The 115,343-nt window shown below is 64.3% G+C and carries 98 protein-coding genes (2 of these 98 running past the window's edge); 31 read left to right on the top strand and 67 right to left on the bottom strand.

Going from position 1 to position 115,343, the window contains the following annotated elements; translation table 11 throughout:
- A protein-coding gene (gene sfsA, locus WGH93_RS04845) for a DNA/RNA nuclease SfsA (protein ID WP_374763731.1) crosses the window boundary here: on the bottom strand, positions 1–700 show its 5' portion. 2 nt of this gene lie to the left of the window's left edge; only the first 700 of its 702 coding nucleotides appear in the window; its start codon is at positions 698–700; the stop codon is cut by the window's left edge — 1 of its three bases falls inside, at position 1.
- Positions 701–1,042: 342 nt separating this feature from the next.
- Here sfsA and WGH93_RS04840 point away from each other — a divergent pair, with 342 nt between their 5' ends.
- A complete protein-coding gene (locus WGH93_RS04840; RefSeq protein ID WP_374763730.1) occupies positions 1,043–4,246 on the top strand; it encodes a TonB-dependent receptor in 3,204 nt (1,067 codons plus the stop codon).
- A 207-nt stretch (positions 4,247–4,453) separates the two neighbouring features.
- Here the strand turns inward: WGH93_RS04840 and WGH93_RS04835 are convergent, their stop codons facing one another.
- Positions 4,454–4,993, bottom strand: coding sequence for a DUF302 domain-containing protein (locus tag WGH93_RS04835; protein ID WP_374763729.1), 540 nt, complete (start codon positions 4,991–4,993; stop codon positions 4,454–4,456).
- Positions 4,994–5,108: 115 nt separating this feature from the next.
- Complete coding sequence (locus WGH93_RS04830) at positions 5,109–6,737, bottom strand: long-chain fatty acid--CoA ligase (RefSeq protein WP_374763728.1); 1,629 nt, start codon at positions 6,735–6,737, stop codon at positions 5,109–5,111.
- A gap of 203 nt (positions 6,738–6,940) precedes the next feature.
- Between WGH93_RS04830 and WGH93_RS04825 the strand changes: the two genes are divergently transcribed.
- A complete protein-coding gene (locus WGH93_RS04825) occupies positions 6,941–7,531 on the top strand; it encodes an EipA family protein (RefSeq protein ID WP_374763727.1) in 591 nt (196 codons plus the stop codon).
- On the opposite strand, the gene WGH93_RS04820 is transcribed toward WGH93_RS04825, so the two are convergent.
- A complete protein-coding gene (locus tag WGH93_RS04820; protein ID WP_374763726.1) occupies positions 7,516–7,974 on the bottom strand; it encodes a M67 family metallopeptidase in 459 nt (152 codons plus the stop codon). The genes WGH93_RS04825 and WGH93_RS04820 overlap by 16 nt on opposite strands.
- Positions 7,971–8,450 carry a hypothetical protein gene (locus WGH93_RS04815; RefSeq protein ID WP_374763725.1) on the bottom strand — a complete coding sequence of 160 codons (480 nt, stop codon included), beginning with the start codon at positions 8,448–8,450 and terminating at the stop codon, positions 7,971–7,973. Before WGH93_RS04815 ends, WGH93_RS04820 begins: the two co-directional genes overlap by 4 nt.
- 52 nt (positions 8,451–8,502) lie before the next feature.
- Here WGH93_RS04815 and WGH93_RS04810 point away from each other — a divergent pair, with 52 nt between their 5' ends.
- Both WGH93_RS04810 and rpoH read left to right on the top strand, forming a co-directional pair.
- On the top strand, positions 8,503–9,507 hold the full coding sequence (locus tag WGH93_RS04810) for an RluA family pseudouridine synthase (RefSeq protein WP_374763724.1): 1,005 nt from the start codon (positions 8,503–8,505) through the stop codon (positions 9,505–9,507).
- A gap of 34 nt (positions 9,508–9,541) precedes the next feature.
- The gene (rpoH, locus tag WGH93_RS04805; protein WP_374763723.1) at positions 9,542–10,414 is read left to right on the top strand and encodes an RNA polymerase sigma factor RpoH; all 873 of its coding nucleotides are present in this window, start codon (positions 9,542–9,544) and stop codon (positions 10,412–10,414) included.
- A 39-nt stretch (positions 10,415–10,453) separates the two neighbouring features.
- On the opposite strand, the gene WGH93_RS04800 is transcribed toward rpoH, so the two are convergent.
- The 6 genes from WGH93_RS04800 to WGH93_RS04775 form a co-directional block, all read right to left on the bottom strand.
- The gene (locus WGH93_RS04800; protein WP_374763722.1) at positions 10,454–10,930 is read right to left on the bottom strand and encodes a hypothetical protein; all 477 of its coding nucleotides are present in this window, start codon (positions 10,928–10,930) and stop codon (positions 10,454–10,456) included.
- Positions 10,931–11,044: 114 nt separating this feature from the next.
- Positions 11,045–13,072 carry a protein kinase family protein gene (locus tag WGH93_RS04795; RefSeq protein WP_374763721.1) on the bottom strand — a complete coding sequence of 676 codons (2,028 nt, stop codon included), beginning with the start codon at positions 13,070–13,072 and terminating at the stop codon, positions 11,045–11,047.
- 245 nt (positions 13,073–13,317) lie between these two features.
- Positions 13,318–14,610: an adenylosuccinate synthase gene (locus WGH93_RS04790; protein WP_374763720.1), complete on the bottom strand. Its 1,293-nt coding sequence runs from the start codon at positions 14,608–14,610 to the stop codon at positions 13,318–13,320.
- 56 nt (positions 14,611–14,666) lie between these two features.
- A complete protein-coding gene (locus tag WGH93_RS04785) occupies positions 14,667–15,923 on the bottom strand; it encodes an ATP phosphoribosyltransferase regulatory subunit (protein ID WP_374763719.1) in 1,257 nt (418 codons plus the stop codon).
- Between the two features lie 42 nt (positions 15,924–15,965).
- Positions 15,966–17,543 (bottom strand): phosphoglycerate dehydrogenase, encoded by a 1,578-nt coding sequence (gene serA / locus WGH93_RS04780; RefSeq protein WP_374763718.1) that lies wholly within the window; start codon positions 17,541–17,543, stop codon positions 15,966–15,968.
- A 119-nt stretch (positions 17,544–17,662) separates the two neighbouring features.
- A complete protein-coding gene (locus tag WGH93_RS04775; RefSeq protein ID WP_374763717.1) occupies positions 17,663–18,814 on the bottom strand; it encodes a phosphoserine transaminase in 1,152 nt (383 codons plus the stop codon).
- 233 nt (positions 18,815–19,047) lie between these two features.
- Here WGH93_RS04775 and WGH93_RS04770 point away from each other — a divergent pair, with 233 nt between their 5' ends.
- Positions 19,048–19,566 carry an EF-hand domain-containing protein gene (locus WGH93_RS04770; protein ID WP_374763716.1) on the top strand — a complete coding sequence of 173 codons (519 nt, stop codon included), beginning with the start codon at positions 19,048–19,050 and terminating at the stop codon, positions 19,564–19,566.
- A 52-nt stretch (positions 19,567–19,618) separates the two neighbouring features.
- On the opposite strand, the gene WGH93_RS04765 is transcribed toward WGH93_RS04770, so the two are convergent.
- The 11 genes from WGH93_RS04765 to WGH93_RS04715 form a co-directional block, all read right to left on the bottom strand.
- Positions 19,619–20,911, bottom strand: a complete 1,293-nt coding sequence (locus tag WGH93_RS04765) for a serine hydrolase domain-containing protein (RefSeq protein WP_374763715.1) — start codon at positions 20,909–20,911, stop codon at positions 19,619–19,621.
- Positions 20,908–21,711, bottom strand: coding sequence for an alpha/beta fold hydrolase (locus tag WGH93_RS04760; RefSeq protein ID WP_374763714.1), 804 nt, complete (start codon positions 21,709–21,711; stop codon positions 20,908–20,910). The genes WGH93_RS04765 and WGH93_RS04760 overlap by 4 nt, the downstream gene beginning before the upstream one ends.
- 4 nt (positions 21,712–21,715) lie before the next feature.
- Positions 21,716–22,615 (bottom strand): bifunctional hydroxymethylpyrimidine kinase/phosphomethylpyrimidine kinase, encoded by a 900-nt coding sequence (thiD, locus tag WGH93_RS04755; protein ID WP_374763713.1) that lies wholly within the window; start codon positions 22,613–22,615, stop codon positions 21,716–21,718.
- Positions 22,612–23,955: a phosphoglucosamine mutase gene (glmM, locus tag WGH93_RS04750; protein WP_374763712.1), complete on the bottom strand. Its 1,344-nt coding sequence runs from the start codon at positions 23,953–23,955 to the stop codon at positions 22,612–22,614. The genes thiD and glmM overlap by 4 nt, the downstream gene beginning before the upstream one ends.
- A 155-nt stretch (positions 23,956–24,110) precedes the next feature.
- The gene (gene folP, locus WGH93_RS04745; RefSeq protein WP_374763711.1) at positions 24,111–25,301 is read right to left on the bottom strand and encodes a dihydropteroate synthase; all 1,191 of its coding nucleotides are present in this window, start codon (positions 25,299–25,301) and stop codon (positions 24,111–24,113) included.
- A 5-nt stretch (positions 25,302–25,306) separates the two neighbouring features.
- Entirely contained in the window at positions 25,307–27,283 is a 1,977-nt protein-coding gene (gene ftsH, locus WGH93_RS04740; protein WP_374763710.1) for an ATP-dependent zinc metalloprotease FtsH, read from the bottom strand.
- A gap of 157 nt (positions 27,284–27,440) precedes the next feature.
- Positions 27,441–28,772 carry a tRNA lysidine(34) synthetase TilS gene (gene tilS, locus WGH93_RS04735; protein ID WP_374763709.1) on the bottom strand — a complete coding sequence of 444 codons (1,332 nt, stop codon included), beginning with the start codon at positions 28,770–28,772 and terminating at the stop codon, positions 27,441–27,443.
- Positions 28,773–28,793: 21 nt separating this feature from the next.
- Positions 28,794–29,813 (bottom strand): hypothetical protein, encoded by a 1,020-nt coding sequence (locus tag WGH93_RS04730; protein WP_374763708.1) that lies wholly within the window; start codon positions 29,811–29,813, stop codon positions 28,794–28,796.
- Positions 29,814–29,941: 128 nt separating this feature from the next.
- Positions 29,942–30,523 (bottom strand): peptidoglycan-associated lipoprotein Pal, encoded by a 582-nt coding sequence (gene pal / locus WGH93_RS04725; RefSeq protein ID WP_374763707.1) that lies wholly within the window; start codon positions 30,521–30,523, stop codon positions 29,942–29,944.
- Positions 30,524–30,720: 197 nt separating this feature from the next.
- Positions 30,721–31,371, bottom strand: coding sequence for a LysE family transporter (locus WGH93_RS04720; RefSeq protein ID WP_374763706.1), 651 nt, complete (start codon positions 31,369–31,371; stop codon positions 30,721–30,723).
- 95 nt (positions 31,372–31,466) lie between these two features.
- A complete protein-coding gene (locus WGH93_RS04715; RefSeq protein ID WP_374763705.1) occupies positions 31,467–32,825 on the bottom strand; it encodes a dihydroorotase in 1,359 nt (452 codons plus the stop codon).
- Positions 32,826–33,031: 206 nt separating this feature from the next.
- Between WGH93_RS04715 and ygfZ the strand changes: the two genes are divergently transcribed.
- Together ygfZ and WGH93_RS04705 are read left to right on the top strand one after the other, a co-directional pair.
- Positions 33,032–33,907: a CAF17-like 4Fe-4S cluster assembly/insertion protein YgfZ gene (gene ygfZ, locus WGH93_RS04710; RefSeq protein WP_374763704.1), complete on the top strand. Its 876-nt coding sequence runs from the start codon at positions 33,032–33,034 to the stop codon at positions 33,905–33,907.
- A gap of 38 nt (positions 33,908–33,945) precedes the next feature.
- The gene (locus WGH93_RS04705) at positions 33,946–34,068 is read left to right on the top strand and encodes a hypothetical protein (protein WP_374763703.1); all 123 of its coding nucleotides are present in this window, start codon (positions 33,946–33,948) and stop codon (positions 34,066–34,068) included.
- Positions 34,069–34,101: 33 nt separating this feature from the next.
- Here WGH93_RS04705 and WGH93_RS04700 read toward each other — a convergent pair whose 3' ends face one another.
- The 3 genes from WGH93_RS04700 to WGH93_RS04690 form a co-directional block, all read right to left on the bottom strand.
- Positions 34,102–35,436 (bottom strand): OmpP1/FadL family transporter, encoded by a 1,335-nt coding sequence (locus WGH93_RS04700; RefSeq protein ID WP_374763702.1) that lies wholly within the window; start codon positions 35,434–35,436, stop codon positions 34,102–34,104.
- Between the two features lie 127 nt (positions 35,437–35,563).
- Positions 35,564–36,226, bottom strand: coding sequence for a class I SAM-dependent methyltransferase (locus WGH93_RS04695; RefSeq protein WP_374763701.1), 663 nt, complete (start codon positions 36,224–36,226; stop codon positions 35,564–35,566).
- Complete coding sequence (locus tag WGH93_RS04690) at positions 36,220–36,981, bottom strand: potassium channel family protein (RefSeq protein ID WP_374763700.1); 762 nt, start codon at positions 36,979–36,981, stop codon at positions 36,220–36,222. The genes WGH93_RS04695 and WGH93_RS04690 overlap by 7 nt, the downstream gene beginning before the upstream one ends.
- A 95-nt stretch (positions 36,982–37,076) precedes the next feature.
- Here WGH93_RS04690 and ggt point away from each other — a divergent pair, with 95 nt between their 5' ends.
- Complete coding sequence (ggt, locus tag WGH93_RS04685) at positions 37,077–38,888, top strand: gamma-glutamyltransferase (RefSeq protein ID WP_374763699.1); 1,812 nt, start codon at positions 37,077–37,079, stop codon at positions 38,886–38,888.
- An 85-nt stretch (positions 38,889–38,973) separates the two neighbouring features.
- Here ggt and WGH93_RS04680 read toward each other — a convergent pair whose 3' ends face one another.
- The 4 genes from WGH93_RS04680 to WGH93_RS04665 all read right to left on the bottom strand — a co-directional run bounded on the left by WGH93_RS04680 (position 38,974) and on the right by WGH93_RS04665 (position 44,785).
- A complete protein-coding gene (locus tag WGH93_RS04680; protein WP_374763698.1) occupies positions 38,974–39,429 on the bottom strand; it encodes an RDD family protein in 456 nt (151 codons plus the stop codon).
- A 70-nt stretch (positions 39,430–39,499) separates the two neighbouring features.
- Positions 39,500–42,595, bottom strand: a complete 3,096-nt coding sequence (locus WGH93_RS04675; RefSeq protein WP_374763697.1) for an efflux RND transporter permease subunit — start codon at positions 42,593–42,595, stop codon at positions 39,500–39,502.
- Positions 42,596–42,611: 16 nt separating this feature from the next.
- Entirely contained in the window at positions 42,612–43,736 is a 1,125-nt protein-coding gene (locus WGH93_RS04670) for an efflux RND transporter periplasmic adaptor subunit (protein ID WP_374763696.1), read from the bottom strand.
- Positions 43,737–43,879: 143 nt separating this feature from the next.
- Positions 43,880–44,785: a LysR family transcriptional regulator gene (locus tag WGH93_RS04665; RefSeq protein ID WP_374763695.1), complete on the bottom strand. Its 906-nt coding sequence runs from the start codon at positions 44,783–44,785 to the stop codon at positions 43,880–43,882.
- Positions 44,786–44,956: 171 nt separating this feature from the next.
- Here WGH93_RS04665 and WGH93_RS04660 point away from each other — a divergent pair, with 171 nt between their 5' ends.
- Genes WGH93_RS04660 through WGH93_RS04645 form a run of 4 tightly spaced genes read left to right on the top strand, consistent with a single transcriptional unit; the run spans position 44,957 to position 50,547 of the window.
- The gene (locus tag WGH93_RS04660) at positions 44,957–46,501 is read left to right on the top strand and encodes a carboxyl transferase domain-containing protein (protein ID WP_374763767.1); all 1,545 of its coding nucleotides are present in this window, start codon (positions 44,957–44,959) and stop codon (positions 46,499–46,501) included.
- Between the two features lie 12 nt (positions 46,502–46,513).
- Positions 46,514–47,314 carry an enoyl-CoA hydratase-related protein gene (locus tag WGH93_RS04655; protein WP_374763694.1) on the top strand — a complete coding sequence of 267 codons (801 nt, stop codon included), beginning with the start codon at positions 46,514–46,516 and terminating at the stop codon, positions 47,312–47,314.
- Positions 47,311–49,359, top strand: coding sequence for an ATP-binding protein (locus WGH93_RS04650; protein WP_374763693.1), 2,049 nt, complete (start codon positions 47,311–47,313; stop codon positions 49,357–49,359). The genes WGH93_RS04655 and WGH93_RS04650 overlap by 4 nt, the downstream gene beginning before the upstream one ends.
- Positions 49,360–49,377: 18 nt before the next feature.
- Entirely contained in the window at positions 49,378–50,547 is a 1,170-nt protein-coding gene (locus WGH93_RS04645; protein ID WP_374763692.1) for an isovaleryl-CoA dehydrogenase, read from the top strand.
- 14 nt (positions 50,548–50,561) lie between these two features.
- Here the strand turns inward: WGH93_RS04645 and WGH93_RS04640 are convergent, their stop codons facing one another.
- Complete coding sequence (locus WGH93_RS04640) at positions 50,562–50,954, bottom strand: VOC family protein (protein ID WP_374763766.1); 393 nt, start codon at positions 50,952–50,954, stop codon at positions 50,562–50,564.
- Between the two features lie 277 nt (positions 50,955–51,231).
- Between WGH93_RS04640 and WGH93_RS04635 the strand changes: the two genes are divergently transcribed.
- Positions 51,232–54,723: an indolepyruvate ferredoxin oxidoreductase family protein gene (locus WGH93_RS04635; RefSeq protein WP_374763691.1), complete on the top strand. Its 3,492-nt coding sequence runs from the start codon at positions 51,232–51,234 to the stop codon at positions 54,721–54,723.
- A gap of 41 nt (positions 54,724–54,764) precedes the next feature.
- A complete protein-coding gene (locus WGH93_RS04630) occupies positions 54,765–55,886 on the top strand; it encodes a Leu/Phe/Val dehydrogenase (protein ID WP_374763690.1) in 1,122 nt (373 codons plus the stop codon).
- 121 nt (positions 55,887–56,007) lie between these two features.
- Here WGH93_RS04630 and WGH93_RS04625 read toward each other — a convergent pair whose 3' ends face one another.
- The 3 genes from WGH93_RS04625 to hppD form a co-directional block, all read right to left on the bottom strand.
- The gene (locus tag WGH93_RS04625; RefSeq protein WP_374763689.1) at positions 56,008–56,751 is read right to left on the bottom strand and encodes a response regulator transcription factor; all 744 of its coding nucleotides are present in this window, start codon (positions 56,749–56,751) and stop codon (positions 56,008–56,010) included.
- Positions 56,752–57,393: 642 nt separating this feature from the next.
- Positions 57,394–58,041 carry a maleylacetoacetate isomerase gene (maiA, locus tag WGH93_RS04620; RefSeq protein WP_374763688.1) on the bottom strand — a complete coding sequence of 216 codons (648 nt, stop codon included), beginning with the start codon at positions 58,039–58,041 and terminating at the stop codon, positions 57,394–57,396.
- A gap of 42 nt (positions 58,042–58,083) precedes the next feature.
- Complete coding sequence (gene hppD, locus WGH93_RS04615; protein WP_374763765.1) at positions 58,084–59,154, bottom strand: 4-hydroxyphenylpyruvate dioxygenase; 1,071 nt, start codon at positions 59,152–59,154, stop codon at positions 58,084–58,086.
- A 183-nt stretch (positions 59,155–59,337) separates the two neighbouring features.
- Between hppD and WGH93_RS04610 the strand changes: the two genes are divergently transcribed.
- Positions 59,338–59,856: a MarR family winged helix-turn-helix transcriptional regulator gene (locus tag WGH93_RS04610; protein WP_374763687.1), complete on the top strand. Its 519-nt coding sequence runs from the start codon at positions 59,338–59,340 to the stop codon at positions 59,854–59,856.
- Here WGH93_RS04610 and WGH93_RS04605 read toward each other — a convergent pair.
- Both WGH93_RS04605 and ald read right to left on the bottom strand, forming a co-directional pair.
- Positions 59,846–60,877, bottom strand: a complete 1,032-nt coding sequence (locus tag WGH93_RS04605) for an asparaginase (protein ID WP_374763686.1) — start codon at positions 60,875–60,877, stop codon at positions 59,846–59,848. The two genes, WGH93_RS04610 and WGH93_RS04605, sit on opposite strands and share 11 nt — an antisense overlap.
- A 31-nt stretch (positions 60,878–60,908) precedes the next feature.
- Positions 60,909–62,024 (bottom strand): alanine dehydrogenase, encoded by a 1,116-nt coding sequence (gene ald / locus WGH93_RS04600; RefSeq protein ID WP_374763685.1) that lies wholly within the window; start codon positions 62,022–62,024, stop codon positions 60,909–60,911.
- A gap of 159 nt (positions 62,025–62,183) precedes the next feature.
- Here ald and WGH93_RS04595 point away from each other — a divergent pair, with 159 nt between their 5' ends.
- From WGH93_RS04595 to WGH93_RS04585, 3 genes are all read left to right on the top strand, one after another.
- A complete protein-coding gene (locus tag WGH93_RS04595) occupies positions 62,184–62,648 on the top strand; it encodes an Lrp/AsnC family transcriptional regulator (protein WP_374763684.1) in 465 nt (154 codons plus the stop codon).
- Between the two features lie 79 nt (positions 62,649–62,727).
- Positions 62,728–63,339: a hypothetical protein gene (locus WGH93_RS04590; RefSeq protein WP_374763683.1), complete on the top strand. Its 612-nt coding sequence runs from the start codon at positions 62,728–62,730 to the stop codon at positions 63,337–63,339.
- Positions 63,340–63,512: 173 nt separating this feature from the next.
- Positions 63,513–63,866 carry a hypothetical protein gene (locus WGH93_RS04585; RefSeq protein ID WP_374763682.1) on the top strand — a complete coding sequence of 118 codons (354 nt, stop codon included), beginning with the start codon at positions 63,513–63,515 and terminating at the stop codon, positions 63,864–63,866.
- A gap of 80 nt (positions 63,867–63,946) precedes the next feature.
- Here the strand turns inward: WGH93_RS04585 and WGH93_RS04580 are convergent, their stop codons facing one another.
- The 5 genes from WGH93_RS04580 to WGH93_RS04560 form a co-directional block, all read right to left on the bottom strand.
- Entirely contained in the window at positions 63,947–64,123 is a 177-nt protein-coding gene (locus tag WGH93_RS04580) for a YqaE/Pmp3 family membrane protein (RefSeq protein ID WP_374763681.1), read from the bottom strand.
- Positions 64,124–64,229: 106 nt separating this feature from the next.
- Positions 64,230–64,532, bottom strand: coding sequence for a helix-turn-helix domain-containing protein (locus WGH93_RS04575; protein WP_374763680.1), 303 nt, complete (start codon positions 64,530–64,532; stop codon positions 64,230–64,232).
- Positions 64,525–64,908 carry a type II toxin-antitoxin system RelE/ParE family toxin gene (locus WGH93_RS04570; protein ID WP_374763679.1) on the bottom strand — a complete coding sequence of 128 codons (384 nt, stop codon included), beginning with the start codon at positions 64,906–64,908 and terminating at the stop codon, positions 64,525–64,527. The genes WGH93_RS04575 and WGH93_RS04570 overlap by 8 nt, the downstream gene beginning before the upstream one ends.
- A gap of 137 nt (positions 64,909–65,045) precedes the next feature.
- Complete coding sequence (locus WGH93_RS04565; protein WP_374763678.1) at positions 65,046–66,077, bottom strand: cysteine synthase A; 1,032 nt, start codon at positions 66,075–66,077, stop codon at positions 65,046–65,048.
- Positions 66,078–66,189: 112 nt separating this feature from the next.
- Positions 66,190–68,061: a DUF885 domain-containing protein gene (locus tag WGH93_RS04560; protein ID WP_374763677.1), complete on the bottom strand. Its 1,872-nt coding sequence runs from the start codon at positions 68,059–68,061 to the stop codon at positions 66,190–66,192.
- Positions 68,062–68,161: 100 nt separating this feature from the next.
- Between WGH93_RS04560 and WGH93_RS04555 the strand changes: the two genes are divergently transcribed.
- Positions 68,162–69,271 carry an isoaspartyl peptidase/L-asparaginase family protein gene (locus tag WGH93_RS04555; protein WP_374763676.1) on the top strand — a complete coding sequence of 370 codons (1,110 nt, stop codon included), beginning with the start codon at positions 68,162–68,164 and terminating at the stop codon, positions 69,269–69,271.
- Positions 69,272–69,311: 40 nt separating this feature from the next.
- On the opposite strand, the gene WGH93_RS04550 is transcribed toward WGH93_RS04555, so the two are convergent.
- The 13 genes from WGH93_RS04550 to WGH93_RS04490 all read right to left on the bottom strand — a co-directional run bounded on the left by WGH93_RS04550 (position 69,312) and on the right by WGH93_RS04490 (position 85,687).
- Positions 69,312–70,652: a protoglobin domain-containing protein gene (locus tag WGH93_RS04550; protein WP_374763675.1), complete on the bottom strand. Its 1,341-nt coding sequence runs from the start codon at positions 70,650–70,652 to the stop codon at positions 69,312–69,314.
- A gap of 213 nt (positions 70,653–70,865) precedes the next feature.
- Positions 70,866–72,647: an ATP-binding protein gene (locus WGH93_RS04545; RefSeq protein ID WP_374763674.1), complete on the bottom strand. Its 1,782-nt coding sequence runs from the start codon at positions 72,645–72,647 to the stop codon at positions 70,866–70,868.
- A gap of 114 nt (positions 72,648–72,761) precedes the next feature.
- Positions 72,762–73,520 (bottom strand): SDR family NAD(P)-dependent oxidoreductase, encoded by a 759-nt coding sequence (locus WGH93_RS04540; protein WP_374763673.1) that lies wholly within the window; start codon positions 73,518–73,520, stop codon positions 72,762–72,764.
- Between the two features lie 55 nt (positions 73,521–73,575).
- Positions 73,576–75,285, bottom strand: a complete 1,710-nt coding sequence (locus WGH93_RS04535; protein WP_374763672.1) for an AMP-binding protein — start codon at positions 75,283–75,285, stop codon at positions 73,576–73,578.
- Between the two features lie 83 nt (positions 75,286–75,368).
- The gene (locus tag WGH93_RS04530) at positions 75,369–76,433 is read right to left on the bottom strand and encodes a patatin-like phospholipase family protein (RefSeq protein ID WP_374763671.1); all 1,065 of its coding nucleotides are present in this window, start codon (positions 76,431–76,433) and stop codon (positions 75,369–75,371) included.
- Between the two features lie 120 nt (positions 76,434–76,553).
- Positions 76,554–77,534: an NADPH:quinone oxidoreductase family protein gene (locus WGH93_RS04525; RefSeq protein ID WP_374763670.1), complete on the bottom strand. Its 981-nt coding sequence runs from the start codon at positions 77,532–77,534 to the stop codon at positions 76,554–76,556.
- Positions 77,535–77,571: 37 nt separating this feature from the next.
- A complete protein-coding gene (locus tag WGH93_RS04520) occupies positions 77,572–78,753 on the bottom strand; it encodes an acetyl-CoA C-acyltransferase (RefSeq protein WP_374763669.1) in 1,182 nt (393 codons plus the stop codon).
- A 68-nt stretch (positions 78,754–78,821) separates the two neighbouring features.
- A complete protein-coding gene (locus WGH93_RS04515) occupies positions 78,822–79,742 on the bottom strand; it encodes an SDR family NAD(P)-dependent oxidoreductase (RefSeq protein ID WP_374763668.1) in 921 nt (306 codons plus the stop codon).
- A gap of 68 nt (positions 79,743–79,810) precedes the next feature.
- The gene (locus WGH93_RS04510) at positions 79,811–80,272 is read right to left on the bottom strand and encodes a MaoC family dehydratase (protein ID WP_374763667.1); all 462 of its coding nucleotides are present in this window, start codon (positions 80,270–80,272) and stop codon (positions 79,811–79,813) included.
- Between the two features lie 28 nt (positions 80,273–80,300).
- Entirely contained in the window at positions 80,301–81,542 is a 1,242-nt protein-coding gene (locus tag WGH93_RS04505) for an acyl-CoA dehydrogenase family protein (RefSeq protein WP_374763666.1), read from the bottom strand.
- Positions 81,543–81,569: 27 nt separating this feature from the next.
- A complete protein-coding gene (locus tag WGH93_RS04500) occupies positions 81,570–83,303 on the bottom strand; it encodes a class I adenylate-forming enzyme family protein (RefSeq protein ID WP_374763665.1) in 1,734 nt (577 codons plus the stop codon).
- Between the two features lie 36 nt (positions 83,304–83,339).
- Positions 83,340–84,458 carry an acyl-CoA dehydrogenase family protein gene (locus WGH93_RS04495; protein ID WP_374763664.1) on the bottom strand — a complete coding sequence of 373 codons (1,119 nt, stop codon included), beginning with the start codon at positions 84,456–84,458 and terminating at the stop codon, positions 83,340–83,342.
- A gap of 68 nt (positions 84,459–84,526) precedes the next feature.
- Positions 84,527–85,687: an acyl-CoA dehydrogenase family protein gene (locus WGH93_RS04490; RefSeq protein ID WP_374763663.1), complete on the bottom strand. Its 1,161-nt coding sequence runs from the start codon at positions 85,685–85,687 to the stop codon at positions 84,527–84,529.
- A 161-nt stretch (positions 85,688–85,848) separates the two neighbouring features.
- On the opposite strand from WGH93_RS04490, the gene WGH93_RS04485 reads away from it, so the two are divergent.
- Genes WGH93_RS04485 through WGH93_RS04460 form a run of 6 tightly spaced genes read left to right on the top strand, consistent with a single transcriptional unit; the run spans position 85,849 to position 91,763 of the window.
- The gene (locus WGH93_RS04485; RefSeq protein WP_374763662.1) at positions 85,849–86,640 is read left to right on the top strand and encodes a class II aldolase/adducin family protein; all 792 of its coding nucleotides are present in this window, start codon (positions 85,849–85,851) and stop codon (positions 86,638–86,640) included.
- A gap of 8 nt (positions 86,641–86,648) precedes the next feature.
- Positions 86,649–87,566, top strand: a complete 918-nt coding sequence (locus WGH93_RS04480; protein ID WP_374763661.1) for an acyl-CoA thioesterase — start codon at positions 86,649–86,651, stop codon at positions 87,564–87,566.
- Positions 87,563–89,020 (top strand): coniferyl aldehyde dehydrogenase, encoded by a 1,458-nt coding sequence (locus tag WGH93_RS04475; protein ID WP_374763660.1) that lies wholly within the window; start codon positions 87,563–87,565, stop codon positions 89,018–89,020. Before WGH93_RS04480 ends, WGH93_RS04475 begins: the two co-directional genes overlap by 4 nt.
- Positions 89,021–89,048: 28 nt before the next feature.
- Positions 89,049–89,852 (top strand): SDR family oxidoreductase, encoded by an 804-nt coding sequence (locus WGH93_RS04470; protein WP_374763659.1) that lies wholly within the window; start codon positions 89,049–89,051, stop codon positions 89,850–89,852.
- Between the two features lie 40 nt (positions 89,853–89,892).
- The gene (locus WGH93_RS04465; protein ID WP_374763658.1) at positions 89,893–90,660 is read left to right on the top strand and encodes a glucose 1-dehydrogenase; all 768 of its coding nucleotides are present in this window, start codon (positions 89,893–89,895) and stop codon (positions 90,658–90,660) included.
- 29 nt (positions 90,661–90,689) lie between these two features.
- The gene (locus tag WGH93_RS04460; RefSeq protein WP_374763657.1) at positions 90,690–91,763 is read left to right on the top strand and encodes a phosphotransferase family protein; all 1,074 of its coding nucleotides are present in this window, start codon (positions 90,690–90,692) and stop codon (positions 91,761–91,763) included.
- A gap of 187 nt (positions 91,764–91,950) precedes the next feature.
- On the opposite strand, the gene pdxH is transcribed toward WGH93_RS04460, so the two are convergent.
- Complete coding sequence (pdxH, locus tag WGH93_RS04455; RefSeq protein WP_374763764.1) at positions 91,951–92,556, bottom strand: pyridoxamine 5'-phosphate oxidase; 606 nt, start codon at positions 92,554–92,556, stop codon at positions 91,951–91,953.
- Between the two features lie 164 nt (positions 92,557–92,720).
- Between pdxH and WGH93_RS04450 the strand changes: the two genes are divergently transcribed.
- The 4 genes from WGH93_RS04450 to aroC all read left to right on the top strand — a co-directional run bounded on the left by WGH93_RS04450 (position 92,721) and on the right by aroC (position 96,735).
- Positions 92,721–93,737, top strand: coding sequence for a DnaJ C-terminal domain-containing protein (locus tag WGH93_RS04450; RefSeq protein WP_374763656.1), 1,017 nt, complete (start codon positions 92,721–92,723; stop codon positions 93,735–93,737).
- Positions 93,738–93,739: 2 nt separating this feature from the next.
- The gene (locus WGH93_RS04445; protein WP_374763655.1) at positions 93,740–94,750 is read left to right on the top strand and encodes a YihY/virulence factor BrkB family protein; all 1,011 of its coding nucleotides are present in this window, start codon (positions 93,740–93,742) and stop codon (positions 94,748–94,750) included.
- Positions 94,751–94,827: 77 nt separating this feature from the next.
- Positions 94,828–95,637 carry an enoyl-ACP reductase FabI gene (locus tag WGH93_RS04440; protein WP_374763654.1) on the top strand — a complete coding sequence of 270 codons (810 nt, stop codon included), beginning with the start codon at positions 94,828–94,830 and terminating at the stop codon, positions 95,635–95,637.
- A 9-nt stretch (positions 95,638–95,646) separates the two neighbouring features.
- Positions 95,647–96,735, top strand: coding sequence for a chorismate synthase (gene aroC, locus WGH93_RS04435; protein WP_374763653.1), 1,089 nt, complete (start codon positions 95,647–95,649; stop codon positions 96,733–96,735).
- 172 nt (positions 96,736–96,907) lie between these two features.
- Here aroC and WGH93_RS04430 read toward each other — a convergent pair whose 3' ends face one another.
- The 10 genes from WGH93_RS04430 to WGH93_RS04385 all read right to left on the bottom strand — a co-directional run bounded on the left by WGH93_RS04430 (position 96,908) and on the right by WGH93_RS04385 (position 110,373).
- Positions 96,908–98,911 carry a methyl-accepting chemotaxis protein gene (locus WGH93_RS04430; protein ID WP_374763652.1) on the bottom strand — a complete coding sequence of 668 codons (2,004 nt, stop codon included), beginning with the start codon at positions 98,909–98,911 and terminating at the stop codon, positions 96,908–96,910.
- A 48-nt stretch (positions 98,912–98,959) separates the two neighbouring features.
- Positions 98,960–99,946, bottom strand: coding sequence for a hypothetical protein (locus WGH93_RS04425; protein ID WP_374763651.1), 987 nt, complete (start codon positions 99,944–99,946; stop codon positions 98,960–98,962).
- Positions 99,947–99,965: 19 nt separating this feature from the next.
- The gene (locus tag WGH93_RS04420; RefSeq protein WP_374763650.1) at positions 99,966–101,378 is read right to left on the bottom strand and encodes an alginate export family protein; all 1,413 of its coding nucleotides are present in this window, start codon (positions 101,376–101,378) and stop codon (positions 99,966–99,968) included.
- 368 nt (positions 101,379–101,746) lie between these two features.
- Complete coding sequence (locus WGH93_RS04415; protein WP_374763649.1) at positions 101,747–103,027, bottom strand: class I SAM-dependent RNA methyltransferase; 1,281 nt, start codon at positions 103,025–103,027, stop codon at positions 101,747–101,749.
- A complete protein-coding gene (locus WGH93_RS04410; RefSeq protein ID WP_374763648.1) occupies positions 103,020–103,796 on the bottom strand; it encodes a TlyA family RNA methyltransferase in 777 nt (258 codons plus the stop codon). The genes WGH93_RS04415 and WGH93_RS04410 overlap by 8 nt, the downstream gene beginning before the upstream one ends.
- Before the next feature lie 9 nt (positions 103,797–103,805).
- Positions 103,806–105,746, bottom strand: coding sequence for a 1-deoxy-D-xylulose-5-phosphate synthase (dxs, locus tag WGH93_RS04405; protein WP_374763647.1), 1,941 nt, complete (start codon positions 105,744–105,746; stop codon positions 103,806–103,808).
- 142 nt (positions 105,747–105,888) lie between these two features.
- Positions 105,889–106,809 carry a polyprenyl synthetase family protein gene (locus WGH93_RS04400; protein ID WP_374763646.1) on the bottom strand — a complete coding sequence of 307 codons (921 nt, stop codon included), beginning with the start codon at positions 106,807–106,809 and terminating at the stop codon, positions 105,889–105,891.
- Positions 106,806–107,090 carry an exodeoxyribonuclease VII small subunit gene (locus WGH93_RS04395; protein ID WP_374763645.1) on the bottom strand — a complete coding sequence of 95 codons (285 nt, stop codon included), beginning with the start codon at positions 107,088–107,090 and terminating at the stop codon, positions 106,806–106,808. The genes WGH93_RS04400 and WGH93_RS04395 overlap by 4 nt, the downstream gene beginning before the upstream one ends.
- A 178-nt stretch (positions 107,091–107,268) precedes the next feature.
- A complete protein-coding gene (locus tag WGH93_RS04390; RefSeq protein WP_374763644.1) occupies positions 107,269–108,495 on the bottom strand; it encodes an MBL fold metallo-hydrolase in 1,227 nt (408 codons plus the stop codon).
- A gap of 84 nt (positions 108,496–108,579) precedes the next feature.
- Complete coding sequence (locus tag WGH93_RS04385) at positions 108,580–110,373, bottom strand: acyl-CoA dehydrogenase (RefSeq protein WP_374763643.1); 1,794 nt, start codon at positions 110,371–110,373, stop codon at positions 108,580–108,582.
- Positions 110,374–110,563: 190 nt separating this feature from the next.
- Here WGH93_RS04385 and WGH93_RS04380 point away from each other — a divergent pair, with 190 nt between their 5' ends.
- Both WGH93_RS04380 and WGH93_RS04375 read left to right on the top strand, forming a co-directional pair.
- Entirely contained in the window at positions 110,564–111,598 is a 1,035-nt protein-coding gene (locus WGH93_RS04380; protein ID WP_374763642.1) for an L-threonylcarbamoyladenylate synthase, read from the top strand.
- A complete protein-coding gene (locus WGH93_RS04375) occupies positions 111,595–113,013 on the top strand; it encodes an FAD-binding oxidoreductase (RefSeq protein ID WP_374763641.1) in 1,419 nt (472 codons plus the stop codon). Before WGH93_RS04380 ends, WGH93_RS04375 begins: the two co-directional genes overlap by 4 nt.
- Positions 113,014–113,035: 22 nt before the next feature.
- On the opposite strand, the gene WGH93_RS04370 is transcribed toward WGH93_RS04375, so the two are convergent.
- From WGH93_RS04370 to WGH93_RS04360, 3 genes are all read right to left on the bottom strand, one after another.
- The gene (locus WGH93_RS04370; protein ID WP_374763640.1) at positions 113,036–113,758 is read right to left on the bottom strand and encodes a Crp/Fnr family transcriptional regulator; all 723 of its coding nucleotides are present in this window, start codon (positions 113,756–113,758) and stop codon (positions 113,036–113,038) included.
- An 88-nt stretch (positions 113,759–113,846) separates the two neighbouring features.
- Positions 113,847–114,986 (bottom strand): aminotransferase class V-fold PLP-dependent enzyme, encoded by a 1,140-nt coding sequence (locus WGH93_RS04365; protein ID WP_374763639.1) that lies wholly within the window; start codon positions 114,984–114,986, stop codon positions 113,847–113,849.
- Positions 114,987–115,160: 174 nt separating this feature from the next.
- On the bottom strand, positions 115,161–115,343 hold the 3' portion of the coding sequence (locus WGH93_RS04360; RefSeq protein WP_374763638.1) for a DUF2336 domain-containing protein. It continues 783 nt past the right edge of the window; the window shows 183 of its 966 coding nt (coding positions 784–966); its start codon lies off the right edge, out of view; the stop codon is at positions 115,161–115,163.

The raw sequence follows: 115,343 nt of genomic DNA, 5'->3' as shown, positions 1-115,343 counted from the left end.
AGCCACCCAGATCATGGGGCAGCGCACGCCGCACCCGCACCGCCCGCTCGGAGACCGCGCAATCATATACCAATATTTCGACCCCGTGCGCGGCTGCCGCTTTCAGCGTATCCGCATAGGCAGGGTCGATCTCGCTTGCGGGCATGAATAGCTTACAGTCCCCCCGTTGTACAAGAAAGACCATCACCGCCCGGTGCCCCGCATCCACCATGGCCATCAGTTCCCGAAGATGCTTGCGCCCGCGCGCCGTGATCGCATCGGGGAAGCGGGCCACGCCGTCGCCCGCCAGGGTCACGTTCTTCACCTCCACATAGGCGCGGCGCCCGCCGTCTTCCAGCAGGATGTCGATACGGCTGTTTTCGCCGTAGCGCACTTCCCGCCGCAGCCGCTCATAGCCTTTGAGCGGGGCGATGGTTCCATCCGCAATGGCCTCCGCCACCACGGCGTTGGGCCGGTTCGTGTTGATGCCCACAAGCGCGCCGCCCACCTCCACCAGTTCCCAGCGCCAATCCAGCTTGGCCCGCGGATTGGTGTTGGCCGACAGCCAGACCCGCGCGCCTTCGGGCGCACAGCCCAGCATGGAGCCGGAATTGGCGCAATGCGCCGTAACGCGGCTGCCATCGGGCAGGATCACATCGGCAAGAAAGCGCTTGTAGCGACGCTCCAGTACGGCTTCCTGCAAGGGTGTGTCGAACTCCATCCAGTCTTGTCCTTTGTCTTATGTGTGGTCGCGCCCGGACAGTTTGCGGCGCGTGCGCCCCGAAATGATCCTGCCCCGATTCGCCTGTTTCCGGCGTCAGAGTCATGCAAAACAAGATTTGACCCTTCGGTCAGGAATTATTCGCAATGCCCGCCTGACCGTTTGTTCAGGATTCTTTCGCAAAAGCGTTGCGCAGAAGCCACAGCCTGACATTTAACGCACTCTTGCCGCGCCGCAGCATTAAACGTGTCCTCGCCAAATCGTGATAAGTGTGAGATCGCATAGTCTCGGAGTTAATCCAAAAGAACTGACAAGCAAACAAGTCTCGGGAAGGAATCAGACATGAAATCTCTTAGGCGTTTTGCGTTGATGGCCACGGTTGCGGGGTCGGCCATCGCGCTCGGGGGGGCGGCATATGGCCAGTCCACCTCGTCCAGTCTGCGTGTCACCGTGGTGGATCAACAGGGCAACCCGGTAGATGATACGGCGGTTGAGGTGGTGCACATTCCCACCGGGAAAGTAAGGACCATACAGACCAACAATAACGGCATGATCAGTGCGCGTGGTCTTCAGGTGGGCGGCCCGTACATGGTGCGCCTGCCCGATGGCGCCGAATACAGCGCGCCCGATGTGGCAGCCATCTTCCTGACCCTGGGGCAGACGGAAGATATCACCCTGCCCGTATCCGCCAGCGGCGAGATCGAGGAAGTGACCATCACCGCCTCGGCCCTTTCCAGCATGTTGCGCACCGGCGCGGGTGAGGATTTCTCCGCGCAGGATATCCAGCAGGTGCCGTCCATTTCGCGGGACTTCGTGTCCGTTCTGCAAACGGATTCCAAGGTTCTGGTGGACACCACCGTGGCCCGCGGGCCGGCGGTTTCCATCGCGGGTTCCAACTTCCGCTTCAACAGCGTAACCATTGACGGCGTGCCGCAGAACGACAATTTCGGCCTGTCCAAGAATGCGTCCGCCACTCAGCGTTCACCCATTTCCATCGATGCGATCGAACAGATCAATGTGAACATCGCGCCGTTTGACGTGACCTATGGCAACTTCCTGGGCGGCAACATCAACATCGTGACCAAATCCGGCACGAACGAGTTCCACGGCAGCGCCTATGCCTTTTACAGCGATGACAGCCTGACCGGGAACGATTCCGGCAATCAGGACCTGCGCATTGGCGACTTCGAGGAAGAAACCTATGGCGGCACCCTTGGCGGGCCGATCGTCAAGGACAAGCTGTTCTTCTTTGCCAACTATGAGCGGTTCGAGACCACCCTGCCCTCCAACTCCGCTTCCATCGAGCGGATTCAGGGCGTCACACAGGAAGACGTGGACCGCGTGCGCCAGATCACGCAGGATCAATTCGGGTTCGACCCCGGCGCCTTTGACGCCGTGGATACCGATACGGACGAAAAAATCCTGATCAAGCTGGACTGGAACGTGAACGAAGACCACCGCGCCACGGTGGCATTCCAGCGCGCCGACGGCGATGTGCTGTTCGACGACTTCCCGGAAGTGGCCTCGCTTCAGTCCAACCGCTACAACATCAATGAGCGGATGAATTCCTGGTCCTTCCAGCTCTTCTCCGACTGGACGGACAATTTCTCCACCGAGATGAAGGTGGGCTGGAAAGACGTGAACAACCGGCAGGTTTCCGTTCAGCAGGATACGCCGGAATTCACCATCACCGCGCCCGGCGGGGGTACCATCAATGCCGGTGGGGACCGCTTCCGCCAGGCCAACGAGTTGGACAACAACACCCGGATCATCAAGCTGAAGGGGGACTATTACGCCGGTGCCCACACCATCACGGGCGGCTATGAGCAGCAGCGGGACAATATCCGCAACCTGTTCCAGCCCTTCAGCCAGGGCCAGTTCCTGTTCGGCTCCATTGACGATTTCGAAGCGCGGAACCCGTTTGCCGTGCTGTTCGGCAACTCGTTCACCGGTGATCCGAAAGACACGGAAGTGAACTTCGCCCTGACACAGCACAGCTTCTATCTGCAGGACGAATGGGTGCCGATCCCGGAACTGACCATCACGGCGGGCCTGCGCTATGACGTGCTGGAAAACAACGGCAAGCCGACGCTGAACCCCAACTTCGTGGCGCGTAACGGCTTCACCAACCAGGAAAATCTGGACGGCAAGGATCTCTGGCTGCCCCGCCTGGGTGTGAACTATCAGCCCACGGATCGGCTGACCCTGCGCGGCGGTGTGGGCCTGTTCGGTGGTGGTTCGCCGCTGGTGTGGCTCGCCAACTCCTATGGCAATAACGGCATGACCCGCCGTTTCGCCAGCTTCTTCTTCCTGCCCGCCGCCCCGGACGTGGCCGCCGCAGCACAACAGGCACTGTCCGGCGAACCTGACGGCGATGCAGCGATCGAGAACCTCCAGCCCTTCATCGCCAACACACCCACCAACGAAGTGGACGCCATCGACCCGGACTTCGACCTGCTGTCCAACTGGAAGATGAACCTGGCGGTGGATTACACGGCTGATCTGTCGTCCGTCGGTCTGGGCGACGGCTGGGACCTGTCCGCGGAAGCGATCTGGACCAGCGTGAAGGACGGCGTGTCCATGCAGGAGCTGCGCCGGGAGCAGGTGGGCACGGCACCGGATGGCCGCCCCATCTACAACTTCACCGAGGAAAGCGGGGACTTCCTGCTGACCAACGATCCGCGCGGCAATACGGAGCTTTACACCTTCGAGGCGGACAAGTCCTGGGATACGGACTATGGCTATTTCGATCTTGGCCTGTCCTATTCCTATATGGACAAGAAAGAAGTGCGCTCTGCCAACCGCTTCGTGGCCTTCGAGCTGTTCGCCTTTGACGCCACCACCGATTTCAACAATATGGATCTGGCGGACTCCAAGTTCGAGGTGCCGCACCGGATCACCGGCACGCTGACCTGGGAAGAAGAACTGTGGGGCGATAACAAGACCGCCATCGACCTGGTTTATATCGGGCGTTCGGGCCGGAAATTCTCCTACACCTTCGGCAGTGGCCCGGCACCCTTCGGCGGCACCTTCCTGGCTGACTTCGGCAGCGAGGGTGACAACCCCGGCAGCCAACTGTTCTATGTGCCCACCGGCATCAACGATCCGCTGGTCACGTCGAACACGCCGAACTTCCTGGCAAACCTGAACGAGTTCATCGACAACGACAAATGCCTTCAGGACTTCCGGGGCTCTATCGTGCCGCGGAACGCCTGCTCCACAAGCTGGGTGAACCAGGTGAACCTTCAGTTCACGCAGGAGTTCCGTATCGGTGACAGCAATGCCTTCGAGTTCATCTTCAACATCGAAAACCTGGGCAATCTGATCGACAAGGACTGGGGCCGCGTGGAAAGCTTCCTGGCACCGTCCAATGTGGCCGTGGCCAATGCCAGCATCAGTGCTGACGGCAGCCAGTTCGTGCTTGATCCCGCGCCGGGGTCCGAGGCCGGCCAGCCGAACTCGCCGGGCGCCGTGACGCCGGACCCGACCATTTCGCGGATTCCGTCCGTGTACAAAATCCAGTTGGGTCTGCGCTACAAGTTCTAGAGCAGAAACCAGTATTCAGCGCACACCATGCGCCATGGAAGCGCCGGGGGTTCCGCCCCCGGCGCTTTTTTCATGAATCGGACAGGCTACACATACACGCAACCGCCCCATATTCATTGCCCCGTTTTCCACGAAAAAAGCCTGCCCTCGATATGGGGGCAGGCCCTGTTCACGCTTGTGCGTGCGCCATTTTAAATGGCCCACCGATCACATGGATGGTTGCCCCTGCTCCCGCGCAGCCGCTTCCGCCACGATGGCGGCCAGGCCCTTGGTCATGCCTTCAATCTGGCCGGGGACGGGGACCATGCGCCAATTATGCGCCAGCAGGTCGGGCGCGCGATAGGTCAGGTTCACCGTGCCCTCCTCGCTCTCATGCACCAGCACCTTCATGGGCAGATCAAGCCCGACAAGCTGATTGTCCTGCATCAAGGGCGTACCCACTTTCGGATTGCCGAAAATCACCAGCGTGGTCGGGCGCAGGTCCATGCCCGCCTTTTCGGCGCCTTTGGCATGATCGATGGTGGCAATCACCTTCATGCCGCGCGACTTCACGGCTCCCTTCAGCCGCTTCACGGTTTTCTGGAAATCATGCTTGGCCTCGACGGTCAGCAACTTGACCTCGGCCAGCGGCTTTTCCGCCGACGGCTTTTTGTGCTGATCCGCGGCCACGGGCGACGCCACGGGGGCGGCAAGGGCCACGGCTCCGGCCAGCGCCAGAACGGCGGATACCGAATGCAGAACGGTCATGGTCATATCCTCCTTTTTACGGTGTCACGGGCCTTTCACGACCCTGGGCCTTTCAAGGGGCTAGACCGGGCGGCATCATTCACCGCCTGCCCCGCGCCCCCGATGGGCCAGCACGTCATATGGTGGGCAAGACATAATCGCGGAACTGATCCCGCAAATCCTTTTTGGAAATCTTGCCCGTGGCGGTATGCGGTATTTCCTCTACAATGGCCATATCGTCAGGAAGCCACCATTTTGCAACCCTGCCGCTTAGATGTTCTCGCATCTGGTCCGCGAACAGACTTTCGCCAGGCTCCAGCCGGACCACCAGAAGCGGGCGTTCATCCCATTTGGGATGGGGCAGCCCGATCACCGCGGCTTCCGCCACCGCCGGGTGGGCCAGGGCCTCATTCTCCAGCTCGATGGATGAAATCCATTCGCCGCCGGACTTGATCACATCCTTGGCGCGGTCGGTGATCTGCATGAAGCCATATTGGTCCAGGCAGGCCACGTCCCCGGTGTCGAACCAGCCCTCGGCGTCCAGAATGTCACCCCCTTCATGGGCGTAATAACTGCTGGATATCCAGGGCCCACGCACCATCAGATGGCCGCTGGTCTCCCCGTCATGGGGCAGGTGCGCGCCTGTCTCCGGGTCCTTGATCGCCATTTCCACCCCCAGCACGGGGCGACCCTGCTTGGTCTGCATGTCTAAGCGCTCAGCCGCGCCCATGGCGATGGTGGCGCCATTATCGCTGCCCACCGAGCCAAGCGGGCTGGTTTCGGTCATGCCCCAGGCATGATTAACGCGCACGCCATACTCTTTCTGGAACGCCTCGATCATGGATCGGGGCGCGGCGGACCCGCCAATGGTGACCCCTTCCAGCTTGCCGCAGCCCTTGCCGGTTTCCTTGAGATATTTCAGCATACCAAGCCAGATGGTCGGCACCGCAGCGGTAACGGTGACCTCCTCCTCCATCATCAGCTTGTGCAGGGCTTCGGGCTCGTGGTGCGGGCCGCCCATCACCAGCTTGGCGCCGGACGCCAGCGCCGCATAGGGAATGCCCCAGGCATTGGCATGGAACATGGGCACCACCGGCAGAATGCAGCCGGAAGCGCGCACATCCAGCGTATCGGCGCTCAAGGTGATCAGGGTGTGCAGAAACGTGGACCGGTGGGAGTACAGCACCCCCTTGGGGTTGCCCGTGGTGCCACTGGTATAGCACAGATTGCAGGCGGTGTTTTCATCGAAGCGCGGCCAGTGGAACGTGCCGGGTTCCGCCGCCAGAAGATCCTCATAGGACATCAGATTCAGGCTGCTTTCCGGCATGGCGGCGGCGGGCGCCATGACGATGATGTGCTCCACCGTTTTCAGCTTGTCGGCGATCGCCTCCACCAGCGGCACGAAGGTCACATCCACCATCAGCACCCGGTCTTCCGCATGGTTGATGATATAGACCAGTTGTTCCGCGAACAGGCGCGGATTGATGGTATGGGTCACCGCGCCCATGCCGGAGGCGCCGAACCAGATTTCCACATGCCGATGCGTGTTCCAGGCCAGCGTGCCCACCCGGTCCCCCGGTGATATGCCCAGCCGGGTCAGGGCCTCCGCCAACTGGCGCGCGCGCACCCCCAGGTCCCGATAGGTATAGCGGTGGCTGCCCCCTTCCGGCAGCAGGCTGACCACCTCCCGAAAGCCGTGATAGGTTTCCGCGTGTCGAAGAATATTACTGACCAGCAGCGGCCAATCCTGCATCAGACCGTCCATGCCAACCCTCCCTGTCTGTCGGCGTGTTCCCTGCCATGAGACTATGGCGCCCCACCGGGCCATGGCAAGGGAACTCCACCTTCTTTCCACCACCGTTGGGCGACCGGCATTACATGGGGCTGCTAGCATCTCTTGTGAGAGGTGCCGCCCGCCGTTACAGTTGTGGCCACACTGTCAGGTCACTCATGCAGGAACCGCCCGCAATGCCCCAACCCGTTACGCTCATGCGCTTTTTCGCGGCCCTTGTCACCGGGATCGCGCTTATGTGCCTCGCCCCCGCCGCCCCGGCTCAGGACGGTGAGGACGATCCCGCCACCTATGACCGGGAAACCGTGATGGACCAGGCCACCGATTTTCTGGGTGCCGGGGCCGAAGGCGTGGGCAAGGCGGTGGAAAGCCTGTTCCAGCGGTTCGGGCGCCCCAATGCCTATATCACCGGCTCGGAAGCGGGCGGCGGCCTTGTGGTGGGCCTGCGCTATGGCGGCGGGCAGTTGCGCCACAAGATCGAAGGGGATCGCCCCATTCACTGGACCGGCCCCAGCATCGGCTTCGATGCGGGCGCGGACGCGGCCAAGGTGTTCGGCCTTGTCTATAATGTCTATGATACCGAGGAGGTCTATACCCGCATCGGTGCCATAGAGGGGTCGTTCTATTATGTGGGCGGGCTCGGCATCAGTGTCTATGCCAATGACACGCTGCGCATCGCCATCATACGGCTGGGCGCGGGCCTGCGGGCACAGGCCACGGTGGGCTATATGAAATTCAGCAAGGAAAAGACCTATATGCCGTTCTGATCCGGCGCCACTGGGCGCAGATCGAGCGGCTGAAACCCCTGCCCGTCCAGCTCCGCCAGCCAGGCGGCATGGTGCCATGCGCCCTGCCCGTCGGGCGCGCTGAGCAACCAGACCCAGCCGGGCATGACGGATCGCGCACGGTCCTGTTCGCTCAACCGTAGCGCCCCCGCCGGATGACTGTGCCACACCCCGATCAGGTCCGGCCCGCCTGCCCGCGCGCGCCGTTGCAGGGCCAGATGAAGGGCGGGGTCGATCTCGAAGCGGGTTGCCGGGTCGCCCGCCGTCACATTGTCGCTGAAGGCGATCTCCGTCACTTTTCCGGGCGCGTCTCCGGGCGCCCGCCCCAGCACCAGTCCGCAGGCTTCATGGGGGGCGGCCCCGGCGGCTTTCGCCGCCAGCAGCGCGGCCACCCCGCCCGGCAACAGCAGCACGGGGGCGGTCACGGCTTCGGGTCTCCCCCCGCGTTCAGGCGCACGGTCTGGACCTGTCCGGTTCGGCGGTCCACAAGCTGGAGAATGGCGGGCCGCCCCGCGGCCTCATAGTGCAAAAGCAGGGTGCGGCCATCCGCGCCCAGGCTGCTGGCCGCCAGCGTCATGCCTTCCGGCACGGTCACGCTCAGATTATCGGGCAGGTTCGCGGGGGCTTCAGCCCCGCCCGCAGCAGAGCTTGAGGCACCATTGACGGGGCCGCCATCCGGGGCCGGGTCATCCTGAAAAGCCCGATATGCCAGGGTTCCCAGGATCAGAACCACCATCACCACGATGGCCATGCCAAGTACACCCACCACCCATTTGAGCGCCGTATGATCGGGTACGGGCTCGCCCCCAGATTCGCCCGCGCCCCCGGAAGGGGTCGTCGCGTCGGCATCCGGGTCATGGTGCAGGTCATCTTTCGTGACAACAGGCTTTTGCTCGGCCATAAAGGCCTCCCTTGATAATGACGGAACGTGCCGGTCGGCACGTGTGGGATTTATGGCAGAGGCACCGGAATTTGTCATCTCGTCCGCGCAGGCGGGCACGCGGCTGGACAAGCTGCTGGCCACGAACCTGCCCCATATGAGCCGCTCCCGGCTCAGTGGCCTGATCAAGGCGGGCCATGTCAGCCTGGTGCGGGCGGGCACACGCAGCCAGCCCACCAGCGGCAGTCTGCGGCTGAAAACGGGGGATGTGGTGTGCTGTGCCCCCCCTGAAGCTTTGGCAACCGGCGGCGCACCGGCCCCGGAAGCCATGCCGCTGACGGTCGTGCATGAAGACGAACACCTGATCGTGGTGGACAAGCCCGCCGGGCTGGTGGTGCATCCGGGGGCCGGCAACCATATCGGCACGCTGGTGGCCGGTGTGCTGGCCCATACCGGGGGCCGGCTCAGCCGCAAGGGGGATGTGGAGCGCCCCGGCGTGGTGCACCGCATCGACAAGGATACCAGCGGGCTTCTGGTGCTGGCGAAATCGGATGCCGCGCATGACGGCCTGTCCGCCCTGTTCAAAACCCACCACCTGACCCGGCGTTATCTGGCGCTGGTTCATGGCCTGCCCCACCCGGCGGACGACTGGATCGACGCCCCGATCGCCCGCCATCCCACCCGGCGCACGCGCATGGCCGTGGTGGGTGAAGGCGGGCGCCGGGCGCGCACCCATTATGCGCTGACCGCCGCCTATGGCGCTGAGGGCATAACCGCCGCCAGCCTCCTTACCTGTACACTGGAAACGGGACGCACCCATCAGGTTCGGGTTCACATGGCGGAAAGGGGCCATCCGCTGCTGGGCGACAGCCTGTATGGCGGCCAGCGCAAGCCTTCCGGCCGCCTGCCCGCCCCCTTGCGCGCCGCGCTTGGCAGTGCGCCACGCCAGATGCTGCACGCGGCCACGCTGGCCTTCACCCACCCTTGCACCGGCGCCCCCTTGCACTTTGAAAGCGCGCCCCCATCTGACATTCAGCGCCTATTAAGCGGGCTTGCCCCATACAAGCAGTCCGAATAAACCACATCGCGCAGCCGATCAGCGGAGAAACGCCATGACCCAGCGGTCCAGCAATCTGCCGACACTCAGCCCCGAAGGCAGCCTGACCCAGTATCTTCAGGAAATTCGCAAGTTCCCCATGCTGGAAGCGGACGAGGAATATATGCTGGCCAAGGCATGGGCGGACCATAATGACCGGAAAGCCGCCCACAAGCTGGTCACGAGCCACCTCCGCCTGGTTGCCAAGATCGCCATGGGCTATCGCGGCTACGGCCTGCCCGTGGCCGACCTGATCGCGGAAGGCAATGTGGGCATGATGCAGGCGGTGCGCCGGTTCGACCCGGAAAAGGGGTTTCGGCTGGCCACCTATGCCATGTGGTGGATTCGGGCGGCCATTCAGGAATATATCCTGCGAAGCTGGTCCCTGGTGAAGATCGGGACCACCGCCGCGCAGAAAAAGCTGTTCTTCAATCTGCGCCGGGTCAAGGGCCAGATCGAAGCGATCGAGGACGGGGATCTGACGCCGGACCATGTGAACGAGATCGCCGATCAGCTTGATGTGAGCGAGACCGACGTTATCAACATGAACCGGCGCCTTGCCGCCCACGACCATTCCCTGAACGCCCCCCTGCGGGAGGAGTCGGAAGGCGAATGGATGGACTGGCTGGTGGACGAAAACCCCACCCAGGACGAAACCGTGGCGGAAAAGGAAGAACTGACCCATCGCCGGGAACTGCTGGCCAAGGCCATGGAAACCCTGAACGAGCGTGAGCGCCACATCCTGACCGAACGGCGCCTGAAGGACGATCCCACCACGCTTGAGGACCTGTCCAAGATATATAATATCTCGCGGGAGCGGGTGCGCCAGATCGAGGTTCGCGCCTTCGAAAAGATCCAGAAGGCCATGAAAACAACGGAAGACGCCTGACCCTCTGCCGGTCAGGCGCACTCTTTCAGAAACCGTGCGTTACCCGGCGTCTTTCAGGCCCGGCTTGGGCCGATATTCCAGTACATCGGGGCCCCATTCCTCCACGGCGCGCTTGCGCTCCTGGTTAATCTGGCGCAGGCGGTCCTGGGCAAAGGCCTGTATCAGCATACTGGCCACCAACGGGCCCATATACAGCAGCAGATATCCTATGCCGCTGGCACCGAACATGATGGCCCAACTCACCGGGTTGACCACAATCTCGTTGAACCGGCTTGAGTCGTCAAGAAGCTGGCCGGCATAGGGCAAGACACCTGCCAGATTGCAAAACCCCACCGTTTGCAAGCGGTATTCCGCCAGCCTCCCCGTGATGGTAAACCCCAGCACCACGGTGGGCAACAACGCGATCACGGACAGCGCCCCGATGGTCCATTCAAACACGGACACCGTGATTACCAGCAATAGCAGCAGGGGGATAAATCCGCCCATATCACCGGAACGGCGGCGCCGCTTTCTCATGGGCGGCGTCTGCTGTGCCTTGGCGGGGGCCGGCTTGTCATTCCGGGGCGGCTTCCGACCTGCGCTCGTCTGGGTTTTTCTTGCCATCAGTTCTCTCCATGCCCTTCAGGCACCCTAAAGAAACACGAACACGCCCGTGGCCACGAGAATGAGAAACGCTGCGGTGCGACTATAGCGATATCCCTTTTCCAGGGCATCGGGATCATCCGGCTTGCTCGGCTGGGACAGCTTGGTTTTTTCCTGCTCCATCTTCCAGACGGAATGCTGAATGCTGCTGAATTCCCGCGTGTCTTCCGCCTGAATCTTGCTGAGATTGAGCGCGGAGGTGAGACGGGCGATATTGCCCTCCGACTTCACCTTTTCCAGCGCCTGAGAGACTTCCTCCCGCCGCTGCTTGTTTTTCAGATTGCGAACGAACGGCCCAAGACCTTCCACCATTTTCTCGGTCAGATTGGGCAGTTCCTCGATGCCGAGCCTGGATTGCATATCCCCCAGAAACTGCGTGGCCTGGATGGAGAAGCGGGACGGGTCGTTTTTCGCAGCGGCAATCTTGTTGAATTCCCGGTCCAGACCGTCCCCATGGGCCGCCATGAAAGCGGCGATATGCCGATCCAGAAGCAGATTTTTACCCGCACCCCGTTCCGCCATGCGGTCGAAGGCACGCATCATCTGTTTCAGGCTGGCCACCCACACATTTTCCAGCTTGCCGCTCATGCAGGGCAGCATGGGAGACAGTTCGTACATCACCCGCTCCATACCCCGGCCCAGTTCCTGGTTTTTCACCCAGGCTTCCACACGGCGCAACTGAGTGGCCTGGGTGGAAAACCGGCTGTCACGGCCCCGGATCACTTCCATCATGGTGGACAGGAAACGGCTGTCCATGATTTCCCCTATAATGGAAACCCGATCCCGGTCATTATTGGCAAAGGCGGCATTGAGCGCCGTGGGCAGCGCATCCAGATAGATCGACACCCCCTTGTAGCGGATCGGGCCGCCGGGGTGCAGGAACATGCAGACCCGCGCCACCATGCGATAGTCCTCCGCCCTGCCCTGCACTTCGGTCACGCCATCGGCGGGCTGAACGGAAAGCGAGCCTTCCATGCGCTCGGTCAGGATTTCATCCCGCATGGTGGTCTGAACCCAGCTCGAAAACCCGATGGTGCGCAGGAACTTGGCCGCGCGCTTCGGGTCCTGTCCAAAGGCATCGGCCAGCAGGCGGCGATCAACAAAGGATGTGTCCCGGAAATTGGTTGGCCGGTTCATGGACCAGTTGGTCAGGCTGGCCTTGCGGCTGGTGGACAGGCCCTCGAACCAGTCCAGCACGTCTTCCGCGCGCCAGCGTTCCTCCGGCTCGTCGGCCATCAGCCCCTTGATCAGATTGCCCATGGCGCCGGGCACGTCCCGTCCGCTTCCCAGCGAATAGAAAGAACCCTGATTGACCCGCGACATCAGCACATTCTGCTTCTGCCGCCCCTGCCACAAGGGTTGCCCGGCATAGAGGCATTTCAGCGCCGCACCGAACTGGTAGAAGTCGCTCTCCATCGTGCCTTCGCCGCGCGCTTCCTCGTCCGCGAAAGCCAGTTCCAGCGCTTCCAGCGCGATCGGATGGCGATAACCGGGCGCCGCGCTGTAGCATTCGCCCAGTACCACATCGTCGCTGTCGTCGCTTTGCAGGAAGATGCGCTGCGGATGGATGGAGCGGTGATAAATCTTGCGCTTGTGCAGGGAGGCAATGGCCTTGAGAACCGATGGCACCACCGTCTTGCGCAGAAAGGCCCCGTTCATGCGCGGATGCGGCTTGCCGTCCTGATCCATCAACGCGCCGCCCATGGGACGCTCGAATACAGTGACCAGGCGCTGTATACCCTTGTCCAGGTTCAGATTGACCAGCCCGCGCGCCTGCGGACACACCAGCCCCGCCACGGGCCGATCACTCAGCGGCTTGAACAGATCGTTCCGCATGGCGATGCGGGGGTTGTGCACCAGCGCATATAGCGCACGCTCGCGGTTTTCCGCATCGGTCACAGCATAGGCGCGCCCGCCCGGCGTATCGAATGCGGGCAAAGGTTTGCTCGTATCCACCTCAAATCGCTTACCAAAGGCACTCTGACCTTTTGGTGCCGGGGCGCTCTCGTCGCTCACACCACGCCTCTCCCGATTACTCAATCAACACAAAGAACAACCAGCCCAAAAGGGCTCATGCGCATTCCGCCCGAAAAGCGAGGCCCGGTCAGACGCCGGGGCGCACCCAGATCGTCAGAATAAAGAAAGATTCTGGAAATCTTTCTTTGCCAGTTTAATACGGCGACGTTACGAGAGTCTAAACAAAATTCGGGCCACCCCCGGCGGGAGGCGGCCCGAAACAGCGCAAATGTCCGCATTTTTGGTCAGGAAACGAAGGGGTCCTGCACCAGAATGGTATCTTCCCGCTCCGGGCTGGTGGACAGCATGGCCACCGGGGCACCGATCAGTTCCTCGATCCGGCGGATATATTTGATGGCGGTCGCCGGCAGATCGGCCCAGCTTCTGGCGCCATAGGTGCTTTCCGACCAGCCCTGCAATGTTTCATAAATGGGGGTGACGGCGGCCTGATCCTCCATGCCATAGGGCAGAACGTCCAGCCGCTCCCCGCGCAGTTCATAGCCGACGCAGACTTTCACCTCATCCAACCCGTCCAGCACGTCCAGCTTGGTGAGGGCGATCCCGGTCACCCCACCAACAGTCAGACTCTGACGGACCAGAACCGCGTCGAACCAGCCACAGCGGCGGGACCGGCCCGTAACCGTGCCGAACTCCCGGCCACGCTCCCCCAGGGTCTGGCCGATCTCGTTGTCCTGCTCCGTGGGGAAAGGCCCGGCACCGACCCGCGTGGTGTATGCCTTGGTGATCCCCAGCACATAGTTCAGCGCGCCGGGCCCGATGCCGGACCCGCCCGCCGCCTGCCCGGCGATGGTGTTGGACGACGTGACAAAAGGATAGGTGCCGTGATCCACGTCCAGCAAAGTGCCCTGGGCGCCTTCGAACAGAATGCGACGGCCATCCCGCGCGGCGCTGTCCAGCGTTTGCCATACCTGGGTGACAAAAGGCGCGATCCGCTCGGCCACGGCTGTCACATCCCGCAGGATGACATCGCCGTCCACTTCGGGCGCGCCAAGGCCGCGCCGCAGCGCATTGTGGTGGGTCAGCGCCACTTCCAGCCGACGGGCCACCACCGCCGGGTCCGTCAGGTCGCAGGCGCGAATGGCCCGGCGCCCCACCTTGTCCTCATAGGCGGGGCCGATACCGCGACGGGTGGTGCCGATCTTCACGCCCGTGGTCGCGTCTTCGCGCAGCGCATCCAGTTCCTTGTGATAGGGCATGATGAGCGTGGCATTGGCGGCCAGTTGCAGGCTTTCGGGGGTGATCTCCACGCCCTGCCCGGCGAGTTGGTCCATCTCCGCCACCAGCGCCCAGGGGTCCACCACCACGCCATTGCCGATCACGCTGACCTTGCCACCGCGCACAATGCCCGACGGCAGCAGCGACAGCTTATAGACCTCGCCGTCCACCACCAGGGTGTGGCCCGCATTGTGGCCGCCCTGAAAGCGCACCACCACATCGGCGCGACTGGACAGCCAGTCCACGATCTTGCCCTTGCCTTCGTCGCCCCACTGGGAGCCCACGACAACCACGTTCGCCATTGTTCAATCCTTTGTTCGCCAGAAAGCGCGGGGAGAAAATCCCCCAATGATATGCCTCAAGGGGTTACCGGGCTGATCCCGTCCGGCGTCAGCCAGTGATCGCAGCCCAGCCGCCGCGCTTCCGCCGCCGCGTCCGTCACCGGGCTGAGCCCGGCAAGAACGCGCCACCCCTCGGCGCGGGCGGCGTCGGCGGCGGCGGTACCCGCCTCATATGGAATGAAAAGCCGCGCGGCCGGCGCGCTGTCGGGCAGCGCCTCCATCAGCACGTCCAGATAAACGGAAAACCCCGCGGCACCTTCCCTGTGGCCGTCCGCATGAAGAACACCGTACCGCCCGCCGCGACCGATCTCTCCGCGCGCCTGACGGGCAAACAGGGCAAAGCCGATGCCGGTCTTGTACTCGAAGCCGTGGGTTTCGCACGGGTCCACGGTCAGCGGCACATCGTCGCCCAGGCGGGTCACCAGCGCCGCCACCAGATCGCTCAACTCCCGCACCAGCCCCTGCGCCGCACTGGGCAGGTCCAGCGCATGAAGCTGGGACAGGCAGCGCTCCGCCGGGCCGGCGGCACGGATCAGACCACTGAACACGCCCCTCGCCGCCGGGTCTTCCAATGTCTCGATGGCGCCCATGTCCTTGGCCGCCAGCGCTTCACGAACCTGGGCGGCGATCAGACCGTCCAGTTCGAAGGCGTCCAGAAGAACATCGCCAAGGGGGGCCAGCGTCAGATCCACGCTGATCCCTTCCAGCCCCACCCGGCCCAAGGCGGCAACCGCCAGCGCGATCACCTCCATCTCCGCCTCGATGCCGTCATGACCCACCAGTTCCGCACCAACCTGCACGAACTGGCGGGTGGGACGCAACTGGCTGCCCTTGGTGCGCAGCACATTACCGGCATAGGCAAGGCGCAAGGGCCTCGGCGCCCCGGCCAGCCGGGTGGCGGCCAGCCGGGACATCTGGGTGGTGATATCGGCGCGAACGGCCATCACCTTCTGGGTATCCGGGTCCATCAGGCGGAACATGCGCTGGCCATGCTTGGCACCGGGGCCGTGCAACAGGCTGTCTTCATATTCCACCAGCGGCGGGGCCACCCGGTCATAGCCATAGCCATGGAACGCGGTCATCAGCGCGGCCACCGTATCGGCCTCCCACTCCGCATCCGGGGGCAGCAGATCGCGGAAGCCGTCCGGCAGCAGCGCCTGCCGGGCATAGGCATTCAGGCCGCCCGCATCGAGCCGCCCCGCTGCCGTCTGGCTGCTACCTGCCTGCCCGGCAAGGGCGCCATCACCGGATTTTGCCGTATCGGACCTGGACATGCGCTGTTATCCCCCATGACGGTTCGATGGTCGGGCCACGCCCTAGAACGAGACCCGTTTCACCTGGCGTACATGCGCGAGGGCCGAGACCTGGTCAAGCACAATATCCTTGATCGGCTGGTCCACGGACACCAGCGCCACGGCCTCGCCGCTATTGTCCCGCCGCCCCAGGGCAAATGTGGCCACGTTCAGCCCGTTATGCCCAAGCAGGGAGCCCAGCGCGCCGATAAAGCCCGGCTTGTCATCATTGATGATATACAGCATGTGATCGGTAAGCTGGGCTTCCAGATAGACCCCGTTCACCTCCACAAGGCGCGGGCGCTGATTGGCGAACAGCGTGCCGGAAACGGTGCGCGTCTGCTTTTCCGTCTGCACGCTGAGGCGGATCAGGGTGTGGTAATCGCCTTCCCGGTCATGCCGGACTTCCGTTACGTCGATGTCGCGTTCCTTGGCGATCACCGGCGCATTGACCATATTGACGCTTTCCATCAGGGGCTTCAGCACGCCCTGCACCACCAGCGCAGTCAGTGGCTTGGTGTTCAGTTCGGCCACATGGCCTTCATATTCGATGGTGATGCCCTTCAACCCGGTTTCGGTCAATTGCCCGGCAAAGCTGCCCAGTTCGCTGGCCAGTTCCATATAGGGGCGCAGCTTGGGCGCATCCTCGGCGCTGATGGACGGCATGTTCAGCGCATTGGTCACGCCGCCGCTGATCAGATATTCGCTCATCTGGTCGGCCACCTGCTGGGCCACGTTCACCTGTGCCTCCGTGGTGGAGGCGCCAAGGTGTGGTGTGCAGATCAGATTTTCATGGCCGAACAGCGCATTTTCCTTTGCGGGCTCTTCCTCGAAAACATCAAGGGCGGCGCCAGCCACCTTGCCGCTGTCCAGCGCATCCTTCAGATCGCTTTCCACGATCAGCCCGCCACGGGCGCAATTGATGATGCGCACGCCATCCTTCATTTTGGCGAAGGCATCGGCATCGATGATATGCCGCGTCTGGTCCGTCAAGGGCGTGTGCAGGGTGATGAAGTCCGCATCCGCCAGAAGCGTATCCAGATCCACCTTGCGCACGCCAAGGTCCGCCGCCCGTTCCGGCGACAGGAAAGGATCATAGGCCGCCACCTTCATCTTCAGCCCCTGCGCGCGATCCGCCACGATGGCGCCGATATTGCCCGCCCCGATCAGGCCCAGCGTCTTGCCGGTCAGTTCCACGCCCATGAAGCGGGACTTTTCCCACTTGCCCAGATGGGTGCTTTCATTGGCCTGCGGAATCTGACGGGCCAGCGCCATCATCATGGCAATGGCGTGCTCCGCCGTGGTGATGGAATTGCCAAAGGGCGTGTTCATCACCACCACGCCCGCATTGGTGGCGGCGGGAATATCCACATTGTCCACACCGATCCCGGCGCGACCCACCACCTTCAGATTGGTGGCGGCGGCCAGCAGCTTGTCCGTCACCTTGGTGGCGGAGCGAATGGCGAGGCCGTCATAATCGCCGATGATCTTCAACAGTTCATCCTTGTCCAGGCCGGGCTTGTAGTCCACCTCCAAGCCGTTCTTCTTGAAGGTTTCCTCGGCCAGCGGGCTCATCTTGTCGGAAATCAGTACCTTGGGCATGATCAATCTTTCTGTTTCGGGCACGGCGCGCGCCGATCGGCTGCGGCGCCGGGCAATTTGGGAAATTATGTATAACAGGGCCGACCGGGGCACCCCCGGCCAGCAAGGGGCGCACGCTCTCAGCCCGCCTTGACGGTCTCAAAGGCCCAATCGAGCCACGGCGTGAGCGCCTTCAGATCGGCTGTCTCCACCGTGCCGCCAGCCCAGATGCGCAGGCCCGGCGGGGCATCACGATAACCATTGATGTCAAAGGCCACGCCCTCGTCTTCCAGCAGTGCCGCGATCTTCTTCGGCACGCCGGCGCGGGCCTGTTCATCCAGGCTGTCCAGCCACGGATCGCTGATCCTGAAGCAGACGGACGTGGTGGACCGGGTTTCCGGCGCCTCGGCCAGGAAATCCACCCAGTCGGTTTCGGCCACCCAGTCCGCGAGCACGCGGTAATTGGCCTCCGCCCTGCGGATCAGGCCATCCAGCCCGCCAACGCCGTCGGCCCATTGCAAGGCATCCAGATAATCCTCCACGCACAGCATGGACGGCGTATTGATGGTGGCGCCCTCGAAAATGCCGGTGTTCAGCTTGCCGCCCTTGGTCAGGCGGAACAGCTTGGGCATGGGCCAGCTCGGCGTGTGGCTTTCCAGCCGCGCCACCGCCCGCGGCGACAGGATGATCACGCCGTGAGCGGCTTCCCCGCCCAGCACCTTCTGCCAGCTATAGGTGGTCACATCCAGCTTGGACCAGGGCAGGTCCATGGCGAACACGGCGGACGTGGCGTCGCACAGGGTCAGCCCGGCACGGTCATCGGCGATCCAGTCTCCGTCCGGCACTTTCACGCCAGACGTGGTGCCATTCCAGGTGAAGATCACATCGCGGTCGAAATCCACCGCGCCCAGATCGGGCAGATGGCCATAATCGGCTTCCATGATGCGCGCATCATCCAGCTTGAGCTGCCTGGCCACATCGGTGACCCAGCCCTTGCCGAAGCTTTCCCAGGCCAGCACATCCACGCCGCGCGGGCCAAGAAGCGACCACATGGCCATCTCGAACGCGCCGGTGTCGGAGCCGGGAACAATGCCGATATGATAATCTTCCGGCACATCAAGCAGGCGGCGCGTCTCGTCGATCGCGCGCTTCAGCTTGGTTTTGCCGGGTTTGCCGCGGTGGGAGCGCCCCACGGGGGCGTCGCTCAGGGCGTCCACGGTCCAGCCGGGACGTTTGGCACAGGGGCCGGACGAAAATTCCGGCCGCGCAGGCCGAACAGCAGGTTTGGTCATGTGGCTATCCTTCCAGATAGGCGCACCTCGTTGGGGAGGCGTGGCCCGGTTTTCATGAGCCGCCCTTTCAGACGACCGTCCCGCGGTGGGGCGGGATACCCGCGGCGGACGCTATAGATCGGGCCTCGTCTGTCAATGAAAAAGCGCAGCCGGGCCTTTTGTTTTGACAAGACCCGCCCCGGTTTGCGAGGCACGGGGATAGCGACACGGCCCCTTTGAGCAGGAGACACCCCATGCCTTTGCCAAAAGCGGCCCTTGGCGGCTGCGCCCTGATGCTTGCGGCCTGCGGCGGCGGTGAGGAGACCAACCCCGCCTTTGCCGAACGCCACGAGTCGATCTACGATCAGGTGGTGGCCAACTGGGATCAGAACGGCGACCTGAAGATCACCTGCGCGGATATGGAGCTGAAGCGGACCACCCTGTTCGACCGGCTGGACCGGAACGAGGACCAGTTGCTTGGGACAGACGAGTATGGCCGCGTGAGCTTTTACGACAAGGCTTTCATGTTCCACAGCTTTTCCAAGGCGGACCAGGACAATAGCGGCAGCCTGTCACTGGACGAGTTCATGGCCCTGCCGCACAGCCGTTTCGCCAGCATGGACGAAGACGGTAACTGCCGCATCTCCAAGGAAGAAGCGATCCGCTATGTGAAGGGCGAGGAACAGCGCGGCAACAAGCAGAAAAAACCGCAACGCCCCGGCGCCACCCTGCCCCGTGGCAGCGGCGCGGGCCTGCCGCAAAGGCGGCGTTGATCCGGGTGCGCGCCTGCGGGTGCCGCGCCCCGCTCGCCTGCGGACGACGCATCTAGGGGCGCTGCCCCTCCCCGTCCAGCAGGCCGCGCGGATGCACCCGGTGGCGCGGTTCCGGCGCGGCGGGGGCGCGATCCGTCTGTAACGCCATGCCGTCATCCTCCGGCTCTGTGCCCGCCGTCATTGTCCCCCGCAAGGGGCTGAGCCGCGCGCGGGCACTGGCCAGGAAATCAATGGTCAGGCGATCGATGGCGCGGGCATTGCCGTTCATCAGGATGACCAGCCCCACGTCAAAGTCCGGCAGATAGCTGATGGCGGTGCGATAGCCGTCAAAGCCGCCGCCATGGTGCACCACCAGGTCCCCTTCGAAATGATAGAGCCGCCAGCCAAGCCCGTAATACGCATCGGTCAGATGCTCCCGCCACAAACGGCGGTACAGCTCCCGCCGGGTCTGAATGCGCGGTGTGGTGATGATCCGGCGCACCGCATCGCTGACCACGTCGCGCCGGGCGCCCATATGCGCCTTGAGCCAGCGCGCCATATCACGCACCGAGGCATTGACCCCCGCCGCTGGTGCCACCTTGTAATATTCCGTGGAAGGGCGGATCTGATGCCAGCCGCCGCGCCATTTGGCATGGGGCATGGCGCGGTCCTGCGCCGCCTGAAAGCCCGCCGCCCCCACCGATGAATGCTTCATGCCGAGCGGTTGCAGCAACTGGTCGCGCACCGCATCCGCATAGTCCTGATCCGTCAGCCGTTCCACCACGGGGGCGAACAGGGAGAACATCACATTCTGATAGCCATAGCAGCTTCCCGGCTGGCACATGGGCTTCAGCCCGCGAAACCGCTGGACAATCTCGGTCACGGGCCTGCCCGCCTCCAGCAGATTGTCATAGGCATTGGGCACCAGCCCGGTGCCGTGGGACAGCACATGCTCCAGCCGCAGCGCGTCCGTATCCTGCTTGCGAAGCAACTGGAAACGGGGCACATGGGCTGCCAGCCGGTCATCCAGGTCAAGCGTGCCACTGGCCACCATCCGCCCCGCCAGCGTGCCGGCAAAGGTTTTTGAGACGCTGGCCAGCGGAAACACCGTATCCGGCCCCACCGCGCCGCCCGATTTCAATGATCGGGTGCCGGTGGCGCCGATATCCAGCACCTCGCCCCCCGCCACGATGGCATAGGCCGCCCCCGGCACGCCCGCCTCGCGGATCTCCGCGCGGAACGCCCTGGAAAAGGGCGCCACCAGCGCTGCCGCGCCGTCCTTGTTCGCCTGAACGGGCGCCCGTGCACCCAGCAGGGCGGCAAGACTGACGGCCAATAATACCGACCCGCGCAAAAAGGCCGTCATTGCACCTCCTCGCCCGGCTGATCGGCGTTCTGGCTTTCATGATCCAGAAAGCGCCGAACAAGGCGAGCGGTCAGGGCGGGCTTTTCCGCATGGAACCAGTGCCCGGCCCCCTCCACCGTGCGTAGCGTGGCCTTGGGAAACAGCTTCATGATCCGCTTGCGGTGGCCATTGGTCAGATAATCGGACTCCGACCCCTTGATGAACAGCACCGGGCCATTGAAAGAATCGCCGTCCACCGCATCCATGATATGTTCGTAATTGTCGATAATGCCATCCAGATTAATGCGCCAGCCCCACGCGCCGCTGTCAGTGTCCCGGCGCCAGTTGGTCACCAGAAAGGACTGGATCGCGGGTTCCTTTTCATAGGCGGCGAGCATTTTCTGCGCCTTGCCCCGGCTGTTGGGCCGGGCCGCGTCCACCGCCTTAAGGCCCTCCAGAATCCTGTCATGATGGCGGCCATAGGCCACCGGGGCGATATCGCCCACGATCAGGTGGCGCACCCTGTCCCCTTTGGAAAGCGCCATCTGCATGGCCACCTTACCCCCCATGGAGTGGCCGAAAACATCCGCCGTGTCTATGCCCTCCCGGTCCATCACGGCCAGTACGTCCGCCGCCATGTCCGCATAGGTCATGCTGTCGCTGTGGGGGCTGCGCCCGTGATTGCGCAAATCCACCGCCACCACCCGGTGATCATCCTCCAGTGACCGGGCCAGCGCGCCCAGATTGTCCGCCGATCCGAACAGGCCGTGCAACAACAGCACCGGAGGCCCGTCCCCCTTTACCCGATAGAAAAGATCCACGCGATCATCCTCCCGATGAAACCGAAACTGCCGGGCCACCCTGCCCCGACCCGTGCGGCCAGTCATCCGCAAGGCGCACACGGCCATGGCCCAGAGGCCCGTGGCCTGCGCCAAATCCCGGCGCGGCGGCCATGGCGGCCTGCACATAGGCAATACCATCCCGCCAAGCCCGATCCAGCGGCACCCCGGCGGACAGCCGCGCCGCCACGGCGGAAGCCAGCGTGCAGCCCGTGCCATGGGTGCTGGTGCTCGTCTGCCGGGGGCTGACATGCTCGGCCACCCCGTCCGCCGTGACCAGCAGGTCCACCACCGTGTCGGCGTCGCCGTGGCCGCCCTTCATCAGAACAGCGCCAGCGCCCATCTTCACAATGTCCCGCCCGGCAGCTTCCATATCCTCGCGACTGGCCACCGTCCGCCCGGTCAGAACCGCCGCTTCCGGCATGTTCGGGGTTACCAGATCGGCCCGCGCCACCAGGCGCCGGATCAGCACTTCCGCGGCATCACTGTCCAGAAGGCGGGCGCCGCTGGTGGCCACCATTACCGGGTCCACCACCAGCATACCCTGAAAATCCGCTTTTGCCAGCGCCTGTGCCACGGTCTCAATGGTGTCGGCATCCCCCAGCATACCGGTTTTCACCACGTCGGCGCCCAGATCGGCCAGCGCGCTCGTGATCTGGCCGCGAATGATATGCGGGTCCATTGGCTGTACGCCGTGCACGCCCAGCGTATCCTGCACGGTCACGGCGGTCAGCGCGGTCATGGCGAACTCACCCAGCGCGGTGACTGTCTTGATGTCGGCCTGAATGCCCGCGCCGCCGCCGGAATCGGACCCGGCAATGATCAGCACGCGGCCCTGCGGGCGGCCCGTTCGGGCGGTTTCGAAACGGCTTTCGGCAGCGGTCATCGCGCGTCTTCGATCTGTTGGGCAATATCACGGGTGATGGTGGTGATGAGCGCCTCGTCGTCGCCTTCCGCCATGACGCGGATCACGGGTTCCGTCCCCGATTTACGGATCACCAGCCGACCACAGCCATTCAGCCGCCCTTCCGCCGCCGAGATGGCCTTTTTCACCGGCGCGCTGTGCAGCGGGTCCGCGCCCTCATAGCGGGCATTCACCAGCACCTGCGGAACCTTTTCGAACTGATCGCACACCTGGGATGCCGGGGCATTCCGGCGGCGGATTTCCGTCATCACCTGCAAGGCGGCGATCAGGCCGTCCCCGGTGGTGGTATAATCCCCCAGCACGATATGGCCCGACTGCTCCCCGCCCACATTGAAACCGCTCTGGCGCATTCGGGCCACCACATAGCGATCCCCCACACGGGTACGCTCCAGGCTCAGGCCGTCAGCCTGCAACAGGCGCTCAAGGCCCAGATTGGACATGACCGTGGTGACCAGCCCACCCCCCTTGAGCAGGCCGCGCTTGGCCCAGGTGCGCGCCACCAGCGCCATGATCTGATCGCCGTCCACGATATGGCCGGTTTCGTCGCACAGGATCAGGCGATCCGCGTCACCGTCCAGCGCCACGCCAAGGTCCGCGCCTGTTTCCACCACTTTCCGGCACATGGCATCGGGCGCGGTGGAACCACAGTCCCGATTGATGTTGAAGCCGTCCGGCTCCACATTCATGGGCACCACGTCGGCCCCCAGTTCCCACAGCACGGTGGGCGCCACCCGATAGGCCGCGCCATTGGCACAGTCCAGCACCACCTTGATGCCGTCGAAGGTCACGCCGCCCGGCACGGTGGCCTTGGCAAATTCCACATAGCGCCCGCGCGCATCCTCCAGCCGGGTGGCGCGGCCAATGCGTTCCGGCGCGGCCAGCAGGCTCTGGGTGCGGTCGTCCACCAGGCGCTCGATCTCCAGCTCCTGATCGTCGGTCAGCTTGAAGCCGTCCGGGCCGAAGAATTTCAGGCCGTTGTCATAGTGGGGATTGTGGCTGGCGGACAGCATCACGCCCAGATCGGCGCGCAAGGACTTGACCAGCATGGCGATGGCCGGGGTCGGCATCGGGCCGACCATGATCACGTCAATCCCCGCGCCGACGAACCCGGCGGTAAGCGCCGGTTCGAACATATAGCCGGAGCGCCGGGTATCCTTGCCGATCACCACCCGGTGAACATGATCCCCCCGGCGAAACAGGCGCCCCGCCGCAAGACCGAGACGAAGCGCCATATCGGGGGTCATATAGCCCTGATTGACCCGACCGCGCACACCATCCGTGCCGAAATACTGCCGTTCCATGAAAAGACCTGCCTGCTTGATCAGATACCCGCCAAGGCGGGCCAACCCCGCATCAAGAGTGATAAAACCGCGCCCGGCGTTTATCAAGCCGGGAAACATAAAAGGCTGCACGCAAAGGGCACTTCACACACACGCCGTGCGCGCCGTACCCGCCATCAGCCCTTCGGCGCGGGCGGGTCGGCCACAAGGGCCGTGTCCAGCGCCGCCTGTGCCATGGCCAGCGCCGCCCGTGTCTCAGCCACATCATGCACCCGCACGATCTGCACCCCGGCCCGCACCCCTTCAAGCGCCACAGCAACGGAACCGGCCACCCGGCGCCGGGCCTCGTCTTCCTGTGTGATGGCGCCGATGAAACGCTTGCGGCTGGCCCCCAGCATGACCGGCAGGCCGATGGTCTGGAACAGCGGCAAGGCATCGATCAAAGCCATATTGTCCGCCACCACCCGTTTGCCGAAGCCGATCCCCGGATCAATCGCCAGCCGATCGCGTCCGATGCCCGCCGCTTCCGCCACGGCGAGCCGCTGTGCCAGCCAGTCCGCCACATCCAGCACCACATCCTCATAGACCGGATTGTCCTGCATGGTCCGTGGCGTGCCCCGGCTGTGCATCAGGATCACCGGCACGCCCGCGCGGGCCGCCGCCGCCGGGCTGTCCGGGTCGTGGCCCAGCGCGGACACGTCATTGATGATGGCGGCACCTTCGGCCACAGCCGCCGTCATGGTGGCGGCATGGCGGGTGTCCACGCTCACCGTGATGCCCGCCGCCGCCAGTTCCCGTATCACCGGCAGGATGCGTGCCTGTTCAACCTCCGGCGACACCGGCTCGGCGCCGGGCCGAGTGGACTCGCCCCCCACATCGATAATGTGCGCCCCCGCTGCCAGCAGCGCATGGGCATGGCGCACGGCGGCCGCCGGGTCCATATGGTCGCCGCCATCGGAAAAGCTGTCGGGGGTCACGTTCAACACCCCCATGATGCGCGGGCTGGTAAAATCCAGATGGCGCCCGCCCGGCAGGGTCCAGGCCGGGCGCGGCGCGGCCAGCGCATCGAGCTGCGCGGGCAGACTGTCATGATGGCGGGATGGAACACGCGCCATCAGCGCCGCCAGCAGGACCGCCCGACCCGCACCCAAGACCGTTTCATCCAGAAAGCGCGGCGCGCCGGGCTCGCGGGCCAACACCCGAACGCCCAGAAAGCGGCGCCCGGTCTGGCCCAGCGGCACGCCGCAGGTACCGCCCTGCGTCAGCCCCACCGGCAACAGGCGCGGCGGCAGGGCCGAGACCGGCCAGCAAGAAGCCCCGCCCCCTTGCGGGGACAGGGCCTTTCGGTGTTCGCCTTCCTGCGTCATGACACTCAGGACTTGCCATCCGACGGGTCGGAGTCCTCCCCGCCCTTCTGGTCGGAAGCGCCGGTGTCTTCGTCGGAGTCACCGGAATCCTCGTCCAGCCCGGCGCTGGGCACGGCACTGGTGGGGCGCGGCCCCGATTTCTTCTTTCTTTCCGCCCTGGCCGTCGGGCTTTCCCGATCCAGCGTGCCACCGGCGATCAGGGTGTCGATATCCTTGCCGTCCAGGGTCTCGTATTCCAGCAGGGCCTCCGCCAATCGGTCCAGACCGTCCCGGTGCTCCTTGAGCAGATCGAGCGCTCGCTTGTGCGCCTCGTCCACGAAGCGCTTCACTTCGGCATCGATGACGCGGGCGGTCTCGTCCGACACATTCTGCTGCTTGGCCACGCTATGGCCGAGGAACACCTCTTCCTCGTTCTCTTCATAGAGCAGCGGGCCGAGCTTGTCGGACAGGCCCCATTTGGTCACCATGGCGCGGGCCAGCTTGGTGGCATACTGAATGTCGCTGGCGGCGCCGGACGTTACCTTGTCATAGCCAAAGACCAGTTCCTCTGCGGCGCGGCCACCCATGGCGATGGCCAGATTGTCGTGCATCTTCAGGCGGCTCTGGGAATATTCATCCCGTTCCGGCAGCCGCATCACCATGCCGAGCGCCCGGCCCCGCGGAATGATGGTGGCCTTGTGAATGGGGTCCGCCTCCTTGCAGAAAACGGATACCAGCGCGTGGCCGCCTTCATGGAAGGCGGTGAGCTTCTTCTCGTCCTCGGTCATCACCATGGACCGGCGCTCGGCGCCCATCATCACCTTGTCCTTGGCGTCCTCGAAATCCTGCATGGACACGATCTTTTTCTTGCGCCGCGCCGCCAGCAAGGCCGCCTCATTCACAAGATTGGCCAGATCCGCACCGGAAAAGCCCGGCGTGCCGCGCGCGATCACATTCACTTCCACATCGGGCGCGGTGGGCACCTTTTCCATATGGACGGTCAGGATACGCTCCCGGCCCTGAATGTCCGGGTTGGGCACCACCACCTGACGATCGAAACGACCGGGCCGCAGCAAGGCGGGGTCCAGCACGTCCGGGCGGTTGGTGGCGGCCAGGATGATGATGCCTTCATTGGCCTCGAAGCCGTCCATCTCCACCAGAAGCTGGTTAAGCGTCTGCTCACGCTCGTCATTGCCGCCGCCAAGACCGGCGCCGCGATGGCGGCCCACAGCGTCCAGCTCATCGATGAAGATGATGCAGGGCGCGTTTTTCTTGGCCTGTTCGAACATGTCGCGCACACGGCTGGCGCCCACGCCCACGAACATCTCCACGAAATCCGACCCGGAAATGGTGAAGAAGGGCACGTTCGCCTCCCCCGCAATGGCGCGGGCCAGCAGGGTTTTACCGGTGCCGGGCGGGCCCACCAGCAGCGCGCCCTTGGGTATCTTGCCGCCAAGGCGCTGGAAACGCTGCGGATCGCGCAGGAAGTCCACGATTTCCTCAAGGTCTTCCTTGGCTTCCTCAACGCCCGCCACGTCCTTGAAGGTCACGCGGGTCTGCTTTTCGGTCAGCATCCGGGCACGGGACTTGCCAAAGCCCATGGCGCCGCCGCCACCGCCGCCCTTGCCCTGCATCTGGCGCATGAAGAAAATCCAGATGCCGATGATCAGCAGGAAGGGCAACCAGGAAAACAACATGCCCATGAACATGCCATTGTCTTCCTTTTCCACATTGGTGGTGACATCATTGGACATCAGCCGCTCTACCAGCTTGTTGTCATAGGGCATGACCGTGGCGAACTTGCCACCGCTGGTATATTCGCCGGTGATCTGCTGACCCTTGATCGTCACGCTGGCCACGCGCTTGTCTTCGACCGCTTCCACGAACTGGCTGTACGCCACTTCCGGCGCGGAGGTGGAGGAGCCCTGGAAGAGATTGAAAAGCGCCAGCAGCAGGAGCACGATCAGGCCCCAAATCAGCGCATTCCGCATGAAACTGTTCACGTCATTCGCCTTTCGTCTTGACCCCGAAGGGCTGCCACACACGAACCGATCGGGTCGGGCGGCGGGCGGAGCAAGGCCCCTGGCCCGGTTTTTCTGTTCACGCGGGGCCAAAAAAGCGCCCGCGCCATGCACCAAGAGATAAGTCCCCCGGCGCGGCCTACAAGGGAGCAGCGTCCATTGTCAGCCCCGCCGAGGCGTTTTTTCGCACATTCGCCCATGAAACGGGATGCAGCACGGTCCCGTCGGGTACTTGGTTCCCCACATAATCCAGTGTTGGCGCCCCGACAAGCGTGTTCTCAAACCACAGCCCCGGCTGCGCGGCGGTAACGGGGGCGGGTGGCAGGTCCGGCGCTGCCCCGGCCCGCCCGTCATCCAGCGCGTCCCGCAGCGCGAGGCGCCCGGTCTCCCCCAGCGGGGCGAGCCGAAATCCCGCGCCGCCCGGCCAGTCCAGCCGGTAGCGGCGGTCATAGAAAAGGCAGGTCAAGCCGCGCGGCAGGTCAAGCACCGGCATGGTGGCCGCTTCGCGCACCATCAGGCATCCGCCCTGCCCGGCATTGATGGGCAGCAGGCGCACCCCTGCCAGCGTCGCGCCGGTAAAGTCCGCCCGGTTCAGCGCTTCGATCAGGCGGTCCAGCTTGTGGCGCCGGGGCGGATGCTCCCGCCCGCCGAGCCAGCGCAATAACAGGCCAAGGCCGCGAGCCACGGTCTCATACGGGGCAAGGCTCAGTCTGGCCGGGTCCAGCACGCCGGCTCCGACGCCATCGGGCTGCCACGCCCCGTCCAGCCAGGACAGGCTGTGCCATAACAGGCTGTTGTGCGCACCCCTGAGGCGCGCCGCCGTTTCCGCCAGCCGCGCTGCCTCCATGCCGGGGACCACCGGGTCCGCCAGCAGGCGCCGGGCATGGGTACGGGCAAATTGCGGGTTCTCATTGGATGGGTCCGCCACAGGCTGCACGCCCGCCGCGCGCACCACCGCTGCAAGGGATGAGCGTGGCACATCCAGAAGCGGGCGCAACAGCCAGACCGCACCGCCCCAGAGCGGGCGCGCGGGCGCCATGCCCGCCAAACCATCCACGCCGCTTCCCCGCGCCAGCCGCAGCAGCAGGGTTTCCGCCTGATCATCCCGATGATGGGCCGTAAGAAGGTGCCCCACCCCCGCCGCACAACACCATGCCGCCATCCGGTCATAGCGCAGGCGACGCGCTTCCTGCTGCACATTGCCGGGCGCCGTGGCCCCCTTCAGGGTATGATGGGCCAGCCCCAGCGCGGCGGCCTGTCCGGCCACAAAAGCGGCCTCGGACGCCGCCGAGCAGCGCAGGCCGTGATCCACGGTCAGCACCGTAACAGTGCCAAGCGCACCGCCCTGAAGCGCCGCCGCCAGATGCATCAGGGCCAGGCTGTCCGGCCCGCCGGAGACCGCCAGCGCCACGTCCGCGCCGTGGGGCAGGCCGAGAGCCGTCAGCCGCCGGGCCAGATCGGCGGGGTTCATGATGCGCGGCGACGGGCCTCGTCAGCCATCGCAGCCCGCCTCTTTCCGCAACCGTTCGGCCCGATTTCCAAGTCGGGGCGAGGCGCTGTCCTCATGGTCACGGAACTCGATCAGCGCATTACAGGCATCTTCCGGGCTGTCCAGCGCCACCAGCGCCGCCGCCAGTTCCACAAGGGCATCCGGGTGCTTGTCATGATCCGTGTGATCCTCGATCACGGACAGAAGCTGGCGGGCGGCCTGCGCCGGTTCCCGCCGCCGCATATGCACCCGGCCCAGCCAGTATTTGGCATTGCCGCCAAGGGTGTGGCTGCCGTGCGCCTCTATGAACTGGCCCAATGCCTCTACGCCCTTGTCCAGCTCATTGCGGCGGACAAAATCGAAGGCGTAGCTGTACTGCGCCTCCACATCGCCATCAGGCAGCTTGACCGGCGCCACGGTTTCTTCGGCATCATCCGGGATTTCCGTCCCGGCCTCGTCATCCGCGTCCGCCGCATCCGTCGTTTCGGCTTCAGGGGCGGATGCTGAACCGCTGCCCTGATCGGACTCACCGGGCGCCGTGCCGTCACCGGCCTTTATCTCGTCAAAGCGAATGCGCACTTCCCTGGTCAGGCGATCGAGCCGTTCCAGAATCTGCTTCTGGCGATGTTCCACTGTTTCCAGCCGACCGGTAAGGCCCCGCAGTTTTGATTCCAGTGCCGACACCTTGACGGACAGATCCGCCATCAGGCGGCGACTGTCGGTGATACCCTCGGTCGATGCGGCGCCTTCCGACTCTTGCGCGCTCTGTTTGGCCATGTCGCCATCTGAAAAGACCCGGCGCTGCACGGCCCGCAACTGCCGTTCCAGCCGGTCGATCTTTTCCGACACATCCTGGGCGGCGGCGGGGGCGCTGCCCGGCCCCGTGGCAAGAATGGGGGCCGCCGCGATCAGCGCGGCCACAAGCAGGGCGCGCACCGCCAGCGGCACCGAGCGACGCGCCCCCGCCCGGCACCAGCCCCTGTTCCACATGCCCCCTGCCTGTTTTCGCCCTGCATCCGCCATAACTCGTCTCCGTCCTTCCGGGGCCTGATCGCATCGCCGATCAGGGCCTTACAGCAAGAAGCCCCGCACCGGAAAATCCGGCGGCGGGGCCTTGTCCTCAGCGGTGCCGCAATCGCGGCACATCGCCCTTATTCCACACGCAGCACGCCGCGGCGATTCTGGCTCCACACCTCAGGGCCGGTGCCCACAACCGCGGGGCGTTCCTTGCCATAGCTGATCGTGTCCAGCCGAGACGCGGGCACACCAAGCGCCATCAGATATTCCTTCACGGCATTGGCCCGCCGCTCTCCAAGGGCGAGGTTGTATTCACGGGTGCCGCGCTCATCACAGTGGCCTTCGATGGTGACATCCATATCGGTGTAATGCATCAGCCACTCGGCCTGCTTTTCCAGAACGTCCCGATCCTTCTGGTCCAGCTCCGAGCTGTCGAAGTCGAAGAAAACCCGATCACCCACATAGGTGCTCAGCCCTTCCTGGCTGGGGCCGCCCCATTTTTCCCGATCCAGCTCTTCCTGGGTCATTTCCGGGGTATCCACCTGATCCGGTGCCGGCGTGGTGCTTTCCGTTTCCGTCTGAGAGGGCGCCGCCCCAGAATCGGTGGAAACGTCTTCCCGGTCAGGGGAAGAACTGCACGCGGCCACCAGCAAGGCGGCGGCCGATACGGTGAAAACCTGTTTCGTGATTTTGGTGCCCAAATGATTAAACGTCATGTTTGCTCCCTCCATGACGGGGGGGTCCCCCAAAGCGTTATATTCTGAGACGGACAGGGCCCCTTGATTGACCAGTCGACCGCCGCGTGCAGAAACTATAAACATGCGGCCGCGCCGGATCAAGTCGGTCTCGGAAACAAGTGCTTGAGTTCCCGCCATCTTTGCCGCGATCGCCCGTGAGCGTGCCGCTCATGGCTTCAAAACGCAAGGCTCACCATTGCAAAAAAGGCAAAAACACCGATCAAAGCTGCGGAAATCCGGTTGAAACGGCCCAAAATCCGGCCTGTCATGTGGTTTTTCATACGGTAGCCCAGCCAGGCAAGGCTGGCCCACCAGGCCGCTGCCCCAAAAAACACGCCGAGTCCCAGCGCGCCGCCGAGCGCGGCCGCTCCTTGCGCTTGAAATGGCAGCACGACGACCCCCGCCACGCCATAAGCGGTCAGAAAGCCCACGAACACGCCCGGATTGCCCATGGTCAGAAAAAAGGCCGCCAGCATCGATCGTTTGACTCCCCGTACCGGGCCGGGCGGCGGAGCCGGGTTCGGGCGCGCGCGCCAGATCCGCACGGCAAATCCGAAAAGAAGCAGCGCTGCGATCAGCGTGACGGTTATTTGATGGTCCAGCACGAAGCGCTTGGCGGCACCCAGCCCGAAGGCGGCAAGCACCGCATAGATGCCATCCCCCAAAGCCGCGCCCATCCCGATCAGGAAGCCCCGCATCGCATGATCGTTCAGACTGCGCTGCAACACCAGAATATTGACCGGCCCCACGGGGACCGACAGCACATAGCCAATCAGCACACCCCAGCCGAAAAGCCCTGGAAGGGCCTGTATCTGCTCAGTCATCATGAAGCCCACAGCCTGCAAGCGGCATGTTACGCCCGGATGACGGCACGGGCGGGAACCCGCGCCGGAAAGCCCCCACCCGTCATGGCATATGGCATTCAGCCCGCCTCCGGCAGCAGGGTTTCCTGAAAGCGGATCGGTACGCCGCTCGCACGGCCCAGCAAGTCCCCATCCCGCATGACCTGTTGACCGCGAATGATGGTGCCGACGGGCTTGCCGGTGGCCTTGAAGCCGTCAAACGGGGTCCAGCCGCATTTGCTGGCGCTCCAGTCATCGGTAATGGTCCATTCATGATCGGGGTCCACCAGCGTGATATCCGCGTGCATCCCGACGGCCAGCCGCCCCTTGTCCCTGAGATTGAACAGCCGGTTGGCGCCCGCGCTGGTCAGGTCCACCAGCCGCTCCGGGGTCAGGCGGCCCGCATTCATATGGGTCAGCAACACCGGCAACAGGGTCTGCACGCCGGGCATACCGCTGGGGCTTTCCGGGTAGGGCGCCGCCTTTTCCGCCAGGGTGTGGGGCGCATGGTCCGAGCCGATCACATCCACCACGCCGTTCGCCACCGCTTCCCACAGCCCCGGCTGATGGCGCTTGTCCCTGACCGGCGGATTCATCTGCACGCGGGAGCCGAGTCGCTCATAACAGTCGGGCGCAAAAAAGCTGAGATGCTGCGGCGTGGTCTCCACACTGGCAATATCCTTGTTGCGGGCCAGAAGCGCCATTTCCTCCGCCGTGGTCACATGCAGCACATGCACCCGCCGCCCCGCCGCGCGTGCCGCCTTCAGCAGGCGCTCGGTGGCGCGAATGGCGGTCACCTCGTCCCGCCAGACGGCATGGGCGGCCACGCCACCTTCTTGGCGCAGGGGTTCACGCTCGATCATGCGGGGTTCGTCCTCGGCATGAACCGCCACCCGGCGCCGCCCGGAGCGCAGAACCCTGAGCAGGGTGTCGTCATCCGGCACCAGCAGATCGCCGGTGCTGGCGCCCATGAAAATCTTCACGCCGCACACGCCCGGCAGCATTTCCAATTCCGCCAGCGCCTCGGCATTGTCGCCAGTGGCGCCCAGATAGAAGGCGTGATCGCACCACATACGCCCCCTGGCCCGTGTGAGCTTGTCGTCTATGGCGGGTGCGTCCACGGTCAGCGGCTTGGTGTTCGGCATCTCAAACAGCGCCGTGACACCGCCCAGAACCGCCGCGCGGGAGCCGCTTTCAAGGTCTTCCTTGTGGGTGGCGCCCGGTTCGCGGAAATGCACCTGCGTGTCGATCACGCCGGGCAGAACCCACAGCCTGTCCGCCGCGATCACCTGATCCGCCTTGCTCCGGTCCAGCGTGCCGATGGCGGCGATCCGGCCATCCACCACACCCACATCCGCCGCCACCCGGCCCGCATGGGTGACAAGCGTGCCACCCGCCACCACAAGATCGAACCGTTGATCCGATGGGTTCTGGGTCATGAAAACTCTCCCTGTTCGGGTCCGGCGCCCCTGATGCGGGGGGATGCCGGCGGATGGATGAAAGATGGCGCTCCGGGATGCCAAGATGTAGCCTCCCCCCACCCTGCTGGCAAGGCAAGACGGCCCCTTGAAGCAGCGGCACCGCAGCTTACATGCTGGTCCATGCCCGCGCGCAGGGCCAGCACGCATATTTCGGAGAGTGCACCATGACCGACCCGGACGCCGCCCCAACACACCCTGTAACGGACGACCCTATGACCGGCGCCACAAGGCTGGACCATCGCGGCGTGATCGCCCTTGGCGGCAGCGAACGTGTTTCCTTCCTGCAAGGGCTGGTGACCAATGACGTGACCAGGGCGGCGCCGGGTCAGGCGGTTTATGCGGCCATGCTGACCCCGCAGGGCAAGCTGCTTCACGACATGCTGATCTTCGCCGACGCCGATCGCCTGCTGCTGGATGTGGAGCGGGACCGGATGGACGCCCTGGTGAAACGCCTGACCATGTACAAACTGCGGGCGGATGTGAGCGTGACACCGCTGGATTCCCTGACCGTCTGGCAGGTACTGGACACGGGCGGAAATCTGCCCGCCAATGCCCTGCCCGATGCTGCCATTGCCAGCCCCGACCCGCGCCACCACGCCCTTGGCCACCGCGCGCTTCTGCCAGCGGGAAGCGCGCCGGACGCCCCCGGCCTGCCGCTTGAACAACTGGACGAAACAAGGGTGCGGCTCGGCGTGCCGGATGGCAGTCGCGACATGGCCGTGGAAAAAGATTTCTGGCTGGAAACCGGGGCGGAACGGCTGAACGGGGTGGACTTTCACAAGGGATGTTATGTGGGTCAGGAACTCACCGCCCGGATGAAATACCGCACCGAACTGAAAAAGACCCTGATGCCCGTCAGGCTGGAAGGCAGCGCGGAACCCGGCACGGATATCCACAATGCGGACGGCAAGGCGGCGGGCACGCTGCGCTTCGTGGCCGGGGGCGTCGGGCTGGCCCTGCTGCGCTTCGACCGGCTGAGCGGCGCCTTGACGGCGGGGGACGCCACCGTCTATGCCCAAAAGGAGATCGCGCCCGGCTGACCGGCGCGGGCAAAGCGGTGCTGGCAAAGGAAGGTCGGATGAGCAGGAAACACCCGAAACGCGGCGAAACCGGCCTGACGGCCCATGACCGCAAGCACCTGACCGTGCTGGTGCTGGCGGCGCTGACCGTCATCATCACCATATTCATGATGACGGACTAGGCGGGCTGACCGATCGGGCCGGGACCGCGGGGATCAGAAATCGAAGCCGAAGGTGATCCCGGCGCTGTTCTGATTCATGTGAATATCGGCGCTGCCGGGGCCGAACTGGCCCGCTGGCGTGCTGCCCTGCACGCTTTTCTCAAAGGCGTGCATGAAGAAGACCTGAATATCCACGCCGTTATCAAAGGTCCACTCCGCGCCGATGGTGGCATGATTTTCGATCACCCCCGGCGCGATGAAATTGAAGGTGGTCTCCCCTTCCGGTATGGGCTGATTGCCGTGGCTGAACCCGGCACGCAGGTGCAACCGCCGACTTACCTGCTGTTCCACCCCGATCTTGAAGATGGTCATGCCTTCCCAGGCGAAGCCGGGGCCGGTATCCGCCCCCAGCGCGGGGCCAAGGCCGAACGCGGCGGGCGCGCTGAAGCCCGTATTGGGGTTGCCCACCGATGCGATGGAGCCATAGCGGATATGCTGTACATCGGCGGCGATGGTGGTGCCACCGCCCGGATACAGGGCCACGCCCGCGCCGAAATGTTCGGGAATGTCGAAGTCCCCGTTTTCGGCAAACAGGTTTTCGTATTTTTCAAAGCGCTGCATCTGGCTTTCGGTCTGATAATAGGCGCCGACGGCCAGCCAGTCCGTGAACTGGCCGCGATAGCCGATCCGCACGCTGGTGCCAGTGGACCAGTCCGTGCCCTGATCCGTCAGCCCGTCGATCGCCGCGCCGGGATCCTGCGGGCAGCCGATGCGCCCGTCCGGCGTGGCAAAGCCGTTTTCCGTGAAGCCGCAGAAATTGGCCAGCCCCGTCGCCTCGAAATACTGGAAGATCAGGTTGAACGCCACGCCGATGGAATGGCCTTCCGTCATTTCATAGGACAGGGTGGGCGACACGAAAAGCTGCGCCATGTCGATGCCCGTATTGGTGCCCGCGTCGGTGCCCGCGAACTGGCTGGAAAACACCGGCGCTTCAAAGCTGGTGTTCATCCCGCCATTGCCGAACAGGGTCAGGCCCAGTGACAGGTCATCATCCAGCATGATATTGACGCCGGCTTCAGGCAGGATGAAATTGTTTTTTCCATTGGCGCTGAAATCCTGCCCCATCACGCGGCCACCCCGATCCGGGGCGAACCAGTCAACGCCCAGTTCCAGCCGGTTCCCCACATGCACCATGCCCGCCGGGTTGTTGGCAGTGGTCAGCACGCCATCGATCACGGCAATGGATGCACCTCCCATGGCCTTGGCCTTCACACCATAGCCATGCTGGAAATACCCGTTGGTGGCGCTGGCCCCGGCGCTGGCCAATCCAGCCAGACCAAGCCCCAGAACGGCGCTTCGCAAAAGGGAAAACGGGCGATCAGACGGCATTATGGACTACTCCTTGGGCAAGACACCAGCATCAATCATGACGCGGTTACCTAAAGCCCCAGGCCCATGAAAACCAGCAATAAGTTTTCATCTTTGGGAAAGGAAGGCTAATCCCCGCTGAGGGCAATCATGCCTGATTCCCGCCCTTTCGGATCAGGAATACATCCGGCCCCAATAGATCAGCTTCACCGCCGAGGTGCCGGGCGAGCCAGTGCACCGTGGTATCGTGAAAGAAGCACACATGGGTCCGGTCCCGGATGTAATGCCAGCGCGCAAAGGCTTCCGGCGCGGTCTGGCGCTTGGTCATCACCGCAAGGAAAGCGCCGGGCTCCAGCAGGCCCCAAAGCCGCCGGAACACGGCGCCGGGCGCGGCCAGATGTTCCGCCACCTCGCTCAGCGTGATGGCATCATAACGGCCTGAAAGGGGGGCCGGGTCCGGCGCGTAAAAGGGGTCATACCCCCGGGCATCGTGCCCCGCCTCCCGCAGCATGGCCAGCAGTGCCGGGCCGGGGCCGCAGCCGAAATCCAGCACCCGCGCGCCCGGTGTCAGCCGGTCCAGCACCGGATCGGCCAGCCGGGACAGGAAGCGGCGATAGCCGGGGTCATCCACCCGGTTGTCATGGGCGTCATATTCCGCCTTTTCCGCCCGTGCATCCAGATGAAACGGGGCGGGCACGAACACCAGAAGGCAGGCGGCGCAGCGCCAATAGGGCCGCCAATGATCCCGATGCCACGCCGCCCCTTTTCCGCCGCCGCACAGCGGGCAGGCGTGCGGCAGGGGCGCTACCATTCGCCTTCCGTCTCGATCTGGATGGCGCGGCCACAATGCTTGCAGTGCACCGCATCCGGGTCATGGCGTTTCAGGCCGCAATCCGGGCAGGTATAGGCCACCTTGGCCGGGCGGAAAATGGTCTGCACCAGGCGCAGGAATAAAGCCACGCCGAACACCATGATCACCACCGCCAGCAGGCGGCCCACCGTGCCCGTCATGATGATGTCCCCGAAGCCGGTGGTGGTCAGCGTGGTGACGGTGAAATAAAGCGCGTCCAGATAGGAATTGATGGCGTCGTTGCGCTCCTGCTCCAGCACGAACACCACGGCTGTGATCAGAAAAACGAAAACGAACAGGTTGAGCGTGCTCTTGACCACCTCTTCATTGCGGCGAAAGAAAGCGTTGTGTTGCGTGAGTTCGCCGAGCACGTGATAGGATCGCAGCAGACGCAGCATCCGCAGCACGCGCAGAAAGGCAAAATTATCCACAAAGGCGGGCGCCAGCAGGGACAGGATCACCAGCAGGTCCACGATTCCCTCGAACCTGACGGGGAAACGCCACCATGGCCTGTGCATGACCATCCGGGCCAGGAAGTCCAGCGACAGGATGCCCGCGAGAAAATAGTCGAACACCAGCAGCCAGCCCGCCGGGGGCATCATGCTGGACAGCACGAAAAACAGCACCGTGGCCACATCGAACGCCAAAAGAGTCAGGCGGAAGCGACGCCCCGTGGTGGTCTTGCCGTAATAGAGCTTTTTGAGCGCTGTTTTCATGCTGCCTCGCCAAGGTTAACAATCCACTCTGGACGCGCACGGTAACCTGCCTATGATGGCGGGCAAACAGCCTATTGCATCCAAGGGAGCCAAACATGCGCCTGCGTTTCACCCGCCCCGGCACCAGAACGGCCATTGCAACCGCCCTGTTTTCCGCTTTGATACTGCCGTTTTCCACGGCGGGTTTCACGCCAAAAGCACTCAACCTGGCAGCGCATGGGCAGGATGCGGCCAGTGAGCCGATCATCGACTATACGGCCCGCTTCCATCCCACCCTGGCGCGCGAGGGCATGGTGGTCAGCCAGGACGGATTCGCCAGCAAGGCGGGCCGGGAAATGCTGGCCCAGGGCGGCAATGCGGTGGATGCGGCGGTGGCCACCGGCTTCGCGCTGGCGGTGACCCACCCGCAGGCGGGCAATATCGGCGGCGGCGGCTTCATGATGGTCTATCTGGCCGAGGAGGCGCGCACCATCGCCATCGATTACCGCGAAATGGCGCCGGCAGGCGCGGGCCGGGATCTGTTTCTGGATGAAAACGGCGATGTGGACAAGCGGCTGGCCCGTTTCTCCGGCAAGGCGAGCGGCGTGCCCGGCACGGTGATGGGCATGATCCACGCGCTGGAGAAATACGGCACCCTGCCGCTGAAAACCGTAATGGCCCCGGCGATCCGGCTGGCGGAAGAAGGCTTCCCCATGACCTGGGCGCTGCATGACAGCCTGAGCCGCTATCAGGCCCGGCTGAAGGGAGACGAGGCCGCCACCGGCTATTTCTTCCGCGCCGATGGCAGCGTGCCCGACGTGGGCAGCCGCTTCATTCAGGCGGACCTGGCGAAAACCCTGAAGACCATTGCGGCAAAGGGCGCGGACGGCTTTTATGACGGCTGGGTGGCCGAAAAGCTGGTGGAAAGCGTGCGGGCAGCGGGCGGCATCATCACCCGTGACGACCTGAAAGCCTACACCGTCAAGGAACGCGCACCTATCACCGGCAGCTACCGGGGGTATGAAATCGCCTCCATGCCGCCGCCGTCCAGCGGCGGCGTGCATATCGTGCAGATGCTCAATGTGCTGGAAGGCTGGGACATGGCGGCCCAGGGCCACAACAGCGCGGACTATATCAACCGGCTGGCGGAGGTGATGAAGATCGCCTATGCGGATCGGTCCAAATATCTGGGAGACCCGGATTTCTTCGATGTGCCCATCGGCGCGCTGACCAGCAAGGCTTATGCCCGCGACATCCGGGAGGGCATCGTGCCCGGCGTGGCCCGCCCGTCGGAAGACATCGGCCCCGCCCCGGACCTGCCCTATGAAAGCAAGCAGACCACGCACTATTCCGTGGCGGACGCCCAGGGCAACATGGTGGCCAACACCTATACGCTGAACTTCACCTATGGCAACGGCAAGGCCGTGGCGGGCGCGGGGTTCCTGATGAACAATGAAATGAACGACTTTTCCGCCAAGCCCGGCGTGCCCAATGCCTTTGGCCTGCTGGGCGGGGAAGCCAATGCCATCGAGCCGGGCAAGCGCCCGCTGTCCTCCATGACGCCCACCCTGCTGTTCAAGGATGGCAAACCGCTCATGGCCACGGGAAGCCCCGGCGGGTCCACCATCATCACCATCACGTTGCAAACCATGCTGAATGTGATGGACTTTGACATGAACATCGCCAGCGCCGTGGCCCGCCCGCGCGTGCACCACCAATGGTATCCGAAAAAGCTGTTCGTGGAGCCCGGCCTGTCGCTGGACACGCTCACCCGGCTCAAGGCCATGGGCTATAATGTGAAGGCCAGCGCGGCGGACAGCGCTGACCGGTCCATGGGCTCGGCCAATGCGCTGATGATCTCGCCCGACGGCCTGCTGATGGGTGCCGCCGATCCACGCCGCCCCGGCTCATATGCGGCGGGATATTGAGGAACACGCACACCGCCTGAAGACAGCAACGGCGGCGCCCTTGCCGGGGCGCCGTTTCTTCACCGTCATTACCCGGTCAGACCCGTCAGGCCGACCCTGTCATATCCGGCGCCGCGCCATCCTCTGGCGGCGCCCGCCAAACAAGCGTGCCCGCCAGCTTGTCGTGCAGGGCCTGCTTGCGAGCGGTCCAACCGGCCATGAAAAAGCCGATCAACAGGATCAGCGCGGACAGAATCTTGCCCAGATGCCGCCCGGTGGCGCGTAGAAAGGTCAGCCGATTGCCGGCCTCGTCCGTGACGATCAATTTCAGCACTTTCTTACCCGGCGTGGCCTGTTGCTCGCTGGATTCAAAGCCAGCGAAATAAAGCCAGCCCACAAGGGCGCTGAGCAGATTGATGGCGGGTGAATTCGGGTCCATCACCCCGATCAGGCCCGCCCCGCCCAGAACGCCCAGCACGAAAATTATCAGGAACGACACCAGGGTCAACGCTATCAGGTCCAGCGCATAAGCGACGGCGCGCAACCAGAATCCGGCATACATGATATCTTCCCCCAAGCAGTTGGCGACGCGGAATGGTTGCGCGTTCCAATCTGCCCGGCAAGGCCAAAATTCACTCCGCCGGCTGGCCCGCCGCCTCGCGGTCCTCGTAATCCTTCAGCTTTTCCGCCACATGGCCCGGCGACGTGGTGAAGCGGGCCAGCATGTCATAGAACACCGGCACGATGAACAAGGTGAAGAAGGACGCCACGATCACCCCGCCGAACACCACCACACCGATGGTCTGACGGCTGGCGGACCCGGCGCCCGAAGCCAGCATCAGCGGCAGCGCCCCCATGGCCGTGGACAGGCCCGTCATCAGGATCGGCCGCAGGCGCGTTTCCGCCGCGTGCATCAGGGCATCCCGCACCTTTTCACCCTGATCGCGGAGCTGATTGGCGAACTCCACGATCAGAATGCCGTTCTTGGCCGCCAGCCCGATCAGCATGATCATGCCAAGCTGGCTGTAAATGTTCAGCGTGCTGCCCGCCAGATACAGGCCCACAAGCCCGCCCAGCACCGCAAGCGGCACGGTGATCATGATGATGACAGGGTGGATGAAGCTTTCGAACTGCGCGGCCAGCACCAGGAACACCACCACCAGCGCCATGACGAAGATGAAATAAATGTCGCTGCCCGCTTCCATGAATTCCCGCGTGGCACCCTTGTAATCGATCCCCGCATTGTCGGGAATGCGATCCCGCACCAGCGTTTCCATATGGTCCAGCGTCTGCCCCAGCGTGAAGCCTTCCGCCACGCTGGCGGATACGGTCAGCGCGCGCACCCGGTTGAACCGGTTCAGCGTGCCCGCCCCGCTGGTGTCCTTCACCCGCACGAGGCTTTCAAGCGGCACCATCGCGCCCTCGCGGCTGTCCACATAGATATTGGTCATGTCCGATGGTTGGCGGCGATCTTCCTCCGCCGCCTGAAGGATCACGTCGTATTCCTCCCCATTATCCACGAAGGTGGTCACACGGCGGCCACCCATCATGGTTTCCAGTGTGCGGCCAATGGTTTCCACCGAAACGCCCAGGTCGGCGGCGCGGCCCCGGTCGATCTCCACACGGAACTGGGGCTGGGTCTCGTCATAATCGAAATCCACATTCACCAGCCCCGGATAGTCCCGCAGTCCGTCCTGGATGATCGCCTTGTAGCGGCCCAGCTCCTCATAGGTATTGCCGCCCACGACAAACTGGAACTGTTCGCCGCCGCCACCCCGCGTCAGGCCGGATGTCTGGATCGGAATGGCGCGAATGGCGGGCACCTGCTCATTCAGCTTCGGCCTCAGCTCATTGGCGAGCTGCCCCGCGCTCATCTTCCGCTCGCCCCAGGGCTTGAGGATCAGAAAACCCCAGCCGCCATTGCCGTCCACCCGCAGCAGCAGGCGCTCCAGCGGGCCTTCGCGGTAAGGCAGGATCACGTCTTCCACCTTGCGGGCCTGCCGGTCCATGAATTCATGGCTGGCGCCTTCCGGCCCCTGCACGCGCAGGAACAGATAGGACCGGTCCTCGATCGGGGCCAACTCGCTGGGAATGCGGCCCATCAGGCCGTAAATGATGGCGAAACAGGCCATGAAGGCCAGCACCACCGCGCCCTTGTTGTTCAGGCACAGGGTCAGCACCCGGCCATAGCTGGCCTGAAGGCGACGGAAAGAACGGTCTATGAAGCGGCTGAAGGCGGGCTTCTTGTTGCGCCGCCGAACCAGAAAGGAACACATCATGGGCGACAGGGAAAGCGCCACGAAGCTGGAAAAGATCACCGCCGCCGACATGGTGATGGCAAGCTCCCCGAACAGGCGCCCCACATTGCCGGTCAGGAACATGATGGGCACGAACACGCCCACCAGAACGGCGGTGGTGGCGATGATGGCAAAGGCCACCTGTCGCGCGCCGCGATAGGCGGCCAGCAGGCCGGGTTCGCCCAGTTCCACCCGGCGATAGATGTTTTCCAGCATGACAATGGCATCATCCACCACCAGCCCGATGGCCATGACCAGCCCCAGCAGGGTGATCAGATTGATGGTCACACCGGTCAGGTTCAGAATGAAGAAGCTGGCGATCAGGCAGACCGGCACGGTGATGGCGGGCACCAGCACGGTCTTGATGCTGCCCAGGAACATGTACAGCACCAGAACCACCAGCCCCATGGCGATGGCCAGTGTCACATAAACCTCGTCGATCGCCTTTTCGATGAAAACGGAGCTGTCATAGCTGGGCAGCAGTTCCATGCTTTCCGGCAGATCGCGGGAAATCCGCGCGGCGGCCGCCTTGGCGCCTTTTGCCACCTCAAGCGTGTTGGCGCCGGACTGTTTCACCACGCCCAGCCCGATCATGGACTTGCCATTGCCGCGAAAAGCCCGCTCCGCCCGTTCCGGCCCCAGTTCCACACGCGCCAGATCGCCCAGCCGCACAAGGCTGTTGTCCATGCCCTCGCGGATCACCAGCGTGGCAAAGTCCTCCGGGCGGCTGTATTCGCGATTGATGCGGACAATGGTGTCCCGATTGATGCTTTCCACCTTGCCCGCGGGCAGTTCCACATTCTCGCGGCGCAGGGCGGCCTCCACGTCGGCCACGGTCACCTCGCGGGCGGCCATGGCCTGCCGGTCCAGATGAATGCGGATGGCATAGCGCTTGGACCCGCCAATGATCACGCGGGAAACACCGTCCACGATGGACAGCCGGTCCACGATATTGCGCTCCGCATAGTCCGTCAGTTGCAGCACGTCGCGCACGGGGGACAGCAGGTTGAACCAGATCACCGGGCGGGTGTCGCCATCCGCCTTGAACACCTCCGGCGGGTCCACCTCGTCGGGCAGATTATCCAGCACGCGGCTGATCCGGTCCCGTATGTCATTGGCGGCGCTGTCGATATCGGCGGACAGGTCGAATTCGATGTCGATGTTGGATTCGCCGTCCCGGCTGCGGCTTTCAATGGTCTTGATGCCGGACACCCCGGCGATGCGATCCTCGATCACCTGGGTCACACGGGTTTCCACCACCGCCGCATTGGCACCCGGATAATCGGTGCGGATATTGACGATGGGCGGGTCCACATCCGGCAGTTCGCGCACCGAAAGTTCGTTGAAGGCGATCAACCCGAACGCCACCAGCAACAGGCTCATCACCGTGGCGAAAACCGGCCTCTTGACCGAAACATCCGACAGAATCATGACGCTTCCTTCCGCCTTACCGTGCCGCGCCGCCAGCGGCACCGCCACTGGCTTCACCACTGTCCGGGCCATCCGCCGGTTCCGCCTGAAGGGTGCGCACCTTCACGCCCTGCTGCCCCAGACGAAGCGTACCTTCCGTGACCACCTGATCGCCCCGTTCCAGGCCGCTGATCACCTCGGCATATCCGGGCCGTCGCAGCCCCAGTTCGATCCGCACCCGCTCGGCACTGTCGCCGCGCACCACATAGACATATTCCCGCCCGCCGGACGGCACCACGGCTTCCTCAGGCACGGCAAGCGCCTGCCAGGACCGGCTTTCCACATCCAGCCGCATCAGCATACCGGGGCGCAGCTTCATGTCCGGGTTGGGCAGTTGCGCCCGCACGACCACGGATCGCGTGGCCGGGTCCACCCGGCTGGAAACGGTCTTCACCACGCCTTCGAACACCTCGCCCGGATAGGCTTCCGCCTCCGCCTTGACCGTCTGGCCCGGCGCCAGCGTGGCGATGAACTTTTCCGGCACCGGGAAATCAAGATTCACCCGGTCAATGGCGTCAATGGTGGTGATCGGTGTATTGGCGGTCAGCAGGGCGCCCTCGCTGACCCGGCGCAGGCCCAGAATGCCATCGAAAGGCGCCCGAACCCGGCGATCGGCAATGCGCGCCTTCACCGCATCGCGGCGGGACTTCAGCTCCGCCACCTCGCGGCCCTGGGAATCCAGCGTGGCGGGCGAGGCATTGCCCTGCTTCACCAGATCGTTCAGCCGGGTGTACTGGCGCTCGGCTTCGGCGATGGCGGCGTTCACCTCCGCCAGTTCGGCTTTTTCCTCGTCCGCCGTCAGCTCGATCAGAAGGTCGCCCTTCTCAACCAGGTCGCCGTCCTGAAAATGAATGGCCGCCACCGTATCGGTGACCGTGGAATTCAGGGTCACGCTTTCCCGTGCCGTGGTGGTGCCAAGCGCTTCCACCACGCGGGTGAAGCGCCGTTCGCTGACACGCTCCACGCCGACCGTGACCGCGCCATCGCCATCATTGCCCCAGCGCGGCCCGCCCCCGCCGGGGGTGCCGGTCAGGGCCAGCCAGGCACCAAGCCCCGCCAGCCCCAACGCCATCATGATCAGGATTACACGTCCAACAGTCATACCTGTTCCTTCCAGCACCACACAGCGCGCCGCCTGACATTCCAGGCGGGCGCGGTATTTGGTACGTCGTTCGTTATACCGCCACCATGCGGCTTTGGTTTACCAGATACGCCGATCACCCGCCGGTTCAAAGACCGCCGCGCTCAAATGTGCGTGACCTGCGGCGAGCCGTTCATCGCGCCGGTGGAAAAACAGGTGGCCACATGGTCCTCAAAGGCCGGGGCAACAGCGGCCAACCCCTGCGGCAAGGCGGATCGGGGCCGAAAAAGCGCCAGACGGCGACGGGGAGCGAAACCATCCAGCGGGCGGGCCGCCACATCGTCCGTCACCAGGCTGTCCGGCACCACGGTGCCCCCCACCCCCGCCGCCACCATGGCCAGCGCGCGGGAGTCATTGGCAGTGCGATAGGCCAGCCGGGGGCGCACATTGCGATCGGTGAAATAGCGGCTGGTTTCCGACAGCACCTCGCAGCGGCTGCGCACAACCATGGGCTCGGCCCGCAAATCCTCCGCCATCAGGCGGGGGCGGCCGCTCAGGGGATGATCCCGCGCCAGCACGAACACATAGCCTTCCTCAAGAAGCGGAACGGCCTCGTCGGCGCTCTCCCCCCGATGCAGGCTGAGGGCGTAATCAATGGACCGGTCGTCCAGCCGGTTCAGCAACTCCTGCTCGGTACCGTCCACGATCTCGAAGGCCGGGGCCGGGCTTGCCCGAAAGGCGCGGATCATGGCCGCCACCCGGCGATGATCCAGCGTGGTCAGCACGCCCAGCCGCAGCACCGCGCCCCCCATGCCCTGGGCCACCGCTTCTTCGGCCATATTGCATTCATGCAGGATCGCCTTGGCACGCGGCAGGAAGCGGCTGCCCGCATCGGTCAGGAACACACGGCGGCTGGAGCGGACAAACAACGCACAGCCTAACTGCCCTTCCAGCTTCTTGATCCCGGCGGACAATGTGGGCTGGGTCACATAGACCGTCTCCGCCGCGCGGGTGAAGCTGCCCGCTTCCACCACGGCCAGAAAATATTTCAGCAGATACAGGTCGAACATAGACATCTTCTATGGGTTATATTTTTCTCTTCGATTTTACCAATATCACTAGCGGGCCTATGATCACAAGCATCACACCGCGTTCAACGGGGAGGGAGCGCAAGCAAAGTGGCCCATCTCACATCCGATATAAACCGTACCGATCCGGGGTTTCAGGCCAATGAGGCGCACATGCGCGCCCTTGTGGCGGACCTGACGGACACGCTGGACCGGATCGCCCTTGGCGGCAGCGCCCGCGCCCGTGAAAAGCATGTGGGTCGGGGCAAGCTGCTCCCGCGGGAGCGGGTGGCCATGCTGCTGGACCCCGGCACCCCCTTTCTGGAACTGTCGCAGCTTGCCGCCTTTGGTGTCTATGACGAGGAGGTGCCCGCCGCGGGCCTGATCACCGGCATCGGGCAGGTTTCTGGCGTGCAATGCATGATCGTGTGCAATGACGCCACGGTAAAAGGCGGCACCTATTATCCGCTGACCGTGAAAAAGCATCTGCGCGCGCAGGAAATCGCGCGGGAAAACCGCCTGCCCTGCATCTATCTGGTGGACAGCGGCGGCGCCAACCTGCCCCGGCAGGACGAGGTGTTCCCCGACCGGGACCATTTCGGCCGCATCTTCTACAATCAGGCCACCATGTCGGCTGAAGGCATCCCGCAGATCGCCGTGGTCATGGGCAGTTGCACGGCGGGCGGGGCCTATGTGCCCGCCATGGCGGACGAAAGCATCATCGTGCGCAATCAGGGCACCATCTTTCTGGGCGGCCCGCCGCTGGTAAAGGCCGCCACCGGGGAGGATGTGAGCGCCGAGGATCTGGGCGGCGGCGATGTGCACGCCCGCACATCCGGCGTGGTGGATCATCTGGCGCAGGACGACGCCCACGCGCTGGGCATTGCCCGCGACGCCGTGGCCAGACTGAATCACCGCCCGGCCCGCTCCCTGCCCCGCAACGCGGTAAAGCCGCCCCGGCTGGACCCGGAAGAGCTGTACGGCCTGATCCCGAAAGACAGCCGCCAGCCTTTCGACGTGCGGGAAATCATCGCCCGCATCGTGGACGACAGCGCCTTTGACGAATTCAAGAAGTTGTATGGCGAAACCCTGGTCTGCGGCTTTGCCCATATCTGGGGCTATCCGGTGGGCATTGTGGCCAATAATGGGGTGCTGTTTTCCGAAAGCGCGCTCAAGGGCGCCCATTTCGTGGAACTGTGTTGCCAGCGGGGCATTCCCCTGCTGTTCCTGCAGAACATCACCGGCTTCATGGTGGGCCGTAAATATGAAAACAGCGGCATTGCGCGCGACGGCGCCAAGATGGTCACCGCCGTGGCCTGCGCCAATGTGCCCAAATTCACCGTCCTGATCGGCGGCAGCTTCGGGGCGGGCAATTACGGCATGTGTGGCCGGGCCTATCAGCCCCGGCTGATGTTCATGTGGCCCAATGCCCGGATATCCGTGATGGGCGGGGAACAGGCCGCCAATGTGCTGGCCACCGTCAAGCGCGACGGCATGAAAGCGCGCGGCGAAAGCTGGTCGGCGGCGGATGAGGACGCCTTCAAGGCGCCGATCCGCGACAGCTATGATGCCCAGGGCAAGCCCGAATACGCCAGCGCCCGGCTGTGGGATGACGGCGTGATCGACCCGATGGACACCCGCCGCGTCATGGGGCTGGCGCTTGCAACCGCCGACAATGCCCCCATCACCCTGACCCGCTTCGGCGTGTTCCGCATGTGAGGGAGACCGGCCATGAGCGACCTGATCACCGAAATTGACGGCCCCGTCGCCCGCCTGAGGCTGAACCGGCCTGATGTGCGCAACGCCTTCAACGATGCCCTGATCCGGGATCTGAAGCAGGCGTTCGAGACATTGGGGGCGGACCCCGATGTGCGGGCCATTCTGCTGTCCGGCGAGGGCAAGACCTTTTCCGCGGGCGCGGACCTGGCCTGGATGCGCCGCGCGGCGGACATGTCGCTGGACGACAACCAGGCGGACGCCGTGGGGCTTGCCGAAATGCTGCACGCCATGGCCACCTGCGACACACCCGTCATCACGCTGGTGCACGGCGCGGCCATGGGCGGCGGCGCCGGGCTGGTGGCCGCCAGCGACATGGTGGTGGCGGTGGCGGGCACCAGATTCGCCTTTTCGGAAGTGAAGCTGGGTCTGACCCCGGCCACCATCAGCCCCTATGTGGTGGCCGCCATGGGCGCCCGGCAGGCGCGGCGCTATTTCCTGACCGGTGAAATCTTCACCGCCGAAACGGCGCACGCCCTGTCGCTGGTGCACCATGTGGCCGAGGACCGGCACGCGGCAGAGGCCACCGCACAGGGCTGGATCGCGGCCCTGCTGGGCAATGCCCCCGGCGCGGTCAGCGCCGCCAAGCATCTGATCCGGGAGGTGGACGGCGCGCCGCTGGGGCCGGGCCTGCAAAAGCTGACCGCCCATCGCATCGCCGAGCGGCGCACCAGCGATGAGGCCCGCGAGGGGATCGACGCCTTTCTGGAAAAACGCAAGGCCCGCTGGGCCGCAGACGGGGAGACCGGCGCATGACGGCCCTGCCCCCCATCACCCCCATTCGCCGCCTTCTGGTGGCCAATCGAGGCGAAATCGCCGTGCGCATCATGCGCACCTGCCGTGCGCTGGGCATTCACACCATCGCCGTTTATTCCGATGCGGATGCCGCAAGCCAGCATGTGATGCAGGCGGATGAAGCCGTCCGCCTTGGCCCCGCCCCGGCGGGGGAAAGCTATCTGGATCAGGCGGCGGTGCTGGCGGCGGCACGGGCCACGGGCGCGGATGCCATCCACCCCGGCTATGGCTTTCTGTCGGAAAACCCGGACTTCGCCCGTGCGGCGGAAAACGCCGGCATCATCTTCATCGGCCCCAGCGCCGAGGCGATGGACGCCATGGCGCTGAAGGGTGCGGCCAAGCACCGCATGGAAGACGCGGGCGTGCCCGTGGTGCCCGGCTATCACGGCGTGGACCAGTCCGCCGCCACCCTGACGGCGGAAGCGGCGCGCATCGGCTATCCCCTGCTGGTGAAAGCCGTGGCCGGGGGCGGCGGCAAGGGGATGCGCGCCGTGCACACGCCTCAAGAGCTTGACAGCGCGATCGCCGCCGCCCGGCGGGAGGGGGAGAGCAGCTTCGGCAATGGCGATCTTCTGCTGGAAAAGCTGATCGAGAAACCCCGCCATATCGAAGTGCAGATCATGGGGGACCGCCATGGCCGCGTGGTCCATCTGAACGAGCGGGACTGCTCCCTGCAACGGCGCCACCAGAAAGTGATCGAGGAAAGCCCCGCCCCCGGCATCGATCCGGACCTGCGCCGCACCATGGGCGAAGCGGCGGTCAAGGCGGGCGCGGCCATCGGCTATAGCGGCGCGGGCACGGTGGAATTCATCATGGACGTGGCGGACGGCACCGAAAACGCGCCCTTCTATTTCATGGAAATGAACACCCGCCTTCAGGTGGAACACCCGGTGACGGAAATGGTCACGGGGGAAGACCTGGTGGCGTGGCAGATCCGCGTGGCGGAAGGCCATCCCCTGACCCTGGACCAGCAGGCGATCGAAGCGCGCGCGGAGACCGGCGGCCACGCCGTGGAAGCCCGGCTTTATGCCGAAGACCCGGCCAGCGACTTTCTGCCCGCCACCGGCACGCTGGCCCTGTTCGACCCCGCCCGCCCCCTGTCACCGGGCCAGCGGGTGGATGCGGGCGTGCGCGCGGGCGACGCGATCACCATTCATTACGACCCCATGATCGCCAAGCTGATCGCCCATGGGCCAGATCGGCAGGCCGCCATCAATGGCCTGCTCGCCCTGATCGCGGCAAGCCCCGTGGCGGGCCTGACCACCAATCGGGATTTTCTGGCGGCGGCCCTGGACCATCCCGCCTTTCGCGCGGGCGACCTGGACACCGGCTTCATCCCGCGCCACCGGGACGCCCTGATCCCGCAGCGGACCATCACCGACACCGATTATATCCTGGCCGCGCTGGCCGTGATCGCGGCCCGCCGCGCACGGGAAGGCGACCACCCGTTCGCGGTGCGCGATGCCTTCTGGCCGGGCCGGGCACATACACAAACCCTGCGCTTCCTTGAAGACGGCGCGGAACACCCCGTGCACCTGACCCACCGGCGGGACGGCAGCCTGCTGGCCGCCTGCGCGGACGGCACCACAAAGGCCGCGCGGATCGAGCATTGGGACGGCGCCCGGCTGACCCTTGTGCTGGACGGCCACCGCCGCGCGGTCTTTGCCCATATCACGGCGGATCGGGTGTGGCTGGTGGATCAGGCGCGCACCGTTGCGCTGGCCCGTCTGCGCCCCACCAGCACCGATCTGGCGGCCATGGATGCCCCCGGCAGCGTCACCGCCCCCATGCCGGGCAAGGTGCTGAGCGTGCATGTGGCCAATGGCGACCGCGTGTCGGCGGGCGACCCGCTTCTGGTGATGGAAGCCATGAAGATGGAACAGACCCTGAAGGCCCCCCGTGACGGCGTGGTGGATGGGCTGAGCGTCGCCCCCGGCGATCAGGTGGCGGACGGCGCCGACCTTCTGACCGTTCTCGACAACGACAGAGATAACGACAGCGACTGAACACAAGGAATACCCGCAATGGCCTATGAATTTCCGCATCTCACCTTCGGGCATGACGAAGACATCAAGATGCTGCGCGATATGGTCAGCCGGTTCGCGGCGGACGAAATCGCCCCGCGCGCGGCGGAAATCGACGAGACCAACAGCTTCCCGCGGGACCTGTGGCCGCGGCTCGGCGAACTGGGCCTGCTGGGCCTGACGGCGCCTGCCGCATATGGCGGCGCGGAAATGGGCTATCTGGCCCATGTGGTGGCCATGGAGGAAATCAGCCGCGCCAGCGGGTCGCTGGGGCTGAGCTATGGCGCCCATTCCAATCTGTGCGTCAATCAGATCGTATTGAACGGCACTGACGCCCAGCGGGACAAATATCTGCCCAAACTGATCAGCGGGGAGCATGTGGGGGCGCTGGCCATGTCGGAACCGGGTGCGGGCTCCGACGTGGTGGGCATGAAGCTGAAGGCCGCGCGGGTGGACGGCGGCTACCGGCTCACCGGCTCCAAGATGTGGATTACCAACGGGCCGGACGCGGACGTGCTGATGGTCTATGGCAAGACCGACCCGGACGCCGGCAGCCGGGGCATCACCGCCTTTCTGATCGAAAAGGGCATGGACGGCTTTTCCACCGCCCAGAAGCTGGACAAGGTGGGGATGCGCGGCTCCAACACCTGCGAGCTTGTGTTCGACGACTGCTTCGTGCCCGATGAAAATGTGGTGGGCAGGCCCGGCGACGGGGTGAAGGTGCTGATGTCCGGCCTGGATTATGAACGGGTGGTGCTGTCCGGCGGGCCGCTGGGCCTGATGCGCGCCTGTCTGGACGTGGTGGTGCCCTATGTGCACGAGCGGGAGCAGTTCGGCCAGCCCATCGGCATGTTCCAGCTCATGCAGGGCAAGATCGCCGACATGTACAGCACATGGGGCGCCTGCCGCGCCTATGTCTATGCGGTGGCGGACGCCTGCGACAGGGGGGAGACCACCCGCAAGGACGCGGCGGGCTGCATCCTGTACAGCGCCGAACGGGCCACCGAAGTGGCCAGCCAGGCCATTCAGGCGCTGGGCGGCAACGGCTATATCAACGAATACCCCACAGGCCGCATCTGGCGCGACGCCAAGCTCTATGAAATCGGCGCCGGCACATCCGAAATCCGCCGAATGCTGATAGGCCGGGAACTCTTCAACGAAACGCGGTGAGGCCCGGCTCACCCCTACGCACTTTCCTCACTCACCCGCCACGGCGGGAAGCGGCGGTTTTCGCCGGCGTGGTAGAGAACAAGATGATTGCCGTCCGGGTCGCGCAGGCGGGCTTCGCGCCACAGATAGCGCTGGTCGGCGGGCATCTGGTCGATCACATAGCCCGCCGCCACCAGCCGGGCGGCTTCCCGGTCCAGCCTGTCGCGGTCATATTCGAAATAGACCTTCACGGACGGCCCGGCTCCGTCCGGCGCCTGATCCGTCAGCGCACAGGAAAAGGTGGCGCCGCCTTCCGGGCACTCGAACCGCAGATAATGCGGCGTATCCACGATCAGCCTGAGCCCCAGCCCTTCATAAAAGGCTTTGGAGCGGGCAATATCGGTGCTGGGCACCGTCACCTGGTTCATTTTCACGGGCTACCCTCCCTTCATGCTTCATGTGTTTTCCTGTGTTTCGCCATATCATAGCGCTTTCCCCACGGCGCGGGACGGCGCTTTTCTGTTGCGTTGCAGCATATTATCGCGCATCGCTTGGATCGTTGCATCATTTCATAATTGCCCACACACCATGTCTTAAGATTGCGTAAAGCGCCAAACTTCGACAGCCAATTACGCAGCAAATTTGACATAATCCGTGAATGTGGAGGAGCCAGCCCGACCAAGGCGGGCCGAGGGAGAAACAGGCATGAGCACCAAGGTCACCCTGCAGGACAAATACACCCAGACCGAGGGCCGCGTTTACATGAACGGGGTTCAGGCGCTGGTGCGTCTGCCCATTGTGCAGCGCTGGCGGGATGCGGAAAGCGGGCTGAACACCGCCGGCTTCATTTCCGGCTATCGGGGCTCGCCCCTTGGCGGCTACGATATGGAGCTGGACCGCGCCAGAAAATATCTGGAAAGCGAGAATATCGTCTTTCAGCCGGGCCTGAACGAAGACCTGGGCGCCACCGCCGTCTGGGGCAGCCAGATGGTGGGCATCCACCCGGATGAAATGAAATATGATGGCGTGTTCGGCATCTGGTACGGCAAGGGGCCGGGGCTGGACCGGTCCATGGACGTGATGAAGCACGGCAATGCCGCTGGCTCCATGCCCCATGGCGGCGTGCTGGCCATTTGCGGGGACGATCACGGCGCCAAGTCTTCCACCCTGCCCCATCAGGCGGACCACAGCTTCATGGCCGCCTTCATGCCGGAATTGTATCCGTCCTCCATTCAGGAATTCGTGGAGTTCGGCCTTCTGGGCCTGGCCATGAGCCGTTATACCGGCGCCTGGGTGGGCTTCAAGGCCGCCGCCGAGACGGTGGAGACATCCGGCACGGTGGACCTGTCCCGCGAGAAGCACCGCATCATCATCCCCACCGATTTCGAACTGCCCGAAGGCGGGCTGAACATCCGCTGGCCCGATGCCTGGCGGGAGCAGGACTGGCGCCTGCAACGCTATAAGGGCTTTGCCGCCCATGCCTTCGCCCGCGCCAACGGCATTGACCGGCTGATCTGGGACAGCCCCAATCCGCGCTTTGGCATCATCACGTCCGGCAAGTCCTATCAGGACACGCGCCAGGCACTGTACGAGATCGGCATTGACGAGGATGTGGCGAAGGATATCGGCCTCAAGCTCTATAAGGTGGGGATGCCCTGGCCGCTGGAGCCGGAAGGCGTGCGCCAGTTCTGCGAAGGGCTGGACGAAGTGCTGGTGGTGGAAGAAAAGCGCGAGATGATCGAGCACCAGATCCGCTGGCAGCTTTATAACTGGAAGGAAAATGTGCGCCCCACCGTGGTGGGCAAGCACGACGAAAAGGACCAGTGGCTGCTGCCGCCCGAAAACGAGCTGGACGTGGGCATCATCGCCCATGTGATCGCCGCGCGCATGGCCAAGCTCTATGACAATGACGAGATCAAGAAAAAGCTCGCCTGGTTCGCCGATCGCAAGCGCAGCTTCGAAGGCTATGAGCCCGCCATCAACCGGGTGCCCTATTTCTGCGCCGGGTGCCCGCACAACCGCTCCACCCGCGTACCGGAAGGCAGCCGCGCCATGGCGGGCATCGGCTGCCACATCATGGCCATCAATATGGAGCGGGACAACGAAACCTTCACCCAGATGGGCGGCGAAGGTGTGCCCTGGATCGGGGAAGCCCCCTTTACCAGCCGCAAGCACATGTTCGCCAATCTGGGCGACGGCACCTATCAGCATTCAGGCATTCTCGCCATCCGCCAGACCGTGGCGGCGGATGTGAACATCACCTTCAAGATCCTGTATAACGACGCCGTGGCCATGACCGGCGGCCAGCCGGTGGAAGGCTCGCTGACCGTGCCCCACATCGCCGAGCAACTGGTTGCCGAGGGCGTGAAGCGGGTGGTCATCACGTCCGAAAGGCCGGAAGATTACGCGCTGGTCTCCCTGCCCCCCGGCGTGGAAGTGAAGCACCGGGATTACACCATGACGGTGCAGGAGGAACTGAAAGAGACCGAGGGCACCACCGCCATCATCTATGACCAGACCTGCGCGGCGGAAAAGCGCCGCCGGCGCAAGCGCGGCCTGATGGAAGACCCGGACACCCGCCTGTTCATCAATGACACGGTGTGCGAGGGCTGCGGCGACTGTTCGGTACAATCAAACTGCGTTGCCGTGGAGCCGCTGGAAACCGAATTTGGCCGCAAGCGCGCCATCAATCAGAGCGCCTGCAACAAGGATTATAGCTGTCTCAAGGGGTTCTGCCCGTCCTTCGTGTCGGTCAAAGGCGCCACACCGCGCAAGTCGAAGGAAGGCGCGGGCGACCTGTCCGCGCTCGGCCTGCCGGACCTGCCAGACCCCACTGTCCCGGATTTCGACAGCGACTATGAGGATTATAATATCCTCGTCACCGGCATCGGCGGCACCGGCGTGCTGACCGTGGGCGCCATCATGGGCATGGCCGCGCATCTGGAAGGCAAGGCCAGCTCCATTCTGGACATGACCGGGCTGGCACAAAAGGGCGGCGCCGTGCTGAGCCATGTACGCATCGCCGCGGACGAGGACAAGCTGCGCTCCCCGCGTATCGTTACCGGGCGCACCCATACCCTGCTGGCCTGCGACAGCATCGTGGCGGCGGGCAAGGATGCCGCCAATGTGATGGATTCCAGCCGCACGGCGGCGGTGATCAATTCCCACCTTACCCCGGTGGCGGATTTCGTGCGCAACAAGGACATCGACTTTCAGCAGGCCAGTGTTCAAAAACAGCTTGATGCCATGACACGGGAAGATGCCCGCCACCGTGTTCCGGCACAGGAACTGGCCAGCGCCCTGATGGGGGATGCCATCGCCACCAACACCTTCGTTCTGGGCTATGCCTGGCAAAAGGGCCTGATCCCCCTGAAGCGGGAAAGCATCGAGGAAGCCTTTCGCCTGAATAAGGTGGCGGCGGACACCAATCTGCGCACCTTCTTCTGGGGGCGCATGGCCGCCCATGACATGGGCGCGGTGGAAAAGGTGCTGCAAGGCAGCGTCATGGACACGCCCAAACTGCCCGAAACGCTGGACGATGTGGTGGCGAGCCGCGTCAGGCTGCTCACCGATTATCAGAATGCCGCGCTGGCCCGGAAATATACCGACCTGGTGGACCGGGTGAAGGCCGCGGAAACCGGTGTGGCGGGCGAACCGGGTGCCCTGTCCATGGCGGTGGCCACATATTATGCCAAGCTGCTGGCCTACAAGGACGAGTTCGAAGTGGCGCGGCTGTATTCCCGGCCCGAATTCCGGGAAAAGCTGGCCGCCCGGTTCGAGGGCGACATGAAACTGAGCGTCCATCTGGCACCGCCCTTCCTGCCCGGTCGGGACAAGGCCACAGGCCGCCCGAAAAAGCGCGAATTCGGCGCCTGGATCTTCCCCGTCTTCCGGCTGCTGGCCAGCCTGCGGGGCCTGCGCGGCACGCCGTTCAACCTGCTGGGCTACAGCGCCGAGCGGAAGATGGAACGCCGCCTGATCCGGGACTATGAGGAAACCGTCGAAGCACTGCTCGACGGGCTGACGCGGGACAATCTGGCCCTGGCGGTGGAGATCGCCAGCCTGCCGGACAGCGTGCGCGGCTTCGGCCCCATCAAGGAAGAGAATGTCCGCCTGTTCGATGCAAGCAAAGCCACGCTGATGGAGCGTTGGCACAAGGGGGAAACACAAACCCCCGAACAAACGGCAGCAGAGTAAGGCGGCACAGCGACCGCCGGAGACAGAGGAAAGGAACCATTATGCCGGTCTTTGATTCCCGAAGCTTTCAGGGCCATGAAAACCTGGTCTTTTGCGCGGATCGCGCCACCGGCCTAAAGGCCATGATCGCGATTCATTCCACCGCGCTTGGCCCCGCCACCGGCGGCACCCGGTTCTGGGACTATGCGTCCGCCCATCGCGGCGTGCCGGTGGATGTGGCCGCCAGCCGGGGAGAGGAAGACGCCATCTATGACGTGCTTCGCCTGTCCCGCGGCATGAGCTACAAGAACGCTATGGCGGGCCTGAAACTGGGCGGTGGCAAATCGGTCATCATCGGCGACCCCGCCCGTGAAGGCACGCCGGACCTGATGCGCGCCTTCGGTCGCGGCGTGAACCGGCTGGGCGGCAGCTATTATGCGGCGGAGGATGTGGGCACAAGCCCGGACATGCTGGCCCATGCGGCAGAGGAAACGCCCTATATCTGCGGCCTGGAAGGCGGCGATTATGGCACCGGCGACCCATCCCCCCATACCGCGCTGGGGGTCTTCACCGGCATCCAGGCGGCGGTGCGCCACCGTTTGCAAAAAGACAGCATGAAAGGTGTCAGCGTGGCGATCCAGGGCGTGGGCCATGTGGGCCAGTACCTGATCGATCACCTGCTGGAAGCGGGCGCCGTGGTGAAGGTGGCCGACATCTCGGAAGCCAATCTGGAAGCGGCGCGCAAAAAGGGCGACATCAGCGTGGTGAAGCCGGAAAGCGTTCACAGCGAGGCGGTGGACGTGTTCGCCCCCTGTGCGCTGGGCGGTGGCCTGAACCCGCGCACCATTGGCGACATCAGGGCAAAAATCGTCGCCGGGGCGGCCAACAACCAGCTTGAGCGCGAAGGGGTGGACGACGAAGCCCTGCGCAAGCGCGGCATTCTCTATGCCCCCGATTATGTGATCAATGCAGGCGGCATCATTTCCGTGGAATCGGAAGTGCACAAACAGAAACTCGATGAAGCGGAACGCACGGCCAAAATTCTGCGCATCGGCGACACCTTGAGCCAGATATTCGCAGAAAGTGACCGCCAGGGGCGGCCCGCGGGCGTAATCGCCAACGAAATGGCGGAACAGACCATCCAGCGCGCCCAGGACGCCAAGCTGGCGGCAGCAGCGGAATAGGACCGGTTCCTGTTCCCGCTTTCCTCCTCACGACCTTACCGGCGCGGCATCCCCGCGCCGGTTTTTGTATCCGTCCATGCCGTGGGGGTGGGGCCGGGTGAACCGCTGGCGCCCCACCCGGTCATCCGCCGGTATAGACATAGCCCGTGCCGTAAACGGCCTCCACCGGCAGGGGCAGACCGGCCCGCTGCTGCACCTTCTGGCGCAGGCGACGCACCAGGGCATCCAGATTGCGGCGGGCCTGTTCCGTATCCCGCTTGCCCATGGCCACCACCAGCGTGCCACGATCCACCGGCACACCCGGCGTTTCCGCAAGGCGCACCATGAAGCGGTGTTCCGACGCCGTCAGGGTGATGCCGCCGCCATCGGGCAAGGCAAGCTGCATGGTCTCCCGCCCCACGGACCAGCCGCCGGGGCTGCCCTTGTCGGCGACCAACTGTATCAGGCGGCGCTTTTCCGCCACGCGGACCAGCAGATTGCGGATGATGGCATCCAGAATCAGATAATCCGTGTCCTTGGACAGATAGTGGTCCGCGCCGGCCTGAAAGCCGGTCAGAACATCGGTGGCGCTGTCCCGCAGCGACAGCATGACAATCCCCACATCCTCCCGCTCTCGCAGACGGCGGCTCAGGGAAAAGCCGTTCTCCCCCGGCAGATTCACATCCAGCACCACCACACGGGCCCCGGTGGCGCGCACCGTATCCATCAGGGTCTCGCCGCCATCCAGCGCCTGGACCGTCAAGCCGCGCTCGCTCAAAAAACGACAGATCAGGGAGCGGCTGGTGGCATCATCTTCCACCACCAGTACATCCAGCGACGAAGACTGCCCGTCACGCGGTTGAACGGCAGAAAAAGGGCCCGACACGGGGGATGATCCTGACATGGCAGCCTCTCGGAAACAGGGCGCCTGGACCGGCGCCGGGGACACATTCTTACAACGACGATCAGAATTAAGTCAAATCAGACGGAAAAACAAGTCATCTGCCCCGCGATAAGCGCCAAAGATGTGGTCTGTGCATCTTTTGGAGGTCTTTTTTCCGCTCACGCCTTGGCGCTGCGCGCCACGGCTTTGTTTTCGCTCACGCAAGCACGCTGAAGCGTGCGCTCCGCGGGGGCGCCGCATCGGCGGCGGGCCACGGTCGTGGCCTCCGCTCATCCCGCGCAGTGGCGGGATGGCGGTAGAGGCGACGTTGGTGCGAGCGGGAGCTGTTTTTTGCCGCTCACGCCTGAGCGCTGCGCGCTGCGGCTCCGCGGGGGCGCCGCATGGGCGGCGGGCCACGGTCGTGGCCTCCGCTCATCCCGCGCAGTGGCGGGATGGCGGTAGAGGCGACGTTGGTGCGGGCAGGGCGGGGTTTGTTTTCGCTCACGCAAGCACGCTGAAGCGTGCGCTCCGCGGGGGGCGCCGCATGGGCGGCGGGCCACGGTCGTGGCCTCCGCTCATCCCGCGCAGTGGCGGGATGGCGGTAGAGGCGGCGCCGGTGCGAGCGGCGGGCGGTTTGAGTGTCGCTTATCGGGGGGCGTCCGCCTGTGCTTCGGGGGCGGCGCGGCGGAAGGCGGGCAGCTCCGCGCAGGCTTCATCGATCCGGCGCAGGGTGGGATAATCGTCCAGCGGCGTTTCAAACCGGCGCGCATTCCAGATTTGCGGCACAAGATACAGGTCCGCCATGCCGGGGGTTTCCCCATAGCAGAAGGTGCCGGTCAGCGGGCTGTTTGCCAGCATCATCTCCAGCGCCTGAAAGCCGGTATGTATCCAGTGCTGGTACCAATCGGTCACCGCCGTCCCGTCCGCGCCGAGCGATCCCTTGAGATAGGTGAGAACGGACAGATTGTTCAGCGGGTGGATATCACATCCCACCACCGCCGCAATCTGGCGCACCCAGGCGCGATCAGCCCCCTTCGCGGGCAGCAGCGGCGGATCGGGCCAATTTTCTTCCAGATATTCCAGGATTGCGGGGCTCTGGCCCAGCACCAGGTCGCCATCCACCAGGGTCGGCACCCGCATCTGCGGATTGATGGCGCGATAGTCCGGCGTTTTCTGGCCGTCCTCGCCGGGCTTTAGATTGACCGGCACATGGTGCGCCTCAATTCCCTTGAGATTAAGGGCGATCCGCACGCGATACGCGGCGCTGGAGCGAAAATATCCATAAAGCTTCATGCCCGCACCCCTTGAACAGACCCCGCCCGCATCGGGCGGCGATCAGTCATCCGTCAGAACGCCGCGACGGATCTGATCCAGCTCGATCGATTCGAACAGCGCCTTGAAATTGCCTTCACCAAAGCCTTCATTGCCCTTGCGCTGAATGATTTCAAAAAAGATAGGACCGATCACATTCCGGGTGAATATCTGCAATAGCAGACCCTGACCTTCGGTCGGCGCACCGTCAATCAGGATTTCCCGCTGGCGCAGGGACTCAAGGTCTTCACCATGGCCGGGGATGCGCGCATCCACCTGCTCATAATAGGTGTCCGGCGTGCTCTGGAACGCCACGCCCCGTTCCCGCAGAACATCCACCGTATGGCAGATATCATCCGTGCCGAGCGCGATATGCTGAATGCCCTCGCCGTTATATTCCGCCAGATATTCCGCGATCTGGGACTTGTCGTCGGAAGACTCGTTGATGGGAATGCGGATCTTGCCGCAGGGGCTGGTCATGGCGCGGGATTTCAGGCCGGTCAGCTTGCCTTCAATGTCGAAATAGCGCACCTCCCGGAAATTGAAGATCCGCTCGTAAAAGCCGGCCCACCTGTCCATGCCGCCGCGGTCCACATTATGGGTCAGATGGTCGATATAGGTCAGCCCCGCATCCAGCGCATCCGCCCGCGCGCCCTCAATGGGGACAAAATCCACATCATAAATGCTGTTTTCGCCGTACCGGTCCACCAGATACAGGCGGCTGCCGCCGATCCCTTCAATGGCCGGAATGTTCAGCTCCATCGGCCCCACCGGGCCCTTGACAGGCGTGGCCCCAGCTTCCACCGCCGCGCTGAAGGCACGGGCCGCATCCTTGACCCGAAAGGCCATGGCGCAGGCACAAGGGCCATGATCGGCGGCAAACTGCTGGGCGAAACTGCCCCGTTCCGCATTGATGATGAAATTGATATCGCCTTGGCGATGCAGGGTCACATCCTTGGACCGGTGCCGGGCCACGGCGGGAAAGCCCAGCCGCTCGAACAGGGAACGCAGCATATCAGGGTCGGGCGCGGCATATTCAACGAATTCGAAACCGTCCAGCCCCAGGGGGTTTTCCCACAGGTCGGCGCCAGTCATGCGCGCCTCGGACGGGCTTTTGGTGGCAGTATGGCTTGCGTGCGTGGTCGTCATGGCGCACCCTTTCCTGATATGAGGGAAAACAGAAACCCCCTTGGCCTGTTGTAGACATAATAGTTACCGTTGAAACTAAGTGCAAGGGGGGAAAGGCGCGCCCTGCCTTGAGACTGGAGAAACTGTTTCATGTCCGACCACCCAGATGTCTTGCCGAAAGATTTTCCAGATGCTCCGCCGGATGCGCACGGGGAGATACGGCCCACAACCCCCGAACCGCTCAGGCTGGCGCGCTTCCTGCCCTATCGGCTGTCCATATTGTCGAACCGCATATCCGGCGCCATTGCCGAGGGCTATGAAGAGCGCTTTCAGTTGAGCCTGCCGGAATGGCGGGTCATGGCGATCCTTGGGGAAGAACCGGACCTGTCCGCCGGCGATGTGGCGCAGCGCACCGCCATGGATAAGGTGGCGGTCTCCCGCGCTGTGCGGAAACTTCTGGATGCGGGGCGGCTGGAGCGGCATTTCTCGCCGGACGACAAGCGCCGCAGCGTGCTGGCCCTGTCTCCCAAAGGCCAGGCCATATATGACGATGTGGTGCCCATCGCACAGGCTTATGAAGACAATATCCGCGCCCAGATGAGCGACGAGGAATGGCGCCTGCTGAACGATCTTCTGGACCGGCTTGAGAATATCCAGCTTACGCTGTAACGGCCCGATCCCGCCCGGCGAGGCGATCAAGGGCGGCGCGCCAGGCGGCCCCATCCCCTTGCCCGTTATTGGGGCCTTCCACCACCCGCGCGCCGCCCAGCAGAACGGACAGCGCCAGCCGCGCCCGCGCCCCGCCAAGGCCACCGGATGGAATCAGCCCTCTGGCGATCAGGTCCATTTCCGCGCCCCGATAGCCATAGGTCCCCTCCAGCACCCGGCCAAAACCGGTGCGACTGGCCAGCACCACCGGCAGCCGCGCCGCCAGTTCCACCAACCGGTCGGCGGTCGCTTCGCTCACATGGCCGGCGCCGAAGGCATCCACCACAAGGCCATCAAGCCGCGCCGGGTCCAGCGCCATCAGCCCGGCATCGCCGTCATCCAATCCCACGGACAGGCGGGCCACCCGCGCCGGTGCGCAATCCGACAGGTCAAGGCGCAGCGCGGGCACCGGCAGGGCGGCCAGATAGCAGCCCCCCTCCACCACCTGCCCCAGCGGCCCGCCATCGGCGGTAAAAGCATCCAGGCGGCTGGTATGGGCCTTCACCACCCGCGCCGGGTCATGCACCGCATTGTCCATCACCAGCACGACCGCCCCGCTGCCCGCGCGCGCCAGATGCAGGGCCGTGGCGGCGCTGTCGGCAAGATTGGCCGGGCCATCGGCCCCCGGAGCACGTGGCGGGCGCATGGCACCGGTGAATACGATCGGGCGGCTGCCATCATGGGCGAGACTGGCGAGAAAGCTGGTTTCTTCCAGCGTATCTGTACCCTGGGTAACGATGACGGCATCCGCGTCACTGCGGGCGGCGTGGGCCAGCACATCCCGCACATGATCGAGGGTGAGATTGGCACTGCCCACCCCGGCGAGCGACGTGGCCCGCACCGCCGCCATCTGGCCGACGGCGGGGGCCGCCTGCACGAGGTCCGAAGCGCTCAGGCCGGGAGAGACACCGCCATCCTTCCCCGGCACCATGGCAATGGTACCGCCAAGGGCCAACACATCGATCACCGGCTTGTTCGCCACGCACGCCTCCGCGGTTCGGGGTATCGCCCTGTCAGTTCAACAGGTCGTCAGCGGGGGTATAATCCAGTTTCTGATCGTCCGCCACGGCCTTGTAGGTGATTTTGCCGCCCGACACATTCAGCCCCGCCTTCAGGTGCGGATCGTCCTTGCACGCCTGTTTCCACCCCTTGTCGGCGATGGCCACGGCGAAGGGCAGCGTGGCATTGTTCAGGGCCAGCGTGCTGGTGCGCGCCACACCGCCGGGCATGTTGGCCACGCAATAATGCACCACTTCATCCACCACATAGGTGGGGTCTTCATGGGTGGTGGGTTTCGATGTCTCGAAGCAGCCGCCCTGATCGATCGCCACATCCACCAGCACACTGCCGCGTGGCATGTGGGACAGCATCTTGCGCGTGACCAGCTTGGGCGCGGCGGCACCGGGGATCAGCACGGCGCCCACGGTCACATCCGCCCGCAGCACATGCTCCTCCACACTGTCATCGGTGGAATAAACCGTTTTCACACGGCCCTGGAACATGTCGTCCAGTTCCTGCATCCGCTTCAGGCTGCGATCCAATATGGTCACGTCCGCGCCCAGGCCCACGGCCATGCGGGCGGCATTGGTGCCCACCACGCCGCCGCCGATCACCGTGACCTTGGCGGGTTCCACGCCGGGCACGCCGCCCAGCAGCATACCGCGACCGCCCTGCGACATTTCCAGCGCGTGCGCCGCCGCCTGAATGGACATGCGCCCCGCCACCTCGGACATGGGCGCCAGAAGCGGCAGGCCGCCGCGACCGTCCGTGACCGTCTCATAGGCGATGGCAGTACAGCCGGACTCGATCAGGCCCTGTGTCTGCTCAGGGTCCGGCGCCAGATGCAGATAGGTGAACAGGATCTGCCCCTGGCGCAGCATCCGGCATTCGGCGGGCTGGGGCTCCTTCACTTTCACGATCATGTCCGCCTGTGCGAACACGGCCTTCGCGTCGGGCGCGATGTTGGCCCCGGCGGCTTCATAATCCCCGTCGCCAAAGCCGATCTCGAAGGCGGCATTGGTTTCCACCAGCACTTCGTGACCATGCCCCACCAGTTCGCGCACGGCGATAGGGGTCAACCCCACCCGATATTCCCGGTTCTTGATTTCCTTCGGCACGCCGATACGCATCCTGATCCTCCCGATGCTGAGACTTTTCCGATCCGTCTGGATATGCGGGCATATTATCAATGCTTGCCGGATATGTCCTTGCAAAGGACTGCCCCCTGCATCACCATTTATAGCAGAAAATGCGAAATTTCTGTGATTACCAGCAAGGAAATACGAACCATGGCGTTTGACAAGATTGATCGTGCAATCATGGACAAGCTCCAGAAAGACGGGCGCATCAGCAATGCCGCACTGGCGGAGGCGGTGGGCCTGTCGGAATCCGCCTGCCTGCGCCGGGTGAAGCGGCTACAGGGCGACGGCATCATCACCCACACCGCCGCCCATCTGGACGCGGCCAGGATCGGTCTGCCCGGCAATGTGTTCGTGCGCGTCTCGCTTCAGGAACAGACGGAAGAAAACCTGGCCCGCTTCGAAGAGGCCGTGCGCGATGTGCCGGAGGTGATGGAATGCTATCTGATGAGCGGCGACGTGGATTACATGATGCGCGTGGTGGTGCGGGATGCGGCGGATTATGAGCGCGTCCACAACCGCCTGACCGGGCTGACCGGCGTGGCGCGCATTCATTCCGGCTTTGCCCTGCGCACCGTGCTGAAACGCAGCCGCCTGCCCCTGCCCGGCGATTAGGGCCGCATCGTGATTTCGGTTCCACGCCAATAGGGCGTACACTATCGCACTGGACTGATGCAGCAGGGAGGGACCCAACATGACAGACAGATCCACATTCACGCCCATCATCCGCCTGGCGGCCGTGGCCGCCATCACGGCGGGGCTTGCCTTTGTGACACAGCCGGAAGGCTTCATCACAGGCAATCCGGGCACCGCGAATGCCCAGGACGAGAGCGAAGGCAAAGGCGAAGAAGGCCGGAAGCAGGCCGAGAAAGCTCACGAAAAAGGCATGAAACAGCGCGAGGCCGCGCACGAAATGGCTCAGGCTGAAAAAGCCTATGAACGGCGTATGCACAAGGCCCAGGCCGAATATGAACGGGCCGTGGCCAAGGCCGAGCAGGAAGACGACCCGGAAAAACGCGCCGAAAAGCTGGAAAAGGCGGAACAGAAGCTGGCCGAAAAACGCCACAAGGCCGAAGAGAAAATGGCCAGGCACCGCGCCCGCCATGAAAAGCACAAGGATGGTGCCATGGCAAAACATGGGGGCAAGCACGGCGACATGCACAAGGCCAAACATGGCGACGATGGCCACCCCGGTCGCGGCAAGGGCAAGGGCGACGGCAAGCCTGATGACGACGATGACGATGACGATGATGACGATGATGACGATGATGACGATGATGACGACTACGATGATGATGACGGCTGACCGTGAAACCGTAGCGGGGCATTGATCCCCGACACCAGGGCGGCCCCGCGGGGCCGCCCCACGGGGTTGCCGCGTGCGACAGAATGCCCCGCTTCCGACACATTCCCGCCCTTTGGGGAGCATAATCCGGCGTGAGTCTCACCTCCATCGACAATCAACCTTTGGAGGAAACCATGACCGAGATCACTTTGAAGCGCCTTTTCGGGACGAGCATGATCGCCCTTGGCCTTGCCCTGGTCAGTCAGCCCCAGGATGCCTTCACCCCGTCCGCGTCCGCCGCAATGGCTCAGGATCAGGACGACAAGAAGGACGAGGACAAGAAAGAAGAAGACAGCGATGACGACGACACCCGCTTCCTGACGGCGGCTGCCGGGCCTGAGGACGACAAAAAGGAAGACGACAAAAAAGACGGCGACAAGGAAGAAGATGACGACACCCGCTCCCTGACCGCCACCGGCCCCGACGACAAGAATGACGAAAAAGACGACGAAGATGATGATGAGGACGACGACACCCTCGCCGCCTGATCGCGCATCAGGACCGGATCTTCCGAAGCTGGTCGCCCGAACGGGTGGCCGACTTTTTTAATGCGCCGCCTACCCGGCCCTCAGCCCCGCTGACCCGGATTGTTCAGGATGACCCAAAGCGCATGGATCATGCCCGGCACGAAAAACAAAAGCGTCAGAATCAGATTGAGCAGAAAGGTTCCCCCCAGCCCGAACCGCAACAGCACCGCCACCGGCGGCAGAAAAATCGCCAGAATGACGATCAGCAGATTGCCCATGATAGCCCCCTTTGAAAATGGTTTCAGGCTCTCATCCCGCTTGAAAAGATGCAACAAACGGCACCGCCGGACCACGGCGCTACCAAAGAGCCGACACTTGCTGCCCTTAAAGCAAAGCCTCGATACCCTTCCGGTCGATAACATCCAATAGTCTTTGGGCCGATCCGCCAGGCGTTTTCACGCCACGCTCCCACTGAGCGATGGCGCTGACCGTCACGCCCAGAAAAGCGGCAAAAACAGGCTGACTCATGCGGGTTTTATCGCGGATCTTGCGAATGTCCGCTTGTGTGAAAGTGCGCTTCTCAGGCAAACACAGATCATCCATCACTTTCATCGTCACCGCATCCATGGCGCCCACTGCGTGCAGGTCCCTAGCAGTAGAATGCATGTTTTCCAAAGCTTTACTCATTATCCAGCACCTTTTCGATGATTGCGCCCGTGTCTATCAACGTCCTGATCTGATCGCTCGTTGCATTAAGGAGGCTTTTGGCAACGGTTTCGAAAGCGGCTATTTCTTTCTTGGTTACATTGCTTTTGCTGCTCTTTGCGTAAATCTCAAGAAAGATGATCAAAGAACGCTGCCTATTTTCAAATGCAACAATGGTTCTGAAGCCACCACGCTTGCCAGCCCCCTTTCGAGCGACCCGCTTTTTTGCAATGCTGGCGGAAAGTCTCGCTTCATAATGGCCGGCAGCCACATCCCGCGCCGCCAGTTCAAGCGCCCTTTCTTCCACGCCCTCTCTGCGCGCATCTCGGGCAAAACTCTTCAACTTCCATATTTTCATATATCACAGACATAACACTTAGTGCTACCATTTTCGTCTTTTCCGTTCCAGATTGATTCCTCAACAACATGAAAAAGCCCCGTCACAACGGGGCTTATCCAATAAGCAAAAAATCTGGCGCACGCACAACGCCGCCCTCACCCCCGCAGCCATGCCGGGGTGGGCAGGTCTTTGGCGCGGAGGAATTCGGGGTTGAACAGCTTGCTTTGATAGCGCAGGCCGCTATCGCACAATATGGTGACGATGGTGTGCCCCGGCCCCATTTCCTTGGCCAGTTTTATGGCGCCCGCCACGTTCACGCCGGTGGAGGCGCCCACGCACAAACCTTCCCGTTGCAGCAGGTCAAAGGCGATGGGCAGGGCTTCCTGATCCGGGATCTGATAGGCGTGATCCACCACCGCACCTTCCAGATTGGCGGTGATGCGGCCCTGGCCGATGCCTTCCGAAATGCTGGTGCCCTCGGATTTCAGCTCCCCCGTGGTGTAATAGCTGTAGAGCGCCGCGCCCATCGGGTCCGCCAGGCCGATCTGGATGTCCCGGTTATAGTCCTTCAGCCCCATGGACATGCCCGCCAGCGTGCCGCCGGTGCCCACGGCGCAGATGAAGCCATCCACCTTGCCGTCGGTCTGCTGCCATACCTCCCGCGCGGTGGTCTTGATGTGGGCGTCCCGGTTGGCCACATTGTCGAACTGGTTGGCCCAGATGGTGCCGTGGGGTTCGCTCTCGGCCAGGTCCGCCGCCATGCGGCGGGCGATGTGCTGGAAATTGTTCGGGTCGCTATAGGGGGCGGCGGGCACCAGTTCCAGCTCCGCGCCCATGATGCGCAGCGTATGAATCTTTTCCTGCGACTGGGTTTCCGGCATCACGATCAGCGTGCGATAGCCCTTGGCATTGGCCACCACCGCCAGCCCGATGCCCGTATTGCCCGCCGTGCCTTCCACGATCAGCCCGCCCGGTTCCAGCGTGCCGTCGGCTTCCGCCTGTTCGATGATGTTCAGCGCGGGCCGGTCCTTCACGCTGCCGCCGGGGTTGGCATATTCCGCCTTGCCATAGATATCGCACCCGGTCAGTTCCGAGGCGTAACGCAGCTTGATGAGCGGCGTATTGCCGATTCCGGCGAGCGCACCGGTGGCTTCGGGCTTGACGGCAAGGGTCCCGTTGGCGGGCATATGTCTTTCCTCCGGCTGATAGGACGGGCGATCTTTCCCCGCCCCTTAGAAAACGTGATGCGCCCCATTTTTCAAGGACAAAAGCACTGTCGGGCAAAAGTGCGCCACCTGTTCACGGGCTTTCCCGCTCCTGCTGCGCGTCGATCCAGCGGGCCACCCGCGCGCTCAGCACATCCAGCGGCATCCCGCCCGCCGCCAGGATGCGGTCGTGGAACGCCTCGATATCGAACGCCGCGCCCAGTTCCCGTTCGGCGCGCTCCCTCAGGGCCAGTATGCGCATCTCGCCCACCTTGTAGGCCAGCGCCTGCCCCGGCCAGCTTATATAGCGGTCGGTTTCCGTGCGCACATTCAGCGGGCTGAGCGCGGAATTTTCCATCAGGCAGCGCATGGCCCGATCCCGCGACCAGCCAAAGGCGTGCATCCCCGTATCCATCACAAGGCGGCAGGCACGCCACATTTCATAGGTCAGGCGCCCGAAATGCTCATACGGGGTCTGATAGATGCCCATTTCCACGCCCAGCTTTTCCGCATACAGGCCCCAGCCCTCGCCGAAAGCGTGCGGATACAGGCCCACGCGGAAATCCGGCACGTCCTTCAATTCCCGGCTTAGCGCACTTTGATGATGATGGCCGGGCACCGCTTCATGCAATGTGAGCGCGGGAATGGCATAAAGCGGGCGGTTTTTCAGATCGTGCGTGTTCACCCAGTACATGCCCCCGCGCGGCGCATCCAGCGGTGCGCCCACATAGCGCCCGGTGGTGTAATTGGGCGCGATCTCGGCGGGGACCGGCTCCACGCCATATGGCTGGCGCGGCAATCTGCCGAAAAAGGCGGGCATCTTCAGGTCGATCCGCTTGGCCGTGCGGCTGGCAAAGGCCAGCAGGTCCGCGGCGCTGTCGGCATAAAAACGCGGATCGGTGCGCAGAAATTCAAGAAAGGCGTCGAAGCCGCCGTCAAAGCCCACCTCATCGATAATGCCCTCCATCTCCGCGCGGATACGCGCCACTTCCGCCTTGCCGCGCTCGAACACCTGTTCGGGGGTCAGGTCCAGCGTGGTATAGAAGCGCACCATGGCCCGGTAATAGGCGTCCCCCTCCGGCAGGTCGGTGGCGGCGATGCTCTCCCGCGCGGCGGGGTAATAAGTCTCCCGCATGAAGCGGTTCAGCCGTTCATAGGCGGGCATCACCTTTTCCATGATCACCCGCCGGGCGGCGTCACGCAGGCGCGCCTTTTCCGGCGCGTCGATCGACCTGGCCATGTCCTGGAACGGCCCCCAGAAGGCGCTTTCCTCCGCGCTTTCCCGGATCGGGGCGGCGAAGGTGGGCAGCAGCCCCTTCAACACCACTTTGGGCATGGTAAAGCCGGTTTCCATGCCAAGCCGCATATTGGCCATATGCTCGTCGAAATGGCGGGGAATGTCGGCCAGGCGGCTGATATAGGCATCATAGTCGGAAACGCGCCTGAACCGGCTGGACTGCCACAGCCGCAGGGGGCGGGTGTGAAAGCCGCTGTCGCTGTAAAACGGAATGCGCCAGGTGCGGAATCTCTCCGATATCAGGGTGCGTTCCAGCAGATAGGCGAACAGGTCGTAATTCAGCCGGTCTTCCCGTGACAGGGCCGCCCGGTCTATGGCCGCCAAACGCTGCTTGAAGGCGCGGGCCTGCGCGTGGCGGCGTTCATGATCCGCCGCGCTCACCGCCTTCATGCGGCTGGCCGGTGGCTGAGGTTCCCCCACCGGGCCGGTGCCGGGATTTTCCTGATAGTGGAAGGCGCGTTCGTCTTTGAAAAGCTGATGCAGCGCGGCGGTGGCGGGCGAGTCCTCCCCCGCGGCATGGGCGGGTACGGCAAAAGCCCCGAACAGCACGCTTCCCGGCACGACCATTCGCCGCAGGGCGCGACACAGGTGCCCCCACGGTGTGCGATATGCCCACAGTGTATGGTGCGCCCGGCTTTGCAATCGGCCCCGTGTGAGTGCTGTGATCATTGGTCTGCCCCCTCTCCCATTGATCCTGACTGCGGGATGTTTACCATGCTCCCCATGCAGCATCCAGCACATCGCGCAAACCGCCGGGGGGAGAACCATCATGCAGGCCGGATATCGCCTTGTCACAGGTCTTTTTGCGCTGACGGCGCTCGCCTTCTGGCAGCCGGAAAGCGGGGCCGCCATGGCCGGGCATGACACCCTGGCCACACCGGAAGAGCGCCCGGCCTATGCGCTGGCCCTGCACGGCGGCGCGGGCACCATCACGCCGGACAAGCTGACGCCGGAAACGGAAGCTGCCATCCGCGCCAAACTGGGCGAAGCGCTCGCGGCGGGGGAAGCGGTGCTGAGCGGGGGCGGCAGCGCGGTGGACGCGGTGATCGCCACCATCACCGTGCTGGAGGACAGCGCCCATTTCAATGCGGGCCGGGGCGCCGTTTTCACCCATGACGGCCACAATGAGATGGACACCGCCCTGATGGACGGCAAAACCCTGAACGCGGGGGCCGCCGCCGGGGTGCGCACGGTGAAAAACCCCATCCGGCTGGCCCGCGCCATTATGGACCACAGCGCGCATGTGATGCTGTCCGGCGCCGGGGCAGACCGGTTCGCCGCCGATCAGGGGCTGGAAACCGCCGAGCCCGGCTATTTCCGCACCGAACGGCGCTGGCGGCAATTACAGAATGCGCTGGCCGAGGGCAAGGGCGCCGTGCTGGACCATGACGGCGCACCCGGCGAAGGCCCGAATGGCGAGCCGCACAAATTCGGCACGGTGGGCGCCGTGGCGCTGGACAGGCAGGGCAATGTGGCGGCGGGCACCTCCACCGGGGGCATGACCAACAAGAAATATGGCCGCATCGGGGACAGCCCGATCATCGGCGCGGGCACTTATGCCAGCAATGAAAGCTGCGCCGTTTCCGCCACCGGGCACGGCGAATTTTTCATCCGCAAAACGGTGGCCCGCGACGTGTGCGCCATGATGGAATATGGCGGCATGAGCCTGTCAGAGGCCGCCGAACGGCTGGTGCTGAAAGACCTGATGGACATGGGCGGCGATGGCGGCATCATCGCGCTGGACCCGAAGGGAAGCATTACCCTGACCTTCAACAGCGCGGGCATGTATCGCGCCGCGGTGCGCGCCGGGGAAGCGCCGGTGATCGGCATATATGAAAAGATGGCCCCATCGGGGCGGGATGACGATCCAGCCGGATAACCCTGTTCCCGGCCCTGTTCCGATGCCAGGCCCCGCCGTGTCAGGTGGTTTTCCGGGCGCCGGACAGAAAACCGTCAATCGCGGCGTTCAGGGCCTCGGTTGTGCCTTCCAGCCGGTCGGTCACATCTTTCAGGCGATCCGCCGTCTGATTCCCCGTGGCCGCGTCATCGGCGACCTTGCGGATGCTGTCGGCCATGTCCTGTGTTCCGCCAGAGGCTTCCTCCGCATTCCGGGCAATATCCTGAAGGGCGGCCTGCTGCTGCTCCATGGCACTGCTCAGCGCGCCTGCAATGTCGTTCATGCGGTGAACCGTCTCGTTTATACTGCCGATCGCATTGGATACGGAAGCGGACACGCGCTGCACCTCGTCTATGCGGTTGCCGATTTCCCCGGTGGCGCGCGTGGTCTGGCCCGCCAGGCTTTTCACCTCCCCCGCCACCACGGCGAACCCCCGGCCCGCATCGCCCGCGCGGGCCGCTTCGATGGTGGCATTCAGGGCCAGAAGGTTGGTCTGGTCGGCGATGTCGCGGATCAGGTCGATGACCTTGCCGATATCGGCGGTGGCGGTATCGAGCGTGCGGATGGTATCCGTGGTTTCCTGCACTTCCTTTTCCGCGCCTTCGGCAATGGTGGAGGACTCCTTGATCCGCGTACTGATCTCCCCCAGGGATGTGTGCAGTTCATCGGCGGCGGTGGATATGGCCTGTACATTGGCGGCGGTCTGCTGCGCGGTAGCCGCCGCGTCCTCTGACCGGCGTGCCGTGCGCCCGGCGACCTCATGCATTTCGCGGGAAATCCCGGTCAGGGCCTCGCCCTCTTTGCGATTTTCCGCAAGCCGCGTTTCGGTCTCATCCTCGAAATCGGCAATGAGCTTTTCCAGCCGGAGACGGCGATCTTCCTGGCGGTCCAGAATCTGGCGGTAATAGGTATCAAGGGCCAGGTCCATATCCAGAAAGACCACCCGGAGCAACGCCTTGACCTGTTCCTTCACTTTTGCGGCGGACTCCCCCGCCGCCGTCAGCACCGCATCCGTCATCCGGCCAAGGGCAAAACAATATCCGCCCATATACCAGCTTTGATCCAGCCCCACATCGAAATGCGCGGTTCCGATCCGCTGCGCCCGTTCCTGATATGAGCTATCGGGCGCGCCGGAAAGCAGATATTGCCAATGTCGTTCCTGCGCCCCGCGAATGCGCTCCCGCGAGGCGGCATCGCCCAGCATCCGCGCCAGATCGGGCTGACGCGTCACATGATCGTAAAAAGCATCGAGAATGGCCGGCAGTGCCGCTTCCACCACAGGTCTGGCGGCGGCCAGGTCCTCGTAATTCTTGTCGGACAACAATAGAAAATCACGCTTGGCCGCCAATGCGTCCTGAGCCATCGTCGCCCCCTCACGCCTGCTACTCATCAAACCAGAATATTCACCCTCTGGTAGTGACCTTACGCACAGGAGCATTGAAGGATTTGACATAGATCAAAAAATTGAAGGGCCTGAGATTAACAAGGCAAAAAATACACCCTGAAAAACGCAACATTCTTGCTCTGGCGCGGCCAGCCGCACCGGCACGGAGACGCTCCCCTTTCAGGGCCCGGATCAGATTTCGTCCAGAAGATCGTCCAGCGCCGTTTCCGTGGCGGTCTCCACCGCCGGAGTCGCACTCAGCCCCACGGTCTTCGCCCTCCCCGCCGCGCGGCGCAGCGGCGGGTCCGCCACATCGGACATGGGGCGGGCCACGATGTCGTGCACCGGCTCATCCATCACCCTGTTGATCCGGGTCAGCAGGTCATAGCGGTCCACCGGCTTGGTCACCACATCCTTCATGCCAGCCTGCCGGAAGGCACTTACCTGATCGGGAAACGCATCCGCCGTACAGCCCAGCACCGGCACGGTGCCCCGTGGCGGCGGCATGGCGCGTATCCATTTGGTCGCGTCCACCCCGCCCAGTTCCGGCATGTGAATATCCATGATCACCAGGTCCACCGGGTGCTCTTCCACATAGTCGCACGCCGCAACGCCCGTCTCCACCAGCGCGATACGGTGGCCCAGTCTGCCCAGTACGCTTTCAAGAATTTTCTGGTTCAGTTCGTTGTCGTCCGCCACCAGAATGGTCAGGCTGCGCCGGGCGGTGGTGCGGGCCATGTCCAGCATCATGCGGGCGCCGCCATCGTCCCGCGCGCGGGCGGGGTCGTCCCTGAGCGTGGGAAAGGCCACCGTGAAGGTGGACCCCTTGCCCGGCTCGCTGGAAACGGAAATGTCGCCTCCCATCAGGCGGCTCAACTGCCGTGATATGGCCAGCCCCAGACCGGTTCCGCCAAAGCGCCGGGTGGTGGATGCATCCGCCTGGGAAAACTTGTCGAACAATGTCCGCTGCTTGTCCCTGGGAATACCGATCCCCGTATCCACGACGCTCAGAACCAGATCAAAGCTGCCGTCGCGCCGCTCCGCGCCCTTGTCCGCGCGCAGCGACACACCGCCCGCCTGGGTGAATTTGATGGCATTGCCCACCACGTTGAACAGCACCTGACGAAGGCGGGTCGGGTCCACGCGCACGCCATCCGGCAAATCCGGGTCCACGGCCAGGTTGAAGGCGATACCCTTGGCCTCCGCCCGCGGCGCCAGAAAGCTCTCCACCTGCTCAAGCAGGCGGCGCAAATCCACCGCGCGCAGTTCAAGCTGCATCTTGCCGGCATCCAGCTTGGAAATGTCCAGAATATCGTTGATCACGTCCAGCAGGGTTTCCGCGCTTTCCATCAGGTCAAGCACATGGCCGCGTTGCTCCGTGTCCAGGCGACTGTCCAGCAATATCTGGATCATGCCGATCACACCGTTCAGGGGGGTGCGGATCTCATGGCTCATCACGGCCAGGAATTCGGACTTGGCCAGATTGGCGGCTTCGGCCTCGTCACGGGCTTCGGCAAGCTCCTGCGCCAGTTTGCGAAACTCCGTCCGCTGTCGGGCCAGTGCCTCCGTATCGCTGCGCCGGGCATTCAGCACATCGGCCAGGCGATTTTCCAACTGGCTGTTGCGGTTCAGGCGCTGATGAATGTGATCCAGGTGATCATACAGTTTTTCCAGCGCATCGGACAGATCAGCCCGGCCACTGATCACCGGGGCTTCCAGCAGAACACTCCCCCGGCCTTCCGTTTCAAGGCTTCTGATCTGTTCCAGCGCGGCGAGCAGTTCCCGCTCCGGTGTGACATAATAGCGATCCGCCGCGATCTGCCCCGCCAGCCCCAGCAGAAAGCCGAAAACAGCCACCACAATACCTTCCGCCAGGGGCAGCATCAGCCCGGCCAGCATCCAGCAGGTCAGATAAACGCCAAGGGAAAGAATGCCAGCGCTAAGCCAGGGCAAAGGGGACAAAAGGTGTCGCATAGACCCTGCCTCCGGAAGGGGATGCCTGAACAAGCACTCGCCACAGAAGTCAAAGGTAGCAGGCCCCGGCATGTCTGGCAATCAGCACGCGGCCACAAGGCATGAATACGGTCGTCAGAACTGGGTGCGCTGAAGAAAGCCGCCATCGACCACCAGATTGGCACGGGTGATCCAGCTTGCCGCCGGACTGGCCAGAAACGTGATGGCCCGCCCCACCTCTTCCGGTGTTCCAAGGCGCCCGAAGGGCTGCCGGGCGCGCACCATTTCATAATTCTGCGGATGCTCCCGCCGGGTCTGGCCCCAGAAGCCGTCCTCTATGTGAATGGGGCCGGGGGACACCGCATTGACCCGCACGCCATACCCCGCCGCCACATCGCCCAACTGGCTGGCATAGGTGATCAGCGCCGCCTTCATGCTGTTATAGGGTGCCGGGCCGCCCATGGCTTCCAGCGGGGAAATGGATGCCAGCACCACGATGGACCCGCCACCGTCCGCAGCCATGTGATCCAGAGTGGCTTCCGCCCCGCGCACCGTGGCCATCAGGTCCACATCGAAATTGGCACGCCAGGCTTCCTCCCCCTGGCCCGCGCCCGCGCTCACATTGGGGATGAACACGTCCACCCCGCCCAGATGGGCGGCGCTGTCCTCGATCCATTGCAGATAGGATTCGGTATCCTTCACATCCAGCGTGGTGCCGGTCACGTCATGGCCATGCCCGCGCAGGGCATCCTGCCGGGCGATGACGCCCGCCTCCTCCCGCGCGCAGAACGCTACGCGGGCGCCTTCCGCGATCATGCAATCCATCACGGCGGCGCCAATGCCCCGTGTGGCCCCGGTGATCAGAACGCGCTTACCCGCAAGGCCCAGATCCATATCAGCTATCCCCGTTCATGTTGCGCCCGTCCCGTTGTGGCCCCGACCCGCAGCTTCATCCCGTGGCTTCATCCCTGGCACGCTGGCGCAGATCCTTGCGCAGCACCTTGCCCACGGGCGATTTGGGCAATTCATCCACCAAAAAGACCACCTTGGGCCGTTTATAGCCTGTCAGGTGTTCCCGGCAATGGGCCTTCACGTCCTCGGCTGTCAAGCTGTCGCCGCGAGGCACCACATAGGCCACCACGCGCTCCCCGCTTTCATCGTCCGGCGCGCCCACCACGGCGGCTTCCGACACGCCGTCCATATTGACGATCACGTCTTCCACATCCGCGGGATAGACATTGAACCCGGACACCAGGATCATATCTTTCTTGCGGTCCACGATGGACAGATAGCCCTCATCGTCGATCACGCCGATATCGCCGGTTTTCAGCCAGCCATCCTCGATCGTTTCCGCTGTGGCCTCTGGCCGGTTGAGATAACCCTGCATCACCTGCGGCCCGCGCACCCAGACCTCCCCCGCCTCGCCCGGCGGCAGGGCATTGCCCGCATCATCCACGATGCGCAGTTCGGTGCCCGGCATGGGTTTGCCGCAGGTGCCCTTTTTCGGCGGCCCGTCCAGCGGCATGGAAGTGACCACGCAGGTGCTTTCCGTCAGGCCGTAGCCTTCATAGATGGGGGCGCCGGTCAGCGCTTCCCAGCGCCGTGCGGTATCCTGATTGAGCGGCGCCGCCCCGGCAAAGCAGAAACGCAGGTTCTGCGGCGGGTTGCGGGCGAACCAGTCTTCCTGCATCAGCCCCATATACAGGGTGTTCACCCCCGGCATGGTGGTGATGTCGAAGCGGTCGAACACGGGCCGCAGATTGGCCAGCGGCCGCGGGCTCGGCACCAGGATCACATGGGTGCCGTGATGCATACTCGCCATGCCCCCCACCGCCAGCGCGAAAACATGATACAGCGGCAGCACCAGCATCATGGTTTCCTGCGCTTCCCGCATCACGGTGCTGTTGCGCAAATGCCCCTGGGACACATTGGCGGCCACATTGTAATGGCTGAGCGAGGCGCCCTTGCTGCGCCCTGTGGTGCCGCCGGTGTACTGAAAGAAGGCGGGATGGTCCCGGCTCTGCCCCCGGCGATAGTTGACCGGGTTCACGCCGCTGTCCAGATAGCGCCTGCCCTTGCGGATCACCTCCCGCATGTCCGCGTGCACATCCACGTCGAAGTTCGGCACCATGCGCTTGACATGCTTCAGCGCGAAGCCCAGCGCGTGGCGCTTCAAAGCAGGGAAGAAATCCACCAGCGACAGGCGGAACACCTTTTCCACTTTGGTGCCCGCCACCGCTTCACCCACCGTATCGGCGAACAGGTCGATCACGAAAAGAATCCGCGCGCCGCTGTCCTTCAACTGGTGATTGGTTTCCTCCGGCGTATAAAGCGGATTCACATTGGTCAGTGTCAGCCCCGCCTTCAGCACGCCGAACGCCACCACCGGATAGGCCAGCGCATTGGGTGCCTGTATCGCCACCACATCGCCCGGCGACAGGTGCAGCCCTTCCCGCAGATACACGGCCACCGCATCGGTCAGCGCGCCCAGTTCCCGAAAGGTGAGCGTGGCATTGGCCCCGTTGGGCAGCACGCAGGAAAAGGCGGGGCGATCGCCGTGCCTGTCCACGCAATTATCCACCAGATCGCCAAGATGTTCGGCGATCAGATGGTCATCGGAAAAGGCGCCCATCGTGAACGTTTGGTCGGTTTCTGTCATGGTCACTCCACTCCCAAGGGGGTGGCCCCCTCCTCCTGCCGGGATTGCCCGTGCAAACCCCGCCTCCGTGCCCGATTAGGGCATTAGTCCGCCACAGGTTCAAGCCTGTCCATCAGGTGCCCGTGATTTTCCGCGCCCGCAAGCCGTGAAAACGCCGCCCCCAGGCGTTCGCTGCTTTTCACCACCGTCTGCCAGAAATGCAGGCGCTCCGCTTGCTCCATGCGGGCGAAATCGCGCCGGTCGGGGATGCGGCCATGGGGCAGGCCGGCCACGAAGTCATCGTCCGGCACCAGCATCACCGCATCGCTCAGACGGTCTGCCGTCACCCGGCGATGCAATTTCTTGTCGAACCAGCCGGGCACCAGATAGGGGTAGAAATGCGGATAGAGAATGATGCCATCGCCCGCGTCCGGCAGATGCCCGAAGTGATAGTCGATCAACCCACCATCCCGGTACACCCCCGGCCCGGCCCCGGCGATATCGGTAATCGCCGCCATGACAAAGGGGATGGAGCCGGAGGCCATCAGCGCATCGCGGAAATTGGCCGCTGTCAGCGGCACCGAAACGGTTTCAAAGCCATCCCCGATCGCTTCGGGGGGTGGGCCGGTGTGAAACACCACCCGCTGATAATGGGCCGACAGCGCCTGCCGGGACAGCGTGTTGGCCAGCCCGGCCAGCATCAGGCCCAACCCCTCGCCAAGTGGCCGCCGACCACCCGCAAGGCCCCGCCCCCGCGCGGTCACGATGCGCAAGGGGCGCGCGCTGTTCGCCAGAATATGGGCAATGGCCTCATCCGGGAAAATCTCCGCCAGCAGGTCATAGGATGCGCGGGTGATCTCGTCCGGGCTCTGATCCGGGGTGAAACGACTGCCGGCATAGACACGGGCGAAACATTCAATGCGTGTCGCCGGGTCCGGGTCGGCGGCGGCGGCCATGCGCCACGCCCCGGCGCTGGAGCCGGTCAGCGGAATATGATGCCTTGCCGCGGGCAGAAAATCGCCGAACACAACGCTGTCCAGCCCCTTCAGCACCAGCCATTTCGGCCCGCCGGACGCCCCCACCACCTGCCGCACCAGATCGGGCACAAGGCCCTGATCCGACAGCTTTTTTCGTGCGCGCTGCCCGGCAATGATGCGCAAATCGCCCATGGGTGGCGGCCCCCTGCTCGACAACCGGCATGTGATCCGATCAAGACGCGATCAGCATAGACGGTCAGGGATTTCTTTCAAGACTGGCGAGTCCAAAAAATCAACCCTGACCGGAACCCCTCACCCCTGCGGTGTCAGGATAACCTTGCCCCTGGCATGGCGGCCCGTAAGCCGCTCATAGGCATCGGCCACCCGGTCCAGCGGGTAATGTCCGTCAATATGCGGCTTGATGCGGCCCGCCGCGTAATGGTCGAACAGGATGCGCATATTGTCCGCCTGGCCGCCCGGATTGGCGGCGGCCCAGGCGCCCCAGAACACGCCCACCAGGCTGCATTGCTTCAACAGGCACAGATTGGCGGGCACCTTGGGAATGTCGCCCGCCGCGAAGCCGATCACCAGCAGACGGCCACCGGGCGCCATGGCCCTGAGCGCCTGCTCGGTATAGTCGCTGCCCACGGGATCATAGACCACGTCCACGCCGCGACCCCCGGTCAGGTCCTTGGCGGTTTTCTTCAGGTCTTCGGTGCTGTAGGTGATCACCTTGTCGGCACCCGCGGCCCTGGCCACGGCGCCTTTCTCTTCACTGCTGGTGGCGGCGATCACGGTGGCGCCCATGGCCTTGGCCAATTCCACCGCAGCCAGCCCCACACCGCCAGCGGCCCCCAGCACAAGCACGGTTTCCCCGGCTTTCAGGTCCGCCCGCTGCTTCAGGGCGTGCAGGCTGGTGGCATAGGTGATGGTCAGGCCCGCCGCCGCGTCAAACGGCATGGCATCCGGGATCGGCACCACGGCCCCGGCGGGCACCACCGCCTGCTCGGCGAAAGCGCCGGTCAGATGGGTGAACAAAACCCGGTCGCCGGGCTTTATGCCGTCCACCTCGGCGCCCACTTCGGCCACCACCCCGGCCCCTTCGCCGCCCGGCGTAAAGGGCAGATCGGGCTGAAACTGATATTTACCCTGAATGATCAGCACGTCCGGGAAATTGACCCCCGCCGCCTTCACATCCACCAGAACGTCCTTCGGGCCGGGCCTGGGGGCGGGCACATCTTCCACCACCAGCTTTTCCGCACCGCCCAGTTCCTTGCACAAAACCGCTTTCATCTCGCTCCCCCGACAGGAATGTTGCCTGATCCGCGCCCTACAGCACTTCAAAGAGGCCCGCGGCCCCCATGCCACCGCCGACGCACATGGTCACCACCACATATTTCGCGCCCTGGCGCCTGCCTTCGATCAGGGCATGGCCCACCATGCGCGCGCCGGACATGCCATAAGGGTGACCAACGGAAATGGCACCGCCATTCACGTTCAGCCTGTCATTGGGAATGCCCAGCTTGTCGCGGCAATACAGCACCTGCACGGCGAAGGCCTCGTTCAGTTCCCACAGGCCGATATCGTCGATGGTCAGCCCGTGCTGCTTCAGCAATTTGGGGATGGCATAGACGGGGCCGATGCCCATTTCATCCGGCGCCAGCCCCGCCACGGCGATGCCGCGATACAGCCCCAGCGGCGTCAGCCCCCGGCGCTCAGCTTGCGTGCGTTCCATCACCACGCTGGCGGAGGCGCCATCCGACAACTGGCTGGCATTGCCCGCCGTGATGGTGCCACCATCGAATACCGGGTTCAGGCCCTGCAAGCCATCCAGCGTGGTGGAAGGGCGGTTGCCCTCGTCCTGCTCCAGCACCACGTCCTCGAAGCTGATCTTTTTGGTTTCCTTGTCCATCACGCCCTTTTTGGTGGGCAGGGGCACAATCTCGTCATCGAAGCGGCCCGCTTCCTGCGCGGCGGCGGTGCGCTGCTGGGATTGCAGGCCGTAGGCATCCATGGCGTCCCGGTCAATGCCATAGCGCCTGGCCACCACTTCCGCCGTTTCCAGCATGGACATATACACATCCGGCTGCATGGCGGTCAGGCTTTCATCCACAAGCTGATAGCGGTTCATATGGTCGTTCTGGACAAGGCTGATGGATTCGAGCCCGCCGCCCACGGCAATTTCCATACCATCATGCACCACCTGCTTGGCGGCGGTGGCAATGGCCATCAGGCCGCTGGCGCACTGGCGATCCATGGTCATGCCCGCAACGCTGACCGGCAGCCCGGCCTTCAGCGCGGCCAGCCGCCCGATATTGGGGCTGCTGGTGCCCTGCGGCAGGGCACAGCCCAGAATCACATCCTCCACTTCCTGGCCTTCCAGCCCGGCGCGCGCCACCGCATTCTTGATGGCGTGCCCGGCCAGCGTGGGGCTCTGGGTGGCATTGAAGGCCCCCTTATAGGCCTTGCCGATGGGGGTGCGGGCGGTGGATACGATAACGGCTTCACGCATGGTTCGGCTCCTTTTCAAGGTCGGGTCTGTTTCAGGCGCCCGGACCAGCGGCCCGCGCGTCGGCCAGGTCAGGAAATCTGCACACCCGCGGCCTTCGCCGCCTTGGTCAGGAACTTCATGGTCTGCTCCCCGCCATGCTGATATTCCTTCGCCCCGGCCATGTCGTTGATGGTGTCCAGCGCGGCGCGCACCGCTTCCGGGCTGCGCGCGCTCTCTTCCAGGAAGATGCCCTCGCTCTCCTGAATGACGGTGCGGGCAAAACCGCCCGCCCCGGCACATAATATGGTGCGGTTCGGCGCGTCCCGATCGCACAGGGTCACAAGCCCGGTGGACACATCCTCCGGCCTGACAAGATCCAGCGCCGCCTGCGGCATCAGGTCTTCGGTCATGCGGGTGGCCGCCACCGGGGCCAGCGCATTCACACGGATATTGTACTTGCCGCCTTCCAGCACAAGCGTGTTCATCAGGCCGATCAGACCCATCTTGGCGGCGCCGTAATTGCTCTGGCCGAAATTGCCGTAAAGGCCGCTGGACGATGTGGTCATGACGATGCGGCCATAAGCCTGCTGGCGCATGATGTCCCACACCGCGCTGGTGCAGTTAGCGGACCCCTGAAGGTGCACGTTCAGCACAAAGGCGAAATCGTCCATGGTCATCTTGGCGAAGCTGCGGTCACGCAGCACACCCGCATTGTTCACCAGTATGTCCACCCGCCCCCAGGCGTTCATGGCCTTTTCGACCATGGCCGACACCTGGTCCGTTTTCGTTACGTCCGCGCCGTCCGCCAGCGCCGTGCCGCCCGCCGCCTCGATCTCGGCCACCACTTTCTGCGCGGCGCCGGGGTCCCCGCCCGCGCCGGTCACGTCGCCGCCCAGATCGTTCACCACCACCTTCGCCCCGCGCGCGGCCAGCGCCAGCGCATGGGTGCGGCCAAGGCCGCCGCCCGCGCCCGTGACTATGGCCACCTGATCATCAAACCGAATGCTCATAAATCCGTCCTCTCGTTAAACAATGCGCCCAGATCGGCCCAGGCCACCTGTATTCAGCCTCCCTGAAGTCAGGCCACCTGAATCATGGTCAGCCACTGGGCGGTGAGCGCGGGGCGCTCCTCCCCCTCGATCTCCATGGTCACGTCCTGCCGGATCAGCAGGCGGCCCGCGCCCTTGTCCTGCACGTCGCCGATGGTAACGCGCAGGCGAATGCGGCTGTCCACCTTCACCGGGGCAAGAAAGCGCACCTTCTCGAAGCCGTAATTCAGCCCCATCACCGTGCCCTCGACCCTCAGCGTCGCCCCGTCGATCAGATAGGACAGCATGGACAGGGTCAGAAACCCATGGGCGATGGTGGTGCCGAACGGCGTTTTCGCCGCCGCTTCCCGGTCCACATGGATGAACTGATGATCCTTCGTCACGTCGGCAAAGGCATTGATGCGGTCCTGATCAATCGGGAACCAGTCGCTGACCCCCACTTCCTGGCCCACATAGGTCGCCACGTCTTCCGGTTTGACCGTCTTGCTCATGGCCGTCCTCTCCCCTCCGGCACGCTGCTTAAACGTTGTGCTTGCGATATGTTGCCTTCAACTCGTCACGCGCGATCACCATACGGTGCACCGCGTCCGGGCCATCCGCATAGCGCAAGGTGCGCTGAGCGTGCCACATAGGGGCGAAGGGGAAATCCTGGCTGATCCCGGCGCCGCCGTGCATCTGCATGGCCTCGTCGATCACCTTCAGCGACATGCGCGGGGCCACCACCTTGATCTGCGAAATATAGGGCCCCGCCTTGATGGCACCGATCGTATCCATCATGTGCGCCGCCTTCAGGCACAGCAGGCGCGCCTGCTCGATCTCGATGCGGCATTCGGCGATGATGTCGTAATTGGCGCCCAGCTTGGCCAGCGGACGACCGAACGCCTCCCGCTCCAGCGCACGGCGGCACATCAGGCCCAGCGCCCGTTCCGCCGCACCGATGGAGCGCATACAGTGATGGATGCGCCCCGGCCCCAGGCGGCCCTGTGCCACCTCGAACCCGGCGCCGCGATGATGAACCAGATTGTCTTTAGGTACCCGCACATCGTTGAAACGGATATGCATGTGCCCGTGCGGCGCGTCGTCATGGCCAAACACCATCATGGGGCGCAGAATCTCCACGCCGGGGGCGTCCCGTTCCACCAGGATCATGGAATGGCGATTGTGCCGGGGCGCGTCCTCCCCCTCCGTGCGGAGCATGGTGATGAACACCTTGCAGCGGCTGTCCCCCGCGCCGGAAGCCCACCATTTCTCGCCATTGATGACCCATTCATCGCCATCCAGCCGGGCTTCCACCGACAGATTGGTGGCATCGCTCGATGCCACGCCCGGTTCCGTCATCACATAAGCGGATCGGATGGTGCCATCGAGCAGCGGTTTCAGCCATTTTTCCTTCTGCTCGGCGCTGCCATAGCGTTCCAGCACCTCCATATTGCCGGTATCGGGCGCGGAGCAGTTGAACACCTCGCTGGCAAGTTGGGACCGGCCCAGTTCCTCGGCGATATAGGCATATTCCACCGTGGTCAGGCCAAAGCCCCGCTCGCTGTCCGTCAGCCAGAAATTCCACAGCCCTTCCCGCTTGGCCTGATCCTTCAGCCCGTCCAGGATTTCCGTCATGCGGGGGGTCAGGGTCCAGCGATCCTGGGCCCTTTCCACCTCGGCATGGTATTCTTCCTCCACCGGGATGATGTTCTCGTCGATAATGGTCCTGATGCGGTCCCGCACCTCGCGGCCACGCTCGCTCAACCCCAGATCCATGGTCATGACCCCTGCTCCCTCTGTTGGGCGCGCCTATCCGGCGGCCTGTTCCCGTGCATGGCGTTCCTGAAAATGCGCCCGGATGCCCTTGCGGTCCAGCTTGCCGCTGGCGATCAGGGGCAGCGGTTCGCGCTGAATCCAGATGGTCTCCGGCAGCTTGAAGGGGGCCAGATGCCTGCCCGCCTCATCCAGAATGGCTTGCGGCGTCAGGGCCGGGTCATCGCTCACCACCACGGCCCCCACGCGCTCCCCAAGGCGGGCATCCGGCAGGCCGAACACCATCACGTCCGCCACCCCCGGCACGGCGTGCAACACCGCCTCCACCTCCAGCGAGGCGATATTCTCCCCGCCGCGAATGATGATGTCCTTCATCCGGTCCACAATGTACAGATAGCCTTCCGCGTCCAGCACGCCCACGTCGCCGGTATGGAACCAGCCATCGGTCACGGCGGCGGCGGTGGCATCCGGGTCGCGCCAGTAGCCGCGCATATTGGCGACGGACTTGATCCACACCTCACCGCGCTCGCCGGTTGGCACGTCCCGCCCGTCGGGGCCAACAATGCGGGCCTCCACCAGCGGGAAAGTGGGCTTGCCGGTGCTGCCGGGCCGCTTCACATATTCGTCGCCGAACAATATGGCGCCGAGGGCGGTGGTCTCCGTCAGGCCATAGCCGATGCCGGGAAAGGCATTGGCGAAAGCCTGCTCTATCACCGGCACATGGTCCTTTGGACGCGCCGCGCCGCCGCCGCCGATCTGGCTGAGCGTGCTGGTGTCATAGCTGTTCAGGTCCGGGTGGGTGGCCAGTTCATAGGACATGGTGGGCACACCGGTGAAGGATGTGACGCCCTCCCGCTCGATCAGGCGCAGGGCCTCGCCCGCGTCCCATTTGTGCATACAGATCATCTTGCGCCCCAGCACCATGGACACCAGCGCCACCGGCAGCAGGCCGGTCACATGAAAGAACGGCACCGCCACCAGCGCCACGGGCTGGTCATCCGGGTCCGGTTTGGCCCCCGCCACCGTCAACAGGCCGAGCGCCATGACGACCCAGTTCATCAGCACGGATACCACCGCCCGGTGCGTGCTGACCGCCGCCTTGGGCGTACCGGTGGAGCCGGACGTGAACAGCATCATGGCGTCATCATCGGGGGCAATGTCCACATCCGGCCAGCGCATGGGCGCCTTGTCCGCGATCAGATCCGCGAAGCGATGGGCGGTCACGCCGTCCGGCACGGCATCCCGCGCCACGATCAGTTTCAGGTCCAGCTTGTCCTGCAAGGGGGCCAGGCGCTTTGCCCGGTCCGCATCCACCACCAGAATGGTGCAACCGGAAAGCCGGATCGCCTTTTCCAGCTCTTCCGTGCCCCACCAGGCATTCATGGCGCTGATGATGCCGCCCGCCCCGGCTATCCCCAGATAGGCCATCAGCCATTCCGGGTAATTGCGCATGACCAGCCCCACGGGCGTGCCCTTTTCCAGCCCCAGATCGTCCACCAGCGCACGGCCCAGCCGGGCGGCGCGGTCGATCGTTTGCTGAAAGGTGAAGCGGTCCTCGCCATATATCAGGCACTCCCGCTCCGGCTGGCGCAGCATCAGGGCCGTAGCATCGCGCAGATTGGCGGGCTGATTGGCAAAGGCGGTATAATCCACCCCGTCAAGGCGCACCGTGGTGGTGGCGAAAAGCGGCACCTTGTCCACAAGCGCACGCATCACACTGTCCAGCGGCGTGCCGGGTGGAACGGTTGGCAGGTCCAGTTGATCCAGCATGACCTTCTCCCCCGAATTACTGGCGTGGCGCGGGGCTCAGTACCCGCTCAGGGCGGCGAAGCGGTCGGCATGATAGCCATAATCGCCGTAAAGCTGCTGTATCACCCGCGCCCGCTTCAGATAAAAACCGATGTCATATTCGTCGGTCATGCCGATGCCGCCATGCATCTGAATGGCTTCATTGGTGGCAAGCACCGCCGCCTTGCACGCCTTGGCCTTGGCCAGCGACGCGAACCAGCCCACATCGCCGCCCTGATCGGCCATTTGCAGGCCCTTGAGCACGGCGGAGCGCGCGCCCTCCACTTCGCTGAACAGATGGGCCACACGGTGCTGAAGCGCCTGAAAGGCACCGATGGTGGTATCGAACTGCTTGCGTTCCTTCAGATAGGTCAGGGTCTGGTCCATCGCTTCAAGCGACACGCCCACAAGCTCGGCGGCCAGCACCATATTGACCCGATCCAGCGCCGCGCTCAGCACGGCATGGCCCTTGCCCGGCGCGCCCAGCGTGCCGCGCGGCGCCACCCCTTCAAAGGTGAGCTTGCCCCAGTGGCGGCTGTCCACGCTCACCACCCGGTCACGGATCAGGTGATCGGCGCCGCCATCCACCAGATAAAGCGTCAGGCCGCCCGCATCCCCCGGCGCGCCGGACTCGCGGGCCGCCACAACGATCAGATCGGCGGTGCAGGCATCGGGCACAAAGGTCTTGAGACCCTTGAGTGTGCCGCCCGCCACGCTCATGGCGGTTTTATCCGGCGCGAAATGGGGCGTTTCATCCAGCGCCAGGGTCATGGTGACCTCGCCGGACGCCAGCTTCGGCAACAGATCGGCTTGTGCCGCCGCATCGCCGGATTCACGTAAAAGCGCCGCGCCCACCACGCCGGTGGCGAAAAACGGGCTGGCGGAAAGCCGACGGCCCATTTCCTCCATCACGATGCCGGCGCCCACATAGCCGAAGCCGGTGCCGCCATGGTCTTCCGAAACCAGCAGACCGGCAAAGCCCATGTCCACCATTTCCTGCCAGAGTTCGGGCTTGTAACCGCGCTCATCGCCATCATCGCGCAATTGGCGAAGCTGGCTGACCGGCGCCTTTTCCGCCAGAAACCCGGCGGCGGATTCCTTGAGAAGCTGCTGCTCCTCGCTCAAGACCAGAGCCATCGGCCCCTCCCCTCGGTCGGTTCATGGTGCGGCGGGCTCCCCACCCGCCGCGCGTGATCTCTGGCGCCTTATGCGCTCGGCAGTTCCAGAATGCGCTTGGCGATGATGTTGAGCATCACCTCGCTGGTGCCGCCCTCGATGGAATTGGCCTTGGTTCTGAGCCAGGCGCGCGGCACCTCCCCGTCATTGGAGAACTGACCTTCCCACTCGAAGGCTTCCGAGCCATGGATGCGCATGATCAGTTCGTGCCGGTCCTTGTTCAGCTCCGTGCCATAATATTTCAGCATGGAGGAATAGGCCCCCAGCCCGGCACCCGCCTTCGCCTCGTCATTGGCGCGCTCCATGGTGTACATAAAGGCGGCAGCGTCGATCTCATGGGCGGCCATGTCCGTGCGCAGGAACGGGTCCGCTATCCGACCCTCGCCCAGGCGCTCTTTGGCGATGGCGTTGAGCGGCCTGGGAATGCGGGTGTCGCCGATCATGGCGCGCTCATGGGTGAGCAGATATTTGGCAATGGTCCAGCCGTCGCCTTCCTTGCCCACCAGATTTTCCTTGGGCACCTTCACGCCGTCCATGAAGGTCTCGCAGAAGGGGGAAGTGCCGGAAATCAGCTTGATGGGCCGGGTGGACACGCCCTCGCTCTCCATATCGAACAGCAGGAAGCTGATGCCGGTGTGCTTTTCCTTCGATGTGCGCACAAGGCAGAAGATCATGTCGGACTTGTCGGCGTAGGAGGTCCACACCTTCTGACCGGTGACCACATAATGGTCGCCCGCATCCTCCGCCCTTGTGCGCAGGCTTGCCAGGTCCGAGCCCGCGCCCGGCTCGCTATAGCCCTGGCACCAGCGGATTTCACCACGCGCAATGCGGGGCAGATGTTCTTTCTTCTGCTCCTCATTGCCGAATTTCAAAAGCGCGGGGCCAAGCATCCAGATACCGAAACTGTCCAGCGGCGAGCGCGCATTGATGCGCTTCATCTCCGCCCTCAGGATCTTGTCCTCTTCCCGACTGAGACCGCCGCCGCCATACTCCTTCGGCCAGGTGGGCACGGTCCAGCCCTTGGCGGCCATGCGCTCCAGCCACAGCTTCTGATCCTCGCTCTGAAACCGGAAATGGCGCCCGCCCCAGCAGATGTCCTTCTCACCGGACATGGGCGTGCGCATGGACTGCGGGCAGTTGTCCGCCAGCCATTCCCGCACATGGGTGCGGAAAGCATCCAGGTCGCTCATGATCGTCTCCCTCTCGTCGAATGGCCCGACCGGCCCTTTCGAACTCCCAATATGGTCATATCGTTTTTAAGACCGTACAGTCCATAATTATCTTTAAACGGGCGGCACGATGTCCCACACTGTTGTCAGGGAGATACGGGAAACCACGAGGGGGAAAGCCCATGACCATGGGGGAAAAAGCACCCGGACGGCTGGACATTCCAAGCCTGAAAAACACCGTCAGCGCCGAGGAATGGGCCGTGCGCGTCCATTTGGCCGCCGCCTATCGCCTGGTGGCGCTGATGGGCTGGGACGATCTGATCTACACCCATATTTCAGCCCGCGTGCCGGGCGGGGATCACCATTTCCTGATGAACCCGCTGGGCCTGACCTTTGACGAAATCACCGCGTCCAGCCTTGTGAAGGTGGACCTGAGCGGCACCAAGGTGATGGACAGCCCGTTCGAGGTAAACAAGGCGGGATTCGTCATTCACGGCGCCCTGCACGCCGCGCGGGAAGACGCCCACTGCGTGATGCATCTGCACACCGATTACGGCATTGCCGTTTCCAACCAGAAGGACGGCCTGAAGCCACATGCCCAGACCAACATCATAGCGGGGCTGAGCGTCGCCTATCACGATTTCGAGGGGCTGGCCGTGCGGGAGGACGAACAGGCCCGCCTGGTGGCCGACATGGGCGATGCCCGCGCCCTGATTCTGCGCAATCACGGCACGCTGACCGTGGGGCCGAGCGTGGCACAGGCATTCGAGCTGATGCACTTTCTGGAAAAGGCGTGCCGCATCCAGGTTCTGACCGAAAGCACCGGCGCCCCGCTTGTCATGCCCGACCGGCAGGCGATCGACAACACCGTGCGGGACGTGCTCTCGGTGGCGGGCGGCGACGGCGCGGATCGGCTGGTCTGGCCCGCCCTGCTGCGGCGCCTGGACCGGATCGACACCAGCTTTCGGGAATGAGCGCGCCCATGAACCAGATGCAGACCTTTCTGACCGGGCTTGGCGTGGAACGGCTGGACCGGCTGCTGTTTCGCGGTGAACCCAACAAGTGGCAGGGCGGCCATGTCTATGGCGGCCATGTGGTGGCGCAGGCACTGGAAGCCGCGGGCCTGACCGTGGACGCGCCCTATCGTCTGCACGCCATGCACAGCTATTTCCTGCGCCCGGGCCGGTCGGACATGCCCATTCTCTATGATGTGGAAGCCATGCGCGACGGGCGCTCCTTCGCCACGCGGCGCGTGGTGGCGGTGCAGGACGGCAAATCGATCTTTTCCGCCGCCTTCAACTATCATGTGCCGGAAGACGGGCTGAGCCACCAGATCGATATGCCGGACGTGCCGCCGCCCGAAGACCTGGGCGACGACGAAACCTATTATGCGCGCATATTGCGCCATCTGGCGGCCAAAACCGGCAAAAGCCAGGAGCGCCCCTATCTGCCCTTCGAGATGCGCTCGGTGGACCGCATGGATGTGGAAAACCTGACGCCAAAAGACCCGGTCTGCGGTTACTGGCTGAAACTGAAGGAACCGCTCGCCGCGGACGGGGCGCTTCATGCCCGGCTACTGGCCTATATTTCTGATTTCAATTTCCTGTCCGCCAATCTGCGCCCGCATGGAATGGTGCCGCGCCATCCCCGGCTGAAAACGCTGGCCAGTCTGGACCATGCCATGTGGTTCCACGCCCATGACATCTCGCTGAACGACTGGGTTTACTACAAGACCGAGGGATACTGGACCGGCGACGCCCGCGGGCTGGCGCGCGGGGCGATCTATAGCCGCGCGGGCACCCTGATCGCCTCCACCGCGCAGGAAAGCCTGCTGCGCCTGAAAGACCCGGACAACACCACGCCCGAAGGGGCCGATCAAGCACAAGGAGGCCCGTCATGACCCCGGACACCGCCCCGCAGGACACCGATGCCGAAACCCTGACCCGCCTGCTGAATGCCCAGCGCAGCGCCCATCTGGCGGACGGCCCGCCCGACCTGGCCACGCGGCGGGACAGGCTGAAACGCGCACTGGCCCTGCTGATGGCCAATCGGGATCGCTTCACGCAGGCAATATCGGACGATTTCGGCGAACGGGCGACGGAGACCACCCTGTTCGCGGACGTGGTGCCCAGCGTGACGGCGCTCAAGCAGGCGCTGGCCCAGACGGGCGGCTGGATGAAGCCGGAGCGGCGCCCCCTGCAATTCCCGCTGGGCCTGCTGGGCGCGCGGGCGGAGGTACGGCCCCAGCCCAAGGGTGTGGTGGGCCTGATCACGCCGTGGAATTTCCCGCTGACCATGGTGTTCGTGCCGCTGGCGCAGATGCTGGCGGCGGGCAACCGGGTAATGATCAAACCGTCGGAGCACACGCCCCGCACCAGTCAGCTTTTCAAGGCATTGTTCGCGGACGCCTTCACGCCGGAGGAAGTGGCCGTCACCCCCGGCGGCGTGCCCACCAGCCAGGCCTTTTCCGCGCAGCCCTTCGACCATCTGATGTTCACCGGCGCGCCGAATGTGGGTAAGCTGATCATGGCCGCGGCCAGCCGGAACCTGACCCCCGTAACGCTGGAACTGGGCGGCAAAAGCCCGGTGGTGCTGGGTGAAAGCGCGGACATGGCCATGGCCGCCGAGCGCATCGCCACCATGAAGCTGCTGAACGCGGGCCAGATATGCCTGGCGCCGGATTATGTCACCCTCGCCCCCGGTCAGCGGGAAGCCTTCGTTCAGGCTTATGAGGCAAAGGCGGCGGCCATGTATCCAACGCTGATGGAAAACGGACAGTACACCTCCATCATATCGCCCCGCCACCGGGAACGGCTGGAAGAAACCCTGCAAGACGCCCGCGACAAGGGCGCTGATGTGCGCGTCATCAACCCGGCGGGGGAAACCTTCACCGGCCAGAACAAGGCCAACAAGGTGCCCCCGGCGCTGGTGCTGAACCCAACGGACGACATGCGCATCATGCAGGAGGAAATCTTCGGCCCGCTGCTGCCCGTGCGCACCCATGACCATGTGGATGCGGCGGTGGACCATATCAACGCCCGGCCCCGCCCGCTGGCGCTGTATTATTTCGGCAATGACAAGCAGGAAGAAGACCGGGTGCTGGCCCGCACCACATCCGGCGGCGTCACGGTGAATGACTGCCTGTGGCACGGCGGACATGAAACCCTGCCCTTTGGCGGCGTGGGAAACAGCGGCATGGGCCGCTATCACGGCGTGGACGGCTTCCGGGAATTTTCCCACCTTCGGGCCGTACTGCGCCACCCGAAACGGATCAGCGTGGGCCGCCTGTTCGGCGTCGTGCCGCCCTATGGCAAGCGCCTGCAACAGACCGCGAAGCGCCTGATCGGGCGGTGAGCCACATCAAAGCGAGGGGGAACAGTCCATGGACGTGAAAGACAGGGTCATCATCATCACCGGCGGCGCCAGCGGTATCGGCGCCGCGCTGGGCCGCCTTTTCGTAGAGGAAGGCGCGGCCCATGTGGCGCTGGCGGACCTGGACCGGCCCGGCGCCGAGGCGGTGGCCCATGAGATCGGCGACCGTGCCAGCGCCCACGGACTGGACGTGACCGATGCCGCCGCCGTGAAGGCACTGGTGGACACGGTGGAAGCCAATCACGGCCCGGTGGGGCTGTATGTGTCCAATGCGGGCATCCTGGTGGCGGACACGCCGGATTTCACCATTTTCAGCGCGTCGGACGCGGACTGGCGGAAAAGCTGGGATGTGAATGTGCACGCCCATCTTCACGCCTGCCGCGCCGTGCTGCCCGGCATGTTGGCGCGCGGCGAAGGCGGTTTCCTGATCACCGCCAGCGCGGCGGGGCTGCTGTCCCAGATCGGGGCCAGCGCCTATTCCGCCACCAAGCACGCCGCCGTGGGCTTTGCGGAAAGCCTGGCCATCACGCACGGGGACGACGGCATCTATGTGGCGGCGCTATGCCCGCAGGCGGTGGAATCGAAAATGAGCGCCGGGGCGGAAGACTCCAGCGCCGCGCTGGACGGCGTCATGCCCGGCCCGGAAATGGCCCGCCGCACGCTGGACCAGATGCGCGAGGGGCGCTTCATGATCCGCCCGCACGAGCAGGTGGAACAGTATTTCCAGGCCAAGGCGGCGGACTATGACCGCTGGGTTGGCGCCATGCGCAAGCTGCGCCGCAAGCAGATGGAACGCACCGGGCGGCCAATCTGACATCATCGAATCAACCGGAACCAACGGGAGGGGAGCCCCAATGGACTATACAAAACTGATGGACTTCACCGGCAAGGTGGTGCTGGTCAGCGGCGCCAGTCGCGGCATCGGGGAAGCGATCGTGCGCGCCTTCGCCGCCAATGGCGCGGATGTGATCGTCTCCTCCCGCCGTCAGGAAAGCTGCGATGCGGTGGCGGAAAGCATCGTTGAAGCGGGCGGCAAGGCGGCGGCAAAGGCCGCCCATGCGGGCCATATGGACGAGATCACGGCCCTGATGCAGTGGGTGGAGGCCACCTATGGCCGGCTGGACGTGCTGGTCAATTGCGGCGGCACCAACCCCCATTTCGGCCTGATCGGCGACACCCCCGAATCCGCCTTCGACAAAACGGTGGACGTGAATGTGAAGGGGCCATTCTATCTGTCGGCGGCGGCGGTGAAAATGATGGAAAAACAGGGCGGCGGCGCCATTGTGAACGTGGCCTCCATCAATGGCATCAGCCCCGGCCAGTGGCAGGGCATCTATTCCATGACCAAGGCGGCCCTGATCAACATGACCAAGGCATATGCCCATGAATATGGCGACAAGGGCATCCGCGTGAACGCCATCTGCCCCGGCCTTGTGGAAACGAAGATGACCAGCGCGCTCACCAGCAACCCGGACATCATGGAGACCATCACCAGCCGCTTCGCCATCAAGCGCCCCGGCCAGCCGGACGACATGGTGGGCGGCACGCTCTATCTGGCCAGCGACGCGGCGGCCTTCACCACCGGCACCACGCTGGTGATGGATGGCGGCTACAGCGCCTGATCCGGCGCGAAAACAAAGGGGAGGCTCGCATGGAAAAAAGCCTGAACAAGACCATCGACGTGCGCGAGGGCGAGGAGCTGGACCCCGGCGCCGTGGACCGCGCCATGAAGGACCGTATCGAGGGGCTGACCGGCACGCCGGACATCCGCCAGTTCGCCAGCGGCCATTCCAATCTCACCTATTCCGTGCGCTATGGGGACCGCGCCTTCGTGCTGCGCCGCCCGCCCTTTGGCACCAAGCCCAAATCCGGCCACAGCATGATCCGCGAATACCGCGTGATGGCGGCGCTGAAGCCGGTCTTCCCGGCGGTGCCCCATACCTATTTCCACATGACCGAGGAAGAAAGCCCGCTGGGCGCCGAATTCTATGTGATGGAACAGGTGGAGGGCGTGAAACTGGGCCGGGACATCCCGGCGGACTGGCACTTCGGACCAAAAGAGAACCGCAAGCTGTGCGACACCTTCTTCAACACGCTGATCGACCTGCACAATGTGGATTACAAGGCGATCGGGCTGGATGATTTCGGCAAGCCGGAAGGCTATGTGGAACGCCAGATCAGCGGCTGGAACCGCCGCTATGAACGCGCGCTGACGGACGATGTGGAACCTTTTGAGGACGTGCGCCAGTGGCTGGAGGAAAAGCGCCCCGCCGGCGAGGTGGGCCACGCCATCCTGCACGGCGATTACCGGCTGGACAATGTGATCCTGAACCGGGACAACCCCTTCCGCATCGAGGCGATCCTGGACTGGGAGATCAGCGCGCTGGGCGATCCGCTGATGGACCTGGGCAACACGCTGGCCTATTGGTCGGACGATGACGACCCGGACGAGATCAAGGCCATGCGGATGCAGCCCTGCCTGAATGAGGGCATGATGACCCGTGCCGAAATCTGCGAGCTTTACGCCCGCCGCACCGGCCACGACCTGTCCAACTTCGATTTCTACCTGGTCTACGGCGTCTTCCGCCTCGCCGTGATCCTGCAACAGATCTATGTGCGCTACAAACTGGGCCAGACCCAGAACCCCGCCTTCAAGGGCTTCGGCCAACAGGTCACAATCCTCGGCAATCACGCCAGACGGCTGATCGAGAAATCGGGGATGTAGAGGTGTTTACCCCTCACGCCTGAGCGCTTCGCGCTACGGCTCCGCGAGGGCGCCGCACTTGCGGCGGGGCGCGGTCGCGCGCTTTATCTTACCGCTCACGCCTGAGCGCTTCGCGCTACGGCTCCGCGAGGGCGCCGCACTTGCGGCGGGGCGCGGTCGCGCCCGTCGGATGGGTCTGTGCCTGGGCTTACGGATACAATTCCGTCACCGTCCAGCCGTCGCCGGCTTCTGTCAGGTCGTATTGATGGCGGTCGTGCAGGCGGTATTTGCGGTCGCGCCAGAATTCGAAGCGGTGGGGGATGACGCGCACGCCGGTCCAGCGTTCGGGGCGGGGGATTTCGCCGCTGGCGCCGAATTTGGCCGTATATCGGGCGATTTCCTTTTCAAACTCGAAGCGGCCTTCCATGGGGCGGCTCTGTTTCGATGCCCAGGCACCGATGCGGCTGGTGCGCGGGCGGGAGTGGAAATAGGCGTCCGCTTCCGCATCGGGCACGATTTCCGTCCGCCCTTCGATCCGCACCTGGCGGCGCAGGGATTTCCAGTGGAACAGCAGGGCCGCCTGGCCGTTGGCCTCCACCTCGCCACCCTTGCGACTGTCCAGATTGGTGTAGAAAACGAATCCGCGCGGGTCATACCCCTTCAGCAGCACCATGCGCAGGCTGGGCTGCCCCCCCGGATGCGCGGTGGCGAGCGCCATGGCGTTGGGGTCGTTGATTTCGCTATTCTCCGCCTCGGCAAACCACTGGCCGAACAGCGTGAAAGGGGCGTCAAAGGGTTTTTCCGTCTCGTTCATCATGCATCCCTGTCTGTTCCATCTTGCCCATACCCACAGCATCTAGTACGCCACGGATCGAACCCACAATATTCGTTGTGTCGCGCCCCCCGGATGACCTAAACTGGGCCACCCCCGGCGCGGGGGCCCGCAACAACATCCGCAATGAGTAGATCATAAAGCCAATGCGTGATCCCTACACCATATTGGGCGTGGACAGGAATGCCAGCCAGGAGGCTATCAAGAAAGCCTATCGGCAGCTTGCCAAGGAATTGCACCCGGATCGCAACAAGGACCGGCCCGGCGTGGCGGATCGCTTCAAGGAGGTGTCCGGCGCCTATGCCATTCTTGGCAGCGAGGAACAGCGCCGCCGCTATGACCGTGGCGAGATCGACGGCCATGGTAATGAACGCACCACCGCCGATGCGGGCTTCGAGGCGGCGGGCGCCGGGGCACGGGCGCGGGACCCCTTTGGCCGGGATTTCCGGCGCGGCACCGGGCCGGGCGGCACGGGCGGCGGCGGATTCGATTTCGACGACGCGGAGGACGTTTTCAGCGAATTTTTCCGCTATACCGGCGCCGGGCGCAAAACCGGCGCGGGCAGTCGGGCGGGCGCGGGCGCCGGGCGGCGGCGCAGCAGCGGCGCCAAGGGCCGTGCCCCGCACCAGCGCGGCATCGATATCACCTATGAACTGACCATCGGCTTCGAAGAGGCGATCCGCGGCACCACCCGCCGCCTGACCCTGAACGATGGCCGCAATATGGACATCACCATCCCCCCCGGCATCCGCAGCGGCCAGGTGATCCGCCTTGCCGGTCAGGGCGGCGAAGGGCTGGGCGGCGCCCCCAAGGGCGATGCGCTGGTGGAAATCCGTGTGGCGGCCCACCCCTATTACACCCGCAAGGGCAACGACATCCTGCTGGACCTGCCCATATCGCTGGATGAAGCGGTACTGGGCGGCGACATCGCGGTGCCCACACCGCGCGGCACGCTGACCGTGCGCATCCCGCGCGGCTGTTCCACCGGTCGGCGGCTGCGGCTCAAGGGCAAGGGCGTCAAGGGCCGGGATTTCGAGGGCAACATGTATGTGACCCTGAAAGTCATGCTGCCCAAGGAGCGGGACAAGGAACTGGAAGCCCTTATCAAGCAATGGTCCGGCGGCAACGGCCCCGCGCTGCGTCGTCAGGCCGGTTTGAGCTGATCGTGGTCGGCGGCCCGCACAAGGCGCCCGAACCATCCCCCCTGACGGCCTTCCTGTGGGCATTATGGCGCACGATCCGCGCCCATGGCCGCATCTGGCGGGACGCGGCCCGGCTTTTCATCACCCGCGACGGCCCCATGGCGGCGGGCAATATGGCCTTTCTGGCCATGCTGTCCCTGTTTCCCTTCGTCATCTTTCTGGTGGCGGTAAGCGGCTTTCTGGGCCAGACCGATCAGGGCCTCAGGGCGATCGAATTCGCCTTTTCCGTGCTGCCCGGCGAAGTCACCGCCGTACTGGACGGCCCCATTCAGGGCATCATCAACAACACCCGGCCCGACCTGTTGACCGGCTCCATCCTGTTCGCCCTGTGGGCCGCCGCGAACGGCGTGGAAGCAGCGCGGGACGCCATATTGCGCATCTATGGCAAGGACAATGCCGCCGCCATGTGGCAGAGACGGCTGGAAAGCCTGGGTCTGGTGATCGTGGGCGCAGTGCTGGCCATCATCGCCATGTCCATACTGGTGATTGGCCCGGCCCTGATCAGCGCCGCGCGGTCCCTGTTTCCCGACAGCCTCAATTCCGGTCTGACAACCCTTTGGGCGCTGCTGAAATTCGGCGTCAGCCCGGCACTTCTGACCCTTGGCCTTTACGGCGTCTATCTGGCGCTCACCCCGCGCAAGCTGGGCCGCGCCCGCCGCCTGCCCGGCACGCTGTTCACGCTGGCCGTGCTGCTGGCGGGGTCGCGCGGGCTCGGCGCCTATCTGGCCTCGGCGGGCACCTATGACGTGACCTATGGCTCGCTGGCGGGGGTGGTGATCACCCTGCTCTTCTGTTTCGTGCTCTCGCTGGGCTTTGTTTTCGGCGCGGCGCTCAATGCCACTTATGAAAGCCATATCCGCCGCCGCCGGGGGCAGAAACCGCTCGCCGTGCTGATGGAACTGGGCGGCTTCTGGGACCCGGACACCCGCGACCCGGATCAGCCGAACAGGCCGGCGGGCGGCGGCGACAATTGACGGCACCGGCCAGTGCTGTAGGATCGCGGCCAAACCGGTGCGTTCACGCACTTGAAAAGATAAAGGATGGGATATCGATGACAGGATTGATGAAAGGGAAACGCGGCCTGATCATGGGGGTTGCCAATGACCGCTCCATGGCCTGGGGCATCGCCAAAAAATGCGCCGAGGAAGGCGCCGAACTGGCCTTCACCTACCAGGGGGAGACACTGGCCCGCCGCGTTGGCCCTCTGGCGGAAAGCGTGGGCGCGGATTTCGTCGAGCCCTGTGATGTCTCGGACAGTGAAAGCATCAGCGGCCTGTTCGACAAGCTGGCCAACAAGTGGGACCGGCTGGATTTCATCGTCCATGCCATCGGCTTTTCCGACAAGTCCGAACTGCGCGGGCGCTTCATCGATACCAGCCGGGAAAATTTCCTCAACACCATGAACATCTCGGCCTATTCCTTTGTCGCCGTGGCGCAGGAAGCGGAAAAGATGATGCATGAGGGCGGCTCCATGCTGACCTTGACCTATTACGGCTCCGACAAGACCGTGCCCCACTATAATGTAATGGGGCTGGCCAAGGCGGCGCTGGAATCCGCCACCCGCTATATGGCTCGCGATCTGGGGGAAAAGAACATCCGCGTGAACGCCCTGTCCGCCGGGCCGATCAAGACGCTGGCCGCTTCCGGCATCGGCGATGTGCGGATGCTGCTGAAATACAATGAACTGAACGCCCCCATGCGGCGCAACATCACCCTGGATGACGTGGCCGGGGCCGGGGTTTACATGCTGTCGAACCTGTCGTCCGGTGTGACGGGCGAAGTGCATTTCGTGGATTGCGGCTTCAATACCACCTGTATGCCCACCGATGAAGCGGTGATGAAACGCGCCATAGACGGCTAGGAAAAGCCCATGTCAGTGAATAGTTTCGGGCATTTGTTACGCATGACCACCTGGGGCGAAAGCCACGGGCCGGCCATCGGCTGCACGCTGGACGGTGTGCCGCCCCGCATACCGCTGGACGAAAGCTTCATCCAGCATTTCCTGGACCAGCGCCGCCCCGGGCAGAGCCGCTACACCACACAGCGCAAGGAACCGGACAAGGTGCGCATCCTGTCCGGTGTCTTTGAAGGGCAGACCACCGGCACGCCGATCCAGTTGATGATCGAAAATGCGGATCAGCGCAGCAAGGATTATGGCAATATCGCCGAGACTTATCGCCCCGGCCATGCGGACTATACCTATGATGCCAAATACGGCATCCGCGATTATCGCGGCGGGGGCCGGTCCAGCGCGCGGGAAACGGCCAGCCGGGTCGCCGCCGGGGCAGTTGCGCGCCGGGTGCTGGAAACGGTGCTGGATGCGCCGGTAACCATTCGCGCGGCGATGATCCAGATGGGCACCGATGCGGTGGACCTGCTCGATGTCAACTGGGATCAGGTGGCCCGGAACCCGTTCTTCTGCCCCGATGCGGAAACCGCCACACGCTGGGCCCACAGCCTGGATGAGCTGCGCAAAAACGGCAATTCCGTGGGCGCCGTCATTCAGGTGGAAGCCATCGGCCTGCCCGCCGGTCTGGGCGCACCGGTCTATGCCAAGCTGGATGGGGACCTGGCCGCCGGGCTCATGTCCATCAATGCGGTGAAGGGGGTGGAGATCGGCGCGGGCATGGCCGCCGCCAGCCTGACCGGACGCGACAATGCGGACGAAATGGAACCGGGCGCGGACGGCAACCCCGTTTTTCTGTCCAACAAGGCGGGCGGCATACTGGGCGGCATTTCCACCGGCCAGCCACTGATCGCCCGTTTTTCGGTCAAGCCCACAAGTTCCATCCTGATGCCGCGCAAATCGGTCACCCGCAGCGGGGAAGCCACGGAAGTGGTCACCAAGGGGCGGCATGACCCCTGCGTGGGCATCCGGGCCGTGCCCGTGGCGGAAGCCATGATGGCGCTGGTGCTGGCGGACCATGCCATGCTCCACCGCGCACAGTGCGGTAGCTAAACAGGCACCCATGCGGGCGCCCGTGCCCGCCAACAGTGCCCGTTGACCCTGCCTGGCCACGCCCGATTGCGGGTGCGCGGGTCAGCCTGCCCACCCTGCCTTGATGCCATGAAAAAGCGGCTGCCCCGATGTGGGACAGCCGCTTTGAAGATACAGGATCGACGAAAGGCTGCTATTCCGCCGCGGCGGGGCCACCCGTGGCGTTCTCGTCGTCCTCGCGGCCATGGGACTGGGCTTCATCAATATCCTTGAGGAAGCTTTGCACCACGGTCTTCAGTTCGTCGCTCTTGCTGGAGAGGATATCCGAAGCCTGATCCACATCTTCGGACGCGGATCGGTTTTCCTGCACACCGTCCTTCAGCCCCTGAATGTTGCTGGTCACGGTATCCGTGCTGGACGCGGCCTCCCCCGCGCTCTGGGAGATTTCCGACGTGCTGGAATTCTGCTCCTCCACGGCGGACGCAATGGTGCCGGCGATCTCGTTCGTTTCCTCGAACACCTTCAGCATCACCTCCATATCCTTGGAAGCATCCAGGCCCATCTTCTGCACGGTGGTAATCTGGCTGCGGATATCCTCGGTCGCCTTTGCGGTCTGGGTCGCCAGATTCTTCACCTCGCTCGCCACCACGGCAAAGCCGCGCCCGGCATCGCCCGCCCGCGCCGCCTCGATCGTGGCGTTGAGCGCAAGCAGATTGGTCTGTTCCGCAATGTCGTTGATCAACTGCACCACGTCGTCGATCTTGGTCACATTGCTGGCCAGTTCCTGCACAAGGCTGTTGGTGCTCTGGGCCTTGGTGGTGGCATCCCGCGTCATTTCCGCCGAGCGGGACACCTGGCGGCTGATCTCCTGGATGGAAGCGGACATTTCCTCCGACGCCGCCGCAACGCTTTGCACATTGCTGGCCGCCTGTTCCGCGGCCGCCGCCACTTCGGAGCTCTTGGCCTCGCTGTCCCCGGCGATTTCCGTCATCTTGCTGGATGCGCTCTTCAGGTCCGCGGAAGATTGCGTCAGCGCCGCCAACACGTCCGCCACGCTGCCTTCAAAGCTGTTGATGGCCTTTTCCAGCATTTTCTGGCGCCGGGCCGTGCGTTCCGCCTGCTTGCGCTCCTCGCGGGCCTTTTCCTCCATGCGTTCGCGCTCCCGGCGTTCTTCCTCTTCCTTGCGCTGCTGCTCTTCCTCTTCCTTGCGTTTCTGTTCGGCACGCAGGCGGGCCTGCTCCTCAAGCCCGTCACGGAAGGCTTTCAGCCCGTCCGCGATCCGGGACAGGGTGGCATCCCTAGGCTGGGGAATGTCCACATTGGTATCGCCGGTGGCCAGCGTATCCATGACAGCCACCTGACGATTGATAGGGTTCACCACCATCCGGGCCACGAACAGGCAGACAATCACGATCACCAGGCCAATACCCGCCAGCAATATGATCAGATTGATGGTGAAGACATCGGAAATCTGATCCTCTGCCGCGCCCTGCATGGCATTGCGGGCCTTGGTGAGATTCACGTTCACCGCCGCCATCAGGTCGGTTGCGGTCTCGTCCATCTTGCCCAGCGCACCCTCCAGGGCATTGAGACGGGGCGCCTCCTCGAAGCGGAAATTGGTGCTGGCGCCGTCGAAATCACCCGCCCCCATCAGGGCAATCGTGCGGTCATTGGCCTCCGTGAACATCTCAAGGCGCCGTTCCATGGACCGGGCCAGCCGCATGACCACGGCAAAGGCACGCCGGGCATCCAGCGGCAGGCTGCCCGCCGCCTTCCCGTCCGTCAGAGTCACCGCCGGGTCTTTCGACACGAATCCTTCCCGGTCCAGCAGAGTCATCATGGTCTCGCTATTGGACGACAGGCGACCGATGACGGCTTTCAATTCGGATATCTCGGATCGGGTCTGGCTAGTCATGTCAGCGTTCTGCGTCATCAGGGCGGTCTGGTGAACGCGGCTGACGGCGCTGGCCTGTCGAATAGCCTGCGCCATGCTCTGCCGCAGTTCGGATACGGCGTCTTCCACCTTGGCATTGCGCGCCTGCAAGGCTGTAACGGACTCCCGGCTTTCACTCACCACCGAGTTCACCTGCCCGTTGCCGATCAGATTGGCCATGCCCAGAAGCACCGCCGGCAGCACTGAAATGGCCAGTATCTTGCCGTGCAGGCCGGCCATCAGTTCTTTCATTTTCTCCCACATGCTCATTCTCCCCCAGGTCCGTTTCCGGCCCGGTCCTTCTATGGGATGTTAAATCGCGGACAGAATCCGGTTCGTGGTGATCAGCACATCAACAACATTGGACGGCGTTTTGCCCGACTGGGATGGCGGCATCTCGGTTTGTTCGGAAACTCCGGCGGAAATCTTCGCCGCGTTCAGGTCCGCCAGAATGTCCCCCATAAGGCGCATCACGGAATTGGGCGTGATGGTGCCGGGCCGCGCGGGGCGCACCACGCCCGCCGGGATCGAAAGCTTGCCGGAATCGGTCAGGGCGGACAGGGTGTCCAGCACGGTCATACTCGCATCATAGGCATCAGCCGGCACTTTCCCGGTAGTGGTCAGCGCCAGGTCAACCCCCGCGTCTCCACCCTTGATGGCCCGGTGGAGACTGCGGGCGTCTTCCAGCAGCATCAGGGCCAGTTGATAAACATCATTGGGCACCGTGGCGGGCATATCCATGCCGAGCAGAAGTTGCTCGCTATAGGTCAGAGCCTCAAAAACATCCGTCGGCGTGACATTGGACCGCTTTTCCGGCTCCGCCACGGTTTTGGCCAGAAAATAGGCGGGCTTCACATCCCGAAGGTCGGACAGGAAAGTTTCGGTCAGTTCCAGCACTTCGCCGGGTGTGATCTGGCGCAGGGGCAGCGGCTCCGGAGTCTTGCGCGGTTCACCGCTGAGCCAGCGGAAAAGCTGTAACTGCATATAGGTGCTGCGCAGTTTCTGATACACATGGCGCGGCTGACGCGTGCGCATATTCTCTCGGCCCTTGTCGGGTATGTCCCGCAGGGAGGCGCGATACATCAGCTTCAATTCCCCATTGATGCGATCCACCACCTGAAGCACCGCCCCGGAATCGGCGGCCTGAGCATGGGCTGCGGGCGCCGTCACGGACTGCCCCATCAGCACACCCCCCGCCAGCCCGGCGCCGAGCATGAGCGCGCGGAGCGCCTTAGCCGCACCGCTGGCGGCACACCGCCGCGGTCGGGACAGAACGATCAATCGCAGAGCGTCCATCATGGTCGCCTCTCCTGTTTGCCTAAAAATGCATCATCCATTGGACATAGCCGAAGTCGGCATTGCCCCCCACGCCAGCGGGGTTGGTGTCGTCAATGAAGCCCGCGCCCCAGAATTTGGACCAGCCGATCATCAGCCCCATGCGGGATGGCAGCTTGATCTTGGCCACCACGTCCAGTTCCTCCCCCACATGGCTGCCGGCCTGCCCGGTGGGATCACGGCGAATGATGGCGCCGCCCGCGTTGTACAGGCCGTCCCGACTGTCCGCGAGATGGAAGCTGTGTAGCTGCGGCGCCAATGTTAGCCAGTCAGTGGGCTGGAAACTGGTCTTGAAGCTGCCCGCCTTGATGTTCTGCCGGGCCACCAGATCGATCAGGCCGAGCCAGGCATGGGCCAGCGGGAAATGCTGGCGAAAGGTGCCGTGCACGCCGTCATTCGGCTGGCCGTCACCGCTGGCATAATCATAATAGAGCCACGCCTTGGGCTTCCAGTCGCTGAACGCGCCAAAGTCATAGCCAAGCCCCAAGGTGAGCATTTCCGCATTGTGATCCTGCCCGCCCAGATTGCCGCGCTGAATGGCGGCTTCCATTTCACCCAGCAGATTGCCGAAACGGCCATTCCAGCGCACGCCGTGGGTGAACAGGTGGAAATTGTCCGTGGGCAGGCCGGTCTCTTCCAGGCTCAGGCTGTACAGGTCGAAGCTGTGAGCCCCCAGATCCAGCGTGGCATAGGCGCCGAGGAAATCGACGCTGTCATTGGTGTCGTTGAAGCCGGTCTTTTCCACTTCGCGCGGGCGCACGGCGAACAGGCTTACATCCAGCGTGTCCCCCTCCCCCAGCGGGCGGCTGATATTGGCGCGGAACCCGTCAAAGGTGCGGCGGGTATTGCCCCAGTCCAGCGGCGAGATCAGGCGCTGATTGCCGAACAACAGCTCCTGCCGCCCGGCGCGCAGGGTCACATCGCTTTCACCGGCGGCAAAGGACACGTCCACAAAGCCGTTCAGCAGATCGTGGCGGTCCACCTCAATGCCGCGATTGGGCAGGGATTCACCGGTGGCGGCGGCATCGATCCCCTCCACATAGACGCGCACATGATCACCCACTTCCAGATTGCCATACACGCGCAGGCGGCTGAGCAGAAACTCATTGTCCAGCCCGTTCAGGCGGGTCAGGCCGTGATTGTTCTCGTCGTGATAGCGCAGGCGATACTGCCCGCCTAGATCCAGCGTGACATTTTCCGCCAGTTTCATGCGCTTGAAGCGGTCGGTCAGCCCGACCAGCGGGTCGTCGCTTTCGTTGTGCGCCCGGCAGGCCCCCTCAAGATAGCCGAAGTCATTGGCGTAGAACACGCCCTTGTAAGGGTTGCCGGGCTTGGGGCATGTGTCTGTCCCCGTCGGCTTTTCAACGCTTTCGCCAGCATGTCCTTCAGTATCCATTGACCCGGCGGGCGCTTGCGCCTGCGTCGGCAGACCAGCGCACAGCATAAACGACAGGGCAGCCACACCCCGGAAAGACGACCCTGGAAAGAGGCGCATATAATTATTTCCCTTAAAGAAATGGTTAACCATTACTTCCCTCATAAGCCCTTTTTTTATGCAACTGATGGATACATGTGCAGCGATAACCCTGTAACCGCCACATATTCAGAACCTTTTAACTACAAATTCCCAGTTTTAGGAATCACTGAATCATCACGGAAACGTTACCGTATCTTTTATTAAAGAATCGCTAATATGAGGAAATGTTAAGGAAATTTATTTCTGAAAAACCGGGGCACGATCGCCTGATCAGAAAGCCGGGCGGATCAGGCCCGCACCAGCGCCGCCACCAGTTCCACATGGGGGGACCAGACGAACTGGGCCACCGGCTGCACCCAAGCCAGGCGATAGCCGCCCGCCACGAGCGACGCCGCATCCCTAGCAAAGCTCGCGGGGTTGCAGCTCACGGCGGCGATGTGATCCGGCCCAGCCTGTGCCAACTGGCGGGCCAGCGCCGGGGCGCCGGATCGGGGCGGATCAAACACGGCCCCGGTCACACCCTTGAAAGCGCTTGCGGGCGAGGGGCGGCGTTCCAGATCGCGGGTTTCCGTTTTGATGGGATAATGGTCGCCTGAAAGGCCCTTTGCCGCCGCCTTCAGGGCCGCAAGGGCAGTGGTGCTACCCTCCACGGCGCGCACCGGTTGGGTGCGGGACAGCGGCAGAGTGAAAGTGCCAAGCCCCGCATGAAAATCCAGCACCGGTTCTCCGCTCGCGATTTCCAGCGCCGCGCGCACCCCGTCGATAAGGGCCGCCTCCCCGTCCGCCGTGGCCTGAATGAAAGCGCCGGGCGGCACGGTGATCGCCACACCGCCGGGATGGATCATGGGGTCCGACCCATCCCGCACGTCCTCAGTGGCCCCGTCCGATTCCCAGCGGATATGGGATACCGGTGTCTGGGCGCAAAAGGCCGCCAGACGCTGCCGCCCTCGCGCGTCCAGCGGGCGGGGGGCGCGCACCTGCATCGCCACCACACCATCCGCATCGGTCAGATGAAGGTGCAGTCGGCCCTGCGGCGGCACCAGCGGCGGCAGAAGTTTCCGCAAAAGCGGCAACAGGGCTTCCAGAACCGGGGTCAGCAAGGGGCACCGGCGCACATCCACCAGATCATGGCTGGCGCGCCCGTGATAGCCGATCGCCACGGGCGCCGTACGGTTCCGCCCCTGCTTGCGCGCCACCAGGCCCACCCGTCGCCGCGTTCCCGGCGGGGACAGGTGGCACGGCTTCAAGGGCGCTTCCAGCCCTTCGGCGGCCAGCGCGTCCGTGATCCGTCGCTCGGCGAAGGCGGCCCGCATTGCATCATCGGCATGTTGCAGGCGACAGCCCCCGCACGGGCCGAAATGCGGGCATGGCGGGGTCACGCGTTCCGGCGCGGGGCGCGTTATCGCCGCCACAACGGCGCGGGCGGGCGGGCCGTCTTCCACCACATGCGCGCGCACCTGTTCCCCCGGCAAGGCCCCGAACACCATCACCGCACGACCATCGGGAAGCGTCGCCACGCCGTCCCCATCCCGCCCCAGGTCGCGCACGGTCAGGGTCACGTCACTCACCGGCTTCCCCTGCCCGATCCGCCACGATCAGAAATTCCCGGTTGCCTTCGGGGCCGGTAATGGGGCTGGCGCACACATCGCGCACCCGCCATCCGGGCAGATGGTTCAGCCAGTGGCGCATATCGGCCACCACCGCATCATGCAGCCCCGGATCACGCACCACGCCGCCCTTTCCCACCTGGTCCCGCCCCACCTCGAACTGCGGCTTTATCAAGGCCACCAGCAACGCCCCCGGCGCGGCCAGCGCAAGGGCGGCGGGCAGCACTGTCTTCAGCGATATGAAACTGGCATCACAGACAATGGCCCCCACCGGTTCCGGGATCAGGCGGGAATCCAGATAGCGGGCATTGGTGCGCTCCAGCACATGCACGCGCGGGTCCTGCCGCAGCGACCAGGCCAGTTGGCCATGCCCCACATCCACCGCATAGACACGGGCCGCACCATGGGCCAGCGTCACATCGGTAAACCCGCCGGTGGAGGCCCCCACATCCACCACCACCCGGTCGGTGAAATCCAGATCGAAGGCATCCACCGCGCCCTTCAGCTTCAGCCCGCCCCGACTGACCCAGGGATGATCGCGCCCACGCACCTCCAGCGGCGCATCCTGCGGCAGGCTGTGGCCCGGCTTGGTCAGCCTGGTATCCCCGCTGAACACGGACCCCGCCATCACCAGCGCCTGCGCGCGCGCCCGGCTTTCCACCAGGCCGCGATCCACCAGCAGCCGATCCAGCCGCTGGCGCGGCACCTTGGGGGAAGACGATCTGGCCATGAGTGCGCCCTAATAACCGACGGGCCTGGCGCCGGACACATCGTCCAGCACATCATTGCGTTGCAGCGCCTTCAGCACGGTGCGCACCATGGCGGTGGCATCAAGGCCCGCTTCCTCCACCATGCCTTCCGGCTTGCCATGCTCGATGAAGGCATCGGGCATCTTCATGGTGCGCAGGCGCAAGTCGCCGTCCAACAGGCCGTTTTCCGCCAGATAATCGGACACATGGGCCCCAAAGCCGCCAATGGACCCTTCTTCCACCGTCAGCAGAAGATCATGGCTGGCGGCCAGATCGCGGATCAGGGCGTGGTCCAGCGGCTTGACGAAGCGGGCGTCCGCCACGGTGGTGGAAAGCCCCCGGCTTTCCAGCCTTTCCGCCGCCACAAGGGCATCGGCCAGGCGGCTGCCCAGCGACAGGATTGCCACCTTCTTGCCATGGCGCACGATGCGGCCCTTGCCGATTTCCAGCACCGTCCCTTTTCCCGGCAGGTCCACGCCCACGCCCTCGCCGCGCGGATAGCGCAGGGCGATGGGGCCGCTGTCATGGGCGGCGGCGGTGGCCACCATATGGCGAAGCTCCGCCTCGTCCGCGGCGGCCATCACCACCATGTTCGGCAGGGTGGCCAGATAGGTGACATCGAAACTGCCCGCATGGGTGGGGCCGTCCGCCCCCACATAGCCCGCCCGGTCAATGGCGAAGCGCACCGGCAGATTCTGGATCGCCACATCATGAACGATCTGGTCATAGGCGCGTTGCAAAAAGGTGGAATAGATGGCGGCAAAGGGACGGGCTCCCTCGCTCGCCAGCCCGGCGGCAAAGGTCACGGCGTGCTGCTCGGCAATGCCCACGTCAAAAAAGCGGTCGGGGTGTTCCTTTTCGAACAGGTCCAGCCCGGTACCGCCCGGCATGGCCGCCGTAATCGCCATGATGCGCTCATCCGTCCGCGCCAGATCGGTCAGGGTTTCGGCGAACACCTTGGTATAGCTGGGCGCGGCGGGTTTGGCGGGCTTCTTCTGCTCCCCGGTGACCACGTCGAAGGTCTTGACCGCGTGATATTTTTCCCTGTGCGGATCGGCAAAGGGATGCCCCTTGCCCTTTTCCGTCACCACATGCACCAGAATGGGGCCGTCCTTGGCGTCCCGCACATTTTCCAGCACCGGCAGCAGGTGATCCAGATTGTGCCCGTCGATCGGCCCCACATAATAGAAGCCGAGTTCGTCGAACAGCGTGCCGCCGGTGGCGATGCCGCGGGCGTATTCCTCCGCCCTGCGGGCGGTGTCCGCCAGATGGCGGGGCAGTCGGTCCACCAGCTTCTTGCCCATATCCCTCAGCGACAGGAAGGAGCGGCTGGACAGGATACGCGCCAGATAGGCGCTCATGGCACCCACGGCGGGCGCGATGGACATGTCATTGTCGTTCAGGATCACCACCAGCCGGTTGCCGGCTTCATGGGCATTGTTCATGGCCTCATAGGCCATGCCCGCGCTGATGGCGCCGTCCCCGATCACGGCAATGGCCTTTTCCGGCCTGCCGGACAGGCGACTGGCCGTGGCCATGCCCAGCGCCGCCGAAATGGAGGTGGAGGAATGCCCGGCCCCAAAGGGATCATAGGGGCTTTCCTTGCGCTTGGTGAAGGGGGAAAGCCCGCCCGGCTGGCGGATGGTGCGCATGGCATCCCGCCGCCCGGTGAGAATCTTGTGCGGATAGGCCTGATGGCCCACATCCCAGATCAGCTTGTCGTCAGGCGTGTTGAACACATAATGCAGCGCCGTGGTCAGTTCCACCACGCCGAGCCCGGCGCCGAAATGCCCCCCGGTCACCGACACGGACGCGATCAGGTCCTGGCGCAGTTCATCCGCCAGTTGGCGCAAGTCATTCCGCGAAAGGCCGCGCAGGTCCGCGGGGCTCTCGATCCGGTCCAAAAGCGGTGTGTCTGGTCTTGCGGTCACGCCTGATCTTTCCTGTGTTCACGCGGCAGGTGCCGCCCCTCAAGCTCTGAAGCCGTGAAACCCTTCCCCGGTGATGTAACGCACCTTCGCGCCCACTCAAGGGTTGGTGCGCCCATGGGCAAACGTCGCGGCCTTCTTACCCTTAACGCTGTCGGTGAATGGCAAAGGCGGGCACCACACGCAGCAGGGTGGCCCGATCGTCGAACATGGTCAAATGATCCATGGCCTGCTTTGCCAGATGCCGGGCCTGCTGGCGGGCGCGATCCACCCCCATCATGCCCACCAGCGTGGCCTTGCCCGCGTCCGCATCCTTGGCCAGGCGCTTGCCCACTGCTTCTTCGTCGCCTTCCACGTCCAGCAGGTCATCGGCGATCTGGAAAGCCAGCCCCAGATCATGGGCAAAGCCCTGAAGCGCCTGATGCTCGGCCCGGCCAGCGCCCGCCATGATCGCCCCCGCTTCCGCGGAAAAGCGGATCAGCGCGCCGGTCTTCATCTGTTGCAGGCGAAAAACAAAGGCTTCGTTCAGATCCAGCTCCGCGGCCATCAGATCGATCATCTGGCCGCCCACCATGCCATGATGGCCCGACGCCACCGCCAGCGCCCGCACCAGCCGGGTGCGCACCGCCGGGTCGTCATGGGTGTCGTCATGGGCCAGAATGTCAAAGGCTAGGCTTTGCAGCCCGTCCCCGGCCAGAATGGCGGTGGCCTCGTCAAAGGCCTTGTGCACGGTGGGCTGACCCCGGCGCAGGTCGTCATCGTCCATGGCGGGCAGATCGTCATGAATCAGCGAATAGCAGTGAATGCATTCCACCGCCGCCGCCACGCGCAGCGCCTGCTCCCGGTTGATGTGGAAAATATCGGCCCCCGCCATCACCAGAAAGGGCCTGAGCCGCTTGCCGCCGGAAAACACGCTGTGGCGCATGGCCTCCACCACGCGCGCCTCAGGCCCGTCGGGCACTGTCAGAAGCGGGTCCAGCACCCGTTCCACGGCAGCGGCTGTGGTGGCCATGGCTTTGGTCAGCGCGGCCACTTCCGCCCGGCAATCATCCAGCGACAGGCTCATGCTTCATTGTCCATATCCAGCGGCTCGGTGCCCTGAGGGGTGCCGTCCCCGTCCAGCGTGATCTTTTCGATCCGGGCTTCCGCCGCCTTCAGCTTGTCTTCGCAATGCGCCTTCAGCCGATTGCCGCGGGTGTAGAGCCTTATGCTGTCTTCCAGCGGGGCACTGCCCGATTCCAGTTGATTGACCACCTGTTCCAGCGCCTTCATGGCCTGTTCGAAACTCATGGTGGCAATGTCACTGTCATCATTCTGCCCGGCGGTGGGCGTGTCGGCATCACTCATGGTTTGACCGTCCCGCTTGTGATTGGCTGTATCAGGTTGCTCTGGCCGCCTTTATAGGCGGATGGCGGGGGCCCTGTCGAGGCTTGACGAGACACCTTGGAACCACGTCGAGGCTTGACGAGACACCTTGGAACCACGCCGAGGCCTGACGAGACACCTTAGTGGCCCCGCCGATCGGTCATACTGTCCCCGCCGCCATGGCAAGGGCGGGCAGCCCCTCGCCGGGCAGGGCGCGAATGCGGGGCATGAGCTGGTCCGGGTCCAGCCGCCCGGTGGCCACATAATGATCCACTGGCCCGCCGCGATCCCGCGCCACGAGCCCCACGGCCATGAGCAGATTGAGATGGGCCACCGCCTCCCCCAGCGCCAGGAAGAAATCAAGGCCCTTGATCTCCCGCCGATAAAGCGCCGGAAAGCACGCCACCACCGAACACGGCCCGGCTTGAAGGTGTCGCCACAGATCCGCCAGCTTTTCCAGATGGCCCTGGCTCAGATCGTACAGGCGCCGGTGCAGGCCGCGAAACACCCGGCCATGGCTGGGCAGCACCAGTGGGTCGCCGGGAATGTCCTGCAATCGCTCAAGGCTGAGAAGCCAGTGCGCCAGCGGGTTGGCGTCCGGTTCACGGGCATAGACGGATACATTGCTGGTGATTCCCGGCAGCACCTGATCCCCGGACAGGAAAAGCGGCTCATCCAGACAGGCCAGGCAGGCATGTTCCGGGCTGTGGCCGCGCCCGATCACCACCTGCCAGCGGCGCCCGGCCAGCGTCAGCACCTGCCCGTCCGCCAGCCGGTGATAGCTGGACGGCAGCGCGCTGACGCCCTTCTTGTAATTGCCATAGCCATGGGCGCGGATCATGCTTTCCATCTGTGGATCAACCCCGGCCCGAAGCAGAAAGGCGATCTCGTTTTCCGGCAGGGCGTGGCTGGCCCCGAACCAGAGCAGATGGGCCAGCAGATATTCCGCCTGCGGCATGTGGAAATGCGGCGTGGCAGCCAGATCGGCGCTGCCGTGGCGATCCACCAGCCAGCCGGCCAGCCCCACATGGTCCGGGTGCATATGGGTGGCAATCACCCGCGTCACGGGCTTGTCCCCCAGCACGGCCTGTTCCAGTGCCGCCCAGGCGTCCCGCCCGCGATTGCCCTGCGCGCCCGTATCCACGATGGTCCAGCCGTCACCATCATCGAACAGATAGACATTGATATGGTCCAGCGCCCAGGGCAGCGGAATACGTGCCCAGTAAATGCCCTTGGCCACAGGAATGGCGCAGGCGGGCGCCGGAGCCGTGCCCAGCGGATAGCTCAGCCGCTCCACCCCGTCGCGGGCGCGGGCGCCCTGCCGGTGGTCGCGAATTTCCGGGTTGGCGGAGTGCGCCTCAAACCCCGGCTTGCCGCGAGCTGCCATGATGTTGCCCCATCCTGTCATTGTTGCGCAGGGTTGCCGCGCGACCAAGCCCGACCGCCCCGGTGTCTGCCCCTCAGGCGCGTTTCAGGCGCGTTCGAAATCCTCCGGCGCCAGCGCCATCAGGCTGCCGGCGCCCGCCTTGACCGGCCCGGCCAGCGCCACGGCGGGCGGCAGAATCTGGCCCAGATAGAAACGTGCCGTTTCCAGCTTGGCCTTCAAAAAGGCGGGGTCGCCCTCCGCCGCGGCAAGGCGCCGTTCCGCCTCCACGGCCTGACGGGCCAGAAGATAGCCGCCCAGCACGGTGGCGAACAGCCGCAGATAGGGCGTGGCCGCCGCGCCGGTGTCGGTGATCCGCTCAATGCCATTGGCGAACAGGGTTTCGCTGGTGTCGCGCAGCGTTTCCACCGCCCGGACCAGCCCGTCCGCCTGATCCGCCATGGCGCGGTCAAGGCCCCCGGCGAAGTCCGCCATTTCATCGATCAGGGCCTTCCAGTGGGCGCCGCCGTCCATATTCAGCTTGCGGCCCACCAGATCCAGCGCCTGAATGCCGTTGGTGCCCTCGTAAATGGGGGCGATGCGGGCATCCCGGTAATGCTGTGCCACGCCGGTTTCCTCCACATAGCCCATGCCGCCGAACACCTGAATGGCAAGGGATGTGTTTTCCACCCCCACATCGGTCCCATACGCCTTGGACAGCGGGGTCAGCAGGTCCGCCTCCCCCTGTGCCGCCGCGCGGGCTTCCGGGTCGGTCAGCCTGTGCGCCCGGTCCATGGCCCAGGCATTGCGATAGATGATGGCGCGGGTGGCCTCCGTGGTGGCGCGCATGGTCATCAGCATCCGCCGCACGTCCGGGTGGCGAATGATCGCCACCGGTTCGGGTGTGCGCGCGCCCAGCGCCGCCGACTGCACCCGGTCCTTCGCGTACCAGACCGCCGCCTGATAGGCGCGCTCGGAAATGGCGGTACCCTGAAGCCCCACGCCCACGCGGGCATGGTTCATCATGGTGAACATGTTGCGCATACCCTTGTTTTCCTCCCCCACCAGATAGCCGACGCAATCGCCGTTTTCACCAAAGGCCATGGTGCAGGTGGGGCTGGCATGGATGCCCAGCTTGTGTTCCAGCCCCACCAGGCGCACATCGTTGCGCGCGCCGGGCGAGCCATCGGCATTCACCAGATATTTCGGCACCAGAAACATGGAAATGCCCTTGGTGCCCTTGGGCGCGTCCGGCAGCCGGGCCAGCACAAGATGAACGATGTTTTCCGCCAGATCGTGTTCGCCCCAGGTGATGTAGATTTTCTGCCCGGTGATCCGGTAGCTGCCATCGTCCGCCCGCTCGGCGCGGGTCTTGAGCGCGCCCACGTCCGACCCGGCGCCCGGCTCCGTCAGGTTCATCGTGCCGGACCATTCCCCGGAAATCAGTCGGGAAAGATAGGTCTGCTTCTGATCCTCGGTCCCGTGGGCGGAAAGCGCCTCGATCGCGCCGGACGACAGCAGCGGGTTGAGGCTGTAGGCCATATTGGCACTGGTGACCATTTCGGTCACCGCCATGGCCAGCGTGCCCGGCAGGCCCTGCCCGCCATAATCGGGATCGAAGGCCAGCGTGGGCCAGCCACCATCCACATAGGCCCTGTGCATGGCCTTGAAAGCGTCCGGCGTGCGCACGCCGTCGCCGTCCCGCACGGCGCCTTCCGCGTCCCCCACGGCATTGGTGGGGGCGATCACCTCACCGGCCAGCCTGCCCGCTTCCGACAGCACGGCTGAGACCAGGTCTTCCCCCGCTTCCTCGAAGCCCGGCACAGACGGCCATTGCGCCATACCCCCGACGGTTTCCAGTTGAAAGGCGATGTCCTGAAGCGGTGCCTTATAGTCGGTCATGGCTGTTCCCTCCCGAGGCTTCAAATATGGCCCGGCCCGTGCTAGAGCCTTGCACGCATCATATATTCCCGGCGGAGACTTTGGACAAACTGGACGCGACTGTCCAGAAATTCCGGTTCAGCGGATCGCCGGTGGTTCTGTCGCCCCGACCGGCGCCCGGTTCAGAACCCCGTTCAGGATAAGGGAAACCATGTCAAAGGCCAGCACCAAGCGCAGCCAGAGCCGCCTTCGCAGCGGCAGCGACCCCGCCGCCATCCGGGAAGCCGAACAGGTGCTCAGCCGGGGCGGCCTTGTGGGGCTGCCCACCGAAACCGTGTACGGTCTGGCGGCGGATGCCCGCAACCCGCGCGCCGTGGCCGCCATTTTCAAGGCCAAGGGCCGGCCCGACCACAATCCGCTGATCTGCCATGTGAGCGGGCGGGACATGGCCACCACCCTGGCCGAGGCAAACGATGCCGCGGAAGCCCTGATGGGCGCTTTCTGGCCAGGGCCGCTGACCCTGGTTCTGCCACACAGGGCGGACAGCGGCCTTGCCCCCGCCGTGACAGCCGGGCTGCCCACCGTGGCCGTGCGCCAGCCCGGTCATGACGTGGCAGCGGCCCTGATCAGCACCTTTGGCGGGCCGCTGGCCGCCCCCAGCGCCAACCCGTCGGGCCGCCTGTCCCCCACCCGCGCGGCGGATGTGCTGGACGGTCTCGGCAACAAGGTGGACCTTGTGCTTGATGGCGGCCCCTGCACCGGCGGCATCGAGTCCACCATTGTGGGCGTGGACCATGACCGGCTGGTGCTGTTGCGTCCCGGCCTGGTGACCAGCGGGGAACTGGCGGCGGTGGGCCATCTGCCGGTGGTGAGCCGCGACGGCGACACCATCACGGCACCGGGCCAGGCCGCCAGCCATTATGCGCCCCATGCCCCGGTCGTGCTGGATCGGGAAAGCGCCTCACCGCCCGACGTGCTGATCGGCTTCGACGACGTGCCCGGCCTGCCCGAAGGGTTGACACTATCCCCCACCGGCAATCTGGAAGAAGCCGCCCACAGCCTTTTTGCCACCCTTCGACAGGCCGACGGGCTGATCGGCGAAGGCGGACGCATCCATGTGGCCCCGATCCCGGCAAGCGGCATCGGCCTGGCGATCCGGGACCGGCTGATCCGCGCCGCCGCCCCCCGCCCAACCGAGGAAACAGACCGGATCGGGGACGCGGGCAAGGCGGGGGAAAACCCGTGACCGCGCCCACCGACAGCCAACTTCAGGATCTGAAATCCCTGGCCGGGGATGGCGGCTGGCAGGACGACCCGCACACCCTCGCCCCCCATCTGAGGGAATGGCGCGATCGCTGGCAGGGCAGCGCGCCGCTGATGCTGATGCCGGACACCACCGACCGCCTGTCCGCCCTGCTGGCCTATTGCCACCTCCACCGGCTCGCCGTTGTGCCGCAGGGCGGCAATACCGGGTTGGTGGGCGCCAGCCTGCCGGGGCTGGAAGGGGCGCCCGGCAGCCTGCTGATCAGCACCCGACGGATGCGAAGCGCGGCACAGGTGGACGAACAGGGCCTGACCCTGACCGCCGGTGCCGGGCTGACAGTGGCGGAAATCCAGAACGCGGCGGCGGCCCGCGATCTGCTGTTTCCGCTGTCATTGGCCAGCGAGGGCAGTTGCACCCTGGGCGGTGTGATCGCCACCAATGCCGGTGGCATCCATGTGATCCGCCACGGCACCATGCGCCGCTTGCTGATCGGCGTGGAAGCGGTGCTGGCGGACGGCACGGTGGTGAATGAACTGAGCCCGCTGATGAAGAACAATACGGGCTATCATCTGAGCCAGTTGCTGTGCGGCGCGGAAGGCACGCTGGGCGTGGTCAGCCGGGCCAGCGTGCATCTGGCACCGCGGCCCCGGCAGGAAGCCAGCTTCTGGGCCGGGGTGCGGGATGCGCCGTCCGCGCTGGCGCTGCTGGGCCGCTTGCGCCGTGCCTTTCCGGGCCGCGTGGAGGCGTTTGAGGTGATGGCCGCCAGCCTGCTGCGCATGGCGCTTGCCCATCAGCCGGGCGCCCGCGCACCGCTTGCGGACGCCCATCCCTGGCATGTTATCGCCACGGTGAGCGGCGATGACGACACCCTGACCGACCATCTGGCCGAGATGCTGGACGCCAGCCGCGCGGACGGCATTCTGACGGATGCCACCCTTGCCTTCAGCGGCGAACAGGCCGCCGCGCTCTGGGCCCTGCGGGAGGGGCTGTCGGCGGCGCAAAAGGCCGAGGGCGCCAGCATCAAGCATGATATCGCCCTGCCCGTGGCCCGCGTGCCCGCCTTTCTGGACAAGGCGATCCCCATGGTGGAAGCCCTGGTCCCCGGCAGCACCGCGACCCCGTTCGGCCATTTGGGGGACGGCAATATCCACTTCAACCTGATGCAGCCGCCCGGCATGGACCGGGACAGCTTTCTTGGTCTGTGGGACGATGTGTCCGCCATGGTGCATGATCTGGTGGCGGAACTGGGCGGCAGCCTGTCCGCCGAGCACGGCATAGGCCGCCTGAAGCGCGGGGAACTGGCCCGCCTGGGCGATCCGGGGCGGCTGTCCGCCATGCGCGCGATCAAGCAGGCGCTGGACCCCCACGGCATTCTCAATCCGGGTGTGCTGCTGTGAAAGGCCGCGAAGGCCGGGCGCCTCAGCCGTCCCCGTCCGCCAGGGAGATCAGGCGGGGGCGGTCCTCCACATGAATGGTGTGGGCCTGCTGAATGACGATAATGCCTTCCCGCTTCAAACGGGAAAAGGCGCGGCTGACGGTTTCCAGCGTCAGCCCCAGAAAATCGGCAATGTCCGCGCGGGTCATGGGCAGGGTCAACTGGCCCGGCAGGCTGTCTGACATGGAGGCCCGGTCCAACTGATGCACCAGAAAGCTGGCCACCCGCTCCAGCGCGGTCTTGCGGCCCAGGGAAAAGACCAGATCCTGCATATCGTCCAGCATACCCGCCGTCAGATGATGGAACTGCCGCTCCAGCGCCGGGTTTTCCTGGCACAGGCGCATCAGATCGTCGCGGGCGAAGCGGCACACTTTCACATCGGTCAGGGCGTCCGCCGACAGGCTATACTCGGATCGGCTGGTGTGGCCCAGATAATCGCCGGTACCGAGAAAGCCCATGATCTGCCGCCGCCCGTCCGCGCCAACACGGGACAGGCGCAGCGTGCCATCCACCACATTATAAACGTGAGAGGTGCTGTCCCCTTCAAAGAACAGGCTTTCCCCCCGTTGCAGCGTGACCCCGGTGGAAACCGCATTGAGCCGGGGCAGCAGCCGGTCTTCCATGCCGGCACACAACATGCGTGGCCGAGCCGGGCAGGACAGGCAGTCCGCCACCGTATTGCCGCCTTTTATGCCGATGGACACCATGAAGCGCCCCTTTCCCGCGCGGCACGCCATGGCCCGGCACGCCGCCTTAAGATTTCCCGATCAAAATACACCTGGCCGAAGCCATAGTTTACAGGGCTTTGACAGCCTCTTCAAACCGCGCCTCGTCCGCCTCGTCAATCCACAGATGGGGGGCCAGCCGCAAGGTCTGCCCGCGCAGGGATGCCGATACGCCGCGCTCTTTCAAAGCCGCCAGCAGCGCCGGGCCGCGATCGCCGCAATGAATGCCCGTCATGTGCGGGCCGCGCAGGGATTCGGCAATGGGGCCAAGCCCCGCCGCCTCGGCCACCGCCCCAAGGCGTGTATTGATGGCGTTCAGGCTTTCCGCCACATTGCCCACGCCCCATTCCAGAAGCTGGCGCAACCCTTCATGGAAGATGGGCGCCAGAATGAAATTCGACCGCTCCCCCACATCGAAGCGCCGGGCGCCGGGCTGATAATCGTCCTTGTAATCCACCAGTCCGGCGAAATCCTCGCTGTCCCGGCGCACGATCCAGTTCTGTTCCAGCGCCGTGCCATGCTGATGGCGCGGCGCCACATACATCAGGCCCATCCCATAAGGGCCAAGCAGCCATTTATAGCCTGCGGCCACGGCGAAATCCGGGTCCACCGCCCCGGCATCAAAGGGCATGGCCCCCAAAGACTGGGTAAGGTCCAGCACCAGCGCACCGCCAGCAGCCCGAACGGCCTGGCCAATGGCCACCAGATCCAGCCTGGCGCCGGACGACCAGTGCACATGCGGCAGGGCGGCGATCGCCAGGTGATCCCCCAGCGCGACCACCCGCTCCAGCACGGCGCGCGTCCAGTCATCGTCCGACGGCGGCGCCACGGTCACAAGCTCCGCCCCCACCTCCGCGGTTCGCGCGCGCCATTCATAGACATTGGACGGGAACTGGCCTTCCAGCACCAGCACCGCCTGCCCCTTTTCGATCGGCAGATTGCGGGCGGCGGTGGCAATGCCATAGCTGGCGGCGGGAACAATGGCCAGATCATCCGCCGTGCAGTTGAAAATACTGGCGCCCTGGCCCCGGATCGCTTCCGTGGTGGTGAAAAAGTCATCCGGCCCCACCATCCAGGGTGTCCCGTTCATGGCAAGGGCGCCCTGCCCGGCGGCCTGCTGGCCAAGGGTCAGCGGGGTCATATAGGCGGCATTGAGATAGCAAAGATCGCGCGGCATCTGAAAATGCGCGCGCATGGATGGCAGGATCACGGACAAGCCCCCCGATTTGACGCGCCCGCCAGAGGCGACCACGGTTTCTTGTACCGGAAACAGTAAAGGAATACTTACCCGTCTGACAAGATGTGTCGAAGCCCGGCCAGACAGCGCGGGGTGCCCCGTGGCCGGCCTGCTAGGGATGCCCGGTCGGGCGCTCGTGAAACGGTATCAGGAATTGCGGAACAGCCGCTCGAACGCAATCACCAGAACGCCGCGCACCGAATTGGAAAAGCCCGCCCGGTCCAGCATGGTGCCCAGCGCCGCCTTGTCCCCCCTGGACAGGCGCTTGGCCACATCCTGCAAGGGCCGCCCCAGAAGCACGGCCAGCGCGCTCATGAACAGGCGCGTATT

The sequence above is a fragment of the Yunchengibacter salinarum genome, from assembly GCF_037658235.1.
Lineage (GTDB): Bacteria > Pseudomonadota > Alphaproteobacteria > Sphingomonadales > Kordiimonadaceae > Yunchengibacter > Yunchengibacter salinarum.
The sequence above is the reverse complement of the archived record's forward strand: the minus strand, read 5'-3'. Positions and strand labels throughout refer to the sequence as shown.

Bases quoted from the DNA above. Each gene is read 5' to 3' on its own strand.
- WGH93_RS04580 (WP_374763681.1), bottom strand. From the start codon at position 64,123: ATGGGCAATCTGCTGATCGTCATTCTGGCGATTTTTCTGCCGCCGGTG.
- WGH93_RS04490 (WP_374763663.1), bottom strand. From the start codon at position 85,687: ATGAGCGACCTGGATGCTTTCCGCACCCATGTGCGGGAATGGCTGGCG.
- WGH93_RS04425 (WP_374763651.1), bottom strand. From the start codon at position 99,946: ATGATGGACGCTCTGCGATTGATCGTTCTGTCCCGACCGCGGCGGTGT.
- WGH93_RS04575 (WP_374763680.1), bottom strand. From the start codon at position 64,532: ATGAGTAAAGCTTTGGAAAACATGCATTCTACTGCTAGGGACCTGCAC.
- rpoH (WP_374763723.1), top strand. From the start codon at position 9,542: ATGACCCAGCGGTCCAGCAATCTGCCGACACTCAGCCCCGAAGGCAGC.
- WGH93_RS04370 (WP_374763640.1), bottom strand. From the start codon at position 113,758: ATGGTGTCCATCGGCATAAAAGGCGGCAATACGGTGGCGGACTGCCTG.
- WGH93_RS04520 (WP_374763669.1), bottom strand. From the start codon at position 78,753: ATGCGTGAAGCCGTTATCGTATCCACCGCCCGCACCCCCATCGGCAAG.
- WGH93_RS04660 (WP_374763767.1), top strand. From the start codon at position 44,957: ATGCGCGCCCTTGTGGCGGACCTGACGGACACGCTGGACCGGATCGCC.
- WGH93_RS04460 (WP_374763657.1), top strand. From the start codon at position 90,690: ATGGAAAAAAGCCTGAACAAGACCATCGACGTGCGCGAGGGCGAGGAG.
- WGH93_RS04380 (WP_374763642.1), top strand. From the start codon at position 110,564: ATGTCAAAGGCCAGCACCAAGCGCAGCCAGAGCCGCCTTCGCAGCGGC.
- WGH93_RS04485 (WP_374763662.1), top strand. From the start codon at position 85,849: ATGACCATGGGGGAAAAAGCACCCGGACGGCTGGACATTCCAAGCCTG.
- WGH93_RS04770 (WP_374763716.1), top strand. From the start codon at position 19,048: ATGCCTTTGCCAAAAGCGGCCCTTGGCGGCTGCGCCCTGATGCTTGCG.
- WGH93_RS04775 (WP_374763717.1), bottom strand. From the start codon at position 18,814: ATGACCAAACCTGCTGTTCGGCCTGCGCGGCCGGAATTTTCGTCCGGC.
- WGH93_RS04840 (WP_374763730.1), top strand. From the start codon at position 1,043: ATGAAATCTCTTAGGCGTTTTGCGTTGATGGCCACGGTTGCGGGGTCG.
- WGH93_RS04705 (WP_374763703.1), top strand. From the start codon at position 33,946: ATGAGCAGGAAACACCCGAAACGCGGCGAAACCGGCCTGACGGCCCAT.
- pal (WP_374763707.1), bottom strand. From the start codon at position 30,523: ATGACGTTTAATCATTTGGGCACCAAAATCACGAAACAGGTTTTCACC.
- serA (WP_374763718.1), bottom strand. From the start codon at position 17,543: ATGCCCAAGGTACTGATTTCCGACAAGATGAGCCCGCTGGCCGAGGAA.
- WGH93_RS04810 (WP_374763724.1), top strand. From the start codon at position 8,503: ATGGCAGAGGCACCGGAATTTGTCATCTCGTCCGCGCAGGCGGGCACG.
- folP (WP_374763711.1), bottom strand. From the start codon at position 25,301: ATGACGCAGGAAGGCGAACACCGAAAGGCCCTGTCCCCGCAAGGGGGC.
- pdxH (WP_374763764.1), bottom strand. From the start codon at position 92,556: ATGAACGAGACGGAAAAACCCTTTGACGCCCCTTTCACGCTGTTCGGC.
- WGH93_RS04690 (WP_374763700.1), bottom strand. From the start codon at position 36,981: ATGAAAACAGCGCTCAAAAAGCTCTATTACGGCAAGACCACCACGGGG.
- WGH93_RS04765 (WP_374763715.1), bottom strand. From the start codon at position 20,911: ATGACGGCCTTTTTGCGCGGGTCGGTATTATTGGCCGTCAGTCTTGCC.
- WGH93_RS04450 (WP_374763656.1), top strand. From the start codon at position 92,721: ATGCGTGATCCCTACACCATATTGGGCGTGGACAGGAATGCCAGCCAG.
- WGH93_RS04675 (WP_374763697.1), bottom strand. From the start codon at position 42,595: ATGATTCTGTCGGATGTTTCGGTCAAGAGGCCGGTTTTCGCCACGGTG.
- WGH93_RS04610 (WP_374763687.1), top strand. From the start codon at position 59,338: ATGTCCGACCACCCAGATGTCTTGCCGAAAGATTTTCCAGATGCTCCG.
- WGH93_RS04790 (WP_374763720.1), bottom strand. From the start codon at position 14,610: ATGGCGAACGTGGTTGTCGTGGGCTCCCAGTGGGGCGACGAAGGCAAG.
- WGH93_RS04540 (WP_374763673.1), bottom strand. From the start codon at position 73,520: ATGGATCTGGGCCTTGCGGGTAAGCGCGTTCTGATCACCGGGGCCACA.
- WGH93_RS04695 (WP_374763701.1), bottom strand. From the start codon at position 36,226: ATGGTAGCGCCCCTGCCGCACGCCTGCCCGCTGTGCGGCGGCGGAAAA.
- maiA (WP_374763688.1), bottom strand. From the start codon at position 58,041: ATGAAGCTTTATGGATATTTTCGCTCCAGCGCCGCGTATCGCGTGCGG.
- WGH93_RS04650 (WP_374763693.1), top strand. From the start codon at position 47,311: ATGACGGCCCTGCCCCCCATCACCCCCATTCGCCGCCTTCTGGTGGCC.
- WGH93_RS04825 (WP_374763727.1), top strand. From the start codon at position 6,941: ATGCCCCAACCCGTTACGCTCATGCGCTTTTTCGCGGCCCTTGTCACC.
- WGH93_RS04495 (WP_374763664.1), bottom strand. From the start codon at position 84,458: ATGGCTCTGGTCTTGAGCGAGGAGCAGCAGCTTCTCAAGGAATCCGCC.
- WGH93_RS04645 (WP_374763692.1), top strand. From the start codon at position 49,378: ATGGCCTATGAATTTCCGCATCTCACCTTCGGGCATGACGAAGACATC.
- WGH93_RS04830 (WP_374763728.1), bottom strand. From the start codon at position 6,737: ATGGACGGTCTGATGCAGGATTGGCCGCTGCTGGTCAGTAATATTCTT.
- WGH93_RS04640 (WP_374763766.1), bottom strand. From the start codon at position 50,954: ATGAACCAGGTGACGGTGCCCAGCACCGATATTGCCCGCTCCAAAGCC.
- WGH93_RS04785 (WP_374763719.1), bottom strand. From the start codon at position 15,923: ATGTCCAGGTCCGATACGGCAAAATCCGGTGATGGCGCCCTTGCCGGG.
- WGH93_RS04815 (WP_374763725.1), bottom strand. From the start codon at position 8,450: ATGGCCGAGCAAAAGCCTGTTGTCACGAAAGATGACCTGCACCATGAC.
- ygfZ (WP_374763704.1), top strand. From the start codon at position 33,032: ATGACCGACCCGGACGCCGCCCCAACACACCCTGTAACGGACGACCCT.
- glmM (WP_374763712.1), bottom strand. From the start codon at position 23,955: ATGGAACGGCAGTATTTCGGCACGGATGGTGTGCGCGGTCGGGTCAAT.
- ald (WP_374763685.1), bottom strand. From the start codon at position 62,024: ATGCGTATCGGCGTGCCGAAGGAAATCAAGAACCGGGAATATCGGGTG.
- WGH93_RS04630 (WP_374763690.1), top strand. From the start codon at position 54,765: ATGCCGGTCTTTGATTCCCGAAGCTTTCAGGGCCATGAAAACCTGGTC.
- WGH93_RS04510 (WP_374763667.1), bottom strand. From the start codon at position 80,272: ATGAGCAAGACGGTCAAACCGGAAGACGTGGCGACCTATGTGGGCCAG.
- WGH93_RS04590 (WP_374763683.1), top strand. From the start codon at position 62,728: ATGACAGACAGATCCACATTCACGCCCATCATCCGCCTGGCGGCCGTG.
- WGH93_RS04385 (WP_374763643.1), bottom strand. From the start codon at position 110,373: ATGACCGACTATAAGGCACCGCTTCAGGACATCGCCTTTCAACTGGAA.
- ggt (WP_374763699.1), top strand. From the start codon at position 37,077: ATGCGCCTGCGTTTCACCCGCCCCGGCACCAGAACGGCCATTGCAACC.
- WGH93_RS04470 (WP_374763659.1), top strand. From the start codon at position 89,049: ATGGACGTGAAAGACAGGGTCATCATCATCACCGGCGGCGCCAGCGGT.
- WGH93_RS04420 (WP_374763650.1), bottom strand. From the start codon at position 101,378: ATGGATACTGAAGGACATGCTGGCGAAAGCGTTGAAAAGCCGACGGGG.
- WGH93_RS04465 (WP_374763658.1), top strand. From the start codon at position 89,893: ATGGACTATACAAAACTGATGGACTTCACCGGCAAGGTGGTGCTGGTC.
- WGH93_RS04545 (WP_374763674.1), bottom strand. From the start codon at position 72,647: ATGCGACACCTTTTGTCCCCTTTGCCCTGGCTTAGCGCTGGCATTCTT.
- WGH93_RS04535 (WP_374763672.1), bottom strand. From the start codon at position 75,285: ATGACAGAAACCGACCAAACGTTCACGATGGGCGCCTTTTCCGATGAC.
- WGH93_RS04565 (WP_374763678.1), bottom strand. From the start codon at position 66,077: ATGCCCGCCAACGGGACCCTTGCCGTCAAGCCCGAAGCCACCGGTGCG.
- WGH93_RS04505 (WP_374763666.1), bottom strand. From the start codon at position 81,542: ATGACCATGGATCTGGGGTTGAGCGAGCGTGGCCGCGAGGTGCGGGAC.
- WGH93_RS04515 (WP_374763668.1), bottom strand. From the start codon at position 79,742: ATGAGCATTCGGTTTGATGATCAGGTGGCCATAGTCACGGGCGCGGGC.
- WGH93_RS04440 (WP_374763654.1), top strand. From the start codon at position 94,828: ATGACAGGATTGATGAAAGGGAAACGCGGCCTGATCATGGGGGTTGCC.
- WGH93_RS04560 (WP_374763677.1), bottom strand. From the start codon at position 68,061: ATGATCACAGCACTCACACGGGGCCGATTGCAAAGCCGGGCGCACCAT.
- WGH93_RS04800 (WP_374763722.1), bottom strand. From the start codon at position 10,930: ATGAGAAAGCGGCGCCGCCGTTCCGGTGATATGGGCGGATTTATCCCC.
- WGH93_RS04585 (WP_374763682.1), top strand. From the start codon at position 63,513: ATGACCGAGATCACTTTGAAGCGCCTTTTCGGGACGAGCATGATCGCC.
- WGH93_RS04715 (WP_374763705.1), bottom strand. From the start codon at position 32,825: ATGACCCAGAACCCATCGGATCAACGGTTCGATCTTGTGGTGGCGGGT.
- WGH93_RS04655 (WP_374763694.1), top strand. From the start codon at position 46,514: ATGAGCGACCTGATCACCGAAATTGACGGCCCCGTCGCCCGCCTGAGG.
- hppD (WP_374763765.1), bottom strand. From the start codon at position 59,154: ATGACTGGCGCCGACCTGTGGGAAAACCCCCTGGGGCTGGACGGTTTC.
- WGH93_RS04720 (WP_374763706.1), bottom strand. From the start codon at position 31,371: ATGATGACTGAGCAGATACAGGCCCTTCCAGGGCTTTTCGGCTGGGGT.
- WGH93_RS04430 (WP_374763652.1), bottom strand. From the start codon at position 98,911: ATGTGGGAGAAAATGAAAGAACTGATGGCCGGCCTGCACGGCAAGATA.
- WGH93_RS04500 (WP_374763665.1), bottom strand. From the start codon at position 83,303: ATGCTGGATCAACTGGACCTGCCAACCGTTCCACCCGGCACGCCGCTG.
- WGH93_RS04595 (WP_374763684.1), top strand. From the start codon at position 62,184: ATGGCGTTTGACAAGATTGATCGTGCAATCATGGACAAGCTCCAGAAA.
- WGH93_RS04635 (WP_374763691.1), top strand. From the start codon at position 51,232: ATGAGCACCAAGGTCACCCTGCAGGACAAATACACCCAGACCGAGGGC.
- WGH93_RS04530 (WP_374763671.1), bottom strand. From the start codon at position 76,433: ATGGGCGATTTGCGCATCATTGCCGGGCAGCGCGCACGAAAAAAGCTG.
- WGH93_RS04410 (WP_374763648.1), bottom strand. From the start codon at position 103,796: ATGGCCAGATCGTCTTCCCCCAAGGTGCCGCGCCAGCGGCTGGATCGG.
- WGH93_RS04550 (WP_374763675.1), bottom strand. From the start codon at position 70,652: ATGGCTCAGGACGCATTGGCGGCCAAGCGTGATTTTCTATTGTTGTCC.
- WGH93_RS04680 (WP_374763698.1), bottom strand. From the start codon at position 39,429: ATGTATGCCGGATTCTGGTTGCGCGCCGTCGCTTATGCGCTGGACCTG.
- WGH93_RS04555 (WP_374763676.1), top strand. From the start codon at position 68,162: ATGCAGGCCGGATATCGCCTTGTCACAGGTCTTTTTGCGCTGACGGCG.
- thiD (WP_374763713.1), bottom strand. From the start codon at position 22,615: ATGACCGCTGCCGAAAGCCGTTTCGAAACCGCCCGAACGGGCCGCCCG.
- WGH93_RS04665 (WP_374763695.1), bottom strand. From the start codon at position 44,785: ATGTTCGACCTGTATCTGCTGAAATATTTTCTGGCCGTGGTGGAAGCG.
- WGH93_RS04395 (WP_374763645.1), bottom strand. From the start codon at position 107,090: ATGAGTGATGCCGACACGCCCACCGCCGGGCAGAATGATGACAGTGAC.
- WGH93_RS04525 (WP_374763670.1), bottom strand. From the start codon at position 77,534: ATGAAAGCGGTTTTGTGCAAGGAACTGGGCGGTGCGGAAAAGCTGGTG.
- WGH93_RS04480 (WP_374763661.1), top strand. From the start codon at position 86,649: ATGAACCAGATGCAGACCTTTCTGACCGGGCTTGGCGTGGAACGGCTG.
- WGH93_RS04390 (WP_374763644.1), bottom strand. From the start codon at position 108,495: ATGGCAGCTCGCGGCAAGCCGGGGTTTGAGGCGCACTCCGCCAACCCG.
- WGH93_RS04670 (WP_374763696.1), bottom strand. From the start codon at position 43,736: ATGACTGTTGGACGTGTAATCCTGATCATGATGGCGTTGGGGCTGGCG.
- aroC (WP_374763653.1), top strand. From the start codon at position 95,647: ATGTCAGTGAATAGTTTCGGGCATTTGTTACGCATGACCACCTGGGGC.
- tilS (WP_374763709.1), bottom strand. From the start codon at position 28,772: ATGAACCCCGCCGATCTGGCCCGGCGGCTGACGGCTCTCGGCCTGCCC.
- WGH93_RS04700 (WP_374763702.1), bottom strand. From the start codon at position 35,436: ATGCCGTCTGATCGCCCGTTTTCCCTTTTGCGAAGCGCCGTTCTGGGG.
- WGH93_RS04400 (WP_374763646.1), bottom strand. From the start codon at position 106,809: ATGAGCCTGTCGCTGGATGATTGCCGGGCGGAAGTGGCCGCGCTGACC.
- WGH93_RS04475 (WP_374763660.1), top strand. From the start codon at position 87,563: ATGACCCCGGACACCGCCCCGCAGGACACCGATGCCGAAACCCTGACC.
- WGH93_RS04730 (WP_374763708.1), bottom strand. From the start codon at position 29,813: ATGGCGGATGCAGGGCGAAAACAGGCAGGGGGCATGTGGAACAGGGGC.
- WGH93_RS04570 (WP_374763679.1), bottom strand. From the start codon at position 64,908: ATGAAAATATGGAAGTTGAAGAGTTTTGCCCGAGATGCGCGCAGAGAG.
- WGH93_RS04835 (WP_374763729.1), bottom strand. From the start codon at position 4,993: ATGACCGTTCTGCATTCGGTATCCGCCGTTCTGGCGCTGGCCGGAGCC.